The organism is Enterobacter sp. HG048 (assembly GCF_024702055.1).
Lineage (GTDB): Bacteria > Pseudomonadota > Gammaproteobacteria > Enterobacterales > Enterobacteriaceae > Enterobacter > Enterobacter dykesii.
Window position 1 is genome coordinate 112,808 of the sequence record NZ_JANLIZ010000005.1, and the last position, 115,343, is coordinate 228,150.

At 56.6% G+C, this 115,343-nt stretch carries 105 protein-coding genes and 4 tRNA genes (1 of these 109 cut by a window edge); 44 read left to right on the forward strand and 65 right to left on the reverse strand.

Annotated elements, in window-relative coordinates:
• The 5 genes from NUX24_RS08875 to pmbA all read right to left on the reverse strand — a co-directional run.
• Positions 1–97, reverse strand: the start of a protein-coding gene (locus NUX24_RS08875) for a DUF4312 family protein (RefSeq protein ID WP_108367487.1). Its footprint begins 203 nt before the window's first position; the window shows 97 of its 300 coding nt (coding positions 1–97); it begins with the start codon at positions 95–97; its stop codon lies beyond the left edge, outside the window.
• A gap of 2 nt (positions 98–99) precedes the next feature.
• Positions 100–462, reverse strand: a complete 363-nt coding sequence (locus tag NUX24_RS08880) for an SFCGS family glycine-rich protein (RefSeq protein WP_023293430.1) — start codon at positions 460–462, stop codon at positions 100–102.
• 10 nt (positions 463–472) lie between these two features.
• The gene (locus NUX24_RS08885) at positions 473–811 is read right to left on the reverse strand and encodes a glycine dehydrogenase (RefSeq protein ID WP_025911967.1); all 339 of its coding nucleotides are present in this window, start codon (positions 809–811) and stop codon (positions 473–475) included.
• A 315-nt stretch (positions 812–1,126) separates the two neighbouring features.
• Positions 1,127–1,513, reverse strand: a complete 387-nt coding sequence (gene cybC, locus NUX24_RS08890; RefSeq protein WP_008501412.1) for a cytochrome b562 — start codon at positions 1,511–1,513, stop codon at positions 1,127–1,129.
• Positions 1,514–1,554: 41 nt separating this feature from the next.
• Positions 1,555–2,907, reverse strand: coding sequence for a metalloprotease PmbA (pmbA, locus tag NUX24_RS08895; protein WP_047652092.1), 1,353 nt, complete (start codon positions 2,905–2,907; stop codon positions 1,555–1,557).
• Positions 2,908–3,002: 95 nt separating this feature from the next.
• Between pmbA and yjgA the strand changes: the two genes are divergently transcribed.
• On the forward strand, positions 3,003–3,554 hold the full coding sequence (yjgA, locus tag NUX24_RS08900; RefSeq protein ID WP_042713463.1) for a ribosome biogenesis factor YjgA: 552 nt from the start codon (positions 3,003–3,005) through the stop codon (positions 3,552–3,554).
• Between the two features lie 77 nt (positions 3,555–3,631).
• Here the strand turns inward: yjgA and mpl are convergent, their stop codons facing one another.
• On the reverse strand, positions 3,632–5,008 hold the full coding sequence (gene mpl / locus NUX24_RS08905; RefSeq protein WP_257831045.1) for a UDP-N-acetylmuramate:L-alanyl-gamma-D-glutamyl-meso-diaminopimelate ligase: 1,377 nt from the start codon (positions 5,006–5,008) through the stop codon (positions 3,632–3,634).
• Between the two features lie 197 nt (positions 5,009–5,205).
• Between mpl and fbp the strand changes: the two genes are divergently transcribed.
• Both fbp and NUX24_RS08915 read left to right on the forward strand, forming a co-directional pair.
• Complete coding sequence (gene fbp, locus NUX24_RS08910; RefSeq protein WP_023310178.1) at positions 5,206–6,204, forward strand: class 1 fructose-bisphosphatase; 999 nt, start codon at positions 5,206–5,208, stop codon at positions 6,202–6,204.
• 150 nt (positions 6,205–6,354) lie between these two features.
• Positions 6,355–6,711 (forward strand): LysR family transcriptional regulator, encoded by a 357-nt coding sequence (locus NUX24_RS08915; protein ID WP_257831048.1) that lies wholly within the window; start codon positions 6,355–6,357, stop codon positions 6,709–6,711.
• On the opposite strand, the gene NUX24_RS08920 is transcribed toward NUX24_RS08915, so the two are convergent.
• The 5 genes from NUX24_RS08920 to ytfQ all read right to left on the reverse strand — a co-directional run bounded on the left by NUX24_RS08920 (position 6,683) and on the right by ytfQ (position 12,896).
• Entirely contained in the window at positions 6,683–8,254 is a 1,572-nt protein-coding gene (locus tag NUX24_RS08920) for a methyl-accepting chemotaxis protein (RefSeq protein ID WP_257831050.1), read from the reverse strand. The two genes, NUX24_RS08915 and NUX24_RS08920, sit on opposite strands and share 29 nt — an antisense overlap.
• Before the next feature lie 93 nt (positions 8,255–8,347).
• Positions 8,348–9,349 carry a galactofuranose ABC transporter, permease protein YjfF gene (yjfF, locus tag NUX24_RS08925; protein WP_257831052.1) on the reverse strand — a complete coding sequence of 334 codons (1,002 nt, stop codon included), beginning with the start codon at positions 9,347–9,349 and terminating at the stop codon, positions 8,348–8,350.
• Entirely contained in the window at positions 9,336–10,361 is a 1,026-nt protein-coding gene (ytfT, locus tag NUX24_RS08930; RefSeq protein WP_161785594.1) for a galactofuranose ABC transporter, ATP-binding protein YtfT, read from the reverse strand. Before ytfT ends, yjfF begins: the two co-directional genes overlap by 14 nt.
• Before the next feature lie 10 nt (positions 10,362–10,371).
• Complete coding sequence (ytfR, locus tag NUX24_RS08935; RefSeq protein ID WP_257831056.1) at positions 10,372–11,874, reverse strand: galactofuranose ABC transporter, ATP-binding protein YtfR; 1,503 nt, start codon at positions 11,872–11,874, stop codon at positions 10,372–10,374.
• Positions 11,875–11,939: 65 nt separating this feature from the next.
• Positions 11,940–12,896 (reverse strand): galactofuranose ABC transporter substrate-binding protein YtfQ, encoded by a 957-nt coding sequence (gene ytfQ / locus NUX24_RS08940; RefSeq protein WP_014882271.1) that lies wholly within the window; start codon positions 12,894–12,896, stop codon positions 11,940–11,942.
• A gap of 309 nt (positions 12,897–13,205) precedes the next feature.
• Between ytfQ and ppa the strand changes: the two genes are divergently transcribed.
• Positions 13,206–13,736 carry an inorganic diphosphatase gene (ppa, locus tag NUX24_RS08945; protein WP_010427397.1) on the forward strand — a complete coding sequence of 177 codons (531 nt, stop codon included), beginning with the start codon at positions 13,206–13,208 and terminating at the stop codon, positions 13,734–13,736.
• 117 nt (positions 13,737–13,853) lie between these two features.
• On the opposite strand, the gene NUX24_RS08950 is transcribed toward ppa, so the two are convergent.
• Genes NUX24_RS08950 through tamA form a run of 3 tightly spaced genes read right to left on the reverse strand, consistent with a single transcriptional unit; the run spans position 13,854 to position 19,707 of the window.
• Complete coding sequence (locus NUX24_RS08950) at positions 13,854–14,198, reverse strand: gamma-glutamylcyclotransferase (protein WP_014830431.1); 345 nt, start codon at positions 14,196–14,198, stop codon at positions 13,854–13,856.
• A 2-nt stretch (positions 14,199–14,200) separates the two neighbouring features.
• The gene (gene tamB / locus NUX24_RS08955; RefSeq protein WP_257831060.1) at positions 14,201–17,977 is read right to left on the reverse strand and encodes an autotransporter assembly complex protein TamB; all 3,777 of its coding nucleotides are present in this window, start codon (positions 17,975–17,977) and stop codon (positions 14,201–14,203) included.
• Positions 17,974–19,707, reverse strand: a complete 1,734-nt coding sequence (gene tamA / locus NUX24_RS08960) for an autotransporter assembly complex protein TamA (protein WP_047652080.1) — start codon at positions 19,705–19,707, stop codon at positions 17,974–17,976. The genes tamB and tamA overlap by 4 nt, the downstream gene beginning before the upstream one ends.
• A gap of 224 nt (positions 19,708–19,931) precedes the next feature.
• Between tamA and msrA the strand changes: the two genes are divergently transcribed.
• Positions 19,932–20,573: a peptide-methionine (S)-S-oxide reductase MsrA gene (gene msrA, locus NUX24_RS08965; protein ID WP_023334288.1), complete on the forward strand. Its 642-nt coding sequence runs from the start codon at positions 19,932–19,934 to the stop codon at positions 20,571–20,573.
• Here the strand turns inward: msrA and NUX24_RS08970 are convergent, their stop codons facing one another.
• Positions 20,574–21,632, reverse strand: coding sequence for a LacI family DNA-binding transcriptional regulator (locus NUX24_RS08970; RefSeq protein ID WP_257831064.1), 1,059 nt, complete (start codon positions 21,630–21,632; stop codon positions 20,574–20,576).
• Positions 21,633–21,824: 192 nt separating this feature from the next.
• Here NUX24_RS08970 and NUX24_RS08975 point away from each other — a divergent pair, with 192 nt between their 5' ends.
• The 6 genes from NUX24_RS08975 to NUX24_RS09000 all read left to right on the forward strand — a co-directional run bounded on the left by NUX24_RS08975 (position 21,825) and on the right by NUX24_RS09000 (position 29,435).
• On the forward strand, positions 21,825–22,976 hold the full coding sequence (locus NUX24_RS08975; protein ID WP_257831066.1) for a Gfo/Idh/MocA family protein: 1,152 nt from the start codon (positions 21,825–21,827) through the stop codon (positions 22,974–22,976).
• A 16-nt stretch (positions 22,977–22,992) separates the two neighbouring features.
• Positions 22,993–24,162: a Gfo/Idh/MocA family protein gene (locus NUX24_RS08980; RefSeq protein WP_257831068.1), complete on the forward strand. Its 1,170-nt coding sequence runs from the start codon at positions 22,993–22,995 to the stop codon at positions 24,160–24,162.
• A gap of 11 nt (positions 24,163–24,173) precedes the next feature.
• Positions 24,174–25,241 (forward strand): Gfo/Idh/MocA family protein, encoded by a 1,068-nt coding sequence (locus NUX24_RS08985; protein WP_257831070.1) that lies wholly within the window; start codon positions 24,174–24,176, stop codon positions 25,239–25,241.
• Between the two features lie 12 nt (positions 25,242–25,253).
• Positions 25,254–26,276, forward strand: coding sequence for a Gfo/Idh/MocA family protein (locus NUX24_RS08990; RefSeq protein WP_257831072.1), 1,023 nt, complete (start codon positions 25,254–25,256; stop codon positions 26,274–26,276).
• Positions 26,277–26,355: 79 nt separating this feature from the next.
• Positions 26,356–27,903, forward strand: coding sequence for an MFS transporter (locus NUX24_RS08995; protein ID WP_257831074.1), 1,548 nt, complete (start codon positions 26,356–26,358; stop codon positions 27,901–27,903).
• A 194-nt stretch (positions 27,904–28,097) separates the two neighbouring features.
• On the forward strand, positions 28,098–29,435 hold the full coding sequence (locus NUX24_RS09000) for a hemolysin family protein (protein ID WP_023310162.1): 1,338 nt from the start codon (positions 28,098–28,100) through the stop codon (positions 29,433–29,435).
• A 71-nt stretch (positions 29,436–29,506) separates the two neighbouring features.
• Here NUX24_RS09000 and NUX24_RS09005 read toward each other — a convergent pair whose 3' ends face one another.
• Positions 29,507–29,713, reverse strand: coding sequence for a DUF1107 domain-containing protein (locus NUX24_RS09005; protein WP_008501430.1), 207 nt, complete (start codon positions 29,711–29,713; stop codon positions 29,507–29,509).
• Positions 29,714–30,037: 324 nt separating this feature from the next.
• Here NUX24_RS09005 and NUX24_RS09010 point away from each other — a divergent pair, with 324 nt between their 5' ends.
• Positions 30,038–30,595, forward strand: a complete 558-nt coding sequence (locus NUX24_RS09010; protein ID WP_047652071.1) for a YtfJ family protein — start codon at positions 30,038–30,040, stop codon at positions 30,593–30,595.
• Here the strand turns inward: NUX24_RS09010 and cysQ are convergent.
• The gene (cysQ, locus tag NUX24_RS09015; protein ID WP_047652070.1) at positions 30,589–31,329 is read right to left on the reverse strand and encodes a 3'(2'),5'-bisphosphate nucleotidase CysQ; all 741 of its coding nucleotides are present in this window, start codon (positions 31,327–31,329) and stop codon (positions 30,589–30,591) included. The genes NUX24_RS09010 and cysQ overlap by 7 nt on opposite strands.
• A gap of 190 nt (positions 31,330–31,519) precedes the next feature.
• Between cysQ and NUX24_RS09020 the strand changes: the two genes are divergently transcribed.
• Positions 31,520–33,463, forward strand: coding sequence for a bifunctional 2',3'-cyclic-nucleotide 2'-phosphodiesterase/3'-nucleotidase (locus NUX24_RS09020; RefSeq protein ID WP_257831078.1), 1,944 nt, complete (start codon positions 31,520–31,522; stop codon positions 33,461–33,463).
• 86 nt (positions 33,464–33,549) lie between these two features.
• Here the strand turns inward: NUX24_RS09020 and NUX24_RS09025 are convergent, their stop codons facing one another.
• Complete coding sequence (locus NUX24_RS09025) at positions 33,550–33,936, reverse strand: helix-turn-helix domain-containing protein (protein WP_047073290.1); 387 nt, start codon at positions 33,934–33,936, stop codon at positions 33,550–33,552.
• Between the two features lie 84 nt (positions 33,937–34,020).
• Between NUX24_RS09025 and NUX24_RS09030 the strand changes: the two genes are divergently transcribed.
• Together NUX24_RS09030 and NUX24_RS09035 are read left to right on the forward strand one after the other, a co-directional pair.
• Entirely contained in the window at positions 34,021–34,869 is an 849-nt protein-coding gene (locus NUX24_RS09030; RefSeq protein WP_257831079.1) for an SDR family oxidoreductase, read from the forward strand.
• 96 nt (positions 34,870–34,965) lie between these two features.
• Positions 34,966–35,679 carry a 4'-phosphopantetheinyl transferase gene (locus tag NUX24_RS09035; protein ID WP_047652061.1) on the forward strand — a complete coding sequence of 238 codons (714 nt, stop codon included), beginning with the start codon at positions 34,966–34,968 and terminating at the stop codon, positions 35,677–35,679.
• Here NUX24_RS09035 and NUX24_RS09040 read toward each other — a convergent pair.
• From NUX24_RS09040 to NUX24_RS09075, 8 genes are all read right to left on the reverse strand, one after another.
• Positions 35,647–36,594 carry an alpha/beta fold hydrolase gene (locus NUX24_RS09040; RefSeq protein ID WP_047652059.1) on the reverse strand — a complete coding sequence of 316 codons (948 nt, stop codon included), beginning with the start codon at positions 36,592–36,594 and terminating at the stop codon, positions 35,647–35,649. The two genes, NUX24_RS09035 and NUX24_RS09040, sit on opposite strands and share 33 nt — an antisense overlap.
• Positions 36,587–37,756 carry an alkane 1-monooxygenase gene (locus NUX24_RS09045; protein ID WP_257831080.1) on the reverse strand — a complete coding sequence of 390 codons (1,170 nt, stop codon included), beginning with the start codon at positions 37,754–37,756 and terminating at the stop codon, positions 36,587–36,589. Before NUX24_RS09045 ends, NUX24_RS09040 begins: the two co-directional genes overlap by 8 nt.
• The gene (locus NUX24_RS09050; RefSeq protein ID WP_257831081.1) at positions 37,750–38,805 is read right to left on the reverse strand and encodes a 2Fe-2S iron-sulfur cluster binding domain-containing protein; all 1,056 of its coding nucleotides are present in this window, start codon (positions 38,803–38,805) and stop codon (positions 37,750–37,752) included. The genes NUX24_RS09045 and NUX24_RS09050 overlap by 7 nt, the downstream gene beginning before the upstream one ends.
• A 1-nt stretch (position 38,806) precedes the next feature.
• Entirely contained in the window at positions 38,807–39,823 is a 1,017-nt protein-coding gene (locus tag NUX24_RS09055) for an arylesterase (protein WP_257831082.1), read from the reverse strand.
• On the reverse strand, positions 39,820–47,556 hold the full coding sequence (locus NUX24_RS09060) for an aminotransferase class III-fold pyridoxal phosphate-dependent enzyme (RefSeq protein ID WP_308280937.1): 7,737 nt from the start codon (positions 47,554–47,556) through the stop codon (positions 39,820–39,822). The genes NUX24_RS09055 and NUX24_RS09060 overlap by 4 nt, the downstream gene beginning before the upstream one ends.
• A gap of 40 nt (positions 47,557–47,596) precedes the next feature.
• On the reverse strand, positions 47,597–48,424 hold the full coding sequence (locus NUX24_RS09065; RefSeq protein WP_047652054.1) for a hypothetical protein: 828 nt from the start codon (positions 48,422–48,424) through the stop codon (positions 47,597–47,599).
• Between the two features lie 25 nt (positions 48,425–48,449).
• Positions 48,450–48,860 (reverse strand): membrane protein, encoded by a 411-nt coding sequence (locus NUX24_RS09070; protein WP_047652052.1) that lies wholly within the window; start codon positions 48,858–48,860, stop codon positions 48,450–48,452.
• 91 nt (positions 48,861–48,951) lie between these two features.
• Positions 48,952–50,850: a beta-ketoacyl synthase gene (locus NUX24_RS09075; RefSeq protein WP_257831083.1), complete on the reverse strand. Its 1,899-nt coding sequence runs from the start codon at positions 50,848–50,850 to the stop codon at positions 48,952–48,954.
• A gap of 176 nt (positions 50,851–51,026) precedes the next feature.
• On the opposite strand from NUX24_RS09075, the gene NUX24_RS09080 reads away from it, so the two are divergent.
• The 3 genes from NUX24_RS09080 to NUX24_RS09090 all read left to right on the forward strand — a co-directional run bounded on the left by NUX24_RS09080 (position 51,027) and on the right by NUX24_RS09090 (position 53,984).
• Positions 51,027–52,070, forward strand: a complete 1,044-nt coding sequence (locus tag NUX24_RS09080; RefSeq protein WP_257831084.1) for a GlxA family transcriptional regulator — start codon at positions 51,027–51,029, stop codon at positions 52,068–52,070.
• Between the two features lie 48 nt (positions 52,071–52,118).
• A complete protein-coding gene (locus NUX24_RS09085; protein WP_182072217.1) occupies positions 52,119–52,943 on the forward strand; it encodes an AraC family transcriptional regulator in 825 nt (274 codons plus the stop codon).
• Positions 52,944–53,018: 75 nt separating this feature from the next.
• Positions 53,019–53,984 carry a DMT family transporter gene (locus NUX24_RS09090; protein WP_214577369.1) on the forward strand — a complete coding sequence of 322 codons (966 nt, stop codon included), beginning with the start codon at positions 53,019–53,021 and terminating at the stop codon, positions 53,982–53,984.
• Here the strand turns inward: NUX24_RS09090 and NUX24_RS09095 are convergent.
• Entirely contained in the window at positions 53,981–55,630 is a 1,650-nt protein-coding gene (locus tag NUX24_RS09095; RefSeq protein WP_126328970.1) for a methyl-accepting chemotaxis protein, read from the reverse strand. The two genes, NUX24_RS09090 and NUX24_RS09095, sit on opposite strands and share 4 nt — an antisense overlap.
• Positions 55,631–55,874: 244 nt before the next feature.
• On the opposite strand from NUX24_RS09095, the gene ytfE reads away from it, so the two are divergent.
• Positions 55,875–56,537, forward strand: coding sequence for an iron-sulfur cluster repair protein YtfE (ytfE, locus tag NUX24_RS09100; RefSeq protein ID WP_246946924.1), 663 nt, complete (start codon positions 55,875–55,877; stop codon positions 56,535–56,537).
• A 38-nt stretch (positions 56,538–56,575) separates the two neighbouring features.
• On the opposite strand, the gene cycA is transcribed toward ytfE, so the two are convergent.
• Together cycA and fklB are read right to left on the reverse strand one after the other, a co-directional pair.
• On the reverse strand, positions 56,576–57,985 hold the full coding sequence (cycA, locus tag NUX24_RS09105; protein WP_023310150.1) for a D-serine/D-alanine/glycine transporter: 1,410 nt from the start codon (positions 57,983–57,985) through the stop codon (positions 56,576–56,578).
• A 311-nt stretch (positions 57,986–58,296) separates the two neighbouring features.
• Positions 58,297–58,917 carry an FKBP-type peptidyl-prolyl cis-trans isomerase gene (gene fklB / locus NUX24_RS09110; RefSeq protein ID WP_008502892.1) on the reverse strand — a complete coding sequence of 207 codons (621 nt, stop codon included), beginning with the start codon at positions 58,915–58,917 and terminating at the stop codon, positions 58,297–58,299.
• A gap of 233 nt (positions 58,918–59,150) precedes the next feature.
• On the opposite strand from fklB, the gene NUX24_RS09115 reads away from it, so the two are divergent.
• Positions 59,151–59,795, forward strand: a complete 645-nt coding sequence (locus NUX24_RS09115; protein ID WP_045402269.1) for an OapA family protein — start codon at positions 59,151–59,153, stop codon at positions 59,793–59,795.
• Between the two features lie 67 nt (positions 59,796–59,862).
• On the opposite strand, the gene rplI is transcribed toward NUX24_RS09115, so the two are convergent.
• Genes rplI through rpsF form a run of 4 tightly spaced genes read right to left on the reverse strand, consistent with a single transcriptional unit; the run spans position 59,863 to position 61,302 of the window.
• On the reverse strand, positions 59,863–60,312 hold the full coding sequence (gene rplI, locus NUX24_RS09120; protein ID WP_024907318.1) for a 50S ribosomal protein L9: 450 nt from the start codon (positions 60,310–60,312) through the stop codon (positions 59,863–59,865).
• 41 nt (positions 60,313–60,353) lie between these two features.
• Positions 60,354–60,581, reverse strand: coding sequence for a 30S ribosomal protein S18 (gene rpsR / locus NUX24_RS09125; protein ID WP_000135199.1), 228 nt, complete (start codon positions 60,579–60,581; stop codon positions 60,354–60,356).
• A 4-nt stretch (positions 60,582–60,585) separates the two neighbouring features.
• Positions 60,586–60,900 carry a primosomal replication protein N gene (priB, locus tag NUX24_RS09130; protein ID WP_008502895.1) on the reverse strand — a complete coding sequence of 105 codons (315 nt, stop codon included), beginning with the start codon at positions 60,898–60,900 and terminating at the stop codon, positions 60,586–60,588.
• Positions 60,901–60,906: 6 nt separating this feature from the next.
• Entirely contained in the window at positions 60,907–61,302 is a 396-nt protein-coding gene (rpsF, locus tag NUX24_RS09135) for a 30S ribosomal protein S6 (protein WP_014068637.1), read from the reverse strand.
• Between the two features lie 342 nt (positions 61,303–61,644).
• Here rpsF and yjfY point away from each other — a divergent pair, with 342 nt between their 5' ends.
• Complete coding sequence (gene yjfY, locus NUX24_RS09140) at positions 61,645–61,920, forward strand: DUF1471 family protein YjfY (RefSeq protein ID WP_010427445.1); 276 nt, start codon at positions 61,645–61,647, stop codon at positions 61,918–61,920.
• 169 nt (positions 61,921–62,089) lie between these two features.
• On the opposite strand, the gene yjfP is transcribed toward yjfY, so the two are convergent.
• Positions 62,090–62,812, reverse strand: a complete 723-nt coding sequence (yjfP, locus tag NUX24_RS09145) for an esterase (RefSeq protein WP_257831095.1) — start codon at positions 62,810–62,812, stop codon at positions 62,090–62,092.
• Between the two features lie 137 nt (positions 62,813–62,949).
• On the opposite strand from yjfP, the gene bsmA reads away from it, so the two are divergent.
• The 3 genes from bsmA to NUX24_RS09160 all read left to right on the forward strand — a co-directional run bounded on the left by bsmA (position 62,950) and on the right by NUX24_RS09160 (position 65,806).
• A complete protein-coding gene (gene bsmA / locus NUX24_RS09150) occupies positions 62,950–63,279 on the forward strand; it encodes a biofilm peroxide resistance protein BsmA (protein WP_029740376.1) in 330 nt (109 codons plus the stop codon).
• A gap of 136 nt (positions 63,280–63,415) precedes the next feature.
• Positions 63,416–63,703: a DUF1471 family protease activator YjfN gene (gene yjfN, locus NUX24_RS09155; protein WP_032665074.1), complete on the forward strand. Its 288-nt coding sequence runs from the start codon at positions 63,416–63,418 to the stop codon at positions 63,701–63,703.
• A 171-nt stretch (positions 63,704–63,874) separates the two neighbouring features.
• On the forward strand, positions 63,875–65,806 hold the full coding sequence (locus NUX24_RS09160) for a methyl-accepting chemotaxis protein (protein WP_257831098.1): 1,932 nt from the start codon (positions 63,875–63,877) through the stop codon (positions 65,804–65,806).
• On the opposite strand, the gene NUX24_RS09165 is transcribed toward NUX24_RS09160, so the two are convergent.
• The gene (locus NUX24_RS09165) at positions 65,803–67,425 is read right to left on the reverse strand and encodes an isovaleryl-CoA dehydrogenase (protein WP_257831100.1); all 1,623 of its coding nucleotides are present in this window, start codon (positions 67,423–67,425) and stop codon (positions 65,803–65,805) included. The two genes, NUX24_RS09160 and NUX24_RS09165, sit on opposite strands and share 4 nt — an antisense overlap.
• Positions 67,426–67,618: 193 nt before the next feature.
• Between NUX24_RS09165 and NUX24_RS09170 the strand changes: the two genes are divergently transcribed.
• A complete protein-coding gene (locus tag NUX24_RS09170) occupies positions 67,619–68,893 on the forward strand; it encodes an MFS transporter (protein WP_257831102.1) in 1,275 nt (424 codons plus the stop codon).
• Positions 68,894–68,971: 78 nt separating this feature from the next.
• On the opposite strand, the gene rlmB is transcribed toward NUX24_RS09170, so the two are convergent.
• From rlmB to nnr, 14 genes are all read right to left on the reverse strand, one after another.
• Positions 68,972–69,706, reverse strand: coding sequence for a 23S rRNA (guanosine(2251)-2'-O)-methyltransferase RlmB (rlmB, locus tag NUX24_RS09175; protein ID WP_257831104.1), 735 nt, complete (start codon positions 69,704–69,706; stop codon positions 68,972–68,974).
• Positions 69,707–69,771: 65 nt separating this feature from the next.
• The gene (gene rnr, locus NUX24_RS09180) at positions 69,772–72,216 is read right to left on the reverse strand and encodes a ribonuclease R (protein ID WP_033144465.1); all 2,445 of its coding nucleotides are present in this window, start codon (positions 72,214–72,216) and stop codon (positions 69,772–69,774) included.
• 38 nt (positions 72,217–72,254) lie between these two features.
• Entirely contained in the window at positions 72,255–72,680 is a 426-nt protein-coding gene (nsrR, locus tag NUX24_RS09185; RefSeq protein WP_023310139.1) for a nitric oxide-sensing transcriptional repressor NsrR, read from the reverse strand.
• A gap of 192 nt (positions 72,681–72,872) precedes the next feature.
• On the reverse strand, positions 72,873–74,171 hold the full coding sequence (locus tag NUX24_RS09190; RefSeq protein WP_024907332.1) for an adenylosuccinate synthase: 1,299 nt from the start codon (positions 74,169–74,171) through the stop codon (positions 72,873–72,875).
• A 103-nt stretch (positions 74,172–74,274) separates the two neighbouring features.
• Positions 74,275–74,472 (reverse strand): DUF2065 domain-containing protein, encoded by a 198-nt coding sequence (locus NUX24_RS09195; RefSeq protein ID WP_003855996.1) that lies wholly within the window; start codon positions 74,470–74,472, stop codon positions 74,275–74,277.
• 71 nt (positions 74,473–74,543) lie between these two features.
• Positions 74,544–75,548, reverse strand: a complete 1,005-nt coding sequence (hflC, locus tag NUX24_RS09200) for a protease modulator HflC (RefSeq protein WP_023334250.1) — start codon at positions 75,546–75,548, stop codon at positions 74,544–74,546.
• A gap of 2 nt (positions 75,549–75,550) precedes the next feature.
• Complete coding sequence (gene hflK, locus NUX24_RS09205; RefSeq protein ID WP_045402256.1) at positions 75,551–76,810, reverse strand: FtsH protease activity modulator HflK; 1,260 nt, start codon at positions 76,808–76,810, stop codon at positions 75,551–75,553.
• Between the two features lie 56 nt (positions 76,811–76,866).
• Positions 76,867–78,147, reverse strand: a complete 1,281-nt coding sequence (gene hflX, locus NUX24_RS09210; protein WP_257831108.1) for a ribosome rescue GTPase HflX — start codon at positions 78,145–78,147, stop codon at positions 76,867–76,869.
• Positions 78,148–78,221: 74 nt separating this feature from the next.
• Positions 78,222–78,533 (reverse strand): RNA chaperone Hfq, encoded by a 312-nt coding sequence (hfq, locus tag NUX24_RS09215; RefSeq protein WP_008502919.1) that lies wholly within the window; start codon positions 78,531–78,533, stop codon positions 78,222–78,224.
• Positions 78,534–78,618: 85 nt separating this feature from the next.
• Entirely contained in the window at positions 78,619–79,569 is a 951-nt protein-coding gene (miaA, locus tag NUX24_RS09220) for a tRNA (adenosine(37)-N6)-dimethylallyltransferase MiaA (protein ID WP_023310135.1), read from the reverse strand.
• A complete protein-coding gene (gene mutL / locus NUX24_RS09225; protein ID WP_047652018.1) occupies positions 79,562–81,406 on the reverse strand; it encodes a DNA mismatch repair endonuclease MutL in 1,845 nt (614 codons plus the stop codon). The genes miaA and mutL overlap by 8 nt, the downstream gene beginning before the upstream one ends.
• Positions 81,407–81,415: 9 nt before the next feature.
• Positions 81,416–82,747, reverse strand: coding sequence for an N-acetylmuramoyl-L-alanine amidase AmiB (amiB, locus tag NUX24_RS09230; protein WP_126328979.1), 1,332 nt, complete (start codon positions 82,745–82,747; stop codon positions 81,416–81,418).
• 16 nt (positions 82,748–82,763) lie between these two features.
• Complete coding sequence (tsaE, locus tag NUX24_RS09235) at positions 82,764–83,225, reverse strand: tRNA (adenosine(37)-N6)-threonylcarbamoyltransferase complex ATPase subunit type 1 TsaE (protein ID WP_013095283.1); 462 nt, start codon at positions 83,223–83,225, stop codon at positions 82,764–82,766.
• Complete coding sequence (gene nnr / locus NUX24_RS09240; protein ID WP_257831113.1) at positions 83,218–84,741, reverse strand: bifunctional ADP-dependent NAD(P)H-hydrate dehydratase/NAD(P)H-hydrate epimerase; 1,524 nt, start codon at positions 84,739–84,741, stop codon at positions 83,218–83,220. Before nnr ends, tsaE begins: the two co-directional genes overlap by 8 nt.
• Between nnr and queG the strand changes: the two genes are divergently transcribed.
• On the forward strand, positions 84,740–85,879 hold the full coding sequence (gene queG, locus NUX24_RS09245; protein ID WP_257831115.1) for a tRNA epoxyqueuosine(34) reductase QueG: 1,140 nt from the start codon (positions 84,740–84,742) through the stop codon (positions 85,877–85,879). The two genes, nnr and queG, sit on opposite strands and share 2 nt — an antisense overlap.
• Positions 85,880–86,149: 270 nt before the next feature.
• Here the strand turns inward: queG and NUX24_RS09250 are convergent.
• The 4 genes from NUX24_RS09250 to orn all read right to left on the reverse strand — a co-directional run bounded on the left by NUX24_RS09250 (position 86,150) and on the right by orn (position 87,191).
• Positions 86,150–86,225, reverse strand: a tRNA-Gly gene (locus tag NUX24_RS09250).
• Between the two features lie 36 nt (positions 86,226–86,261).
• Positions 86,262–86,337 (reverse strand) — tRNA-Gly (locus tag NUX24_RS09255).
• Positions 86,338–86,373: 36 nt separating this feature from the next.
• Positions 86,374–86,449: transfer RNA gene (locus NUX24_RS09260), tRNA-Gly, on the reverse strand.
• Positions 86,450–86,645: 196 nt separating this feature from the next.
• Complete coding sequence (gene orn / locus NUX24_RS09265; protein ID WP_023310130.1) at positions 86,646–87,191, reverse strand: oligoribonuclease; 546 nt, start codon at positions 87,189–87,191, stop codon at positions 86,646–86,648.
• Positions 87,192–87,298: 107 nt separating this feature from the next.
• Between orn and rsgA the strand changes: the two genes are divergently transcribed.
• From rsgA to mscM, 3 genes are all read left to right on the forward strand, one after another.
• Complete coding sequence (rsgA, locus tag NUX24_RS09270; protein ID WP_023334242.1) at positions 87,299–88,351, forward strand: small ribosomal subunit biogenesis GTPase RsgA; 1,053 nt, start codon at positions 87,299–87,301, stop codon at positions 88,349–88,351.
• 97 nt (positions 88,352–88,448) lie between these two features.
• The gene (asd, locus tag NUX24_RS09275; protein WP_033144458.1) at positions 88,449–89,417 is read left to right on the forward strand and encodes an archaetidylserine decarboxylase; all 969 of its coding nucleotides are present in this window, start codon (positions 88,449–88,451) and stop codon (positions 89,415–89,417) included.
• Between the two features lie 19 nt (positions 89,418–89,436).
• Positions 89,437–92,760 (forward strand): miniconductance mechanosensitive channel MscM, encoded by a 3,324-nt coding sequence (gene mscM, locus NUX24_RS09280; protein ID WP_257831119.1) that lies wholly within the window; start codon positions 89,437–89,439, stop codon positions 92,758–92,760.
• A 44-nt stretch (positions 92,761–92,804) separates the two neighbouring features.
• On the opposite strand, the gene epmA is transcribed toward mscM, so the two are convergent.
• Positions 92,805–93,782: an elongation factor P--(R)-beta-lysine ligase gene (gene epmA, locus NUX24_RS09285; protein WP_045404820.1), complete on the reverse strand. Its 978-nt coding sequence runs from the start codon at positions 93,780–93,782 to the stop codon at positions 92,805–92,807.
• 310 nt (positions 93,783–94,092) lie between these two features.
• Here epmA and frdA point away from each other — a divergent pair, with 310 nt between their 5' ends.
• From frdA to frdD, 4 genes are read left to right on the forward strand one after another with little or no spacing between them, the layout of a single operon-like run.
• On the forward strand, positions 94,093–95,883 hold the full coding sequence (gene frdA, locus NUX24_RS09290) for a fumarate reductase (quinol) flavoprotein subunit (protein ID WP_126328983.1): 1,791 nt from the start codon (positions 94,093–94,095) through the stop codon (positions 95,881–95,883).
• Positions 95,876–96,610 carry a succinate dehydrogenase/fumarate reductase iron-sulfur subunit gene (locus NUX24_RS09295; protein ID WP_023310124.1) on the forward strand — a complete coding sequence of 245 codons (735 nt, stop codon included), beginning with the start codon at positions 95,876–95,878 and terminating at the stop codon, positions 96,608–96,610. The genes frdA and NUX24_RS09295 overlap by 8 nt, the downstream gene beginning before the upstream one ends.
• Before the next feature lie 10 nt (positions 96,611–96,620).
• Positions 96,621–97,016, forward strand: a complete 396-nt coding sequence (gene frdC, locus NUX24_RS09300) for a fumarate reductase subunit FrdC (protein ID WP_257831157.1) — start codon at positions 96,621–96,623, stop codon at positions 97,014–97,016.
• A gap of 10 nt (positions 97,017–97,026) precedes the next feature.
• Positions 97,027–97,386: a fumarate reductase subunit FrdD gene (frdD, locus tag NUX24_RS09305; protein WP_032662398.1), complete on the forward strand. Its 360-nt coding sequence runs from the start codon at positions 97,027–97,029 to the stop codon at positions 97,384–97,386.
• Between the two features lie 29 nt (positions 97,387–97,415).
• On the opposite strand, the gene ampR is transcribed toward frdD, so the two are convergent.
• Positions 97,416–98,291 carry a LysR family transcriptional regulator AmpR gene (ampR, locus tag NUX24_RS09310; protein ID WP_029739889.1) on the reverse strand — a complete coding sequence of 292 codons (876 nt, stop codon included), beginning with the start codon at positions 98,289–98,291 and terminating at the stop codon, positions 97,416–97,418.
• 132 nt (positions 98,292–98,423) lie between these two features.
• On the opposite strand from ampR, the gene blaACT reads away from it, so the two are divergent.
• Both blaACT and NUX24_RS09320 read left to right on the forward strand, forming a co-directional pair.
• Entirely contained in the window at positions 98,424–99,569 is a 1,146-nt protein-coding gene (gene blaACT, locus NUX24_RS09315) for an ACT family cephalosporin-hydrolyzing class C beta-lactamase (protein ID WP_257831125.1), read from the forward strand.
• Positions 99,570–99,674: 105 nt separating this feature from the next.
• Entirely contained in the window at positions 99,675–100,205 is a 531-nt protein-coding gene (locus tag NUX24_RS09320; RefSeq protein WP_045888999.1) for a lipocalin family protein, read from the forward strand.
• On the opposite strand, the gene sugE is transcribed toward NUX24_RS09320, so the two are convergent.
• The gene (gene sugE, locus NUX24_RS09325) at positions 100,202–100,519 is read right to left on the reverse strand and encodes a quaternary ammonium compound efflux SMR transporter SugE (RefSeq protein ID WP_006178944.1); all 318 of its coding nucleotides are present in this window, start codon (positions 100,517–100,519) and stop codon (positions 100,202–100,204) included. The genes NUX24_RS09320 and sugE overlap by 4 nt on opposite strands.
• Positions 100,520–100,780: 261 nt before the next feature.
• On the opposite strand from sugE, the gene NUX24_RS09330 reads away from it, so the two are divergent.
• Positions 100,781–101,380 carry a LuxR C-terminal-related transcriptional regulator gene (locus tag NUX24_RS09330; protein ID WP_126328986.1) on the forward strand — a complete coding sequence of 200 codons (600 nt, stop codon included), beginning with the start codon at positions 100,781–100,783 and terminating at the stop codon, positions 101,378–101,380.
• Positions 101,381–101,416: 36 nt separating this feature from the next.
• On the opposite strand, the gene ecnB is transcribed toward NUX24_RS09330, so the two are convergent.
• The 3 genes from ecnB to efp form a co-directional block, all read right to left on the reverse strand.
• Entirely contained in the window at positions 101,417–101,563 is a 147-nt protein-coding gene (gene ecnB / locus NUX24_RS09335) for a lipoprotein toxin entericidin B (protein WP_003025482.1), read from the reverse strand.
• A gap of 108 nt (positions 101,564–101,671) precedes the next feature.
• On the reverse strand, positions 101,672–101,803 hold the full coding sequence (locus tag NUX24_RS09340) for an entericidin A/B family lipoprotein (RefSeq protein ID WP_024907352.1): 132 nt from the start codon (positions 101,801–101,803) through the stop codon (positions 101,672–101,674).
• 58 nt (positions 101,804–101,861) lie between these two features.
• Complete coding sequence (efp, locus tag NUX24_RS09345; RefSeq protein ID WP_010427766.1) at positions 101,862–102,428, reverse strand: elongation factor P; 567 nt, start codon at positions 102,426–102,428, stop codon at positions 101,862–101,864.
• 40 nt (positions 102,429–102,468) lie between these two features.
• Between efp and epmB the strand changes: the two genes are divergently transcribed.
• Complete coding sequence (gene epmB / locus NUX24_RS09350) at positions 102,469–103,497, forward strand: EF-P beta-lysylation protein EpmB (RefSeq protein ID WP_257831133.1); 1,029 nt, start codon at positions 102,469–102,471, stop codon at positions 103,495–103,497.
• Positions 103,498–103,544: 47 nt separating this feature from the next.
• Here the strand turns inward: epmB and NUX24_RS09355 are convergent, their stop codons facing one another.
• The 3 genes from NUX24_RS09355 to NUX24_RS09365 form a co-directional block, all read right to left on the reverse strand.
• Entirely contained in the window at positions 103,545–103,898 is a 354-nt protein-coding gene (locus tag NUX24_RS09355) for a DUF4156 domain-containing protein (RefSeq protein WP_023310115.1), read from the reverse strand.
• A gap of 134 nt (positions 103,899–104,032) precedes the next feature.
• A complete protein-coding gene (gene groL / locus NUX24_RS09360; protein ID WP_257831135.1) occupies positions 104,033–105,676 on the reverse strand; it encodes a chaperonin GroEL in 1,644 nt (547 codons plus the stop codon).
• Between the two features lie 31 nt (positions 105,677–105,707).
• Positions 105,708–106,001 (reverse strand): co-chaperone GroES, encoded by a 294-nt coding sequence (locus NUX24_RS09365; RefSeq protein ID WP_003855929.1) that lies wholly within the window; start codon positions 105,999–106,001, stop codon positions 105,708–105,710.
• A 179-nt stretch (positions 106,002–106,180) separates the two neighbouring features.
• Between NUX24_RS09365 and yjeH the strand changes: the two genes are divergently transcribed.
• On the forward strand, positions 106,181–107,431 hold the full coding sequence (gene yjeH, locus NUX24_RS09370; protein ID WP_257831137.1) for an L-methionine/branched-chain amino acid transporter: 1,251 nt from the start codon (positions 106,181–106,183) through the stop codon (positions 107,429–107,431).
• A 24-nt stretch (positions 107,432–107,455) separates the two neighbouring features.
• On the opposite strand, the gene NUX24_RS09375 is transcribed toward yjeH, so the two are convergent.
• Complete coding sequence (locus tag NUX24_RS09375) at positions 107,456–107,920, reverse strand: FxsA family protein (protein ID WP_023616652.1); 465 nt, start codon at positions 107,918–107,920, stop codon at positions 107,456–107,458.
• Positions 107,921–108,255: 335 nt separating this feature from the next.
• On the opposite strand from NUX24_RS09375, the gene aspA reads away from it, so the two are divergent.
• The 5 genes from aspA (at position 108,256) to NUX24_RS09400 (ending at position 113,838) form a co-directional block, all read left to right on the forward strand.
• Positions 108,256–109,692, forward strand: a complete 1,437-nt coding sequence (gene aspA, locus NUX24_RS09380; RefSeq protein WP_003855923.1) for an aspartate ammonia-lyase — start codon at positions 108,256–108,258, stop codon at positions 109,690–109,692.
• A 115-nt stretch (positions 109,693–109,807) separates the two neighbouring features.
• A complete protein-coding gene (locus tag NUX24_RS09385) occupies positions 109,808–111,109 on the forward strand; it encodes an anaerobic C4-dicarboxylate transporter (RefSeq protein WP_257831140.1) in 1,302 nt (433 codons plus the stop codon).
• Between the two features lie 113 nt (positions 111,110–111,222).
• Complete coding sequence (gene cutA / locus NUX24_RS09390; protein WP_014168278.1) at positions 111,223–111,546, forward strand: divalent cation tolerance protein CutA; 324 nt, start codon at positions 111,223–111,225, stop codon at positions 111,544–111,546.
• Positions 111,522–113,213, forward strand: a complete 1,692-nt coding sequence (locus NUX24_RS09395) for a protein-disulfide reductase DsbD (protein ID WP_257831142.1) — start codon at positions 111,522–111,524, stop codon at positions 113,211–113,213. The genes cutA and NUX24_RS09395 overlap by 25 nt, the downstream gene beginning before the upstream one ends.
• Positions 113,214–113,262: 49 nt before the next feature.
• A complete protein-coding gene (locus NUX24_RS09400) occupies positions 113,263–113,838 on the forward strand; it encodes a transcriptional regulator (protein WP_032643754.1) in 576 nt (191 codons plus the stop codon).
• Here NUX24_RS09400 and NUX24_RS09405 read toward each other — a convergent pair.
• Complete coding sequence (locus NUX24_RS09405) at positions 113,835–114,425, reverse strand: LysE family translocator (protein WP_257831146.1); 591 nt, start codon at positions 114,423–114,425, stop codon at positions 113,835–113,837. The genes NUX24_RS09400 and NUX24_RS09405 overlap by 4 nt on opposite strands.
• Positions 114,426–114,461: 36 nt before the next feature.
• Positions 114,462–114,977, reverse strand: a complete 516-nt coding sequence (locus NUX24_RS09410) for an AraC family ligand binding domain-containing protein (protein ID WP_257831148.1) — start codon at positions 114,975–114,977, stop codon at positions 114,462–114,464.
• A gap of 169 nt (positions 114,978–115,146) precedes the next feature.
• Between NUX24_RS09410 and NUX24_RS09415 the strand changes: the two genes are divergently transcribed.
• Positions 115,147–115,222 (forward strand) — tRNA-Phe (locus NUX24_RS09415).
• Positions 115,223–115,343 lie beyond the last annotated feature (121 nt).

Here is a 115,343-nt window from a genome sequence, read left to right on the forward strand (position 1 = left end):
CCGCGGCCTGAACGTGGTTGAGCGCGTCGGCAAAGGCGCGCGCTTTGGCGTCGCCTTTTCCCTTCACTCTCACCGTGGTTGTGAAATGTTCTTTCATGCTTATGCGCCGTATTTCTTCTGCCACGCCTGCACCAGACGCTCGCCCAGCTCTTCTTTATCCATAAAGCCGAAGCCCAGCACGTTGCAGCCTTCGTTGATGGCGGTCACGCCCTCTTCCACGGAACGCATGCCGTATTTCGCTTTGTAGCCATATTTGGTCTGGGCGGTGATAGCGCCCGCGCCGCCGCTGCCGCAGAAAGAGATGCCGAAGGTGGCGTTTTCCGCTTTCATCACGTCGCCGAGCTTCATGTCAGCAGCCATGCCCGGCACAACCACCGCGCGTCCACCTGCTTTTTCCACACCGGCAGCCACTTTCTGACCTTTACCCAGGCGATCGCCAATCACGACTGTAATCTGTTCCATGTGTTGCTCCTTAAAGGTTGTCTTTCGCGACTTCAAAGTGAACGGAGAGCAGCCAGGCTTCTTCATCAGGAAGATTGCCAAACTGCGCGACCACTTCACGGGCGAGCCGCATTGAATCCGGTGAAATTTCGTCAAACAGCTCTGCTTCAACCTCCGGCAGCGGCTCGCCGGTCACGGACCGGTGCGCCATTGCGCGCACGTGGGAGGTGAGCATCTGCTCCTGTACCGCATTGGGGATGATGTTGTTCCGGGCCAGCAGGGCATAAACCTGCTGCAGCATGGTGTTCGCGAGCTGTTCTGTTTGCTCCGCCTGTTCCCCAACGTCGTTCATTACCGCTCCGTTAATCACTGGTCTTACCCCGTTAATGGCTCTGGAATAAAACTAACGTTGGGGGGGAATTGTTTGTAGCGAGTTGTTTTCCACTTCGAAGTGGAAAGGCGAGCCGCAGCAGTGATCTGTGCCACATAAATGCGGTGAATCTGAATTAATCACGGTATTTGCGTGATGAATATCACGTATTCCAGCGGCAAAACGCGCGCCGGGGAAACGAAACGTTCAGGCGTGGTGACGCAAAAATGTGATGGCGATAGGGTTTACTTATTACCGCGCAAAAAAAACGGGGGCCACTGGCCCCCGCTGGTTGTTTGTCAGATGCGCGATCGGTTAACGGTATTTCTTGTGATACGTGTTACGGGTCGTCACAAACTGCTCGGCCGCCGCCTGGGCTTCCTTCACTTTGCCTTCGTTAGCCAGCTTCAGCGCGCCGTCGATCTGGCCGACCAGCACGTCAAAGCCGTGGCGGTAGTCTTTCATCTCTGCGCTGTCTGCCGCTTTGCTTTCCAGCTTCGGAGGCGTCGCTTTTTGTGCGTCCAGCGCCGCTTCGCGCATTTTGGTCAGCGCGTCTTTCATTTCAGCCGCATTGTCCGTTTTCTGCACCACCTTCAGATTTTGACCGAGGATGCCCATGTCGTCTTCAAGATCGGCAGCAAACGCAGAAGAGCCAAGAACCAGCGTTGAAGCCGCGACGATCGCTAACAGATGTTTACGCATTGCTCACTTCCTTTTTTATTATTAAAACGCCTTTACGGGTATTACTGACCGGCGATTTTCATTTCCGGCAGAAGTACAGAACCACACTGTATATTGCTGCGTGTTTCAATATCGTTACCGACCGTAACGATATTGCGCCACATGTCCTTCAGGTTGCCGGCAATCGTAATTTCGCTCACCGGATACTGAATTTCGCCGTTTTCCACCCAGAAGCCCGCCGCGCCGCGCGAGTAGTCTCCGGTGATGCCGCTAACGCCCTGGCCCATCAGCTCGGTCACCACCAGACCGGTGCCCATCTCTTTCAGCATCTGCTCAAAGTTGAGGCCCTGCCCGGCAATGCGCCAGTTGTGGATGCCGCCAGCGTGTCCGGTGCTTTTCAGCCCCAGCTTGCGCGCGGAGTAGTTGGTCAGCAGCCACTGGGTCAGAATGCCGTCTTTAACGATGTCACGACGCTCGGTGCGCACGCCTTCGCTGTCGAACGGCGTGGAGGCCAGCCCTTTCAGCAGGTGCGGATGCTCTTCGATGGTGAGCCATTCCGGCAGGATCTGCTTGCCCAGCGAGTCGAGCAGGAAGGTCGATTTACGGTAAACGGAGCCCCCCGCGATAGCGCCCACCAGATGTCCAAACAGGCCGGTCGCCACTTCGTTGGCAAAAATGACCGGGGCCTTCATGGTGGAGAGCTTACGCGGCGACAGGCGAGACAGCGTGCGTTCGGCACACTCTTTACCCACCCATTCAGGAGACTGCAAGTCCCCCAGCGCGCGCCCAATGGTGTAGGCGTAGTCACGCTCCATGTCGCCGTTCTCTTCGGCAATCACGCAGCTGGAGAGCGAATGACGGGTGGAACAGTAGCCCTGCAGCATGCCGTGGCTGTTGCCGAAGACTTTGATCCCGTAATGGCTGTTGAAGCTGCCGCCTTCGGTATTGGTGATGCGCTTGTCGGCCTGCAGGGAAGCCTGTTCGGCGCGCGCGGCCAGTTCAATGGCTTCGTCCGGGGAAACCTCCGCCGGGTGGAAAAGATCGAGATCCGGCGCGTCAAACGCCAGCAGGTCTTTATCCGCCACGCCTGCGTAAGGATCCGGAGAGGTATAACGGGCGATATCCAGCGCCGCCTGCACCGTACGGGCAATGGCATCCGGGCTGAGATCGGTGGATGACGCGCTGCCTTTGCGATTCTGGTGATACACCGTGATCCCAAGCGCGCCATCGCTGTTGAATTCTACGTTCTCCACTTCACCATAGCGGGTACTCACGCTGATGCCGGTGGTTTTGCTGACCGCCACTTCGGCGCCATCTGATTTTTCTGAAGCAAGCATCAGCGCGGTGGAGACGGCTTCTTCAAGAATCTTACGCTGCGCTTCAACTTGTGAGGTTACTTTCATCGCAAATGCCATACTGTAAGAGAGAGTTAACTGAAGTCTAACAGAGAACCGTTTTTCAGTGCGCGTCTTAACTGGTAACATTAGCCTCTTTTTTTAAGGAGCCTGACATGACTAAGCAGCCCGAAGACTGGCTCGACGACGTTCCCGGTGATGACATCGAAGACGAAGATGATGAGATCATCTGGGTCAGTAAAAGTGAAATTAAACGTGACGCCGAAGAGTTAAAACAGCTTGGCGCGGAAATGGTAGAACTGGGTAAAAACGCGCTGGACAAGATCCCGCTCGACCAGGATCTGCGTGATGCCATTGAACTGGCACAGAAAATCAAGAAAGAAGGCCGTCGTCGCCAGCTTCAGCTTATCGGGAAAATGCTGCGTCAGCGCGACGTCGATCCGATCCGCCAGGCGCTGGACAAGCTGAAAAACCGCCACAACCAGCAGGTTGCGTTTTTCCACAAGCTGGAGCAGATCCGCGATCGTCTGATTGAGCAGGGTGATGATGCCGTACCGGAAGTGCTGAACCTGTGGCCGGATGCCGACCGCCAGCAGCTGCGTTCCTTGATCCGCAACGCGAAGAAAGAGAAAGAAGGGAATAAGCCGCCGAAGTCCGCGCGCCTGATTTTCCAGTATCTGCGCGAGCTGTCTGAGAACGATGAGTAATCCGTTCCCCTCTCCCCGGAAGGGCGAGGGAGGAAAGAACGTAGGCCCGGTAAGCGCAAGCGCCACCGGGCTTTTTTTTACTCCGCGGCCACGTCCGCTTTCTTCGCCAGACCGTCCAGCAGCTTCTGATGGATCCCACCAAAACCGCCGTTGCTCATCACCAGAATGTGGTCGCCAGGCTGAGCGGCTTTCACCACCATATCCGCGAGCGCATCCACATCCGCGCTCCAGTGCGCGGGCTGAATGCAGGCATCGGCCACTTCGGCCACCTGCCAAGGAATATGCTGCGGCTGCAGCAGGAAGACCTCATCGGCACGTCCTAACGACGGCGCGAGGTCATCTTTGCAGATGCCCATCTTCATGGTGTTCGAGCGCGGTTCCAGCACCGCCAGGATGCGGGCTGTTCCGCCAACCTTGCCGCGTAACGCTGCAAGCGTTGCCAGAATGGCGGTTGGGTGATGCGCGAAATCGTCATACACCGTCACGCCATTCGCTTCGCCGCGCAGTTCCAGACGGCGACGGGCGTTAATGAACGAGCCCAGCGCATTGGCTGCATCCGCAGGCAGAACGCCCACGTGACGCGCCGCAGCAATAGCCATCAGGCCGTTGTGCATGTTGTGCTCGCCCACCAGGCCCCACTTCACCTCACCCACTTTTTCACCGTCGAGCAGCACTTCCCACTCGGAGGCATCGGCGTTGAGTTTCTTCGCCTGCCAGTGGCCCTGCTCGCCCACCTGCTCCTGCTCGCTCCAGCAGCCCATCGCCATCGTCTGCTTCAGGTTGATGTCGTTCTCCGGCAGGATGATGCGCCCCTGGCCCGGAACAATGCGCACCAGGTGGTGGAACTGTTTCTGGATCGCTTTCAGGTCGTCAAAGATATCCGCATGATCGAACTCCAGGTTGTTGAGGATCAGCGTGCGCGGGCAGTAATGCACAAACTTGGAACGCTTGTCGAAGAATGCACAGTCGTATTCGTCGGCTTCGATCACAAAGAACGGGCTGTCACCCAGACGGGCAGAAACGTCGAAGTTGCCCGGAACGCCGCCAATGACAAAGCCAGGCTTATAGCCGCAGGCTTCGAGGATCCAGGTCGCCATTCCGGCGGTGGTGGTTTTGCCGTGGGTACCGGCAACGGCAACCACCCAGCGGTCGCGCAGCACAAAATCATGCAGCCACTGTGGGCCAGACATAAACGGAATATTGCGTTCCAGCACCGCTTCAACGCATGGGTTACCACGGGTCATGGCGTTGCCAATGATCACCAGATCCGGTTCAGGATCCAGCTGGCTGGCCTCGTAGCCCTGAATCAGCGAGATGCCCTGCTTCTCCAGAAGCGTGCTCATCGGCGGATACACATTGGCGTCCGAACCTGTTACTTCATGGCCCAGCGAGCGCGCCAGCATTGCCAGTCCGCCCATGAAAGTGCCACAAATCCCCAATATATGAATGCGCATACGTCACTATCCTTCTTCAATGTGGCGCACATTTTACTCACATGTTAGCGGCTGTGAAACGCATTTCAGGTAAATCCGTATGTTGCTGGCGCGATTCACCTCTGCGCTAATATTTGAATGTTTGTTAAGATTGTTGGGCTTTAGTCGTTTTAGTGAACATACAATCGCTCTACTCACAAAGATGCAGGGAAAGTGTTATGAAAACGTTAGGTGAATTTATTGTCGAAAAGCAGCACGAGTTTTCTCATGCTACCGGTGAACTCACTGCTTTGCTGTCGGCAATAAAGCTGGGCGCTAAGATCATCCACCGCGATATCAACAAGGCCGGTCTGGTCGATATCCTGGGTGCCAGCGGTGCCGAGAACGTTCAGGGCGAGGTTCAACAGAAGCTCGATCTGTTCGCAAATGAAAAATTGAAAGCTGCACTGCGCGCGCGCGACATCGTTGCGGGTATCGCCTCCGAAGAAGAAGATGAAATTGTTGTTTTCGAAGGGTGTGAACACGCTAAATACGTTGTTCTGATGGATCCGCTCGACGGTTCCTCAAACATCGACGTTAACGTTTCTGTCGGTACCATTTTCTCCATCTACCGCCGCGTCACGCCAGTTGGCACGCCGGTGACCGAAGAAGATTTCCTGCAGCCGGGCATTAACCAGGTTGCTGCCGGTTACGTCGTTTATGGCTCCTCCACCATGCTGGTGTACACCACCGGCTGCGGGGTTCACGCCTTTACGTACGATCCTTCACTCGGCGTTTTCTGCCTGAGCCAGGAACGCATGCGCTTCCCGGAGAAGGGCAACACCTACTCCATCAACGAAGGCAACTACATTCGCTTCCCGAACGGCGTGAAGAAGTACATTAAATTCTGCCAGGAAGAAGATAAAGCGACCCAGCGCCCGTACACGTCCCGCTATATTGGCTCTCTGGTCGCGGATTTCCACCGTAACCTGCTGAAAGGCGGTATCTACCTCTACCCAAGCACCGCCAGCCACCCGGACGGGAAGCTGCGCCTGCTGTACGAGTGCAACCCAATGGCGTTCCTGGCCGAACAGGCGGGCGGCAAGGCGAGCGACGGTAAAGAGCGTATTCTGGATATCGTGCCGGAAAGCCTTCACCAGCGCCGCTCATTCTTCGTCGGCAACAACCACATGGTTGAAGACGTTGAACGTTTTATCCGTGAGTATCCGGACGCGTAACGCCTCTCTACAGGGGAGCCGTTCTGGCTCCCCTGGTCATTTATATATTTTACCGTATAAGTGTTTATAAAAAACATGCTTTAATATTCACCACTGCTCCTGCATTATTTCCATAACAGTTTGACAGATATTTCGTGGAGCAGAATCGCAATGAATAATTATTCCCGTGCTAATACCGGCATTGATTTAAATCTTATCCCTGTATTTATTGAAATCGTCCGCTGCGGCAGCATGGCAAAAGCCTCTTTGCGTCTGGAGATGTCACGTCCGGCGGTGAGCCTGGCCTTAAAGCGTTTTAATCAACTCTTTGATGAACCGTTATTTTTCCGCAAAGGTTTATATCTTGAACCGACGGAAAAAGCGTTAGCCTTAACCCGTTCGCTGGAAATATTAATGGGTGAAATTCACGATAATATTGCGGCAGTTAATTCCGGGAAAAATAAAACCCCGGCACAGAACGTACCGGGGCTGGGTAATATTATGCAGCGGCCTGAGTCGTCACTTTGAATGATGACATGGCTTCCATCAGCTGACGCGACTGCTCTTCAAGGGAGCGGGTCGCGGCGGAGGATTGCTGCACCAGCGCCGCATTCTGCTGCGCGGTCTCATCCATCTGATTCACCGCAATATTCACCTGCTCAATGCCGCGGCTCTGCTCCTGGGACGCGGTCGCAATCTCACGCATCAGTTTGGTCATGCGCAGCACTTCTGTTGCGATCTCGTCCATCGTTTCGCCGGCCTGCTGGGCCAGCTCGCTGCCCTCGTTAACGTGGGTCTGCGAATCGCTGATAAGCGATCGGATCTCTTTCGCCGCGTCAGCGCTGCGGCTGGCAAGGTTTCGCACTTCGCCCGCGACGACGGCAAACCCGCGCCCCTGCTCGCCCGCGCGCGCCGCTTCCACGGAGGCGTTAAGCGCCAGAATATTGGTCTGGAAGGCAATACCGTCGATCACGCTCAGGATGTCGGCGATGCGCGCCGAGCTGCCCGAGATATCGCGCATTTTTTCAATCACGTAGCAGACCATTTCGCTGCCGTGATCGGCCGTATCGGACACCGACTTCGCCAGCTGGTGCGCCTGCTCGGCGTTATCGGCGTTGAGCTTCACCGTCGCGGTGATCTGTTCCATGCTGGCCGCCGTCTGCTCCAGCGACGTGGCGGTAGATTCCGTACGCTCGGCAAGATCGCGGTTTCCCAGGCTCAGCTCGCGGCTGCCGGTGTCAATTTGCGAGCTGGCATCGCGTACCCGCATAACCGAGCTCATCAGCGACTGTCGCATCTGCTCTATCACCGCGTTGAGGCGGTTAAACTCCTGGCTCGCGGGCGCATTCAGCGTATGGGTTAAATCTCCCGCCGCCACGTTCTCCAGCTGAGCGATCGATGCAGAGAGCGGCTTGAGCAGCATATGGCGCAGCACCAGCCACGCGAGTACGATAATGCCCGCCGTCAGCAGCGCTGCGACGATAATCAGGATCAGTACGCGGGTTTTACTCGCCTGCACGGCACTCACTTCCGCCTGACCACGCGCTTCGCTCCATTTCTGAAACGCCTGCATATCGTTATCAAACTGCTTCGCCACCGGAATCAGCGTCTTCTCCAGCAGATCGTAATACTCGTCCGCGCTCTGGTCATTCAGGGTTTTCAGCATCGGGTTGATCCCCTGCTGGCTATACGTCGCCAGGCTGGCCGCCACTTTATCGAGCAGCTGTTGCCCCTGCTCGTCAGCCACGCCGCCGTCGATCACGCCTTTCAGCGTTTTCTGAGCCAGGGCAACTTCCTGATTGATGTTTTTTACCGCGTTGGCCGCATCGTCCAGCATGCCGATTTCCATCATGCGGACGGCCTGGCCCGCCTCATTGCGCGCGCGCAGGATCAGCGTATAGCCTGAATTAAGCTGCACCATCTGCTCACCCTGAAGGTGATTAATGCGCTGCAGTGAAGAAGAACTCTGTGTGAGGGCATAAATGCCAATGCCGCTGACAATCAGCAGCAGAAGGGTCATAACGGCCAGTAAAGAGAGCAAGCCGGTACGAATCGATAGCGTTTTCAGCATGATATTATTTCCGGTAGCGAGATATTTCTGGGCATAAAAAAAGAGTATCGGCCGCTACCGGAAAATGTTTAGACTTTAAGCAAATTCAGCGTGTTATGGCTCTGTTACCGATGTGTTTACGCGGGTAACAGGCGAGCTTTGACGGCTCTCCCAGAGCACCGTCAGCCCACGCTGCAGGGCAATAAAAATAAACAGCAGAATGCCGATGGCGATCTTCGTCCACCAGGAGCTGAGCGTGCCGTCAAAGTTGATATAGGTTTGTATCAGCCCCTGGATAGCCACGCCGAACAACGTCCCCAGCACCGTCCCCACCCCGCCGCTGAGCAGCGTGCCGCCGATGACCACAGAAGCTATCGCATCCAGCTCAACGCCCACGCCTGCAAGGGCATAGCCCGCCTGGGTATACACCGAGAAGACGATACCCGCCAGCGTCGCCAGGCCGGTCGAGAGCATATAGATGCGGATGGTGGTGCTGCGGGTGGAGATCCCCATCAGGTTTGCCGACGTGGCGTTACCGCCGATGGCGTAAACCTGATTGCCAAACCGTGTACGATGGGCGAGGAAGATGCCAATCACCACCACGCCCAGCATCAGCAGCCCCATCGCGCTCAGGCGGCCGCCGCCGGGAATTTTCCACGCCAGGCTGGAGAGCGTGTCATACACCGGATGGTTGATCGGAATCGACTCTTCCGACACCAGGTAGCTCACCCCACGGAGGAAAAACATTCCCGCGAGGGTAATGATAAACGCCGGAATTTTTAACGCGTCGATCAGCAGCCCCATAAAGGCGCCAAACGCGCAGCCCATCGCCAGCACCAGCGGAAACGCCACCAGCGGAGAGATCCCCCAGAAGCCGATCGCCTTCGCGAGGAACACACCCGTGAACGCGATCACCGAGCCAACGGAGAGATCGATCCCGCCGGAGAGGATCACAAAGGTCATTCCGACGGCAATGATGCCTAAAAAGGCGTTATCGGTCAGGATATTGCAAATCACGCGCGTCGACGCAAAACCGGGGAATTGGGTGAGGCAGTAGAGATACCCCAGCACAAACACGCCCAGCGTGATCATCAACGGTAAATTACGTTTTATCATGTCCACGGATCCCCTTAATGATGCTGACAAAGCGCGGCGACTGGACGATCAGCACGCAGAGCACGACCACCGCTTTCACCACCTGGTTGAGTTCCGGCTGGAACCCCGAAAGCAGGATCCCGGTGTTCATTCCCTGAATGATCAGCGCGCCAATCACCGAGAGCAGCAGGTTAAAGCGCCCGCCCATCAGCGACCCGCCGCCGATCACCACCGCGAGGATCGCGTCCAGCTCCAGCCAGAGCCCCGCGTTGTTGGCGTCGGCTCCGCGAATATCCGCCGCGACGATGACCCCGGCGATGGCGGCGCAGACGCCGCTCAGCACGTAGGTCAGCATCACCATCAGCCGGGTGTTGACCCCGGCGTTACGCGCGGCGCGGATGTTAATCCCGACGGCTTCAATGAACATGCCAAGCGCCGTTTTGCGGGTGAAAAGCCAGAAGACAACGAGCGTGGCCAGGGCAATAATCACCGGCGTCGGGAAGAACAGAAGGTTGCCGCTTCCGAGCCACGCCAGGCTCGGGGAGTTAAAGGTGACAATCTGTCCGGAGGTAATCAGCTGCGCCACGCCGCGCCCGGCCACCATTAAGATAAGGGTGGCGACAAAGGGCTGAATTTTCAGCACCGCCACCAGAATGCCGTTCCATAATCCGGCCAGCACGCCGGTGCCTAAGGCCGCCAGCAGAACCACCGGCAGGCTGTGTCCGGCCACGGTCATGGAGGCGGCCGTGGCCCCGGCGATAGCCATCACCGCGCCGACGGAGAGGTCAATCCCGCCGGTGGCAATGACCAGCGTCATCCCGATGGCCAGCAGCGCCACGGGCGCGGCACGGTTCAGAATGTCTATCGGGCTGCCAAACAAGCGCCCATCCTGCACGATAATCTGGAAGAAATGCGGCGCGACCAGGCTATCAACCAGCAGAACCACCAGCAGCGCTGCGATTTGCGGCGTGCCGGTCGGCCAGCTGAAGCGGCGCTTTGTCTCACCGGTTTGCGAAAGCGAACGGGGCATCACGATTTACTCCTTATGCCGCGATGGCATTCATGATCGCCGGAACGGACAGCTTATCCAGCGGGATCTCTGCCACCTGTTTGCGATCGCGCATGATGATGACGCGATCGGCATAGCCCACCAGCTCCTCCAGCTCGGACGAAATAACCAGCAGCGCCAGACCGTCTGCACACAGGGTTTCGATAAGCCGGATAATTTCGGCGTGCGCCCCCACGTCAATGCCGCGGGTCGGTTCGTCGAGGATCAGGAACTGGGGTTTGGTCAGCAGCCAGCGGGAGAGCAGCACCTTCTGCTGGTTGCCGCCGGAGAGGAACTCGATCGGCTGTTCCGCGTTCGGCGTGCGGATGCCGAGCTGGCGAATAAAGCGCTCGGCAATGGCGTTTTGCTCTTTACGCGGGATCGGGCGCAGCCAGCCGCGCTGGGCCTGCAGCGCCAGGATGATATTTTCCCGCACCGAGGCCGCGGCAATAATGCCGTCCGTTTTTCGGTCTTCCGGGCAGAAGCCGACGCCCAGGCAGGAGGCCTGATGCGGCGATCGCAGGGTTTGTGGTTTGCCCTTGATCAGCGCGCTGCCGCTGTCGGCCGGTTTGATCCCGAAGATCACCTCGGCGGTTTCGGTTCGTCCGGATCCTAACAGGCCCGCCAGCCCGACAATTTCGCCTGGCCGTACCTCAAGGTTAAACGGTGATATCACGCCTTTCTTGCCGTAATCGCTGAACGCGGCGACCGGTTTCTCGCTCAGCAGCGTACGCCCTGCGCGCTGAAGGGCGTTAGTTTCCAGCTCGCGGCCCAGCATCATTTTCACCAGTTCGATCTGCGGCAGCTCGCGGGTTTCGCGGCAGCCGACAAAGCTGCCGTTGCGCAGCACCGTGATGCGATCGCTTACCTCATATACCTGATCGAGGAAGTGGGTAACGAAGATCAGGCTGACACCCTGATCGCGCAGCTGGCGCATCAGGGTAAAGAGCATCTCCACTTCCTGGGTATCGAGGCTGGCGGTGGGTTCGTCGAGGATCAGCACTTTTGCAGAGAGATCGATCGCGCGACAGATGGCGACGATCTGCTGCATCGCCACGGAAAAGCGGTTCAGCGGCTCGCGGACGTCGAGGGAGAAGCCGTACGATTCCATCAGCTTTGTCGCCCGCGCTTCCATCTCTTTGCGGCGCAGCAGGCCAAAACGGCGTGGCTCACGGCCAATAAACAGGTTATCCGCCACCGACATATTCGGCAGCAGGTTCACTTCCTGGTACACCGTCCCGATCCCCAGCTGTTGGGCATGGGCGGTGTTTTTGGGCGAAATGGCGTTGCCTTCCAGCCAGATGGTGCCGCGATCGGCGTGATAAACGCCGGTGAGGGATTTAATCAGCGTCGATTTTCCCGCGCCGTTCTCGCCCAGCAGCGCCATGATCTCACCGCGCCGCAGGCTGAAATCAACGTTATCCAGCGCCTTTACGCCGGGGAAGAATTTGCTTAAGCCCTCTGTGCGGAGGATTTCCTGGTGTTGTTCAGTTTTCATATTTACGTCCCCGGCACGTTCCCGTAGGCCGGGTAAGCGCAGCGCCACCCGGCAATTTCACAGGATCAGTAGCCCATATTTTTCTTCTTCTCTAACTCTTCTTTCGCCGTGTCAGGCAGGTAGAGCGTGGACTTGGTGACCGTCACCTTCTCTGGCATCGTGCCGTCTTTCTTGAATTTCTCCAGCGCGTCGAATGCCGGGCCCGCCATGTTTGGCGTCAGCTCCACGCTGGCGTTGGCTTCGCCGTCGATCATCGCTTTGTAGATGTCCGGCACGCCGTCGATAGAGCCGGTGAGGATATCTTTGCCCGGCTTCAGGCCCGCTTCCTTAATCGCCTGAATCGCACCGATCACCATGTCATCGTTGTGGGCGTAAACCATGCAGATGTTCTTGCCGTTGTTTTCAGCCTTAATGAAGCTCTCCATGACCTCTTTACCTTTACTGCGCGTAAAGTCGCCGGACTGAGAGCGGATAATCTTGATGTTTGGCGCTTTAGCGATGGCCTCAGCAAAGCCTTTTTTACGGTCGATGGCCACGCTCGCGCCGACGGTGCCCTGCAGTTCAACGACGTTACACGGCTTGCCGTCGACCTGTTTTACCAGCCAGTCGCCAATCAATTGCCCTTCAAGCACGTTATTGGCGGTCACGGTGGTCATATAGAGGGATTTGTCTTTGACGTCGATGGAACGGTCGAGCAGGAAGACCGGGATCTCAGCGTCTTTCGCTTCCTTCAGGACGGGTTCCCAGCCGGTCGCCACGACGGGTGCAATAAAGATGGCATCCACGCCCTGGGCGATAAAGGAGCGCACGGCTTTGATCTGATTCTCTTGTTTTTGCTGACCATCGGCGATTTTCAGGGTAATGCCGCGTTTCTGAGCCTCGCTTTTCGCAACGTTGGTTTCTGCCGCTCGCCAGCCAGATTCAGAGCCGACCTGCGAAAAACCTACGGTTAAGGGAGCGGCCATCGCCATAGACGACATGGCTGCCGAAACTGCTGTGACAAGAAGTAAGCGCTTCCACATATGAGCGTCCTCGTAGGGGTGTTTATTGTTGGTTAAAAGATGTTCTGCGAAATGACTATAGCCCATGAAATATGTAACGAATTGCGTTACATCACACTTCAGAAAAGTGAATAAAACGTTAATCACAAGTTTGTAATCGCTTTCATTTCACCATGAAAAATGTGGCTGAGTTTATGGATTTTTCTGTCATGGAATCGGTCTGAAAAGTGGAGAAAGCGGGGAGAGAAAGCGAAAACAGGCGGAGACATTCAGCGCGAGTTGGCTATAATACCTGCCACTTGTTTACCATCCATTTTAAAGGACACCGACATGAGCTTACTCAACGTCCCAGCGGGTAAAGAACTGCCAGAAGACATCTACGTAGTTATCGAAATCCCGGCTAACGCAGATCCGATCAAATACGAAGTGGACAAAGAGAGCGGCGCCCTGTTCGTAGACCGTTTCATGTCTACCGCGATGTTCTATCCGTGCAACTACGGTTACATCAACCACACCCTGTCTCTGGACGGTGACCCGGTTGACGTGCTGGTCCCAACGCCATACCCACTGGAGCCAGGCTCCGTCATTCGCTGCCGTCCAGTTGGCGTGCTGAAAATGACCGACGAATCCGGTGAAGATGCGAAGCTGGTTGCGGTACCGCACACCAAGCTGAGCAAAGAATACGATCACATCAAAGATGTGAACGACCTGCCAGAGCTGCTGAAAGCGCAGATCACTCACTTCTTCGAGCACTACAAAGACCTCGAAAAAGGCAAGTGGGTTAAAGTTGACGGCTGGGACAACGCAGAAGCGGCGAAAGCAGAAATCATCGCCTCTTTCGAACGCGCTGCTAAGAAGTAATTCTTACTGCCGATCAAAAAAAGCCCCGCGAGTCGGGGCTTTTTTGTGGCTGGAGCGCAGCACCACCCGGCAAGAGGCGTAAAAAAACAACGCCACCTCACGGTGGCGTTGTTTTTTTCAGTACTGGTCTCTGTCTAACCAGTTACCGCTTACAATCCGCGTTAACCCTTCGACCGGACGCTGGTAGACATACATCCACGCGCTTCCGTACGGCGTCTGGATCAACTGGCGTGCGTATTCACCGCCCCTGGTGCGCAAGGCATCAAGTTCGGCAAGCGTCGCGTTATCAATACGATAGACTTCACCCTGTACTGTTCCTTCGCCCGGAACCGCGCCTGGATAGTGGCCCAGGCTGTACAACTGGTAGTTCTCGATATTGTAATTCCCCAGCAGCAGGGCATTGGTCATCCAGTGACTGTTGCCTTGCTTGGTTCGTAAACTGCCGTAGACAAATATTCGCATTGCTAAAACTCAAACTGATAGAGCAGATCAAGTGCCTGGTCTACGCCGGACACTGCTTCCAGATATAGCTTAGGCATCAGGCGATAGCGTAACGTGAGAGTTGCCAGTGAGTCAAAGATCCCCACACCATATTTTACCTGCAGACCCGGCAGTACATACCCGCTGACCACCACCTGCGAGGAGTCACCCACGCCCTGGGTGTCCAGCGCCAGATTGCTTACGCCGAACGTCTCGCCGATTTTACCCACAACCTGCCCACTTTGTGCAACCCCCAGACCCACTAACATCGAGGTCATCGCCGCACTGTCGCTCTGACCGCTGTCCAGACCTTGTCCACGCAGCAGGTAAGAGAGGGCTTCCTGCTGCGGCATCGCCGGGTCAGAGAAGATCTCGGCCTTCGGCTCGTCGGCGGAGCCGGTGACGCGTACGCCAGCAATAACGTTATTTTCCGTCGCTTCCGGGTTACGAATCGCTTCGATGTTCAGCAGAGGCTGATCCGGTGGACCGGAGAAAAGCAGCTCGCCTTTACGGACGATGAGGTCCTGACCATAGGCGTGGAAACGCCCTTCAGGAATATTGATCTGCCCGTTCAGGCCAAGCCCTTGTTTATCCTGCGCCACTTTCAGGTCGCCCGTGAGCCTCGCCTTCAGCCCAAACGCATTCAACCGCACGTTATTCCCTACGTGCACGATGAGGTTACTGTTAATCGGTATGCCCGCGCTCTTCTGCTCGACAGGTTTCAGATTTTCATTGAGCATCACTTCATCACTTGAAACGCCGACCGCGCTTTCCGGCACGTCGTGAACCACGATGCGCGCCCACGGCACGTCGACGCGTCCGTCAAGCGTGAAGAGGCTTGGCGTGGCTTCAAAGACCACATCAGGCGAAACGTCCAGGCGCACCATCGGCGGTACGGTGATACGCACCTTACTGCCCTTCGCGGCGATACGGGCGCGCCAGTTATCGAGCTGGCTCCAGTCCGCGTCGCCGCTGAGGTTGATTTGCCCCTGCTGCGTCAATACCGAGCCGCTCAGCGTCGAGCTCATGCCGTTGAAGTTCATCGCGATCTGGCTGGGCTGCATGTCAAACGGCATGAAGTTGCCGTCGATATCCACGCCGCTGAGCCGCATCTGACCAAACAGCTGCGGGCTTTGCGCGTTGCCGGCCAGGCGCAGGTTAGCGTTGAGCATGCCCTCGGCTTTTTCCCCGCGCGCGAAAATCGGGTTCACCATCGCCAGGTTGAAGTTACGGATGTTGACGTTGCCGCCCAGATTACGCCGCCCCTGCGGATCGGTAATCTGAACCTGCCCGTCCAGCTGGCCGTTGTTGGTGAGGCGGATTGTCCACCCCAGCTGTGCGCGATTGTTATGCAGATCGGCACTCAGGTTCAGGGTGTCGAACGCCACCGGAAGCGACGCGTTGTTGACCTCTTGCGTCACCTTCACGTTACGCCCGGACAGCGTGACGCTGCCCTGCGGCAGACCCTCTTTGGTGGTGTCCCAGGCGACATCGGCTTTCCCGCTGAAGACGCCGCTGGCCTGAGTCGTGTCCGGCATAAACGGCTTCAGCATCGCCAGATCGAAGCGGTTGAGGTTGATCTGCGCGCGCCCTTCCGCGCCCGCATCAATGGTCTGCGGCACGCACAGTTCCGCATTCGGATTGGTCCAGCAGTGTGGCCCAATGCTGATCTTCTGCTCGGCATTGCGGTAGTCCAGCGCGATGGAGCGCGACAGCGCCAGCGGCCCGACCGGCGTATTGAAACGGGTGTTATCAAGCAGACCTTTCCAGCGTTCTGCTTTGCGGTCGAAGCTTCCGGTGAGGTGAAGCTGACCGGAGACCGGCTCGCCCTGTACGCGCAGCTGGAGGTCGTGCTGCTTCTCGTTCCCTTTGGCGTCCAGGGTAACCAGGCTAATGTTCACGTCCGGCTGAGAAATGCGCTCCACGCGCAGGTTCAGGTTACCGCCGATCTGATCGGTGGATTTCACATCCCCTTCCACGCGGACGCGGGCAACGCTCAGCTCCTGCCAGCGCAGGTTATTGGCGGTGATATCCGCCAGCAGCTGCGGCGCATCCACGGTTCCGCGCACTTTCACGAGGCCTTTCGCCGTGCCGCCCAGACCCGGCAGGGCGTTGTCCAGATTCGGCGCGTCGATGGTGGCGTCCAGATTCAGATCTTTCACCCCCAGCTCGCCTTTGATATCCGCCGTGTTGCGGCCCAGCGCCACGTGCAGCCCCGGGATAACCCACTGCAGATAGCTGTTGCCTTTCAGCGAACCTTCAACGTTAACCTTGTTCTGCTTCACGTTCCCGGCAATCTTGATTTCCGGCACGTCCATCTGCCACGTACCGCCGTACAGGCTGCCGCGGGTTTTGATCAGGCCATCCAGTTTCGACGGCCAGTCCGGCACCTCTTTGGCGGTGTTAATGCCCGTCAGCTTCAGCTCGCCGCGCCAGCTGATCGCCTGCTGCCAGTCGAGCAGCGCGGTCAGCTCGGTTTTGCCTTCCAGCGCCGCGACGGTCAGCTTGTCGAGGTTGACCTGCTGTTCGTTGCCCTTCGCATCCAGCGTGATGTTCGCGGGCGGCACGCCCTGTCCCTTCACCGCGGTGCGGAACGAGAGCGCGTAGTCGGTCATCTTGCCGCTCAGCTTCAGCTTCAGGTCATCGGCCTGGAACTGCTTTTCGCCGGTGAACGGCCAGTAAAGCTGCTTGCTGACAATTTCAATATTGAGCGGCAGCCCGGCTTCCGCCAGCTGCGTTTGCGCGCGCAGGACCATGTCCACCGGGCCGGAGAGATTCACCCCGACATCCAGCTTATCGCGTAGCGCCCCGCCCACTTTGATCTTCACCTTTTCGCCTTTCAGCGGATCGATGTTGAGGGCACTGTTAAGGGTGATATCCACCGGCCAGTTATCGCGCAGCAGCGCATTCCCTGACGCATTCACCGAGCCCTGGCTGGTGTCAATATCCAGCGCGTCGAGCTTCATGTTGCCGTCAATGCTGCTGACTTTCAGCAGCATAGTGTAGACCGTCAGATCGGTATCGCCGGTCAGGCGCAGCTGCTCGCCTTTGAACTCCTCGATGTTGAGGTTCAGCGGCAGATGAACGTCAGTCATTTCCGGCAGAACGGGCTTCGAGAAAAGATCTTTCAGCGTTTCGCCCAGCGGCTTCTCTTCCGGCTGCGGGTTCTGAATCTTCGGCTCGACGATCTCTTCCTGCGCCACGTCGGACACCTTCGGCAGCGCGATCAGCAAGCCCTGCAGGGACGTCGGCGTTAGGGTGAGGTTTTTCTCCTGCCAGCGCAGGCCGGAGGTGAAATCCATCACGGACACGGTGGTGTCGTCGATTTTGATATTAACGTTATCGAGCGCCACCCGATAGAGCGCGATCGGGTACGGCGTGGAGAGATTCAGCGGGCCGCTGTCCTCTTCCTCGACCGGCGCAGACTGCGGCATTTTTTTCGAATCTATCGCCACGTTGACGTCTTTAAGCGACAGATCGTTGACGCAGAGCTTGCTGTCCCGCAGACAGCCCAGCTTTACCGCCAGGTGGAATTCCCCGGCGTTCACCGCCACGCCCGGCTGCTCATAGCGGATGTTCTTCAGACGCAGGTCGCGCCAGCCGCCCGTTACCTGGCCAATCTCCAGCCCCGGCACCCAGCGGTTCGCAGCGTTAAACAGCAGATGCAGGCCGGTGGTGGTCCCTACCAGAAACGCTACCGTCCCGAGCAACAGCACGATAAAAATCAGCACCCCGAGGCTTATCTTCTTCCATAAACTCATAATTCAGGCCCCAGACCGATGTAAAACTGTAAACCGTGTTCGTCTTTGTCACCCACCGGAACGGCGAAATCGAGCTTGATCGGCCCGACCGGTGACTGCCAGCGTACGCCCACGCCCGCGCCGGTTTTGAAATCGCTGCGGCGGATGTCGTTTACGGCTTCACCGCCATCCACAAACATCGCCCCCCACCATTTTCCGCTGACGTTATACTGGTACTCCAGCGAGCCGGTGGCCAGTTTCGAGGCACCGGTCAGCTGGCCTTTGTCATTTTCAGGCGAGATCGATTTGTATTTATATCCGCGAATACTGCGGTCGCCCCCGGCGAAGAAGCGCAGATCCGGCGGAACGCGCTCGAAGTCTCCCGTTTCAATCCAGCCGAGATTGCCGCGCATCACAAAGCGATGTTTGTCGTAAAGCGTGCGGATCCAGACGTTTTGCGCCTGCACGACGGTGAAGTCCACATCAGAACCCCACATGGTGTTGGAGTAATCAATGGAGTAACGCTGGGAATCCCCCCACGTTGGCATCAGGCCACCGCGGGAGCGGGTACGGCTGATCATCACGCCCGGATAGAGCAGCATGGTAGTGTTGGTGACGTTAGCCTGGGTAAAGTGGTCGAAGCTCCAGCGCAGGTTAATGGCGCGCTGCCAGCCGCTGGAGAGATCCCAGAAACGCGATACGGCAAGCGTGGTGGAATCGGATTCGGTATCGTTCAGGTCGGTGCGCTTAAAGCCCCCCTGAACCAGGTAGTACTGCTCAAGCGGGTTTTTCAGCAGCGGCATTTTGTAGCTGAAATCCAGCTGCTGTTCCGGAGCTGAGATACTCGCGCTGGTAGTCAGGCTGTGGCCGTAGGAGTTCATCCACGGCTTTTTCCAGGTGGCCTTCACGCGCGGGCCGACGTCTGTCGAGTAGCCAACACCGGTCTCAATGGTGTTCTCGGTGCGCGGCGAGACAACGCCATGCAGCGGCAACACCTTCGTTTTGCGAGACTTATCAAATTCCGGTGCGACAACCACGGAGTTAAACCAGCCGGTAGCAGAAAGACGACGGTTCAGTTCCGCCAGGTCCCTGGACTGGTAGTAATCCCCCTTTTTGAACGGCACGAGGTTTTGCAGGTACTCTTCACGGATTTGCGAACCTTCAAACGTCACGTCGCCAAAGCGGTAGCGTTCTCCGCTGTCGTAGTCGATATCCCAGAAGGCCTGATGTCGATCCAGCGCAATGCCCAGCTGGCTTTTGTTGAACTGGCTGTCGAAATAGCCCTTACGCAGGGCAACGCTCGTCAGCTCTTTTTTGAAATGATCGTAGTCACCGTGGTTAAGCACGGTACCGATTTTCGGCCGCGTGCCGAGCAGGTCAAGGTAATCCCGGTCGGTACGCGCCCCGCCGCGCAGAATGACGTTGGTGCCGCCAATCAGTACCGGTTCACCCGGCGAAACGCGGGCAATAAGGACCTGGCGCCCCTTCTCTGGAGGCGGACGGAGATCGAAATCAATGGTGGGTTCGTAATACCCCAGCGCTTTCAGCCCTTCACGGATGGCGTCATCCACGCGCGCGCGAAAACGCCGGTCCGGCGTCACCTCATCACTCTGGATGGTCGACAACTGCGCACGCACGTTTTTTTGTAGCGCCCCGGATAACCCCTCAACCTGCAAACGGACATTCGCCGCGCTGGCAATCCCGCTTGTCAGCAACACACTGACTAAACATAACTGGCGGATTTTTGTCACGTTTTCTCCTGAATATCCCTGTTTCCACCCTGGAAGCAAATGAAGTGCCGCTCCGCGGCAAAATACGGCCTGTTAGCCAAAAACCCAAATCACGGGTTGAAAACGGGTGTAACACCCAAATATTTCTTATGATTAAATCTAGACTCATTCAGCGCATTTATTGTGTTCAATTAAACGCTTCGTGACAACCTTAACCGAAACATCGCACCCCGGGAGGCCCCATCGTGAGTTTATTCGACAAAAAGCATCTGGTTTCACAAACTGATGCATTACCGGGACGCAACACCCCTATGCCTGTGGCGACCTTACACGCCGTCAATAACCATTCCATGACCAACGTGCCGGAGGGAATGGAAATCGCCCTGTTCGCCATGGGCTGTTTCTGGGGCGTTGAGCGCCTCTTCTGGCAGCTGCCCGGCGTTTACAGCACGGCGGCTGGATACACGGGCGGTTACACGCCGAATCCTACCTATCGCGAAGTTTGCTCCGGCGAAACCGGGCATGCGGAAGCGGTACGCGTGGTCTACGACCCTGCAGTCATCAGCTACGAGCAGCTCCTGCAGGTCTTCTGGGAGAATCACGACCCGGCGCAGGGCATGCGTCAGGGCAACGACCACGGCACCCAGTACCGCTCGGCTATCTATCCGCTCACGCCCGAGCAGGATGCCGCCGCGCGCGCCAGCCTTGAGCGTTTCCAGCAGGCCATGCGTGAAGCGGGCGATACGCGCGAGGTGACCACGGAAATCGCGACGGCGAAACCGTTCTACTATGCCGAGGACGATCACCAGCAGTATCTGCATAAAAACCCGTACGGCTACTGCGGTATCGGAGGCATCGGCGTCTGCCTGCCGCCGCAGCTGGCGTAATTATTGATCCAGCGCCACGCGTGCCGCGTGCCGCGTGGCGTTACTGACCGAACCGTAATCCATTACTTTGCCCTGCAGCAGCAGGTTAAAGACCGCCGCCTGCGGTCGGTTAAGCCGCGTTTGCAGCAGATGAACGGCCTCAATCCCCAGCTCGCGGCAGGGCACAGTGACGCCCGTAACCGGCTTTTCCAGACGGTGCGCTAAATTCCAGGCAAAATCGGTGGTAATCAGCGAAATGTCTTCCGGAATGCGCAGCCCGTGGCGCGTTAACGCCCTGATCACCCCTTCCGTCATGCTGGTACTGTTCGGGAAAATCACCTCCGGCCACTGGGAGCTGTCATGCGTCATCAGCCACGCATCCAGCGCCCGCTCGGCCTCGTCTGCCGTAAACCATTCCGTCACGAGCAAATCGCGCTGAGGATCAAAGGCCACGTGAAAATGGCGATACGCCTCTTTGATGCCGTCCAGACGCGCGTATAGCGTATCCCGCCGCAGACAGGTGAGCGTGAGCACCCGGCGATGCCCCTGCTCGAAAAGATACTGCATGGCGGTGAAGCCGATTGCCCGGTGATCGGGTGACACGGCATCCAGCATCCGATCCCGGTCAACGGAATTAATTAACACGCAGGGCTTATTCAGCGTGCTCGCCAGTTTAAATATGGTGGAATCATCAGTGCCAATAATAATTATCGCGTTGATATTCTTATGACTGGCCTTTTCCATAAAGACTTTTACATCGGCATGCTGTTCTTCTAAACCACAGCACGTGACCCACACATTATGCCGCGAGCAGGCTTCAGCAATCCCTTTCGTTACTTCCAGATAAAATATATCTCCGCGCCCCTGAAAGGTTCTTTCCGGTGCAAAAACAGCGATACCGTTAATTAACAGTCTTCCGCTCGCCATAGACTCCAGCACACCGAGCTCCCGCGCGGTGCGAACGATCGCCTCCCTGGCTTTATCGCTGGTGTAAGACTTGCCGCTTAATACCCGCGAAACCGTGCTGACGGAATAGCCCGTCAGGGCTGCAATTTCCTCCATTTTTAACCTGCCCGGCATAGTGTGACCTCGCTCTCATTCAGTTTTTGCAAATATTTGCAGAAACAGTCCTTTGATTTTAAAACCAAATTTCAAAACGCCTGGAAATTACTTAATCACCTTGCGAGTATTATCACAAAAACACATTGTCGCTACCGCTCCCCTTTCCTATTTTCCGGTCATCACTCATTTCAACTGAAATTAAGGTGTGACATGGAGAAGGTACGTTTTGGCATTATTGGAATAGGTAATATCGGTACGGTCCACGCGCGTTATTTACTGGCAGGTACGGTCAGCGACGCCCGCCTGGCCGCGGTTTGTGATAATGCGCCGGAAAAGCATCCCGCTATCCGCCAGTTGGTCGGTACCCTCCCATTATTCAGCGACGCGCAGGAGATGCTCCAGAGCGGGCTTATCGACGCGGTGATTGTCGCCACGCCGCACTACGAGCATCCGCGCCTGTCGATGCTGGCGATGCGCAACGGCATCCACACCCTGTGTGAAAAACCGGCGGGCGTGTACACCGCCCAGGTACAGGAGATGAACGCCTGCGCCCGGGAGTGCGATGTGGTGTTCGGCATCATGTACAACCAGCGCCCGAACCCGCTCTACAAGAAGGTGAAAGATCTGATCGACAGCGGCGAGCTGGGCGAGATCCGCCGCTCCAACTGGATCATCACCAACTGGTATCGCTCGCAGAGCTACTACAACTCCGGCGGCTGGCGCGCTACCTGGAAAGGGGAAGGCGGCGGCGTGCTGCTCAACCAGGACCCGCACCAGCTCGATCTCTGGCAATGGCTGGTCGGCATGCCCGTCCGCCTGCGCGCGTTCTGCCAGTTCGGTAAACATCGTGAAATCGAAGTGGAAGACGAGGTCACCGCCTATGCCGAATATGCCAACGGCGCGACGGGCGTGTTTATCACCACCGTGGCGGAAACGCCGGGAACCAACCGGCTGGAAATCGTCGGCGATCGCGGCAAGGTCGTTGTCGAAGAGGGCAAGCTACGCTACTGGCGGCTGCGTGAATCTGAAACCGCCTTCAACGCCCGCTGGCAAAACGGTTTTGGTGAACCTGAGTGCTGGGAGGTCACGCTTCCCGTCGCTCCGGAATGCAGCGAACACCACGTCATTACCGCCAATTTCTGTGCCGCCATCCTGCGCGGCGAGCCGCTCATTGCGCCGGGTCTGGAAGGGATCCACGGGCTGACGCTCTCCAACGCTATGCACCTCTCCACCTGGACAGACGACTGGGTCGAACTCCCGCTCAACGAGAAACAGTATCTGCGCCTGCTTCAACAGCGCATCAGCACCTCAGTGGCAAAAGAGACAGCCAGCGTCACGCTGGATGCCTCTGGCACCTGGTAACTCCGGAGGAGAAACGATGTTAAATGTCGCCATTGTGGGAACAGGGAATATCTCGCACAACCATATTCAGGGTTATTTGCAGTTTGGCCAGCGCTGCCGGATCGTCGCGCTGGTAGATATCTACCCGGAAAAAGCCCACGAGAAAAAAACGCGCTACGGCCTGAAGGAAGCACGCGTTTATGACAGCCACCAGCAGATGCTAGCCTCAGAGCCGGATATCGACATCGTCGACGTCTGTACGCCGCCCTACGTCCACGCTGAGATCGGCATTGATGCCCTGAACGCGGGGTGCCACGTGCTGTGCGAAAAACCGATGGCCGCCTCGCTGGAGGAGTGCGACGCGATGATTGCCGCGCAACAGGCCAGCGGCAAAACGCTCGCCATCATTGCACAGAACCGCTTTACCGATGCCTTCTGGCGCCTGAAAGCCGCACTCGATTCCGGCCTCGCAGGAAAAGTCTGTCACGCGCAGGTGGATTCGTTCTGGTGGCGCGGACATTGCTACTACGACCTGTGGTGGCGCGGCACCTGGGAAAAAGAGGGAGGCGGCTGCACCCTTAACCACGCGGTTCACCACATCGACGCCATTCAGTGGATGCTCGGCTTCCCGTCCGAAGTGGTGGCGATGATGACCAACGTGGCGCACGACAACGCTGAAGTCGAAGACCTCAGCGCCGCAATCTTCAAATACCCCAGCGGCGCGATCGCGCAGCTTACCGCCTCGGTCGTGCATCACGGCGAAGATCAGAAAATTATCATTCAGGGCGATAAGGCGCGTATCTCCGCGCCGTGGCAGGCCTTTGCCAGCGTCAGCGCCGATAACGGCTTCCCGCAGGAAGATCGGGATCTGCAGCGAGAAGCGCAGCTCAACGCCGTTTTTCAGGAGACGCCGAAGCTCGAGTGGACGCTGCATACCGGGCAAATTAACGACCTGCTTTATGCCATTGAGCACGGCACCGCGCCGTTAGTGGATGGCCTGCAGGGCAAACGCTCGCTGGAGCTGATTACCGCGATCTATAAATCCGCCATTACCCGCAGCGTGGTCTCGCTGCCGATTCAGCGCGATGACCCGCTTTACCGCACCGGCGGGACGAACGCCCTCGCTCCCCGTTTTTATGAAAAATCCGCAAGCGTCGCCAACTTCAGCGAAGTCGGCGCAATTCCCCTTGGCAAAGATCTGGACTAAGGAGTGACACCATGAACAAGCATGACGGAATGAACTACGCCCCGGTGGGCAAACCGCAGCCCGTTGTCAGGGAAGGAGAGTTTATTTTTGCCGCCGCTGCGCTCGACCACGGCCATATCTACGGGATGAGTAACGGCCTGATAGAAGCCGGGGCCACCCTGAAATGGGTATACGACCCCGATCCGGCCAAAGTGGATAAATTTATCCAGCAGTACCCGCAGGCAAAAGTGGCGGAGTCGCTGGAGGTGATACTCAACGACGACGAAGTGCGTCTGGTGGCCAGTGCGGCCATTCCGTCCGAGCGCTGCGCGCTGGGGCTGAAAGCCATGGCCGCAGGCAAGGACTACTTCACGGATAAAGCGCCGCTCACCACCCTTGAACAGCTGGCGGATGCCAAAGCGATGGTCGAGAAAACCGGGCGGAAATACGCCGTGTACTACAGCGAACGCCTGCACGTTGAGAGCGCGGTGTTTGCCGGACAGCTGGTGCAGCAGGGGGCCATTGGCCGCGTCGTGCAAACATTGGGGACAGGCCCGCACCGGGAAGGAACCGGTCGCCCGGACTGGTTCTACGATCGACGATTTTTCGGCGGCATTCTGTGCGATATCGGCAGCCACCAGATCGAGCAATTTCTCTTCTACACGGGCAACAGTGAGGCATGCGTGGTCGCCAGCCAGGCACGCAATTTCAACCATCCGCAGCATCCGGCATTTGAAGATTTCGGCGACGCAACAATCAGGGGCGAAAACGGCGCCAGCGGTTATTTCCGCTGCGACTGGTTTACGCCGGACGGGCTTTCTACGTGGGGTGACGGCCGCCTGACGCTGCTCGGCACCGAAGGCTATATCGAAATCCGCAAATATGTCGATCTCACCCGCGGCGAGCAGGACGTGGTGTATCTCGTCAATAAGGAGGGGGAATTCCGTTATCCGGTTGCCGGTCAGGTCGGGTTCCCGTTCTTTGGCGAACTGATCTTCGACTGCCTGCATCGAACCGAAAACGCCATGACGCAGGCGCACGCCTTCAAGGCGGCGGAGCTCTGCGTGAAGGCCCAGATGCTGGCCAACGCGACGGAATAACGGGAGGCGACGATGACGATCCTGAACACGGCAGTAATCGGTGCGGGAGCGATTCACGGCTGCCATGTGAACGCGTTGCGCCAGATGCCCAACGTCGCGCTACGCGCGCTGGTCGATATCGACAGCGTCAAAGGGCTAAAGCTGGCGATGGGCTATCAGTGTCGCTTTTATCAGGATTACCGGGAAATGCTGCTGGATGATGCCATCGACGTGGTCCACATCTGCACGCCGCATTTTGAGCATAAGAGCATGATCCTGGCGGCGCTCGCCGCCGGGAAGCATGTTTTCTGCGAAAAACCGGTGGGCATGAACAGCAGCGAACTCGTGGACATCACCCGCGCCGCCGAACAGGCGCCGGGTCTGCTCGGCGTGTGCTATCAGAACCGGCTCAACCCCACCAGCCTGCGCATTCACCAGGCGCTGGAGGACGGCGAGCTGGGAAAAATGCTCAGCATCAAAGCGGTGCTAACGTGGTCGCGCTCGGGCGCGTACTACACCGAAAGCCCGTGGCGCGGGCGGCTGACAACGGAAGGCGGCAGCCTGCTGATCAACCAGGCCATCCATACTCTCGACCTGATGCAGTGGTTCGCTGGCGGCGTGACGCGGGTGAAAGGCGTGGTGGACCGCGGTGAGCTGGCGAACGTGACCGAAGGAGAGGACAGCGCGATGGCCACGCTGCATTTTGCCAACGGCGCGCGCGGCCTGTTTTATGCCAGCAACTGCAATACCGCGGACTCCCCCCTCTGGCTTGAAATCCACTGCGAACGGGGCTCGCTGCTGCTCAGCGACAACGTGCTCTGGCGCATCACGCCCGGCGAGCGCCTGAGGCTGGCGAGCGATAACACCCCTGACGGCCTGGTCAAAAGCTACTGGGGGCTGGGGCATGAGCAGGCGATCCGCCGTTTTTATCATGCTATTTCCCATCCCGGAAATGCGAATTACACCGACATCCGCGAATCCGGAAAATCACTCACCCTTGTGGAGGCTATTTATCGCTCATCTCAGTTAAGACAATGGATAGAACTCAATAAGTAGAACGTAATGTGTCGTCCAGATTTGAATAAAAATACGGCCTGAAAAACAGGTTAATCATTACCCTACACTGGATATTATTATGGTCAAACCTACTGAACGTAGAGTGGGTTACGGCGTGGCACTTGGCTACGGCGTAACCGATCTGTTTGGCGGAGGGGCGTTCGCCGTTATCGGCACCTGGCTGCTCTTTTTTTACACCACCTATTGCGGGCTGTCTGTTATTGAAGCGGGATCTATATTCGCTATTGCCCGCGTCATTGATGCGCTATTAAGCCCGATTATGGGCTATATCACCGATAATTTCGGGAATACCTGGCTCGGGCGTAAATTTGGTCGTCGCCGCTTCTTTTTATTGCTCAGTTCGCCGCTCATGTTTTTGTATTCCCTGCTTTGGCTGACGGACATGGGCTACTGGTACTACCTGGGCACCTACCTCTCTATTGAGCTGCTATCGGCGATGGTGCTGGTGCCCTGGGAGACCCTGGCGGCGGAGATGACAAACCGCTATGAAGAGCGAAGCCGCCTCTCCGGCGTGCGCATGATCTGCTCCCAGCTGGGCGGTTTCCTTGCGGTTTCCGTTCCCGGCGTGATTATGCATTTCACGGGGAAAGATAATCCGTTTACCTATACCCTCACCGGGCTGATATTTTCCTGCGTGTTCTGCATTGCGGTATTTATTACCTGGTACACCACCTGGGAAGCGAAAGATGTGCAGCAGGAAGCCAGTTTTAAAGTGGACAACCAGCGCATCGGCGGGCTACTGAATCACCTGAAATATCTGGTGCTGGATCTCTTTTCCTCCTTCCGTATCCGCACGTTTCGCCTGCATATCATTATTTACATCTTTTCGTTCACGGCGATGGACGTATTCGGCTCGGTCTTTACCTATTACGTCGTGTATTGCCTGAGCCAGGACGCCTCGGCGGTTTCCGGCTGGCTGAGTATTGCCGCCTTTGCCTCAGTACCGGGTACCTATGGATTTATGCTGCTGTTGAACCGGCTGAACATCACGCCGTCTGCCGCCCTGCGACTCTCCTACGGCTGTATCTTCATGGTGCTGGCGTTTCTGCTTACGGTCTACCTCACCAAAACGCAGGTGCCGACGCTGCTCTTCTCAGCGGTCTTTATCCTGCTCGGTGCCGCCCGCTCTGGCCTCTACTATATTCCGTGGAATATCTACAGCTTCATTCCGGATATTGACGAGATGGTAACGCAGCAGCGCCGTGAAGGCATTTTTGCCGGTGTGATGGTCCTGACCCGTAAGAGCACCGTGGCGATTGCCATCATGATCGTAGGCCTGGTGCTGCAGGAGTCCGGCTTTGTGAAGGGTAACGGCGCACAGCCTGAAAGCGCGCTGAGGGCGATTATCGGCCTGATGATCTTCGCGACGGCAGCCCTGCTGGCGGTTAGCTTCTTTACCACCTACAGGTTCAAGCTCACCCGTGAGACGCACAAGCTGCTCCTGAAGGAGATAGCACGCCGTAAGCTGGGTGGTGATTACCGCGACTGCGACGCCAGAACCCGCGTGGTGATTAAGCAGTTAACGGGATATGAGTATGACCAGGTGTGGGGAGGAAGCGCCTCACGTCGCGCGGAGGGGACGGCCCGTTTATCCGCCGCGAAATAGCGCCCTGTACCGGACAGCACCACGCTGTCCGGTCTGTTTTATGCCAAAATGTGACCTCTGGCAGATTTACATCTCTTTACGCTATACTACCCGCTGAAATAATCGGCTCAACGCTACGAGCTGATGTTCAATGTGTTTTCACACAAATGGTATCAATTCCCCTTCTGAGGATCTGGCGAGAAGCCGGATAAACTATGTTAAACAGTATTTTAGTAATACTTTGTCTGATTGCCGTCAGCGCATTTTTCTCGATATCTGAGATCTCGCTGGCCGCGTCCCGTAAAATCAAACTGAAGCTGCTTGCCGATGAAGGCAACATCAATGCTACCCGCATCCTGAAAATGCAGGAAAACCCCGGGATGTTCTTCACCGTGGTGCAGATTGGCCTCAACGCGGTCGCCATTCTCGGCGGTATCGTGGGTGATGCGGCGTTTTCCCCGGCGTTTTATAGTCTGTTTGTTAAGTACATGTCCGTTGAACTGGCCGAACAGCTGAGCTTTATCCTCTCCTTCTCGCTGGTAACCGGCCTGTTCATCCTCTTTGCAGACCTGACCCCGAAACGCATCGGTATGATTGCGCCAGAAGCTGTGGCTTTGCGTATCATCAACCCGATGCGCTTCTGTCTGTACGTGTTTCGTCCGCTGGTGTGGTTCTTCAACGGTCTGGCGAACGTCATTTTCCGCATCTTTAAGCTGCCGATGGTGCGTAAAGACGACATCACCTCTGACGACATTTATGCGGTGGTGGAAGCCGGCGCGCTGGCCGGGGTGCTGCGCAAACAGGAGCACGAGCTGATTGAGAACGTATTCGAACTGGAATCCCGTACCGTGCCGTCTTCCATGACGGGCCGTGAAAGCATTATCTGGTTCGATTTACATGAAGATGAGCAGAGCCTGAAGAACAAAGTGGCGCAGCATCCGCACTCTAAGTTCTTGGTCTGTAATGAAGATATTGACCACATCATCGGTTACGTCGACTCCAAAGACCTGCTGAACCGCGTGCTGGCAAACCAGAGTCTGGCGCTCAACAGCGGCGTGCAGATCCGCAATACCCTGATTGTGCCGGACACCCTGACGCTCTCAGAAGCGCTGGAAAGTTTCAAAACCGCCGGGGAAGACTTCGCGGTTATCATGAACGAATACGCGCTGGTGGTGGGCATTATCACCCTGAACGACGTGATGACCACGCTGATGGGCGACCTGGTTGGCCAGGGGCTGGAAGAGCAGATTGTTCAGCGTGACGATAATTCATGGCTAATTGATGGCGGCACGCCGATTGAAGACGTAATGCGCGTGCTGGATATCGACGAGTTCCCGCAGTCCGGCAACTACGAGACCATCGGCGGCTTTATGATGTTTATGCTGCGTAAGATCCCGAAACGTACCGACTCGGTGAAGTTCTCCGGCTACAAGTTTGAAGTGGTGGATATTGATAACTACCGCATCGACCAGCTGCTGGTGACGCGCATCGACAACAAACCGACCGTACTGGTGCCAAAGCTGCCGGACGCGGAAGAGAAGGTGTCGGCGTAAGATTCTGGCCCCACATACATCAACGGCTCCCATTGGGAGCCTTTTTTTTTAACTACTGCATAGCACGTTGGTTAAGCCATCTCAGTCTGCAGACGCATAACCTGACGGTTGACTTCGGACATCACAGACAGGTGCTGTTTGTCCTTCACTTTTGGGACAAGGATCTTGCCCTTATCAAACTCAAAAGCGCCAACATCCTTGATATACAACCGTCCACGGAACAGGATCTTCACGTACTTCGCCACCTGAAGCGGGTTGTAGCGTTGGAAAATTTTCATTCTTGTATCTCCTGCGAATCATACGCTCTTGCGGTGCCACAATCGGCCCGACTGTCCTGAGCGCAAATTTTAATGCCCAATGACTATAGACCAGAACTACGGTGTTACCCAGTGTGCATAAGTTTATTTACCGTTTGATTACAATTATTCAGAATAATCTTTGCAAAGCGTGACCGGGCGCAGTATAAGCCGTCGTTTTTTCATGGATATGTGCGTTCGCCCGCAAACTGGCATCGGGATTGCGGGAAAACCACATTGATCGCACTTATGATTAAAAGCGCAAGACCAAGTGGTCGGATCACCTGCAAACAATAAGGAAACGCCATGACCCTACGTAATATCCTTGCAGCAGCCTGCCTGCTGCTGCCCCTGTGGGCTTGTGCTCACAACATTGAAAAAGGACAACGTGTACCGCCAGTCGGCATTGCTGACCGGGGAGAATTGATTCTCGACAATGATAAGTTTAGCTACAAACCCTGGAATAGCGCGCAGCTCGCGGGCAAAGTGAGAGTTGTACAACATATTGCCGGTCGTACATCCGCAAAAGAGAAAAATGCCAGCCTGGTAGAAGCGATCAAGGCCGCAAAATTCCCGCACGACCGCTACCAGACGACTACCATTGTGAATACCGATGACGCCATTCCGGGTTCCGGAATGTTTGTGCGCTCCAGTCTTGAGAGCAATAAAAAGCTCTATCCGTGGTCGCAGTTTATCGTCGACAGCAACGGCGTAACCCGTAAGGCCTGGCAGCTGGAGGAAGAGAGCTCCGCGATTATCGTGCTGGATAAAGAGGGTCGCGTTCAGTGGGCGAAAGACGGCGCGTTAACCCAGGAAGAGGTGCAGCAGGTTGTCGACCTGCTGCATAAGCTGCTGGCTCAGTAAATAGAGACGCGGAAGCCGGGGTTGAGGAAGGATTCGCGCGGGGTATAGTCCAGCGGCTTGCCCTGCCAGTCATGAACATGCGCCCCGGCGGCCGCGGCAACGGCATGACCTGCCGCGGTATCCCAGACGTTGGTTGGCCCAAAGCGAGGGTAGAGCTGCGCGTGGCCTTCCGCCACCAGGCAGAATTTTAGCGATGAGCCAATCGAGGTGGTCTGGTGTTCACCCAGCTGCTGCAGATACTCCTGCAGCTCGCTGTCGCTGTGCGAGCGGCTAATCACCACCAGCGGTGGACGCGCATCGCGCACCTGAATCTGCTTGCGCACGCCGCACTCTTCCTTCCACGCCTTCCCTTCTGCGGCGCTGTACATCACCTTCATTACCGGCGCGTAGACCACGCCCAGCACCGCTTTGCCCTTCTCAATCAGGGCGATATTGACGGTGAATTCACCGTTGCGCTTGATGAACTCTTTTGTCCCGTCCAGCGGATCGACCAGCCAGTAGCGCTGCCAGTGCTGGCGCTCGTCCCAGCTTTGCGGCGCTTCTTCTGACAGAACGGGGATATCCGGCGTTAAGGCCTGTAACCCTGTCAGGATCACCTTATGCGCCGCGATATCCGCCGCCGTGACCGGAGAGTCGTCGGCCTTGCTGACCACCTCCATAGGTTTACTGCCGTCATATACCTGCATGATGGCATCTCCCGCATCCCGTGCGAGCTGACAAATTTTATCTAGCATTTTCCACCTCTTTGTTAACGCAGTGAGGTTAACTCTTTGTTTTAGTTATATCGTAATGTGAACAATTCCGCTATCTGTGAAGCAATTCCGGTTTCAGGTTACTTTTTTCTGTCAGGATTCACATTTCTGTAAGCAACACGCTATAGATACATACTCTTTTGTGGTCTGCATCGAAAAAAGGACTCCTCTGATGATTAAGTTTAGTGCAACGCTTCTGGCGACGCTGATTGCAGCGAGCGTGCAGGCGGCGACGGTAGATCTGCGTATTCTGGAAACGACCGATCTGCACAGCAACATGATGGACTTCGATTACTACAAAGATACCCCGACGGAAAAATTCGGCCTGGTACGCACGGCAAGCCTGATCGATGCGGCGCGTGGCGAAGTGAAAAACAGCGTGCTGGTCGACAATGGCGATCTCATTCAGGGCAGCCCGCTCGGGGATTACATGGCGACCAGGGGGCTGAAAAAAGGCGAGATCCATCCTGTTTATAAAGCGATGAATACCCTGGACTATACCGTCGGCAACCTCGGCAACCACGAATTCAACTACGGTCTGACATACCTGCACGATGCGCTCGCCGGTGCGAAATTCCCGTACGTTAACGCCAATATCATCGACGTTAAGACGCAAAAGCCGCTCTTTACCCCTTACCTGATTAAAGAGACAAACGTCGTCGACCAGGACGGTAAAAAACAGACGCTGAAAATCGGCTATATCGGTTTTGTGCCGCCGCAGATCATGACGTGGGATAAGGCCAACCTCGACGGTAAAGTGACCGTTAACGACATCACCGAAACCGCGCGCAAATACGTGCCGGAAATGCGCGAAAAAGGCGCCGATCTGGTGGTCGTTGTCGCCCACTCGGGCCTCTCCGCCGATCCGTACCAGGCCATGGCAGAAAACTCCGTTTACTATCTGAGTGAAGTTCCGGGCGTCGACGCGATCCTGTTCGGCCACGCCCACGCGGTCTTCCCGGGCAAAGATTTCGCCAGCATAAAAGGCGCGGACATTGAGAAAGGGACGCTCAACGGCGTGCCGTCGGTGATGCCGGGCATGTGGGGTGACCATCTTGGCGTGGTGGATCTGGTGCTGAATAACGACGGCGGCAGCTGGAAGGTGACGCAGTCAAAAGCCGAAGCGCGCCCGATTTACGACGCTGCGGCTAAAAAATCTCTGGCGGCGGAAGATAAAAAACTGGTCGACGTGCTGAAGCACGATCACGACGCCACGCGCGAATTCGTCAGCAAGCCGATCGGCAAATCCGCCGACAACATGTACAGCTTCCTGGCGCTGGTGCAGGATGACCCGACCGTTCAGGTCGTCAACATGGCGCAGAAAGCCTATGCCGAACACTTTGTGCAGGGCGATCCGGATCTGGCAAAACTGCCGGTCCTGTCAGCGGCTGCGCCATTCAAGGTGGGCGGGCGTAAGAATGACCCGGCAAGCTATGTTGAAGTCGAAAAGGGCCAGCTGACCTTCCGTAACGCCGCCGATCTCTACCTCTACCCGAACACGCTGGTGGTGGTAAAAGCGACGGGCCAGGAGGTGAAAGAGTGGCTGGAGTGCTCTGCCGGACAGTTTAACCAGATTGACCCGCACAGCAGTAAGCCGCAGTCGCTGATTAACTGGGACGGCTTCCGTACCTATAACTTCGACGTGATCGACGGCGTGAACTACCAGATTGACGTCACCCAGCCGGCGAAATATGACGGCGAGTGTCAGGCGATCAACCCGCAGGCGGAGCGCATCAAAAACCTGACCTTCAACGGCAAGGCCGTCGACCCGAGTGCCACCTTCCTGGTGGTGACCAATAACTACCGCGCCTACGGCGGTAAGTTTGCCGGTACGGGGGATAGCCACATCGCCTTTGCCTCGCCGGACGAGAACCGTTCGGTGCTGGCGGCGTGGATCAGCGCAGAGTCGAAGAAGGCGGGCGAAATTCACCCGGCGGTGGACAACAACTGGCGTCTCGCGCCGATCCACAGCGATACGAAACTGGATATCCGCATTGAAACGTCGCCGTCCGATAAGGCTGCCGCGTTTATCAAGGATAAAGCCCAGTATCCGATGAAGCAGGTCGCGACGGATGATATCGGATTCGCGATTTATCAGGTGGATTTGAGTAAGTAAAAACAAAACGGCAACATGCGTTGCCGTTTTTCGTGTTCGTTCCCTCTCCCTGTGGGAGAGGGCATCAGGCCGCACATATCCGGCGTTTACGCCGCGCGATCGTCCCGATTCGCCATCACCTTCGGCGTATTCACCTCAATCCAGTCCGCCAGCGCGGCGACTTTCTCGCTGACCTCAATCCCCATCGGCGTCAGGCTATACTCTACGTGCGGCGGCACCACCGGATACGACACGCGATCGACAAACCCGTCCTGCTCCAGCGCCTGGAGCGACTGGGACAGCATCTTTTCGCTCACCCCGCCCATTTTACGGCGCAGATCGCTAAAGCGATGCGTTCCATGGCGCAGAGCCAGCAGAATGAGAACGCCCCAGCGGCTGGTAACGTGTTTGAGCACCTCGCGAGAAGGGCACTGTTCCGCGAAAAGATTGCCATCGCGCATGAGTTCGCTGAGCGTCGGTATCGTTGTTTTCATACTTACCTTTTTGTACGTACTTACTAAAAGTTAGCTATGGTGCTAGTGTGCCACAACACCAGACAAACACGAAGGAGATTCATCATGATCGCGATTACCGGCGCTACCGGCCAGCTTGGCCATCTCGTTATCGAACAATTGCTGAAAACCGTACCGGCCAGCCAGATTGTGGCCATCGTACGTAACCCGGCGAAAGCGCAGGCCTTAAGCCAGCAGGGAATTGTGGTTCGTCAGGCGGACTACACGGATGAAGCCGCATTCACCACCGCGCTGAGCGGCGTGGATAAGCTGCTGCTGATCTCTTCCAGCGAAGTCGGCCAGCGCGCGACCCAGCACCAGAACGTGATTAACGCCGCCAAAACGGCAGGCGTGAAATTTATCGCCTACACCAGCCTGCTGCATGCGGACAACTCCCCGTTGGGTCTGCACGTTGAACACGTTGCCACTGAAAAAGCGCTGGCGGCGTCCGGCATTCCTTATGCCCTGCTGCGCAATGGCTGGTATACCGAAAACTACCTGGCGAGCGCGCCGCCTGCGCTGGAACACGGCGTGTTTATTGGTGCGGCAGGCGAAGGCAAAATTGCCTCTGCCACCCGTGCAGACTATGCCGCGGCGGCAGCCAAAGTGATTGCTGAAGAGGGCCACGCGGGCAAAGTCTATGAACTGGCGGGCGACCACGGCTGGACGCTGAGCGAACTGGCGGCTGAACTCAGCAAACAGAGCGGGAAGCCGGTAACCTATCAGAATCTCAGTGAAGCGGATTTTGCCGCCGCGCTGAAAAGCGTCGGCCTGCCTGCCGGGCTGGCAGATATGCTGGCGGACTCCGATGTGGGCGCGTCCAAAGGGGGACTCTTTGACGATAGCCACACGCTGAGCAAACTGATCGGGCGCGCAACGACGCCGCTGGCGCAGAGCATTAAAGCCATTCTGTAACGGCCTGAGCGTTTTTTCCTGCGGCCGGGTCATTCCCCTTACCCGGCCCGCACTTATATGGCATTCTGTTCCCCCGACAGATACCGATACCCTGCAATGTTTACTGCGATAAACACGGATTCAGCTCCCCCTTTTATTCACTCCGTTGAGATGGGCAGCGTCGACCCTTTCCCCGCCCTGCGCTACTGCCTGGTCTCATTCACCGCGCGTGATTACCATGACGGGCTCTTTGATAAATGGGGCATCCCCTTTCCCGGCCCGCTCAACAGCGCCGTGGTTAAACGCAGGGCGGAATATCTTGCGGCACGCTATGCCGCGCAACGGGTGCTCAGATCCTTCGGCTGTGACGCTACGCCGGGCAGCGCGCCGGACCGTTCTCCGGTGTGGCCTTCCGGCTGGCGGGGCAGCCTGTCACATTCTCATGAATGGGCGCTGGCGGTTGTTGCGCCAGAGGCGTCGGGCCTGACGCCGGGCGTCGACATTGAATTTCTTGCACCCGAGATGATCCAGCGGACAGCGCACCTGTTTACCACACCGCAGGAGCGGGAGTGCCTTGCCGCCAGCCGGATCGACGAGGCCAGCGCGCTATTAATGACCTTTTCCGCGAAAGAGAGTCTCTATAAAGCGCTCTATCCTGACGTTGGCCGCGCCCTCGATTTTGAGGCGGCCAGCGTGTGCCACATTGCGCCTGAACAGCAGGGGATCGCCCTGGAGCTGAACCGGACGCTTTCCCCCCAACGCGTAAAGGGCAGCCGGATCCAGGGCTATTATCAGCTATCAGGCAACCGGGTTATCACGCTCATTGCCTGACGTCAGCAAGGGAGCAAGATACGTCATCACCATGTCGATGCCCTCCCCCGGACGGCGCAGCGGATTATGCCCCTGGCCGTGGGTCTCTGCCAGCCTCGCGCCAGGCCAGGCGTTGACCAGGCATTCTGCTTCGACCCGCAATACGATGTCATCACTGCTGTCGTGAATAACAAGGGCGGGCTGATCGACCTGCTGCAGCCCCTCGTAAGCGTTAAAGCGCTGCCAGACCGCCTCACCAATACCAAAATACCCTTCAATATACCGGCGCAGCCTCTGCTGCTGGCGTCCCGGGAGGTTCAGGATCGCGGCATATTTCGTGACCAGCCCGCTAAAGTGCGTCGGCGCACCTACGATAACCAGCGCGCGGGTCCGCAATCCCGCCTTTACCGCATTGATGACGGATAACCCGCCAAACGAGTGCGCCACAATCGCGTCAAAACCGCCATCCTGCTGCGCGAGTTGTTCAATGATTTCAATGAACTCGACGATGCTGCTCTGACAACCTGCCGCGTTACCATGTGCAGGGGCGTCAAACCCGATGACCTGAAAGCCTTTTTCGACCAGCGCTTTGATAAGCCTGCCAAAGTGGGAAGCCCTGGACTCCCAGCCGTGGGCTAATAGCACGGTAGGTCCCGTGCTGCCCCAGCGGTACACCACCGCATGTTTACCATTGCTCAGAGGGAGGGATTCAATGCGGCTCGCCAGCGCCGTCATCTCTTTATCGCTTGCACGCGTCGGCACCCGGCGCGGCGTAAAAAAACGATTGCCCAGCCAGTCGGCGGTCGCCCCCGGCACAACCCAATCCATCAGGCGAATCCCGGCCTTCACGCATGAAACCATCGGCGAGCGCAGGTAGGCGGGTCCACGATACTGCTGGTAGGCTTGCTCGATCAGTCGATCAAATTGCTCACTCATGGGATTCTCCAGAAACACAGGGAACAGTGGAATTAACCGCGGATGATTCAGACTGACGGATCAGGGCACGCTCTGCGTCGCTGGCAACGTGTTCGTCCCAGTACGCGAGTTTTGCTTCCATTCGTTTAAACCACAGTGGCGGTATCAGCGCGTAAAAAATATGGGCGACATACCCTTTCTCTATTCCCACCGCATAGCTGTGCGCCTGCAAATTCCAGTACTCACGGCGGGGATGGGTGTGATGATCGGAGTGGCGCGTCAGGTTCAACAGACCGGCCGACGAGGCCCGGTTATTGCAATCCCAGCTGTGTCGCGGCTCCACGCGCGTGCCGGGAAGGCGGACCAGACCGTAGTGCTGGATGTAATTCACCGTTTCAAACAGGAATTTAGAGACCAGCATGGTCACCAGGCACGCCAGCGCGCCCCTGATGCCCGCCGCCGTAAAGCAGGCCGCCACGATCAGCAGGCTCATCAGCACCCCGCTTATCACCCGGTTCACCAGCATGGCGCCGCGCCGGTTCTGAAGCGACAGCCGCTGTGCTTCAACCTGCCAGGATTCAACATACTGCGACAGAGAGGAACGGATAAAGAAGCGATACACATTTTCCCCACGACGCGCCGTCGCCCCGTCCGCCGGGGTCGCCACGTTAGGATGATGCGAATAGACGTGCGAAATCGAAAACTGCGCATCGCCGACCAGCGCCAGAAGCCAGCGCCCGACCATCATCGCCATCAGACTGTGGGTTTTGTGGATAAGCTCATGAGCCACCACGGTATTGGTGCTCATGGTATAGCCGGTGGAGGTCGCCGCAAGCAGCAGCTCAGGTAGGGTAAGGTTATGCAGCGCCATAATGTTGTGACCCGTCAGGGCGGAAAGCCATGCGCCAAACCCGAGCAGATCGCCCGGAGCGGCCTGCCAGACAAGAGTGAACAACGCCAGCAGCGTGGCCGGGAGCTGTAAATACGGGATGATTTCCAGCAGCGCCGGAAGCCGGTAGTGACGATCGGCGGTGTCGTGCGTGGTTGCGTTATCGAAGAGGACATAGCTCAGCGTCACGCAGAGCATGGAAACGACGATCCACACGCCGCCGAGCAGAGTGGTTAGCGCGGTGAGCGGTAAAAAAACGCAGGGGACAAGGGCAAATCTCAGGTAACTCAACATACGGGCTCCTTATTGTTATGACTGTTTTTTGCACCGACCGGCGGCGAGAAGCAGTCCATTTCAAGCAAGTGGCTCATCACCCCTCCGGCAAGCAGCCTTTGCCGGCACGCCTGCGCCAGCGCTGGATTGCCGCAAATCACGACGCGCCATTCGGCTACCGCCGTCCGGCGGGGATAGAGGGCGCGCCAGTCATCAAGCCAGCAGGTCACACGGCCAGCCAGCTCTCGCTCCTGAACCTCACGCTCCCGGGATAACGCATGCAGAAAGTGGAAACCGGGATAGTGCTGACGCAGACGCTGCAGTTCTTGCAGGTCGAATTTGTCCTGTCGTCTGCGAACCGCGTGGACCAGCATGACCTCGCGGTGGGGATGACGCGCCAGCGCGGCGCGGACCAGACCCAGCGTCGCTCCCAGCCCCGATCCGCTGGCGATGGCCAGCAGCGGACCGTTACCGTCATCCTTCTGGCCTAACTGCCCCCGGCAGTCTGAGAGCCACACCTTCCGGCCAGCGCCCTGTTCATCACACAGCAGCGGGGATAGCCGCCCCTCTTCCCGGCGCGTGATATCCAGAACAATCTCTCGCCCCCGGCTCGGCCAGCTGACGGAGAAGCTCCGGATATCCTTATCCTTTTCGAGACCGACCTGAACGTATTGTCCTGGCTGAAAGGGCAACGCCTGCTCCGCCAGCAGCGTCACGCGCCATACCGTTGATGAGAGCGCGACAGCCTGCGTAATTCGCGCAGGCGTCCAGGACGTCGAGACCGCGGCCAGCGTTAAATCCGATTCCGGCAGGCACTGGCATGCCAGCACATGGCCGGCGGCAATCTCCTCCTGGCTGAGCAAATAGCTCAGGTCGACGAGCGAACGCACCTTGCCGCTCGTCACCCGGCAAAGACAGGATTTACACGAGCCGACCTGGCAGTTATACGGCAGGGAAACGCCGGCGTTGAGCGCGCTTTCGAGGAGCGTATTGCCGGACGTCAGGGGGAATTCCCGTCCCTCAAGCGTCCCCTGAAAATGACCGCGTCGGGAAAACCATCTCTTCAGCATCTTATTGTTCCCCGCACAGCAGCAGCCCGTCGTCAAAGACGCTGCCCATCATCATCTTTCCACCCACCGGCGCGGCGACGCTGATTGCCGCCAGCGCCTCGCCGTGGCTCTGATAGAGCATACTGGCCTGAGCGATCTCTCCCTGCGGGCCGGTTGTCAGCCGCCACACCATGGACGGTGAACGCGCCTGGGCATCTTTCTGATAGGCGGCCAGCTTCAGAAGCTGCGGGTGCGCCGCCACCAGCATTCCCTGCCCGTCCGGCAGAATATTGTCGACGCCATGCAGACCGCTGACGCGCCCCAGCAGGACGGGCGCAGCCTCGTTCGGTTGCCACGACCAGCTGCTCACCGCGCCGCGGGTGGTTTCCGCCACGTACAGACGCCCCTGCGGTCGGTTGTAGTAAATGCCGTTCGCAAAATGCAGGCCATCGATCAGGGTATGCAGCCCCGCCCCGTCTGCCAGCAGGACGCTGGAGAGCGGCAGCCGCAGATAGTCCTCCAGGCGTCCCGCGAAGCCCTTCCAGCGGTGGTCCCGCGTCAGCAGCCAGCGGGTTTTATCAATGACGCTGATATCATTGATGTTGTTGCCGACAGCGCGCGACAGGGCGGGCTGATACTCAAGACGCATCTGCGCGCGATTAAAGCGAAACACATCAATGCTGTCCTCCTGCGGGCGGTGGTTCACCACGTAGATCCACGTCTCGCCCTCCTGCTGCCAGACATCGATGCCGTGCGGGAAGAAGACATCCGGATAGTCGCCGGCCAATCGCCGCGGCCGGTCGCTGCCGTTGAGGTAATACAGCGCCCCGGGCGTGCTGCCGTGTCGGTTGAGGCTACTGGCTATCGCCCCGCCATCCGATAAGGGAGCGATATCCTCCGCGCCCTCAATGCCCGTTATTTTTTGGCACTGTTCCCCGCCGCTCTCCTGCACCCGGTAAAACAGTCCGGCATCGATCAGCAGATTAACGGCGAACGCCAGCACGGCGCCCAGGAGGACGAAAATCGTCAGCTTTTTCATGATGCGGCCAGCGCCTCTGACGACGAGAACAACGCTTCGGCAGCCTCTTCTCCCTGCTCGGCCAGCACGGTTATCGCCTTCAGGAAGTGCTCCAGTAGCGCGCGGGCTCGTTCCTCGGTGAAATAGCGCATCTGGTAATCCAGCTCGACGGACAGCCCCTCTTTCGTCTCGAGAATGTTAACCATCAGCGGGAATTCGACGGCACCGATCGGGAGCAGCGACAGGCTGGCCTCCCACTGACGCATCTCAGCCAGCGGAGCATGCGGCTCGACGTTAAAGGTCGCCAGCAGAGGAAGCGGCGCATCCTGACCGTGGAAGCAGCGTGACGGCAGTGCGGGCTCGCCGCGCTGCGCGAGGATACCGTCATGGATTGCCCTGGCGACCCCGGATACCGACGCGCAGGTAGCGCTGTCGATACACAGCGGCAACAGCCTGACGCACTGGCCGACAAGCGCGTCCCCCTGCCCGAAGTCCCGCCCGGCATCCGGCACGCCGACCGGCACCGGGGAATGGCCGACCGCCATCTCAAGCGTCAGGGTAAAGAGCGCATTCAGCATCGCGAAGCGGGTCACCCGCAGCTCGGCGGAGGCTTTGCGAAGCTGCCCGGTCAGGCCCGGATACGACAGGCGCTGTACTAGCCGCTGCCCCTGATACGTCAGGGAGGGATCTTGCACGCTCAGAACTTCCGGCGTTACCCGGCGCGCTGGAAGCGCCGCAAGACGCGCAGGTAGCTCAGCCTCGCTGATGATGTTCTGCGCGCGGATAGCCTGCAAATAGCTTGCCGCTGCCGCCAGGTCAGGACGTTTACCCGACGCCAGGGCATCGTAAAGATGCAGCAGCTCGCGCAGCATCACCATAAACGACCAGCCGTCCGCCACCGTATGATGTGCCGAGATGGCGAGCGTGGTTTTCCCCTCGTGGCGGACCAGCAGCAGGCGAGCCAGCGGCGCGGCGGTAAGATCAAAAGGACGCGCAGCAAATTCAGCGAGACAGGCGGAAGGCGCAGCGTTTTCCTCGCAGACATCGACGATGGGCGCCTGGACAACCTGAAGGTCACCTGCGTCGGTGAACTGCATACGCAGCGCGTCATGGCGCTCGCACAGCAGTTGCCAGGCGGCGCGCATGATGTCGCCATCTACATTGCGCGGCGTTTCGATCACGCCGCCGATCGTCCCGGCCAACAGCCCGCTTTCATCCTGCGCGGCCAGCTGCAGAAAACGCTGCTGGCTGTCTGCAACGGCATAACGCGTGTCGGGGCGCAATCCCGCCTCGCCAAAGAAGCCGTCCACGCGCATGGCGTTAACGCTCTCTTTCACCGCCGCAATAAACCGATCGATATCCTCATCCGCGTGCGCGACCGAGACAAAACAGTTACGCCCTTCCCAGATGAAAATGCCGCGCAGCATCAGGTGGTGGAAGAGGATGTCGTAGTTACCGTTGAATTTGAAACGGAACAGGCTGCCGGCTGAGACGATCTCAATCGGCGTGCCGGTCGCTGAGAACCAGGTATTTAGGGACATCGCCAGACGCGCGGTTTTTTGGTTGATGTCGTCATATAGCGCCGGATGCGTTTTGATGTACTCCAGCACGGCTTTGCTTGCCGCCATGGTCAGCGGATGCTTGGAGAACGTACCGGCAAAGAAGATCAGTTCAGCCTGCGGCCAGGAGTCATCGCCATACAGCCAGAATCCGCCGTCGATACTGTCCATAAAGCGGGCAGAGCCTGCAATCACGCCGATCGGCATACCGCCGCCGACAATCTTTCCGTAGGAGGCGATATCCGCCTGAACGCCGTAATACGCCTGCGCGCCGCCGGCAGCCAGACGGAAACCGGTGATCACCTCGTCAAACATCAGCGCAATGTTGCGGGTCGTCGTCAGTTCACGCAGGGTGTGCAGGTATTCGCGTGGCTGATGATCGGGATAACGGCTCTGCACCGGTTCGACGATCACCACCGCCAGCTCGGCGGCATAGCGGGCGATAAGCGCCAGGCTCTCTTCGCTGCCGTAATCGAGCACCAGCAGGTCGTCCACCAGCGATGGCGGCGTGCCTGCGGCAATCGGCGTGGCGCGCTCGGGGGTATCTCCCCCCTGCTGTCGCCCCAGAATGCCGTCAAACACGCCATGATACGAGCCGCTAAACAGCGCGACTTTATTTTTCCCCGTCACGGCGCGTGCCAGGCGCACGGCGCTCATTACCGCTTCGGAGCCGGAGTTACAAAATGCCACCCGCTGCTGGCCGGTCAGCTCGCTGATAAGCGTTGCCACCTCGCCTGCCAGGGCGCTTTGCGGACCAATCTGCATGCCCCGCGCCAGCTGGTCGGCAACGGCCTGCTGCACGCAGTCCGGCGCATGTCCCAGCAGGTTAGCGCCAAACCCCATCGTAAAATCAATATACTCGTTGCCATCGACATCCCAGATGCGCGAACCCTGAGAGCGCTCTCCCACTAAGGGGTAAAGCATCTCTTTGGTGGATAAACGAAAGCCCGCAGAGGCCCTGTTATCCGCGAGCACGGCGCGGTATTGCTGGGCATTGCGTTTTGACCCGCCCGTTTTATCGACAAACCGTTGGGTGAGTTGCGCCAGATGCTGGTCGCGCTCAGCGCCGAGGGAGACCTTTTTGGTCTCTTTTTTAAACCAGCTGTTGTGCGCGCTGGCCTTCACCGGTGCGGTCGGGGCCACGACGGGCGCAGGCGCGATAACGTCCGGCGTCGCGGGTGCGGCTGGTATCGGGAGAGCCTGCGCCGTGCCGTTAAGCAAATTTAGCTGCTGGGACATGAGCTCCAGCTGGCGGGCAATCAGATCCTGAACCGTATCAGGCACCGGCCTGCTGGCCCCCTGCGGTGCCGCGACAGGCTGTGCCGCCAGGCCGGCGGTTTCCGGGGTGGTGAGCGAAGCCGCCGCCGCCGGCTGCGCGTGCTCCACCACATAACCGATCACCGCGTCCAGCGTATTGAGCTCTTCAAACAGCGCCCGCACCGGGATGGCTACGCCGTAGCGGTCTTTAATGGTATTGATGGCATCCAGCAGCACCAGCGAGTCCGCCCCCATTTCCAGGAACGGCAGAGAGTCGTCAAGCGCGGCGGGATCCGCCTCAAGAAAACCGGCAATAATCGCTTTTATTTCAGCGGCTAAATGGTGTTGATTTGACATAGCGTCCTCTTTAGCAGATGGGGTCTGCGCTGGCGTCTCACCCGCCAGCCAGTAACGTTTGCGGCAGAACTGGATGGCGGGCAGGGTTAGCGCCTCCCGCGTGGTCGCGTGGTACAGCCCGCTCCAGTTGATGTCGTGCCCTTGCTGCCACAGCGTACCCAGCAGCGTCAGCAGTGATTTGTACTCATGTCGCCGGTCGCCTGCGGCCAGCACCCGGTGACGGCGGTCGGTTGCGGTCACAAATTTGCCCAGCGAACCGTCCGCGCTCAGATCGATAAAGGTGAACTCACCCTGCGCCAGCACGTTTTGCACGCCCTGAAGGAAACTCACGGGCTGGCGAATTTGCCGGGTCCAGTAGTCGGCGTCGGTGCGGTCGCACGCCTCACCGTTCAGGTTGCTGTAAAACGGGATCGTCCCGCGGGTGAAGGTGACGTTGTTGACCAGCCACTCGCGCCAGGCGCCGAGGATCGGATCCATCATCGAGGAGTGAAATGCGCTGGCAGTTTTAATTTTTCTGGCGTGACCGCCTTTTGAAGATATGGCCTTAAGGCAGGCGTCAATCGCCGCCCGACTGCCTGCGATGGTGGTCAGCGTCGGCGTGTTGAATGCGGCAATATCAATGTCGCCCGTCCAGGGGGAAATCATCTGACGGACGTCGGCTTCGCCGCTGAAGACGACCGCCATCGCCCCTTCCTGCGTCAGGGCTGACATCAACAGCGCGCGCTGATGAACCATTGCCAGCCCGTCGTCCAGCGAGAGATAGCCGGCGATAACCGCCGCGCAGTATTCTCCCAGGCTATGCCCCATTACGGCAGCCGGACGCGGGCCGAACTGCATCACGCTCTGAGCAAGCGCGTAGCTACAGGCAAATAATGAGAGCTGACAGGTTCTGGCGCAGCGCTGCCAGCTGTCGTCACGGGCAAACAGCGCCTGCGTAATATCAATCTGATAGCGCTGCTGAATAGTCGTCGCCAGCGCGTCAAACTGGGTGCGATAGTGCGGCAGATGATGATACAGCTCGGCACCCATGCCGATTTGCTGGGTGCCCTGCCCCGGGAAGAGCCACACCTGGGGCTGGGCTTTACCCGCCTTGCAGGCGGTGAGCTGCGCAAGGCTTTCCGCCAGCTGGGAGCGATCCGCGCCATACGCCACGCCGCGATAGCGGGCCGCGTCGTAGCGGGTGTTCACCAGCCGACACCAGGTGGCAATATCGCTCTCCTGGCACGTCGATAACCCTTTTTTGACCGCCTCCCGCTGAAGGGTAAACGCCCCTTCATCATGTGAACCGACCAGAAGCAGGCCGTGCGGCGCAGCGGGCTCCTGGCGTTTTTCCACCGCTGGCGCGCTGCGCAAAATCACATGACCGTTGGTACCGCCGAAGCCAAAGCTGCTTACGCCCGCGTAGCGTGCTTCGCCATCGGCATGCCATGAGGCAGGCTGCGCGCCGCTCACCTCAACATGACGGCTAATCGCCGCAATATGCGGGTTTTTCTGCTGAAAATTGAGGTGAGGTACGTATTGCCGGAAGTGCAGCATCAGAGACGTTTTCACCACGCCCAGCACGCCCGCCGCCGCCTCAAGGTGGCCAATGTTGGTTTTGATCGAACCCACCTGGACAGGTGCGGTCTTTTTCCGGTCCGCAAACACCGCTTCCAGCGCCTGATATTCAATCAGATCGCCAAGCGCCGTTCCCGTACCGTGCGCTTCGATATAGTCAATGCTGTCGCTGTCCAACCCGGCGTCCGCCATCGCCTGCCGGATGACCGCCTGCTGCGATGGGCCATTTGGCGCGGTAATGCCGTTGCTGCGGCCGTCCTGATTCACGGCGCTCGCCACCAGCGTGGCATAAACCCGATCGCCATCCGCCAGCGCCTGCGAAAGCGGCTTAAGCACCACGACGCCGCAGCCTTCGCCACGAACGTAGCCATCCGCGCGGGCGTCGAAGGTTTTACACCGGCCGTCGGGGGCCAGCATCTGGGCTTCGGTGAAGACTTTTTGCAAATGCGGCGTCAGCGCCAGATTCACGCCTCCGGCAATGGCCAGAGCGCAACGTCCGGCCCGCAGGCTCTGCATGGCCCCCTCTATCGCCACCAGCGAGGAAGAACAGGCCGTGTCGACGGCGACGCTTGGACCTTTTAAATCATAAAGATAAGAAATTCGGTTGGCCGCAATACTGTGCGCGTTGCCTAAGCCGCTGTAGGCCGAGACGTTATCGCCGCAGGTCAGCGCGTAGTCGCTGGCGCTGATCCCAACAAAGACCGCCGTATCGCTACCGCGCAGGGAGGACGCCTTAAGGCCGGCATCGGTTAGCGCCTGTTGAACGGTTTCTAACAGCAGACGATGCTGCGGATCGATATAGACGGCCTCACGGGGAGAAATGCCGAAGTAGCCTGCGTCGAACGCGTCGACCTCGTCGAAGAAACTGCCTTTACGGTTAAAACCGTCAAGGGACGAGGTACGCCAGCGGTGCGCCGGGATCTCGCCGGTCGTGCTGTGGCCCTGCTGCAGCAGCGACCACAGCGCCTCCACGCCGCTATGTCCCGGCAGCTCCACGCCGATGCCAATCACCGCAATGGCGCTCTCCGCGACGGCTGAGCTGACCGGCCGGGCCGCAGCGGGTTGCCCCAGCGCGGCCGCCAGCCGATTGATGGTGGGGTAGTCATAAATCAGCGCGGGAGAGAGCTCGCGGCCCAGCCGCTGTTCAAGCTCGCCAATCACGCCCACCGCCTGCAGAGAGCTCATGCCAAAGCCGGTAAACGCCTCGTCCCACTGGGATTCGCCGATCGTCGTGTTCATCGCGCTGCTGATTATCCCGGCAATCAGCGCCGCCAGCGCGGGTGGGTTTTCCTCCGCAGTTACGACAGGTTTAGACGCGTCCTGACGGCTGCGCCAGGCCACTTCCAGGATTCCCTGCTGATACATCGCTTTCGCGCGGGTGCGCTGTAGTTTCCCGCTGGTGGTGCGGGGGATTGCCCTTCGTCCGACAAGGAGCATTTCATCCAGCGTGATGCCGTGCCGCTCCGCTACCGCTGCGGTAATGCGCGGGGCCAGCGCCGCCATATCGAGGTCATTTTTATGACGCATCATCAGCTCAAGCAGCGCAACCGGGCGCTCGTCTTCACTGGCAAACACGCAAACCGTCGCTTCCGCCAGCGCGGGATCGGCCTGGCGGATCGTCTCTTCAATATCCGTCGGGTAGTGGTTCTGACCGTTGATAATCAGCAGCTCTTTGAGTCGTCCGGTGACGTACAAATGGCCGGACTGGAGAAAACCCATATCGCCGCTGCGCAGCCACGGGTGCGGATGGCCAGCCAGAGACGCCTGGAAGGTTTCGCGTGTGGCGGCGTCATTGTCCCAGTATCCTGCGGCAACGCTCGGACCACGCAGCCATATTTCCCCGCTCTCACCATCAGCAAGCGGCTGATGGCGATCGGGATCGACGATACGCACCTCGGTATCCGGCAGAGCCTGCCCGCAGCTCACCGTACCGGCCTCGTCGGAAACGCGGAGCCCTTGTCCTTTCTCCATCCCGGTGACGATGAGCGTGGTTTCCGCCATGCCGTAGCAGGGCAGGAACGCGCCGGGCCGAAACCCTGCGGGCGCAAAGTGTTCGCTAAACTGCTGTAGCGTGGCGGGCCGAATCGGCTCTGCGCCGCAAAAAGCCACATCCCAGCGAGAAAGATCTAATGCCTCAACCTGCTCTCTGCCAATCTTGCGCACGCACAGATCGTAGGCGAAATTAGGGCCGCCGGAGGTCGTCGCCTGATAGTCAGAAATATGTTTGAGCCAGTTAAGGGGATTTTTCATTAACATCATGGGCGACATCACCCGACAGGGGAATGCGCCAAACACGGGCTGCAGTAGCCCGCCAATCAGCCCCATATCATGAAAATGCGGCAGCCAGATCGTGCCCCGGCTTTCGCTGTGATGGCCGAAAAAGCGGTGAATGGCATGCGAGTTGGCCCACAGGTTGCCATGGGTCACCATCACGCCCTTCGGAGAGCCCGTCGAACCCGAGGTGTACTGTAAAAAAGCCAGATCGTTTTCCGCTACCGGAACGGGGTGAAATGCCCCGGAGAACGTGCGATCAAGAGGATGCAGACGATAGCCCGCAGGGAGCGCAGCTGTGTCTGGTTTGTCGAAGGTAAAAATAAGCGGGGATAACGGAAGTGATAGCTGGCCTAGCGTTTCTGCTCCCTTTGCTGTCGTAACAATACATTCCGTTTGCGCATTACGTAATACTCCGGCAAAACGCTCCCACGCGCTTCCTGATGATTTTGCGGGCATCGGGACGGGAACTGCCACCCTGCCGGCATAAAGGCATCCAAAAAAAGCGCCAATAAAATCTTCGCCATCCGGATAAAGCAATATTACCCGGTCGCCCCGTTGCCCGTATTGCAGTAATGCGTGTGCAAGCGACGCGGCGCGCTGGTGTAACTGGTCATAGCTTTGGCTCTGAATATCACTGGCGCTGCGGACGAATTCAAATGCCGTCTGAGTAGTTTGTTGAACAGCAAGTTCGGGCAAAAGCTGGTTGAAGGAATGATATCCCCTGTTAAACAACTGATGAGACGGCATCATAATTCGCTCTATATTTTCAAATGTAGTGAGGGTGAAAAGATTATTTTCCGGCGCGGCCAGCCAGCAGATCGTTACAGAAGTCGTTCCATACCTTCAGCCAGAGATCGACGCGCTGTTCCATCTCGGCATAGCGGTCTTCCGTCAGCGCCTGGCAGAACAGGATCCAGGCATCTTCGGAGTGACCATCTTCAATGGACTCTCCCGTTTCGCTTTCTACATGGATGCTGTGATAGCCCTGCGTGACGTCAATATCCGTTGCTTTATCAACACCTTTGGCCCACGGCGTGGCGAAGTCGTGGAAGACAGTCTCTGCCACGGCCAGCAACCCCACCAGCTGGGTATAGTCGCCATAGGCGTTTTCAAAGGTCGCCCGGCAGGCCAGGGAGCTGGACATCGGCAGCCAGGATTTCACCTCGTGCTCCGTCATCCCCAACTGCTGGATGGTCGTGAAGAACTGGACGTAGTGCGCCAGCGCGGGCTGACCGTTGTAATTGCCTTCGGCGTCTTCGCCAGGGTGGAAGCCAAGCTCATCCAGCAGGTTGATTTGCAGCAGAAAACGGGCCGCCATTTTCGCCTGAGCGCCCAGCGGCGCTTCCAGCTGTTTCGCCGCGCTTAACGCTTCAATAACGGCATCGGTAAAGACTTGCGCAAACGCGTGATAAAACTCCAGGTGGAATACACGCATCTGTTGAATATCAACTTCACCGCTGTTCATTTTTGCCAAAATAGGGCTGCGCATCAGCGGATGGGATTCAATCCGGTCAATAAGCCTGTTGGCAAATGCGCGGTTTTCTGTATAAACGTGCTTATCTACGGTCGCGACAATAGCGTCCCGACCCAGCTGGCGGGTATTCAGTAACGTTTTCATTTTTATCTCTCAGGTAGGTGATAGTTTACAGGGCTGAAACCCTGCCAATTGCCATTACGACTAACGCATACATTCCACAGCTAAACGGTATTACCTGCACATATTTAAATGGCAGATAAAAACACGACGCAATCAGGAGAACCGGAATACCCACCGAAAGTATCATCATGCAAATAACGGCATAATATTTATAGATATAAGACACGGCGAGGTCATCAATACACATGCCATAGAGCATGGATATTAATGGCAGCATAATAAAGGCAATATGTGCCAGCCTTAACATTCTGCGATTTAAATCAGTATAATTTTCATGCCCTTTAGGGGCGCGAAAGGGTCCCTTAAAGGCATACATACCCATTAATCCACCCATCATTATGCCGACGACAATACCGCTCCAGCCAAAGGCAATCAGTATTGCACTGAGATTAGCCACTTTCTTTCTCCTGTTTAGCGCTGCACAAAGGTAAGGCGCCTGAGGAAATACAGGCACCTTTATTTATTAATAATAAAAACAGATATAACGATTAAAAGTCCGGGTATTCTTTATCCGTCGCGTACGTTATCGGTTTTTCAAATCCGGGAATGGTGATGCCATTCATATCAATCTTAATATCTTCCTCATTTATCCCCTGCTGGCCGAACAGATAAATGACATTGAGTTCACCCTGCGACGCCGCCTCGTCGTACGCGTTCGCCTGACGCCGCACCTGGCGGTTACGCTGCTGATAATCCGCATACACCGCGTCCCCATAGCGTTTGCGCAACCATTGATGGGTCAGCTTTGGCGAGTAAACCACCCCCGTGGCATTATTACCGCCAAAGCCTTTTGAATTAATAAAGGCGATTTGTCCATGGTCTTCCTCTAATTTGCAGTCCTCAAGAGGAATGGTTAAGCGCGCGTTATTCACCTGCGGCGCGATGTGGGACACGCTTTTAATTCCCGGCAAAATACCATAGCGGAAGACGCCGAGGCAGCTGATGAGCTGGTCGCCGCTGGCGGGGCCCAGAGAGTGACCGAGATACGATTTCACCGCCGTCACCGGCCAGTCGCGAATCGAAAAGGCTTGCGCAACGCGGTCAAAAATATCCGCCTCGGAGACGCAATTCTTCGGCGTGCTTGAGCCGTGCGCCTGAATAAACGATCCCTTTTGCACCGTCTCCATCCCAGCCATCGATACCGCAGAGGCTACGGCTTTCGCCATGGTGATGTAATTCCCCGGCCCTGGCGACGCAATAGAACGTTTAAAGCCGTCAGCGTTGATGAAGACATTCCCCACCGAACCGTGGATCTCTGCGCCAAGCTGCAGCGCCAGCTCGTCGTCCATTAACACGACATACTGGCTGGATTCCGCGATAACAAAACCGCAGCTGTTGCCAAACGGGCGGCTGCTGTTGCGCCAGTCGGCCGTTTCCGTTTCATCAATATGCTTAAGCTTGCTCTCCGTTGCCAGGGCGCCCATGGCATCGAATCCTTCAATCACTTCTGAGGTCACCGGCGCTTCGGCGCTGCCAACAACGGCTACGCGAATGCGCCCTGCTTTAATATCTTCAACTGCCGCATTCAGGTTATACAGAAACGTGGCGCATGCCCCCAGCGTGGCGCTGGTATGACCGACGCTACCCAGCACATAGGCATTGAGGAAATCGGCGCACATGCTGTTCAGGCCCAGCGGGCATTGCTTGGCGCTGACGCGATGGCCTTTCAGGCGCGACTGCAGCATCCCGCCAAAGCCATAATCGTCGAGCTGCCCCATGATATTGCCCGAATAGACGCCGAGCTGATCCGGCGTGATTTTGGCCTGCACCTCTCGCCACGGGATCCCCAGGGCGTTGATGGCGTCTGACGCCCCGACAATCGCCATTTGTAACGCCCGCGGATGAAACTGCGAATTGTAATGGTCGCCCGGGCGGAATCCCTGCGGCAACAGCCCGGCAGCCTGAACCTCCGTGCGCAGCAACGCCTCAATTTTACAGTCCATCTCTCCCTGAACGGTGATACGGACACGCTGATCCGCTAATTCTTCAACGAGCCATCCAGCCGGTAAGGGTTGAGGTAATTGTCTGGCAGATATATTAAAACTGAATCCCTCTTCGCCTGAAACCATATTCAATTTTGCATGGCTGGCGATAGCATCGACATCAAAATAGTCGCGCGTAATTTTTCTGATAAGGGTTCCCTCAAGCGCCTCGTCTTTTATCCTCGCGGCGGCCTGAGCAGGCGTAAATCTTTTACCGGAAATGTCGCAATACCCACCTTCATCATATTTAAGCACGCCCATCAGAATGGCTAACGATAATAACGTCTCCTGCCTTTCCTCTTCCGATAATGACTCAATAATCATTCGACGAAATGCATGATGTGAAGAACTACGACCAGCTGGACCATAGCCGCCAAAAGCCGTTATTACGGGTAATTTCACCATAATTGATCCTCTCGTGGTCGTGGATTTATTTTGTTAAGTAAGTGCGATAATTTCAGATATTAGTTTACAAATTACCAACAAAAGCTAATATGAAAATCCAGCCAAAATGCTGACTTTTTTGGCCAGGACAACAATGAGCTACCAAAAATAATAGTCAAAACAGGTATTAATCAAAAATGACAAATACACAAATAGGATTTGTGTTATGTGAACGCATGCTAAGTTCCGGTCTCAGTCTTCCGATTGAAATGTGGAAAGCGGCAGCCAGTAGCTATTTAGCCGAGCAAAAAACAACATCCCACGCAGACACGCACAAACCGGAGACGTCTTCATTCAGGCTCTGTCGCCCGGAGAATATTCTGAAGGTGAATACCATTGGCATAAACAGCGAGCCCATCCTGACGCACAGTGGCTTCAGCATTACCGCCGATACCACGCTGACCGCAGACAGGCACTATGACGTTATCTATCTTCCTGCCCTGTGGCGCAATCCTCGTGCAGTGGTCAGACAACAGCCTGAACTCCTGGCATGGCTTAGCGAACAGGCGGCGCGAGGGACCCGCATCGCGGCCGTCGGAACGGGCTGCTGTTTCCTGGCGGAATCGGGATTGCTCAACGGGAAACCCGCCACCACCCACTGGCACTACTTCAAACAGTTCTCGCGTGACTACCCCAACGTAAAATTACAAACCAAACATTTTCTCACGCAGGCCGATAATATTTACTGTGCCGCCAGCGTCAAAGCCCTCTCAGATCTGACCATCCATTTCATCGAAACGATATACGGGAAACGTGTAGCCACACATACCCAACGGACCTTTTTCCATGAAATTCGGAGTCAGTTTGATCGCCAGTGTTACAGTGAAGAAAACAAACCCCATCCGGATGAAGATATTGTTCAAATTCAAATCTGGATAAAAGCCAATTGCGCCTCGGATATATCTATGCAAAATCTTGCCGATATGGCTGGCATGAGTTTGCGCAACTTTAATCGCCGCTTTAAAAATGCCACCGATATATCCCCCCTGCAGTATTTATTAACCGCCAGAATTGAATCCGCCATGACAATGCTGCAATCCACCAATCTGAGCATTCAGGAGATTGCGAATGCGGTGGGATATCAGGATATTGCACACTTTAATCGCCAGTTTAAGCATAAAACAACGGTTTCACCGGGGGATTACCGTAAGACCGTCCGGGCAAAGATGTTTAGTGCATAAACCCCGGTCATCTCTGATAATGAAAAGATGACCACGAGGAGGCTCAACGTGCAAGGCGTACCGGAACAGTTTAATGATGAAAGAGACAGCGCGCGCTTTCGCCATCTGGCGCAGCTGCCGGGCCTGGAGCTTTATCACGCGCATATTTCTGACTACGCCTTTGAGCCTCACACCCATGAAGCCTTCGGGATCGGCACGATTGAAACCGGTGCCGAACGCTTTCGCTATCGCGGTACCCAGCATCTCGCGGCGGAAAAATCCGTCGTTACCATGAACCCGGACGAAATCCATACCGGCGAATCCGCCACCGAAGGCGGCTGGCGCTACCGGATGGTCTATATCGAACCCGATCTGCTGGAAGAGGTGACCGGCCTCCGGCACTGGTGGTTTAGCGATGTCACGCGTCATGACCCGCTGCGCTCGCAGCAAATAGGCAGGCTGATTTACGGCTTGTGGCACACGGACGATCCGCTTGCGCAAAAAGGATTACTGCTGGATCTGATTGAGACCTTCCAGCCGCTGGCCCATCACGCGCCGGTGATTCAGGAAGGCGCGCACCGCTTCGAACGCGTGCGCGAGTACCTGCACGACAACTACATGCGCGCCCTGACGCTGGACGAGCTGGCCAGCGTCGTTTCGCTCAGCCCGTACCATTTCCAGCGCCAGTTCAAAGCCCATTTTCACGTTACGCCGCACCAGATGCTGATGGCCATTCGCCTCTGGCGCGCCAAAGCGTTCCTCACCCACGGCATGCCCGCCGCCGAAGTGGCAGCCGCGACCGGGCTGACCGACCAGTCCCATTTAACCCGCGCGTTTACCCGCCGATACGGCATTACGCCCGTGCGTTACCAGAAGCAGGTCACCCGGCGCTAATGCGCAATCTCATACAATACGCGCGCATTTTCCCCTCCTACACTGCATACAGCGTAAATACCTGTGGATGGAAAAATGATTAGTGGAGTGTTGTATGCCCTGCTGGCCGGGATGATGTGGGGGCTGATTTTTGTCGGCCCGCTGATCGTGCCCGAGTATCCGGCAATACTGCAGTCAACCGGACGTTATCTGGCGCTCGGGCTGATTGCTCTGCCCCTGGCGTGGCTGGGTCGCGCGCGCTTGCGTCAGCTCAGCCGTCAGGACTGGGGTACCGCGCTGGCGCTGACCATGATGGGCAATCTTATCTACTACGTTTGCCTTGCGAGTGCCATTCAGCGTACCGGTGCGCCGGTATCGACCATGATTATCGGCACGCTGCCGGTCGTCATCCCCGTCTTTGCTAACCTGCTCTACAGCCACCGCGATGGCAAACTGGCGTGGTCAAAAATGGCGCCGGCGCTGGTATGCACCGCCGTGGGGCTGGTATGCGTCAATATTGCCGAGCTGCGTCACGGGCAGGCGGATGTTGACCTGTGGCGTTATGGCTCTGGCATTGTGCTGGCGTTCATTTCCGTGGCGTGCTGGGCATGGTATGCCCTGCGCAACGCGCGCTGGTTGCGGGAGAACCCGGACAAGCATCCGATGATGTGGGCGACGGCGCAGGCGCTGGTCACGCTGCCCGTCTCACTGGTGGGCTATGCCGGCGCGTGCATCTGGTTAGGCCATCAACAGCCAGACTTCGCCCAGCCCTTCGGGCCAAGACCGTGGTTGTTTATTGGCTTAATGGTTGCGATTGCGGTGCTGTGCTCATGGGTGGGCGCGCTGTGCTGGAACATTGCCAGCCAGAAGTTGCCGACGGTGATTTTAGGGCCGCTGATTGTCTTCGAAACCCTGGCCGGACTGCTTTATACCTTCCTGATGCGCCAGAGCGTGCCGCCGCTATTCACGGCCTGCGGGATCGCGCTGCTAGTAGTGGGGGTAGTGATGGCGGTAAGGGCGAAGCCGGAAAAACCAAAGGTCGTTCCGGCTTCAGAAGGTTAGAACGTTTCCCAGTTCCCTTCAGACGCCGCCGCTGCAGGCTGCGCTTTTGGCACGTAGGTTTTCACCGGTGCCGCTTTGACCGCCTGGTTGCGGGTGATTTTGAACACCGCCACCGCTTCGTTCAGGCGTGCAGCCTGATCTTCCAGCGCCGCCGCTGCGGCCGCAGACTCCTCTACCAGCGAGGCGTTCTGCTGGGTCACGCGGTCCATCTCGGCTACCGCCTGGCCCACCTGGTCAATACCGCGGCTCTGCTCGTCAGAGGCCGAGGCAATTTCACCCATGATGTCGGTGACGCGGGTGACCGCATTGACGATCTCGGCCATCGTCTCCCCGGCTTCGTTAACCAGCTGGGAACCCGCGTTCACGCGTTCACCGGAATCATCGATCAGCGCTTTGATCTCTTTCGCCGCCTGGGCGCTGCGCTGAGCGAGGGTACGTACTTCCCCCGCCACCACCGCAAAACCACGGCCCTGCTCGCCCGCGCGCGCCGCTTCCACCGCCGCGTTCAGCGCCAGAATGTTAGTCTGGAAGGCAATGCCGTCGATCACATTAGTAATTTGCGCGATTTTACTGGAGCTGGTGGCGATTTCGTCCATTGTACGCACCACGCCTTCGACCACATTGCCACCCTTCTTCGCCGTCGAGGAGGCGTCCAGCGCCAGACGGGAAGCCTGACGTGCGTTATCGGCGTTCTGCTTCACGGTTGCTGTCAGCTGTTCCATGCTGGCTGCCGTCTCTTCCAGAGACGCGGCCTGCTGCTCGGTACGGGAAGAGAGATCGTTGCTGCCGGCAGAAATTTCACCGGCACCGGTGTAAATGGTATCCGCACCTTCACGCACCACGCCCACGGTGTTCGCCAGCGAGGTCTGCATCTCCTGAACGTTGCGCGCCAGGATAGCCATCTCGTTCTTACCTTCAGCCTGAATCGGCTGGGTTAAATCCCCCGCCGCAATGGCGCGAATATGGTTAATCACCTCTTCCAGAGGCAGCAGCAGCACGCGGCGCATGGCTACCCAGCTGGAAATAATCACCACAATCACCAGCAGCATAACCGCAGAAAGGATCCACAGGATGCGCTTGTAGTCGCTTTCATTGTCCTGGATGCCTTTATCGGTAAGCGTTGCCTGCGCTTCGCGCCATTCACGATAAACCGTCTGCATCGCGTTTTGCTTTTGTTCAGCATTCTGCTTGAACATATCTTCCAGGTTGCCCTGGCTCAGCAGAACGTTCATTTGCGTCAGCGTTGCAGAGTAAATGCGGTACTGCTCTTCGAGTTGGTTAGTCAGGTTCTCATCCAGGCCCGGCGTATTTGGCATGGCATAGTATTTATCGTAATGAACCTGCGCTTCAGTCAGCAGATTTTTCGCCGTGGTCACCAGCTCATTGAGCTGCCCACCGTTAATCTGAGAGGCCATGCTGCTTTGCAGACGCAGCATGCCGCGGTTCAGAGTGACGCGCGCCTGGTTCAGGCTGATCCACGCATCGGTAAACTCCGCCACGTTCTTGCTGGAGAGCTGCGACACGGTGAAGTTGTCTTTATCGTTATTCAGCGCGTTGATAAAGATACCCGCGGAAATCACTTGCATGATGCCGAGCACAAGCAGCACCGAAATCAGAAGGGTAATGACTTTTATACGTTTAAACATGCGTTGCCTTTGTTATATGCAGGTTTGTCTGACGTGGATATATCGGCAGGCGCGGCGGGTTGTTTACTGTTTCTCCACCTTTAAAAAGTTTCGAAACCACTTTCCTGAGCCCATTCAGAGAGTTAAACGGGGTATTTTTTTGTGATCTGCATCTCACTTTTCCCCTTCCCTCTAAAGGGTTATAGCACTGGCTTAAAGATGCATTTAATATGCATCTTATATTATTGATGACGAGGTAACTGCTATGGCCTTTCGCGACCAACCCCTTGGCGAGCTGGCGCTTTCCATCCCTCGCGCTTCTGCGCTGTTTCGTAAATACGATATGGATTACTGCTGCGGCGGTAAGCAAACCCTGGCGCGTGCGGCCTCACGCAAGGAGCTGGACGTCGAGGTGATTGAAGCTGAGCTGGCGCAGCTGGCCGAGCAGCCCGTCGACAAAGACTGGCGAACCGCCCCGCTCGCTGAAATCATCGACCATATCATCGTGCGTTATCATGACCGTCACCGTGAACAGCTGCCGGAGCTGATCCTTCAGGCGACCAAAGTTGAGCGCGTGCATGCCGACAAACCCTCCGTACCGCGCGGTCTGGCGAAGTACCTGACCCTGCTGCACGAAGAGCTTTCCAGCCATATGATGAAAGAAGAGCAGATCCTCTTCCCGATGATTAAGCAGGGAATGGGAAGCCAGGCGATGGGGCCTATCAGCGTGATGGAAAGCGAGCACGATGATGCGGGTGAACTGCTGGAAGTGATCAAACACACCACCCACAACGTCACGCCGCCGCCAGAAGCGTGCACAACGTGGAAAGCGATGTACAACGGCATTAATGAAATGATTGACGACCTGATGGAACACATCAGTCTTGAGAACAACGTTCTGTTCCCGCGGGCATTAGCTGGGGAATAGAAAAACTAAAAACGGCAACCGAAGTTGCCGTTTTGCTTTTACCTTACGCCTGCCATACGTTTCTTACCGATAAACACCCAGCCCAGCCCCAGCGCGATAAACCACAGCGGCGTAACGATCAGCGCCTGACGAGTATCATCTTCCAGCGTCAGCAGAACCAGCACGAAGACGAAGAACGCCATGCACACCCAGCACATCAGCTTGCCCAGCGGCATCTTGTAGATCGATTTTTCATGCAGGTGTGGGCGCTGCTTGCGGTACACCAGGTATGAACAGAGGATGATGGTCCAGACGAACATAAACAGGATCGCAGAGACCGTGGTAATCATGGTGAAAGCGCCAATCACACTTGGGTTCACGTAGAGCATCACCACGCCGCCCAGCAGGCACATGCAGGAGAAGGTCAACCCTTTTGCCGGTACCGCACGCTTAGACAGCTTGGCGAACGCGCTCGGCGCCACGCCTTCCTGTGCCAGGCCAAACAGCATACGACTGGTGGAGAATACGCCGCTGTTGGCAGACGAGGCAGCAGAGGTCAGCACCACGAAGTTAATCAGGCTCGCGGCAGCAGGCAGACCTACCAGCACGAACAGCTCAACGAACGGGCTCTTGGTTGGCACCACGGAGCTCCACGGCGTCACGGACATAATGATGATCAGCGCGAAGACGTAGAACATGATGATACGCAGCGGAATAGAGTTAATCGCGCGCGGGAGAGACTTCTCGGGATCTTTGGTCTCCGCTGCCGTCGTGCCCACCAGCTCAATGCCCACGAACGCAAAAACCGCGATCTGGAAGCCGGCAAAGAAGCCGCTAATACCTTTCGGGAACCAGCCGCCGTCATTCCACAGATGGGTAAACGACGCCTGAACGCCCGTTGGCGACTGGAAGTGGGTGAGCACCATCACCAGACCCACGACGATAAGGCCGACAATCGCCACGATTTTGATCATCGCGAACCAGAACTCCATCTCACCGAACATTTTAACGGTGGCGAGGTTAAGGCTCAGCAGCAGAACAATGACCGCCAGCGAGGCGACCCAGTCCGACAGCCCCGGGAACCAGAACTGCGCGTAGGCGGTAATCGCCACGACGTCCGCCATACCGGTGACGACCCAGCAGAACCAATAGGTCCAGCCGGTGAAATAGCCCGCCCACGGCCCGAGCAGGTCAGAAGCGAAGTCGCTAAAGGATTTGTATTCGAGGTTCGAGAGCAGCAATTCACCCATTGCACGCATCACGAAGAAGAGCATAAAACCGATGATCATATAAACGAAGATGATCGACGGCCCGGCGAGACTGATGGTTTTGCCTGACCCCATAAACAGCCCGGTACCGATGGCACCCCCAATCGCAATGAGCTGAATATGACGGTTTGTGAGATTGCGCCGTAGCGACTGTTCAGACGTCGCCTCTTCTGTAGCGGCGACTTTGACCTGATCTACCATGTAATTTTCCTGTTTATGCCTGTCTGTGTTGTTAAGGCTCTTCTGGCCTTTAAAAACGTCAAAAAAATGACGGTCCCTTTGTAAGGGTTTATCGATATTAGGTAAGAATCGGCGGGATGAATACTATGATTTAGATATTATGTTAATAATATGTTGAAAGTGAGTGTCATATCACTCATACAGCGCGAAACAGCTCACAAAAATACACGCAACAGTTTCGTTTGCAAGATAAAATATTGATAGCACCGTAACTATAGGTTTTTACGCTATTTTCCTCTCCCCAACCGGAGAGAGGAAATAAGAAAAGTCGATTACAGAATTTCCAGCAGCTCGACTTCAAAGACCAGGGTGCTGAATGGCGGAATGGACGCGCCAGCGCCGCGCTCGCCGTAGGCCAGGTTATGCGGGATGGTCAGCTCCCATTTGGAACCGACCGGCATCAGGGTCAGAGCTTCGATCCAGCCTGCGATCACGCCGTTCACCGGGAACTCAGCCGGTTCGCCGCGCGCCACGGAGCTGTCGAACACGGTACCGTCGATCAGTTTACCGGTGTAATGCACGCGAACGTGGTCGGTACGCGCCGGGATTGCGCCGTCGCCCTGATTGATCACGCGGAACTGCAGACCAGACTCGGTGCTGTTCACGCCTTCACGCTCACGGTTCTCTTCCAGATATTTCACACCTTCGGCTGCCATCTCTTCGAAGCGCGCACGACGCACGGCGTCAGCACGTTCGTGGATTTCACGCAGCGCACGGTGCACAACGTCTACCGGAACGGCAGGCTGCTTGCCTTCCAGCGCGTCAGCGATACCCGCCACCAGCGCTTCAGGTAACAGACCTTCCAGGCCGGATTCGCTCAGCTGCTGTCCTACCTGCAAGCCGATACCGTAACTTGCCTGCGCTTCGATAGTGTCAAAAGTCGGGGTGGTCATGGGTTTTCCTTCCATCACATTTAAAGTAGCGGGCAGCATATCAGCCATGCCCTTATGGGTAAAACTTTGTCTGAAGTTAAGGTGACAAACCGCGACGAAACAGAAACAATAGAGAGAACCAGGATTAATCCCGAACTGATGTCACGGATGTCGGGTTTACTACGCCGTTCAGGCAGTTAGCAAACTATACTTCGGGGCACAGGATAAAAAATACGCGGAGCAGGAGGAGTGCCATGCCCGGGCGATTTGAACTGAAACCTACCCTGGCGAAAATCTGGCAGGCGCCGGACAATTTTCGCATCATGGACCCGCTGCCTCCTCTGCATCGCAGAGGGATCATCATTGGCGCGCTGATGGTGATCGTGGGCTTCCTGCTTCCTTCCGGGGGCGATGATGTCGATACCGCACCCGTCACCCGCAATGCTCAGCTGGATATTCAGTCGCAAACGCGGCCGCAGCCTGACGCACAGCCGATGCAAACGCAGCTTGTGACCCCGTCTAACGATCCGGGTCAGGTCGCGCCGGTTGAGCCAGAACCCATTCAGGATGAACAGCCGCAGGATCAAGCCGCCGCCCCGTCTCAGCCTCAGACGCAACAGCCTACCGGCATTGAGCAACAGTGGCGTTCCTATCGCGTAGAACCGGGCAAAACTCTGGCACAGCTGTTCCGCGACCACAATCTGCCGCCAACCGACGTTTATGCCATGGCGAAGGTGGAAGGTGCGGGTAAACCGCTCAGTAATCTTCAGAATGGACAGATGGTACAGGTTCGCCAGAATGCCAGCGGGGTGGTGACAGGGTTAACGATTGATACGGGAAATGGACAACAGGTGCTGTTTACCCGCCAGCCAGACGGCAGTTTTATCAGGGCGCGTTAAGGCCCGGTTCTGTAAAAAGCAAAACGCCGGCACAAGGCCGGCGTTTCAACGTGAGCAGAGTAAAAAATTACTCAGCTACAACGTTAACTACCAGTTTAGCGAACACTTCGCTGTGAACCTGGAAGTCAACTTCGTGCTCACCAGTGGTACGCAGAACGCCGTTCGGCAGACGAACTTCGCTCTTAGCCACTTTAACGCCTGCAGCAGTTACTGCATCAGCGATATCGCGGGTACCGATGGAACCGAACAGTTTACCTTCGTCGCCTGATTTAGACGCGATGGTAACGGTGCCCAGTGCGTTGATTGCTTCAGCGCGAGCGTTAGCAGCCGCCAGAACGTCAGCCAGTTTGGCTTCCAGTTCAGCGCGACGTGCTTCGAAAAACTCTACGTTTTTCTTGGTAGCTGGAACAGCTTTACCCTGTGGAACCAGGAAGTTACGTGCGTAACCCGCTTTAACGTTAACCTGATCACCCAGGCTGCCCAGGTTTGCTACTTTATCAAGCAGAATAACTTGCATTACCTTATCCTCTTAAAGTCGTATTAATGGACCGTGCCCGATTACTGATGACGATCAGTGTACGGCAGCAGGGACAGGTAGCGAGCGCGTTTGATAGCGCGAGCCAGCTGACGCTGGTATTTTGCACGAGTACCGGTGATACGGCTTGGGACAATCTTACCGCTTTCGGTGATGTAGTTTTTCAGCGTTGCGATATCTTTATAGTCGATCTCTTGAACGCCTTCCGCGGTGAAACGGCAGAACTTGCGACGACGGAAATAACGTGCCATATGGCTAGTCTCCAGAATCTATCAAATCAATCTGCTCGGCATGCAGAACCATTTTGCTCAGGCCGTTCTTTGCCTTGTGGCAAGAGATGAACCCCTGAACGATTACTGCGCTACCGACCGTTAAACTGTGAGTAATGGCCTGGTTTTCGTGTCCGCTAATAATAACGGGCATTTGGCACCACGCCTGCCGGTGAAACCCGGCTTCCTCTTGCACAGAACGATGCTCAAGCACGAACTGGCAATGCGGAATTCCTGATGGACTGACCTTTCGAAGGGGAGCCCTGCATACGATGCCGGACAACGCCAGACGGTTGGTCATCAGAAATTACTCTTCAGAATCCCCAGCATCAGAATCATCTGCGGTTTCGTTTGCGAAATCATCGCGACGCTCACGGCGCTCGTCTTTCGCTTTAACCATCGGAGATGCTTCGGTAACTGCGTTTTTGGTACGCATAACCATGCTGCGGATAACGGCATCGTTGAAGCGGAAGGTAGTTTCCAGCTCATCGATCACTTCCTGCGGCGCTTCAACGTTCATCAGAACGTAGTGTGCTTTGTGCAGTTTGTTGATCGGGTAAGCCAGCTGACGGCGGCCCCAGTCTTCCAGACGGTGGATCGTACCTTCTGCACCAGTGATGGCAGCAGAGTAACGCTCGATCATACCCGGAACCTGTTCGCTCTGGTCAGGATGGACCATAAAAACGATTTCGTAATGACGCATCGAATTGCTCCTTACGGATTATTCAGCCTCCTGTCTGGGTCAGCCGAGGCCCGGGGAGGCAAGGAACGTGTTAAAGGTCGGCTGAAAAATTGACGCGTCATAATACTTGCGCGCCCCTGGAAACTCAAGCTGATTGCACAAATAATTCGCACAAAGCGCGAAGCGGGTCTAAGTGGGTGATTTAAAATTGGTCACACCCGGAAGCGCTGTTTTTTTGAACAACTGCATCAGAAATGGTCACGCATCCCCGCCGGATGAGTGATTACACTTTACTCAGAGGTCACCTGAATTAAAGAAGGAGCATCCCCCCCTCTCGCAGCACGTAGTCGTGGAGCGCATATCATGAAAAAAATCGCATTAGCCATAATGGCGGCGCTTTTGCTCAGTGCAAACGCGATGGCAGCCATCAAGATAGACAGCCGACAGGCCAGAAACATGGATGATGTGCAAAGCTTGGGCGTAATTTACATCAATCATAATTTCGCCACGGAAAGTGAAGCAGATCAGGCATTAAACGAAGAAACCGATGCGCAGGGCGCAACCTATTACCACGTGATGTTAACCCGTGAGCCCGGCAGCAACGGCAACATGCACGCCAGTGCAGATATTTACCGATAACGCTTTAACGCTAGCACCAGGAAAGCCAACAACGAGAACATAGCCATAGTTGACGTTGCCCCCTGCCCGGGGGCTTTTTTTTGTGAATGGCTCCGGAATACTCCCGCTAAAAGAGCCCCCCTGAGATCATCCAGAAGCTGGAAGATCAGGGGGTGAAAGTCCTGCGCGTCTAAAGATGCTGGCGGAAAAACGCCACCGTGGCGTCCAGCGCCGTTGGCGTGATGCGGTGGCGGACGCCCGGTTCCCACAGACAGGTCAGATTACCGTCCAGCCCTTCATTCATTAACGCCTGCTGCAGATGGAAGGTTCCCTCGGGCGGGACTACATCATCCGCGTCACCGTGCCACAGCAGCAGAGGGCGATCGGCCACTCGCGGCAATGCCCGGGCCACATCCCACTCTGCCAGCGTCGCGGTCATTTCCGTTAAATCCTGAGGGGGAAAAAGGGTCTTCGCCAGCGATGTAAAGTAGCCCGAGCCCATCAGGCAGGCGACCGACTTCACTTCAGGATGATGCGTCATAATCCCCAGCGCCGTCATACCGCCCATTGATGCCCCGGCTACCGCCAGACGATGGTCGGCCACCAGCCCTGCCTCATAAAGCGCATCGCGCAGCCCGGTAAATTCGGTCAGACTCCCGTGCAGAATCTGCCAGAACTGACCCAGCCGCGCCTGCTCATTACCCGTAAAGCGTGCGCCGTGGTCGGGTGCATCTGGCATCACCACGCGAAAACCCGCCTGCGCCAGCGCTACCGCAAAATAACTGTAAACCAGCTTCGATGAGGTAAACCCATGATAAAAAACTACAACAGGCAGCGGTTTATCACGTTTACCCGCCGGCATCGCGTGTAAAATTTCATGGTCGCCGAGGTGGCGTATTTCAATTTCAATCATTGTCGACCCTGTGCGAATCTATGCTTCATAATGTTGAGAACTGGGTTACGCTTTCGCGTCATTTTCATTCGAAATATACGTCCCAGATAACACTTCGGGAACATTCCCCCAAAACTAAATTCACAGACAACTACACTATGGCTATCAGGAAACGAGATATGGTTATGCGCAGGTTTGCTGCTTTATTGCTGGTGTTTCTGCTGAGTGGCTGTAGCGCGCTGCAGGGAACGCCGCAACCCGCTCCACCGGTCGCCGATCATCCACAGGAGATTCGTCGTAATCAGACGGAAGGATTACAACGAATGGGCACCATCTCCGCGCTGGTTCGCGGCTCTCCGGATGACGCAGAATCGGCAATAAAAGCACAGGCCGTCGCCGCCAAAGCAGATTATTACGTCATCATTATGATCGACGAAACCATCATAACGGGACAGTGGTATTCACAGGCCATTTTGTACCGTAAATAATGGTTTTCCTTTGAACGAGATTTACACTGCTTTGCGTCCATAGACATTTTCCTGTCCACAATAAACTCCACGCCCGCATCAATGGAAGGGAGTTTATTAGCGAAGGATTGCCCGGCGGATACCGGATATATGTGAAATGGAGCTGACGATGAAACGAACTCTTGCTTTGACCTCACTGTTGCTCTCAGCAGGCCTGCTGAGCACCACCGCGCAGTCAGCAGAATTCGCGAGTGCTGATTGTGTGACTGGCCTGAATGAAATTGGCCAGATCTCCGTGAATAATATCTCGGGGAGCCCGCAAGACGTTGAACGTGTCGTGGCATTAAAGGCCGATGAGCAGGGTGCTTCATGGTATCGCATCATCCAGATGCAGGAAGATAACCATATCGATCGCTGGCGGGTACAGGCCATTCTCTACGTGTAAACTCCCCCGATAAAAAGCCACTTATTTTTAGTGGCTTTTCGTTTTTGCAAATTTTTTATCTTATATAAAACCAATAAAGAACAATTAAATAACATTTTGTTACATTAAAACAGTAAACGTAATCCCCGCTCTGCCGTTGAAGAACCATAACTTTTCAATGATGAGCAATTTATGATCAATTTTTTCCACCGTGCGGGCCTGGGGTCGAAACTCTCGCTGCTGACGGGCGTCAGTGTCGCCACGCTGTTTCTGCTATTCACTTTTCTGCTCAGCCAAAAAGCCAGCCAGCAGCTTGAAGCCCTTGCGGTCGAAGACCTGCATAATCAGTCCACCGGCATGGTCGACATGGTGCAGATGTTTAACACTAGTCTGAGTGAAGAGGTGGAGAGCTATACCCGGCTGTTTACCACCTTTTTACCGCAGCCCCTGAATATTGATACTTCCCAACCCCAGACGATTAAAGGACTTAGCGTTCCGCTTCTGAAAGGCGGAGACACCGGGCTGCATGAAAATAACACGCTTTCGGACGAGTTCCTGAATCGTACGGGAGCCATTTCGACGCTGTTTGTACGCAGCGGTAACGACTTTGTGCGCGTAGCCACTTCCCTTCGCAAGGAGAATGGCGATCGGGCAATGGGTACCGTGCTGGATAACGCCAGCCCGGCCTTTGCCGCCGTCAACAAAGGTGAAGTCTACCGCGGCCTGGCGCTGCTGTTTGGCAAACGCTACATCACTCAGTACCAGCCGGTTAAAAACGCCGAAGGACAGGTCATTGCGATCGTCTTTGTCGGGGTGGACATCACCCACTCCTGGAACGTCATGCGCGAGAAAATCCTCAACCGCCGCCTGGGCGAGAGCGGTCACTTCTTTGTGCTGGATCGCAGCAACGGCAAAACGCGCGGGCAATACCTGTTCCATACCAGCGAAGAGGGGCAGTTGCCGAAGTGGGACGGCGCGACGCAGCAACAGCTTCTGAGTGACAAACCCAGCACGCTGGAGCGTACAAGCGACGACGGCCGGACGCTGAAAATGGCCTATACCCCGCTGCCGGGCTGGAACTGGACTATCGTGGGCGAGGTGGATAAATCGGTACTGCTCGCAAGCGTTACCGCCATGCGCGATCGCTTCCTGCTGGCCGGCGTGGTCTTATCCATCCTTTTTGCTGGCCTGTTCGTTGTCATTATTCGCCGCGTGCTGACCCGACCGCTGCGCAATGTGATCCATCTTGCCCGTCAATATGCCGCAGGGGATCTCCGTTCCAGCCTGCCCGTGACGCGTCAGGACGAAGTTGGCCAGCTGATCGATGCCATCAACGGCATCGGCGGCGGCCTGCAAAAAATTGTCCTGCAGGTCCGTGAGGCCGCAGGCGAGATCCATTTGGGCACCAACGCGCTGGCCGCCGACACTGGCGAAATTTCAGAGCAGATCAATAAGCAGGCCAGCAGCGTGGAAGAGACATCTGCCAGCATGGAGCAGCTGGCCGCCACCGTTCAGCAAAATGCCGCCAACATGGAGCAAACGCAGCAGCTGGTGGGTGAAACCTCGCTCGCGGTCCATCAGGGCGGTGAGACGGTCACCCACGCGGTATCGACCATGGACGATATTCGCGAAGCGTCAAAACGCATCGAAGACATCACGCGAGTGATCGAATCCATCGCTTTCCAGACCAATATTCTGGCGCTGAATGCGGCAGTGGAAGCGGCCCGCGCAGGCGAGCACGGCAAAGGGTTTGCGGTAGTCGCGCAGGAAGTTCGCGCGCTGGCGGGACGCAGCGCTAACGCGGTGAAGGAGATTGAACAGCTGATTGGCGATACGCTCAGAAAAGTGAGTGAGGGACATGCGCTGTCTGAACGGACGCGCCTGGCGATGGATGACATCATCATTCATATCGATAACATCAGCCAGCTGGTCACCGAGATTAACCATGCCTCACGCGAGCAGTCCGCCGGTATCGGCCAGGTGAACCTCGCCATGACCCATATAGGCGAAGCTTCGCATATCAATGCCGATCGCATCTCACGCAGCGAGCAAACCGCTCAAACGCTGCGCGAGAAGGGTTCACACCTGGCTCAGCTGGTGAGCCTGTTCCAGCTAAAAGGCTAGCCAACTCTGCCCGTGGCGCGCAGCAGCAGGTCACTTTGTATCTGCTCGCTCATCAGCGTGCCGCCACGGGTATCCAGCATCATGCGGCACCACGCCTGAGCCACCGGGGGCGACGCGTGCCGCAGCATCTGGCTTCCGGCACCCAGCAAGAAAAGCTGCTGCGCGATCTCCCGCCCCTGCGCCTCCTGCGGTTTACGCAGTTTTTGCTGAAGCTGTCGCCAGCTGCGGTCGAAGTGTCTGTCCTGCCCTTTCACCTGCGCAAACTCGTCGGCAAGCAGATCGTGAATGCCGGGCTGCTTCGCCAGCACGCGCAGCACGTCCAGGCACATGATATTTCCTGACCCTTCCCAGATGCTGTTCACCGGCATCTCTCGGTACAGGCGGGGAAGTTCGCTCTCTTCGCAATAACCGATCCCACCCAGCACCTCCATCGCCTCAGCGACAAACGGGATGCCCGCTTTACAGACGCTAAATTTCGCCGCCGGGGTAAACAGCCGCGCCCAGGCGGCCTCCTGCGGATCCGCGCGTTTATCCCACGCGCGGGCCAGGCGGAACAGCAGCGCCGTGTGCCCCTCCAGCACCAGCGCCATCCGGCTCAGCACTTCGCGCATGAGCGGCTGATCGATAAGATTTTTGCCGAAGGTCTGACGCTGGTGGGCATGGTACAGCGCCACCGAGAGCGCCCGTCGCATCAGTCCGTGGCTACCCAGCGCGCAGTCAAAGCGCGTCAGACCGCCCATTTTGAGGATCTGCCGTACCCCTTCGCCCTCTTCCCCCAGTAGCCAGCCGGAGGCGTCAAGAAACTCCACCTCGCTGCTGGCGTTGGAGCGGTTTCCGAGCTTGTCCTTGAGGCGCTCCAGCCGGACGGCGTTGCGCTGTCCGTCGGGCAAAAAGCGCGGCACAAAAAAGCAGGACAGCCCGCCCTTCGCCTGGGCCAGCACCAGATGCGCATCGCTTTGCGGGACGGAGAAAAACCATTTGTGCCCCACCAGCCTGTAGCTGCCGTCGCTGCATTTTTCCGCTTTGGTGGTATTGCTGAGCACGTCCGAGCCGCCCTGCTTTTCCGTCATGCCCATGCCGATCAGCAGGCCGCGCTTTTGCGCACCGGGAGCAAGATGAGGATCGTAGCGATCGCTGAGCAGCGGCGTCAGCCAGTCGTGAAATATTTTGGGAAGCGCCTGCTGCAGCAGCGGCGTGGCGGCGAACGTCATGGTGACCGGGCACAGCGTGCCCGCCTCCACCTGCGCATGAAGCACAAAGCGTGCGGCCCGCGCGACAAACGACCCTTTACGCGCCTCCTCTTCCCACGCCAGGTTATGCACGCGGTTGGCGCAAAGCCCCTGCATCAGCAGGTGCCATGCAGGGTGAAAGCGGACGTCATCCAGCCGCTCCCCGGTGGCGTCATAGCGTAACAGCTCGGGCGGGTTGACGTTTGCCAGCCTGCCCAACTCCAGCGACTCTGCGGTGCCTAACTGCTGCCCGATGCTGGCGAGCAGTTCGATATCCCATTCGGCACCCTCACGCGAGACTGCGTCACGCAGGGCGCAGTCCGAGAGAAAAAGGTTGCTGTTAGAAAGTGGGGCAGGTTGATTGAAAACGGTATGAGTCTGCCAGTGCATACTGTCTCCCTCCTTCAGTGGCAATGACGATAAGTATGGACAGACCGCGCTCGCGCTGCATGGGAGGGGAGTCACACGTTCACGATCCCGCTGATATCATTCGTGAAATAGCTCACAGAACATAAGAATAAACTATTTCATGACCTCGCTTTTGTTGAATAATTTATTCTTACCCTTTTCAGTGAGGATCGTTATGCAACCGGATGCGCACAAGCGAGCATTAATTGCAGGCTCCATTGGTAACTTTATCGAGTGGTATGAGTTTGCGGTCTACGGTTTTCTGGCGACCGTCATTGCGAAGAACTTCTTCCAGCTTGAAGGGGAAGCGGGGCTTACCAGCCTGATCCTCACCTACGCCTCATTCGCCATCGCCTTTTTCTTCCGTCCGCTGGGCGCGGTGGTGTTTGGCCGCATCGGCGACCGGATTGGCCGTAAGCCGACGCTCATCATTGTGCTGGTATTGATGACGCTCGCTACCGCCGCCATCGGCGTTGTGCCGGTCTATGCCAGCATCGGGATTGCCGCGCCGCTCATTATTACGCTGCTGCGCATCCTGCAGGGGCTGTTCGCGGGCGGCGAGTACGGCGGTGCGGTCTCGCTGATGACGGAATTCGCCCCGCGCGGCAAGCGTGGGCTCTATGGCGCGTGGCAGTCCTTTACCGTGGCGCTGGGGCTGTTAGCGGGCGCAGGCATCGTGGCGCTACTCTCCGCCCTCCTCACGCCTGAAGCCCTGCACGAGTGGGGCTGGCGTATTCCGTTCTTCCTGGCGCTGCCTATGGGCGTCGTTGCGCTGTGGCTTCGCGTCAGCATGGAGGAGACGCCCAGCTTTGTGCAGCAGCAGGACAAACCGGCTGTCGCTCAGGCGGATACTGCCGCCACGCTCCGGGCCATCGTAATGGGGATTGGCCGCGTGATGGTCTGGTCTGCGGCGGGGTATACCTACCTGGTGATTATGCCGACCTATCTTCAGTCGGCGCTGCACACCGGGTTCAACCAGGCGCTGTTGATAGCGGTGATTTCGAACGTTGGTTTTGCGCTGACCATCATTCCGTCGGGGATCCTGAGCGACCGGATCGGGCGCCGCACGGTGATGATTCTCGCCACCGCGCTGCTGCTGATCCTCGCCCTGCCGCTGCTGAAAATCCTGCAGGCGGAGTCGAGTACGCTGGCGGTGAAGGCTGGTGTGGTACTGATTGCGGGCGGTCTGGTGGGCATGCTGGCGGGGCCGGGCCCGGCGATGCTGTCTGAGATGTTCCCAACGCGCGTGCGCTATACGGGGCTGGGGCTGGCCTACTCGTTGTCGAACGCGATTTTCTCGGGATGCGCAGGGCTAATCATTACCGGGCTGATTAAGCAGACGGGCAATCTGGATATTCCGGCGTATTACGTGATGGCGACGGCGGTAGTGAGTATTTTCGCGCTGATGACGCTGAGGAAGGATGACCATTTGCGGTCGCTGGAAGAGTGAGGTTGTCACCGTCTGGTGCCCTCTCCCACGGGAAGAGGGAGAAAACACAAAAGGCCGTCCTGTGGACGGCCTTGCTGTTTATGCTCCCCGCTGACGCACCGCTTCAAACAGGCAGATGCCCGTCGCAACGGAAACGTTCAGGGACGACACGCTGCCCGCCATCGGGATGCTGATCAGCTCGTCACAGTGCTCGCGGGTGAGACGACGCATGCCTTCGCCCTCTGCGCCCATCACCAGCGCCAGACGGCCGGTAATTTTGCTCTGGTATAGAGTATGATCCGCTTCACCGGCGGTACCGACGATCCAGACGTTCTCTTCCTGCAGCAGACGCATGGTACGCGCCAGGTTAGTCACGCGGATCAGCGGAACGTTTTCCGCCGCGCCGCAGGCCACCTTCTTCGCCGTCGCGTTCAGCTGCGCGGAGCGATCTTTCGGCACGATAACCGCATGCACGCCCGCCGCATCCGCACTGCGCAGGCACGCGCCGAGGTTGTGCGGATCGGTAACGCCGTCGAGGATCAGGAAGAACGGGTTATCCAGCCCGGCAATCAGATCCGGCAGATCGTTTTCCTGATACTGACGACCCGGCTTCACGCGGGCAATGATCCCCTGGTGAACCGCGCCTTCGCTTTTCTCATCCAGGAACTGGCGGTTCGCCAGCTGGATCACCACGCCCTGCGCTTCCAGCGCGTGGATCAGCGGCATCAGACGCTTATCTTCACGCCCTTTCAGAATAAACACTTCCTGAAAACGCTCCGGTGCGCGCTCGAGAAGGGCCTGCACCGCGTGGATGCCGTAAATCATTTCACTCATTGATGGTTCTCGTAATAAGTATTTCCCCTCCCCCGCTGGGGAGAGGGTCAGGTTGAGGGGAGAATTTACTCCGCCTGCTTTTTCTTGGCCGCGCGCTTCGCTTTGGTGGCGGCAGCGATTTTCTGCGTTTTCGCGGAAGGTTTTTTCGCTGAGCGGGCTTCTTTCTTCGCCGCCTTCGGCTTCTGTTTCTTCTCGCCGCGGAACGCGCTGTCCGGCTCGAAGTTTACCTTCTTGCCCGCCTGACGACGTTTACCGCCGCCCGGTTTACCGTTACCGGTTTTTTTCGCCCTTTCACGCTCGGTTTTACCAACGTTACGCGGGGCGCGCTCGCTGGAGATCAGGCTGAAGTCGATCTTACGGTCGTCCATATTCACGGCTTCGACCTTCACTTCTACACGGTCGCCCAGACGGTAAGTCTGGCCGCCAGATTCGCCAATCAGGCGCTGGCCGACCTGGTCGAAACGGTAGTAGTCGTTATCCAGGCTGGAGACGTGCACCAGACCGTCGATGAACAGCTCGTCCAGACGAACGAAGAAACCAAAGCCGGTCACGCTGGCAATCACGCCTTTGAAGACGTTACCGACCTGATCGAGCATAAAGTCACACTTCAGCCAGTCCGCCACGTCGCGTGTTGCTTCATCGGCACGACGTTCGGCCATGGAGCAGTGCTGACCCAGCTGCAGCATCTCTTCCATCGAATAGTGGTAGCCGCCGGTTTCGGTGGTGTTCCCTTTATGGCCCTGCTCCTGCGCCAGCAGATACTTGATCGCACGGTGCAGAGAGAGGTCAGGATAACGACGGATCGGCGACGTAAAGTGGGCGTAAGACTGCAGCGCCAGGCCGAAGTGGCCGCGGTTTTCCGGATCGTAAATCGCCTGCTTCATAGAGCGCAGCAGCATCGTCTGCAGCATTTCTGCGTCAGGACGGTCGCTAATGGATTCCAGCAGCTCGGCGTAATCGCGCGGCTCTGGCTTGTTGCCTCCGGGCAGTTCCAGACCCAGTTCAGCCAGCACGGAGCGGAACGACGTAATGGCTTCCGTGGTCGGCTTATCGTGAATACGGAACAGCGCAGGCTCTTTGGCTTTCTCTACGAATCGTGCCGCCGAGATGTTCGCCAGAATCATACACTCTTCGATCAGCTTGTGCGCATCGTTACGCTGGGTCTGCTCGATACGCTCAATACGGCGTTCAGCGTTGAAGATGAATTTCGCTTCTTCGCTCTCAAACGAGATCCCGCCGCGCTCTTCGCGCGCCTGATCCAGCGTTTTGTAGAGGTTATGCAGCTCTTCGATATGTTTGACCAGCGGCGCGTACTGCTCGCGCAGATCCTGGTCGCCCTGCAGCATATGCCAGACCTTGGTATAGGTCAGACGGGCGTGCGAGCTCATCACCGCTTCGTAGAATTTGTAGCCGGTTAAGCGCCCTTTGGTGGAGATGGTCATCTCGCAAACCATACAGAGGCGGTCAACCTGCGGGTTCAGGGAGCACAGGCCGTTAGACAGCACTTCCGGCAGCATCGGCACGACCTGGGACGGGAAGTAGACCGAGGTACCGCGGCTGCGGGCTTCGTTATCCAGCGGGGTGTGCGGACGAACATAGTAGCTTACGTCTGCAATAGCGACCCACAGGCGCCAGCCGCCGCCGCGTTTTTTCTCGCAATAGACGGCGTCATCAAAGTCGCGGGCGTCTTCGCCATCAATAGTGACCAGCGGCAGGGAGCGCAGATCCACGCGGCCCACCTTGGACTCTTCCGGCACTTCTTCGCGCAGGCTTTCGATCTGCTCTTCAACCGCTTTCGGCCAGATGTACGGAATTTCATGGGTACGCAGCGCCATATCAACGGCCATGGTAGTGCCCATGTTGTCGCCAAGTACTTCGACGATTTTACCTACCGCTTTAGTGCGACGGGTTGGGCGCTGGGTGAGTTCCACCACCACCACAAAGCCCATGCGGGCGCCCATCACCTCTTCAGGTGGGATCAGAATGTCGAAGCTCAGACGGCTGTCGTCCGGTACCACGAAGCCCACGCCCGCGTCGGTAAAGTAGCGGCCGACGATCTGGCTGGTTTTTGGCACCAGAACGCGCACGACGCGCGCTTCGCGGCGACCTTTACGGTCAGCGCCCAGCGGCTGGGCCAGGATCTGGTCGCCGTGAATGCACATTTTCATCTGTTCAGATGAGAGATACAGATCGTCCTTACGGCCTTCCACGCGCAGGAAGCCGAAGCCATCGCGGTGACCAATGACGGTCCCTTTCAGCAGATCGAGGCGTTCTGGCAGCGCGTAGCACTGGCGGCGGGTAAAGACCAACTGCCCGTCACGCTCCATCGCGCGCAGGCGGCGGCGAAGGGCTTCAATTTGCTCTTCACCTTCAATGTTTAATTCAACGGCAAGTTCTTCACGATTGGCGGGTTTTTCGCGTTTTGTTAAGTGTTCAATGATGAACTCGCGGCTGGGAATAGGATTCGCGTATTTTTCGGCTTCGCGTTCCTGGAAAGGATCATGTGACATGTCGGTTCCTCCGTTGTCAGCTCCGGTGGAAATTTTCTTCATTCCACCAGCAATAATTTATAAAGCGGTTGATTCTCTTCAACCAAATCGGCCAGCGTGTAGTTATCCAGTTCCATGAGAAAACTTTGCACGGCCTTTGAAAGCGCCTTTTTCAGGCGGCAAGCGGGCGTGATGTGGCAGAACTCGCTGCTGCAGTTCACCAGAGACAGCGGCTCCAGTTCACGTACCACATCGCCAACACGAATACTCTGTGCCGGTTTACCGAGACGGATCCCACCATTCTTCCCTCGGACGGCAGCAACGTATCCGGCACGACTAAGTTGATTGATTATTTTGACCATATGATTACGGGATACGCCGTAGACCTCTGTAACTTCAGAGATACTGGTCATCTTCCCATCGGGTAACGACGCCATGTAAATCAGCGCACGTAAGCCGTAATCGGTGAAACTTGTTAACTGCACATCAACCTCAGGAAAAAGGGAAAACGCGGTTAAACCGCAGAGATATTCATTAATGATGATAAACCAGCCAGATAGTGAGCGGCTAATTTATTTGACAGACGGGGCGAAAAAGCGGAGATCCAGGAGCGGTCGCCGGATGGCGCTACGCTTATCCGGCCTGCGGGTCTCCCCGCAGGCCAGCAGTCACGAAGATTATGCGTCGAACGGGTCGCGCAGGATCATCGTTTCAGTACGATCCGGGCCGGTAGAAATAATATCGATCGGCACTTCGGTCAGTTCTTCAATGCGCTTGATGTAATCCAGCGCCGCCTGCGGCAGGCCGCTACGCTCTTTCACACCGAAAGTGGTCTCAGACCAGCCCGGCATGGTTTCGTAGATTGGCTCAATGCCTTCCCAGTCGTCAGCAGCCAGCGGAGTGGTGGTCACTTCGCGGCCATCTGGCATACGGTAGCCTACGCAGATTTTCACTTCTTTCAGGCCGTCCAGTACGTCCAGCTTGGTCAGGCAGAAGCCAGACAGGGAGTTGATCTGCACTGCACGACGCACTGCAACCGCATCCAGCCAGCCGGTACGACGACGACGACCGGTGGTCGCGCCAAACTCGTTACCCTGCTTGCACAGGAACTCGCCGGTTTCATCAAACAGTTCGGTCGGGAATGGACCCGCACCCACGCGAGTGGAGTACGCTTTGATGATGCCCAGCACGTAATCCACATAACGTGGACCCAGGCCAGAGCCGGTCGCCACGCCACCTGCAGTGGTGTTAGAGGACGTTACGTACGGATAGGTACCGTGGTCGATGTCCAGCAGCGTACCCTGCGCACCTTCGAACATGACGAAATCGCCACGCTTGCGCGCCTGGTCCAGCAGATCGGACACATCAACAACCATACCGGTCAGAATGTCAGCGATTGCCATGACGTCATCCAGCACTTTCTGGTAGTCAACAGCGTCAGCTTTGTAGAAGTTCACCAGCTGGAAGTTGTGATATTCCATCACTTCTTTCAGTTTTTCAGCGAAGGTTGCTTTGTCGAAGAGGTCGCCCACGCGCAGACCGCGACGTGCAACTTTATCTTCGTAAGCCGGGCCGATACCACGACCGGTGGTGCCGATCGCTTTCGCGCCGCGCGCTTTCTCACGCGCGACGTCCAGCGCCACGTGATAATCCAGGATCAGCGGGCAGGCTTCAGAGAGCAGCAGACGCTCACGAACAGGGATACCACGGTCTTCCAGACCTTTCATCTCTTTCATCAGCGCAGCAGGAGACAGCACAACGCCGTTACCGATGATGCTGGTGACGTTATCACGAAGAATGCCTGATGGAATAAGATGGAGGACGGTTTTTTCACCGTTGATTACGAGAGTATGGCCTGCGTTGTGACCGCCCTGGTAGCGTACAACATATTTAGCCCGTTCAGTCAGAAGATCAACAATCTTCCCTTTACCTTCGTCACCCCATTGGGTGCCCAGTACGACGACGTTGTTACCCATTTTTTCAAAATCACCGTTTGCTTAAAAATGGATTCTACCATCGCTTTTTCAGATATACAGCACTTTTTGACCTCAAAATACGCCGATTGCGCCTACTTTTTGATCAGCCAATCGTTTTCCTCAACATGTAGTAGATCACAATGCCCGCAACCACAAGACCGCCACCAAAACGACGTAAAATATTATCCGGCAGCTGGCTCATCGTGGCGATCATTCGGCGCCAGGCGCGCGGATAAAGCATCGGTCCAAGACCTTCCAGCACCAGGACCAGGGCCAGTGCGAGCCAGATCGTTGAATTCATTTTTATTCCTTATAAAAGAAAACCACCGCTCCGTTGAGAGCGGTGGTTTGAATACTCAAACGAGCCTGAGTTTATCGCGTTGCGTTAGTCGGCGTCTTCATATAACGGAAGAAATCGCTGTCCGGGCTGAGCACCATCACATCCTGGTTGCTCTGGAAGCTATTCTCGTAAGCGCGCAGGCTACGGATAAAGGCGTAGAAGTCAGGATCCTGGCTGAAGGCATCCGCGAACAGCTTCGCCGCTTCGGCATCGCCTTCACCGCGCAGGATACGGCCCTGGCGCTCAGATTCCGCCAGCGTCTTGGTGACTTCATAGTCCGCTGCGGCACGCAGCTTCTCAGCCTCTTCCTGGCCCTGTGAACGGTGACGACGGGCTACCGCTTCACGCTCGGCGCGCATACGGTTGTAAATCGCCTCGGACACTTCCACCGGCAGGTTGATCTGCTTAATACGCACGTCAACGACTTCGATACCCAGCGCAGCCATACTGTTCGGGTTGATCACCGGCACTTTACCGTTGGTCTCCGCCTGAACGCGTTCAGCCGCTTTGGCAATCGCATCATCTGCTGCTGGCGTTGAAACTTCATCTTCCGTGCCCGCTGTACCGGAGTTCAGCGCATCGCGTACTTCCAGGGTCAGACGACCACGGGAGTCGGTCACGATGTCTTTCACATCAAGACGACCAATCTCGGAACGCAGACGGTCAGAGAACTTACGTTTCAGCAGCACTTCTGCCTGAGAAACATCGCCACCGCCCGTTGCCAGGAAGTAACGGCTGAAGTCGCTGATACGCCATTTGATGTAGGAATCAACGATCAGGTCTTTCTTCTCTTTGGTCACGAAACGGTCGGCCTGGTTATCCATGGTCTGGATACGCGCATCAAGCGTTTTCACTGACTGAATGAAAGGCACCTTGAAGTGCAGACCCGGTTCGTAAATCACCGGGCGTTTGTCGCCATCACGCACGACGCTGCTGAACTGGAACTTGATCCCACGCTCGCCTTCTTTCACCACAAAGATCGAGGTATAAAGCGCGACCAGTACGATGACGATGATCGCAATAACTGACTTACGCATCCTTATTCCCCCTGACGCTGGTAGTCGTTACGCTGCGCGTTAGCACGGCGTTGGTCCATAATGTCACCATCGTTCGAAGAAGGCGTTGTGTTCGTGCTGGCGCTGCCTGTTGAGGCTGGCGGCAAACGCAGCAGGTTATTCGCTCCGCTGGTGTCGCCTTTCGCTGCTGGTGCAGAACCGCCTTTCAGCATCTGATCCAGCGGCAGAACCATCAGGTTTCCGCCTTTGTTGTCGTTAACCAACACTTTGCGGGTGTGGCTCAGCACTTTTTCCATGGTCTCGATATAGAGACGCTCACGGGTAATTTCCGGTGCCGCTTTATATTCCGGCAGGATCTTCGCGAAGCGGGCCACTTCACCCTGTGCTTCCAGGATGGTCTGGGTCTTATACGCGCGCGCTTCTTCCAGAATACGCTGCGCCTGACCGTTAGCGCGTGGCTGAACTTCGTTGGTGTACGCTTCTGCTTCACGGATGTACTGCTGTTCGTTTTCACGGGCAGCAATCGCATCGTCAAATGCGGCTTTCACCTCTTCCGGCGGACGCGCAGCCTGGAAGTTGACGTCCAGCAGGGTAATACCCATGTTGTACGGACGAATGGTCTCTTCCAGCTCGCGCTGGGTATCGCTACGAATAACGGTACGACCTTCGGTCAGAATACGGTCCATGGTGTATTTACCGATCACACCGCGCAGGGCGCTGTCGGTCGCCTGACGCAGGCTGTCATCGGCGCTGGTCACGCTAAACAGATAACGCTCAGGATCGGTCACGCGGTACTGAACGTTCATCTCAACGCGCACCACGTTTTCGTCAGAGGTCAGCATCACGCCAGAGGCGGCCAGTTCACGGACAGATTCCACGTTAACCGCGGTCACGTCATCAATGAAAGTCGGCTTCCAGTTCAGACCCGGCTCAACCAGATGGCTGAACTTACCGAAACGGGTGACTACGCCGCGTTCTGCTTCTTTAATGGTGTAGAACCCGCTGGCTGCCCAGATGATGACTACCGCAGCGGCCACGATGCCCACTACGCGGCCACCCATTGGCGGGCGCGAACTCTGAGTGGAATTGCCACCCGAGCCAGAACCTTTTCCTCCGCCAAGGCCACCAAGCTTCTTGCTCAGTTTGCGGAAGATATCATCCAGATCCGGCGGCCCCTGCTCGCGACCACCTTTGTTGCCATTTCCCTCAGAGTTGCCGCCAGGTTTGCTGCTTCCCCACGGGTCGCGGTCTTGTCCGTTATTACCGGGCTGATTCCACGCCATGTATATGCTCCATATTTGTTATGCAAGGGCGAATTATTCAGGCATCCCCTTTCTGATCAGACGACATAGTCGACCAGCGCAGGTTCTTGTTTACAGAGGCGACGCCAGTCAACGATCGGCATACGCACCTGCATCCCCACGCTGCCGTCATCCTCCATCCACTCTTTTTCTATCGCCTGAAGCTGATAAAACCGGCTGCGCAGCCTGCCTTCCTGTGGCGGCAGTCGCAGCGTGTGCTGAGCTACCTCACCGGAAAGACGTTCTGTCAAAGCCTGGAAAAGCAGTGGCACACCAATACCGGTCTGGGCAGAAAGCCAGACCCGAATCGGTTTGTTTTCTTCATCTCTGTCGATACGCGGTTCGAAATCGTCCAGCATATCGATCTTGTTCATGACCAACAGCGTGGGGATCTCGTGGGCGTCGATCTCTTCGAGCACCACGTTCACCGCGTCGATGTTCTCCTGCACGCGCACGTCTGCCGCATCAATCACGTGCAGCAGCAGAGTCGCCTGTCGCGTCTCCTGCAGGGTGGCTTTAAACGCCGCCACCAGGTCATGCGGCAGGTGGCGGATAAACCCTACGGTATCCGCCAGCACCGTTTCACCGACGTCTGCAACGTCAATACGGCGCAGCGTAGGGTCCAGGGTCGCAAACAGCTGGTCTGCGGCATACACCTGGGCCTCGGTTATCTGGTTAAACAGGGTGGATTTACCGGCGTTGGTATAGCCCACCAGCGACACCGTCGGGATATCGGCTTTGGTTCGCGCCCGACGCCCCTGTTCGCGCTGTTTCTCTACACGTTCCAGACGTGAAAGGATCTGGGTAATTCGGCCACGCAGCAAACGACGGTCGGTTTCGAGCTGGGTTTCACCCGGGCCGCGCAAACCAATCCCGCCTTTTTGTCTTTCAAGGTGTGTCCAGCCACGCACCAGACGCGTTGCCAGATGGCGCAGCTGCGCCAGCTCAACCTGCAGTTTCCCTTCGTGGGTACGTGCGCGCTGAGCAAAAATATCTAAAATCAAACCCGTGCGATCGATAACACGGCATTCGCAAAGGGCTTCCAGGTTGCGCTCCTGGGCTGGAGACAGCGCATGATCAAATAACACGACTGACGCGCCGGTTGCTTTTACGGCATCCGCAATTTCGACTGCTTTACCTTCACCAACAAAATACTTTGGGTGCGGCGCTTTACGGCTACCGGTAATCACCTGCATTGCTTCGACACCGGCGGAAGAGACCAGAGATTCAAACTCCTGGAGGTCTTCCATATCTTTGTCTTGCGAAAAATAGATGTGTACCAGCACCGCCTGCTCACCGGCATCATAACGGTCAAACAAGCGTAAACCTCTCTAAAAAGATCAGCGGGGAACGCAGGATCCCTGGCTCCCCGTGTGGATAACAGTGCGAAACCTTATTCGGTCTCGTCGCTGTCCTGCGCCGGCGTTGAAGAACCCTGCGCGTTGCTGCCATGATGGTAGTTACTACCTGTGCCGCCGCCAGCGTTATTGCTGTGATGAGATACCGGACGGGACGGAACAACAGTAGAAATAGCGTGCTTGTAGACCATCTGACTGACCGTGTTTTTCAACAGAATCACAAACTGATCGAAAGACTCAATCTGACCTTGCAGCTTAATACCATTCACCAAATAAATAGAAACTGGAACACGTTCCCGACGCAATGCGTTCAGGAACGGATCTTGTAAAGATTGCCCCTTAGCCATTCTATCTTTTCCTTATATGCTTGTTTTGTACTTAGAACCTTGCGATTCTGAAAAATTGCGCACGATACGTCTCAATTGTACACATTCAGTGAGCGATATCACCAACAACCTCAATCACTTCGTTTAACGCCTGTTGCGGTTTTTCACTGTCTAACCAGTGAACACCCTCCCAACCGCGCAACCAGGTGATCTGGCGCTTCGCTAACTGTCTCGTGGCGCAAACACCTCTATAAACCATTTCATCGTATGAAATCTCACCTTCAAGATACGACCACATCTGGCGGTATCCCACACAACGAATGGAAGGCATGTCCGTATGCAAATCTCCACGGGCAAATAGCGCCCGCACTTCTGCTTCAAAATCTGAAGCTAACATCTGATGAAAACGCTGCTCAATTCGCTGATGGAGCAGTTCACGGCTCGCCGGGGCGATGGCGAACTGATGCACCTGATACGGCAGAGCGTCTCCTGACGTTTGCGTCAGTTCCGTTAAAGTTTTACCCGAAATGAAAAAAACTTCCAGTGCCCGGGAAAGCCTTTGCGGATCATTTGGATGGATCCGTGCTGCAGCAACCGGGTCAATCTCCGCCAGTTGCTGATGCAAAACGTCCCAACCCTGCTCTGCCGCCTGCTGCTCAATTTTCGCTCTTATTTCCGGATCCGCGGATGGCAGAGGTGACAACCCCTCCAGCAACGCCTTGAAATAGAGCATGGTTCCGCCAACCAACAGCGGTATACGTCCCGCCGCCGTTATCTCGGCCATTTCGGCTAAGGCATCCCGGCGGAAATCCGCTGCGGAATAGGCCTGAGCCGGGTCGAGAATATCCAGCAAACGGTGCGGTGCCGCACGCAACTCTTCTGCGTCAGGCTTCGCCGTGCCGATGTCCATCCCCCGGTAGATGAGGGCGGAGTCGACGCTAATCAACTCTACAGGCAAAACTTTACGCAACTCAATGGCTAGCGCCGTTTTGCCGGAGGCCGTTGGGCCCATTAAAAAAATTGCCTTAGGCAGGCTCGCCTTACTTGCGTCAATCATGTTTCAGGGCGTTCATCGCCGTTTGTAAATCAACAGGTTGTAATAACCCACCCGGCGGCGTTTTCACCAGATGCGGACAGAGGCGTTCCACCTCCGCCAGCACGCTAATGGCCTGCGCCATACTCCACGGCGCGTGTTCGCTTGCCAGATGGCGGGCGATCCACTGCGCGGTGTTGGCGGCATCAAACGATGTTTGCTGCGCCAGGTAGCCTATCAGTTCAGGAATCAAGTTTTGTAAATTTTGTTGGCGTAAGGGTAAAGGCACTGCACGAATTGTCACATGTTGTGGTTCGAGCACAGTTTCAATACCCATTTGCGCCAGCTGCGGCTCTGCGCGCTGTAATACCCTCGTTTCTTCAGAGGATATTTTCAGGCGAACCGGAATTAAGAGCGGCTGCGCGCAGGCTGCATTTTCGCCTGGCGTGAGTTGCACCTGCTTGAGCCAGCGTTCGGCGACCGGCAGGGCCAGAAGCATCAGTTTGCCGTCACGTTCAAGCAGTGCCATATCGGGCGCGATAATCGTCAGCACCCGGCCAAAACTTTGGCTATGCCCGTCCAGAGAAGGCTGAGCGGGCGGAATCTGCTCTTTACGCTCCACGGCTGGCGTTTCCAGCAGCTTGCGGTACAACGCGCCCTGCTGCTTCTGATAGCCCGGCTGGGCGTTCGGGTAGTTCGCGCCCGTTGGACGCGGTGCGCTCCCGGCCTGGGAGAAACGCGGAGCTTCCGGTTCACGCGCGACGGCAGGCTCAGCAAAATGGTTGCGGCCCGCCGCCACACGGTTTTCCGGCAGCGGACGCGGTGCAGGGGCGTCGTTTTCCAGCGGCAGCGTTGGCGCTGCCTGCTGCTGCAACACAGTGACCACGCCCTGATAAATAAAGTCGTGAACCAGACGCGACTGGTGGAACCGCACCTCATGTTTGGCAGGATGAACGTTCACATCCACCTGATGGGGGTCGATCTCCAGATAAAGGACGAAAGCAGGCTGCTGATCGGCCCCGAGTTTGTCTTCGCAGGCCTGGCGAATCGCGTGATTGATGAGACGATCGCGCATCATGCGCCCGTTCACGTAGCAATACTGAATTTCAGAGAACGCAGCACTGCTCGCATTTGGATCGGCAACCCAGCCGCGTAAAGCCAGATCGCCGTGCTGCCACTCAATGGCCAGAGCCTGTTCCAGAAACGGCGTCCCGCAGATAGCGCCCAGGCGACGCTCTTTCTGTCCACCTTCCGCCACCGCGCGGTACTGGCGCATCACCTTACCGTTATGGCTGAGGTTGATGGTGACATCGAAACGGGCCAGCGCAATACGGCGGATAATCTCGTCAATATGGCCGAACTCGGTCTTCTCGGTACGCATAAACTTGCGTCGGGCGGGGGTGTTGTAGAATAGATCCAGGACTTCCAGCGTCGTACCGACAGGGTGCGCCGCGGGTTTGACCGTCACATCCATATCGCGCCCTTCGGCGTAAGCCTGCCAGGCTTCCTGCTGTTCAGCGGTACGAGAGGTCAGCGTTAAACGCGAAACGGAGCTGATACTGGCCAGCGCTTCGCCGCGAAAACCGAGGCTAATAATCGCTTCCAGATCGTCCAGAGAGGCGATTTTACTTGTGGCGTGACGAGCCAGCGCCAGCGCCAGCTCCTCTTTTTTAATACCACAGCCGTTGTCGCGAATGCGGATAAGCTTCGCGCCACCGCGTTCGATATCAATATCGATGCGGGTGGCGCCCGCATCGAGGCTGTTTTCCACCAGCTCCTTCACCACCGACGCAGGGCGTTCCACCACCTCACCGGCGGCGATTTGGTTCGCGAGCTGCGGCGGTAGAACCTGAATCGGCATGAATGCTCCTTAGTTGGTCGCGGTCATCTCACCCGGCAGCGCTGCGCTGGCCGTCTGTGCTGAGCCGCTCTGCGGCGCAGACTGCAGAGGATGCGCCTCAAAATAGTTGCGTAAACCCTTATAAATCGCTTCGGCAATTTGCTGCTGATAGCTGTCGCTTCCCAACAGACGCTCTTCACCGTTGTTGCTGATGAAGCCCGTCTCCACAAGGATCGACGGGATATCCGGCGAGCGCAGAACGCCGAGGCTGGCATGTTCCGGACGACGCTTATGCAGCACGCCAACGCTTTGCAGCTGGTTCAATACGTTAGTGGCAACATCATACCCGACGCGCTGAGAATGACCGAACTGTAAATCCAGCACCGCCTGGCTGAGGTACGGATCGGACTGGCTGTTCGCCAGCACGTCGCCCGCGCCGCCTAACAGTTCAGACTGCTTCTCATGCTCTTCAAGCCAGTTGGCCATTTCGCTGTTGGCGCGGCGGTTCGACAGCACCCAAACCGAGGCGCCGGTGGCGCTACGATTCGGTGCGGCGTCCGCATGAATAGAGACCAGGAAGTTCGCGTTTTGCTTACGCGCCACGTCCGAGCGCCCCATTACGGAGATAAAGTAATCCCCGTCGCGGGTCAACACGCCTTTAAACATCGGGTCGTCATTGAGTAGCGAACGCAGCTTACGCGCGATAGCGATAGTCACGTTTTTCTCTCGCGTGCCGCCAGGACCAATCGCCCCGGGATCTTCCCCGCCGTGGCCCGCATCAATGGCGATAATCACTTTGTCACCGCTGACCGTCGCGCGTCGCGCGCTGGCTGCCGGACGTGTCACCGTATTGCTGCTGGTTGCCGCAGTAATGCGATCGTTCTGCGATTTAAAGGGATTACGCGCTGGTTCAGAAGGACGCGGCGTATATACCGGTTCTTCCACGCGCTTCGCTACGACCGGCGGCGGTGGCGGCGCGTCGGCATTGATGGTAAACACCACCGTATAGTTCGCTCCGTTTTGCTGCTTCACCGCCTTCGTTTTGCCCTTTTCGGTCAAATCGACCACCAGACGTAACGACTGGCTATCCTGCGGCGTTCCCGAACGGATACTTTTCACCAGGTTGTTACCGCTGAACCGCAGCGGCAGCCCCTGGATCACGCCTGTTTGTTTGATATCCAGCGCCACGCTGTGGCTGTCTGGCTGTGAAAACGCATATTCAGGATCGCCCATAAAGCTGAACGTGATCCGGGCCTGGCTTTCGCCGTTTGATACCTGAATATCTGAGAGGTTTGCCGCCCCGGCCTGCGCGCACAGCAGCACGGTGGCAGCCAACAACCAACCTTTAACGCGATTTATCATCCCGTCATCCCTACGCTTAACCGGCCAGTCGCGCCAGTAAGGAACTGCCTGATGAGGAAACAGCACTGATGCGTGCCTCACGCCCTTGTGCCTGGTAATCTAAGTGAATTTCGACATCCGGGTCAGGCAGCACACCCGCACCTTGTTGCGGCCACTCCACCAGGCAAATGGCGTCGTTGGCAAAATAATCACGGATCCCCATAAATTCCAGCTCCTCAGGATCCGCAAGGCGGTATAAATCGAAGTGGTACACCATGAGATTTTCAAGGGTGTACGGTTCAACCAGGGTGTAGGTTGGGCTTTTCACATTCCCGTTATGCCCTAACGCCTGCAAAAAACCCCGGCTGAAGGTGGTTTTACCCGCACCTAAATCACCATACAGATAAATGACGGTTGCCCCCTGACAGGCCTGCGCCACGCGCTTGCCGAGTTCTAAAGTGGCTTGTTCATCAGGTAAAGGAATCGCTCGATTAGTCATTTTCTACGTCAATCACATCCGGGTTAACAACACGCCGTAGCGTGCAAAAAAGATCGGTGGCCAGCATGCCGCGTGTACCGTAACGCGCGGCCAGTTTATCCGCCGCGACACCGTGGGCCACGCAGCCCGCGCAGGCTGCATCATAAAGGGGAAGTTTCTGTCCAAGCAATGCGCCAATGATGCCGGAAAGCACATCGCCCATGCCGCCGCTCGCCATACCCGCATTTCCGGCATCAATAATGCCCTGCGTCTCGTCACTGGCGATAACGGTTCCTGCCCCTTTCAAAACAGCAACACCTCCGTAACGTTTTACCAGACGCTGAGCAGAAAGTAAGCGATCGCTTTCAATTTCTGCCACGCTGCAGTTAAGCAGGCGCGCGGCTTCGCCGGGGTGTGGCGTCAGAATGCGATTGTGACGCTTATCCGGGTTTATTGCCAGAAGGTTAAGCGCGTCGGCATCCCACAGCATCGGTTTACGAAAATTCTCGACCTTTTGCAGGGCCTGTTTACCCCATGCCTGCTGCCCAAGACCCGGGCCAATCACCACCACATCCGCCCATTCAAGGCTCTCTTCAAGCGCCTGGGGGGTAAGCTCATGGACCATCAGCTCCGGTCGGGCTGTAACGATCGGCGCAATATTCTCGATGCGAGTGAGTACTCGCACTAATCCGGCACCGCAGCGCAGAGCCGCTTCGCCGGTCATGCGAATCGCACCTGCTGTACCATGATCGCCGCCAATAATCACCAGCCTGCCGTGATCGCCCTTATGGGACGTCGGCCGGCGCGGCGGGAGCCACGCCGCAAGCTGCGACGCATCAAAACGCGCGAGGTGCGTTTCCTGCCCGGCCAGCCAGCTCTCCAGCCCCAGTGCATGGTGGTGCAACATGCCGACCACATCCCGCGCTTTACCGGTCAGTAGCCCCGGCTTGAGGGCGATGAAGGTCACCGTATGTGCAGCCTGAATGACCGCCCCCGGCGTCGCGCCGGTTTGTGCGATTAGGCCTGAGGGAATATCCAGGGCAACTACCGGCGCGGAATGTCTGTTAGAGTGTTCAATCAGCGCGGCAATGTTCTCACGAGGCGCACTGCGTAGCCCGGTACCCAGCAGACCATCAACAATCAGATCCACCTCTTCCGGCCAGACAATATCAGGCGCATGAATCACACCGCCTGCGTTAAGCCACGCCTCCCGCGCCGCGCTGGCCTCTTCCGGCAGCGGTTTATCACTCTCCAGGGCCAGCAACGTCACGCGGATACCTGCCGCAACCGCAAGACGGGCGACGACGTAGCCGTCGCCGCCGTTATTGCCGTGACCGCACAGAATCAGCCAGTGGGCGGCCTGAGGGTACGCGCTGCGGGCAACGTTAAACGCCGCCTCACCTGCGCGCAGCATCAGTTCATAAAGGGTAATCCCGAGGCTGTCTGCGGCCTCTTTTTCGGCGCGCCGGAGGTCATCCGCATGCCAGATGGAGTGTGGTATACTTGCGGGGTTTTTATTCACCGTATGGTCCGTCATGTCACAGCCCCTCGATCTCAATGAATTAGCGCAAAAAATAAAACAGTGGGGTGCTGAGCTTGGCTTCCAGAAGGTGGGAATTACCGATACCGACCTTTCCGCCAGCGAGCCGAAACTGCAGGCCTGGCTGGATAAACAATACCACGGCGAAATGGAATGGATGGCGCGTCATGGCATGATGCGCGCCCGTCCTCACGAGCTTTTGCCGGGCACATTACGCGTCATCAGCGTGCGCATGAACTATCTGCCCGCCAACGCGGCCTTTGCGCGCACGCTAAAAAATCCCTCTTTGGGTTACGTCAGCCGGTACGCCCTGGGACGTGATTACCATAAGCTCTTGCGTAACCGTTTAAAAAAACTCGGGGAAACTATTCAGCAGCACTGTGTTTCGCTGAATTTTAGACCCTTTGTCGATTCTGCGCCTATTCTTGAGCGCCCGATCGCCGAAAAAGCCGGGCTTGGCTGGACAGGTAAGCACTCACTTATCCTCAGCCGCGACGCCGGATCGTTCTTCTTCCTGGGTGAACTGCTGATTGATTTACCGCTGCCGGTAGACGGCCCGGTAGAGGAAGGCTGCGGACGCTGCGTGGCCTGCATGACCATCTGCCCGACGGGTGCCATCGTCGAGCCTTACACCGTGGATGCGCGCCGCTGCATCTCCTACCTCACTATCGAACTGGAAGGCGCCATTCCAGAGGAATTTCGACCGCTTATCGGCAACCGCATCTACGGCTGCGACGACTGCCAGCTGATCTGCCCGTGGAACCGCTATTCGCAGCTCACGGACGAAGAGGATTTCAGCCCGCGTAAGGCGCTGCATGCGCCGCAGCTTATTGATTTATTTGCCTGGACTGAAGCCTGGTTCCTGAAAGTGACGGAAGGTTCGGCCATTCGCCGTATTGGTCATCTGCGCTGGCTGCGTAATGTCGCCGTCGCGCTGGGCAATGCCCCGTGGGATGAAGCGAATATTCGGGCGCTTGAAAGCCGTAGAGGTGAGCACCCACTTCTTGATGAGCACATAGAATGGGCTGTTGCGCAGCAAATAGAGAAGCGTAATGCCTGCGCGATCGAGGTGCAGCTACCGAAGAAACAGCGTCTGGTGAGGGTGATTGAAAAAGGGCTTCTGCGGGATGCCTGAACTATTCACAGCCTGTGAATAAAATTACAAACTCAAGCGCCATCTGGTCTGGAGAAGAGGTCAAGTGATCTCAATAACATTTTTAAATGAAAATTTATCGAATAAATACAGTGCATTACAAAGATATTATTCACCCTGCTAAGCTTTAACCCTGTTTCGGTTAAGCGCAGTTTCTGTGGATAACTCTGTTCACAAGAGTATTTCAGAGACAATAGAAAACGTCCCCAACGATGCTTTTCGCTGTGGATATTTTAGAGATTAAGAAGAATTTGGAGCGGGAAACGAGACTCGAACTCGCGACCCCGACCTTGGCAAGGTCGTGCTCTACCAACTGAGCTATTCCCGCTTGGGTGGTCCGTGCTTTGGAAGCACTTTCAAATTTTGGAGCGGGAAACGAGACTCGAACTCGCGACCCCGACCTTGGCAAGGTCGTGCTCTACCAACTGAGCTATTCCCGCTTGGGTGGTCCGTGCTTTAGAAGCACTTTCAAATTTTGGAGCGGGAAACGAGACTCGAACTCGCGACCCCGACCTTGGCAAGGTCGTGCTCTACCAACTGAGCTATTCCCGCAAATCTGCACTGCTTTTGTTGCTGTCGTAACGTGTAATTCTCTGTCGTTACGGGAGGCGCATTATACGAGAAATCCTTTTAGCTGCAACCCCCCTTAAAGCGATTTTTTCGAAATTAAGTTCAAATGCTTATTTAATCGGCAAGCTGAACAATTTAACGACAAAAACCCGGCCACGCAAGGCGCCGGATCGCAAAATCACAGCTTGATAAAGTTTTCGCGGTAGTAGGAAAGCTCCGCCACGGACTCACGGATATCGTCCATCGCCTGGTGGGTCCCCTGCTTTTTGAAGCCGTCGAGGATTTCAGGCTTCCAGCGACGCGCCAGCTCTTTCAGGGTGCTGACATCCAGATAGCGGTAGTGGAAATATGACTCCAGCTCCGGCATGTACTTAAACAGGAAACGGCGATCCTGGCCGATACTATTCCCACAGATAGGCGATTTGCCTGCCGGAACCCACTGTTTCAGGAACTCAAGCGTCGCCAGCTCCGCTTCGCGATCGCCGAATGTGCTCGCCTTCACGCGCTCCACCAGGCCACTGCCGGTGTGGGTGCGCACGTTCCATTCATCCATCAAAGCCAGCTGGTCGTCGGACTGATGCACCGCAATCGTTGGCCCTTCAGCCAGGATATTCAGGTTGGCGTCCGTCACCAGCGTTGCAATTTCAATGATGCGATCGCGCTCGGGATCCAGCCCGGTCATTTCGAGATCGATCCAAATCAGGTTGTTTTCATCCGCGCTCATGTTATTTTCCACCCTTCTCGCATAACCGGCAGTAGCAGGTTAACTAGTATTAATTAGAGTGTATCATAGAGGTTTTGCCCCTTACGGGCGACCAGGAGCCAGCGCGATTGAGTAAAAATAAACTCTCCAAAGGGCAGCAGCGCCGCGTAAACGCCAACCACCAGCGCCGTCTTAAAACCACTTCGGAGAAGCCGGATTATGACGACAACCTGTTTGGTGAAGCGACAGAAGGCGTAGTCATCAGCCGTTTCGGTATGCATGCCGATGTCGAATCCGCCGACGGTGATATTCACCGTTGCAATATCCGTCGCACTATCCGTTCACTGGTAACCGGCGATCGCGTCGTCTGGCGTCCGGGTAAAGAGGCCGCTGAAGGTGTCACGGTTAAGGGCATCGTTGAAGCCGTGCATGAACGCACGTCGGTGCTCACCCGACCAGACTTCTACGATGGCGTAAAACCTATTGCCGCCAACATTAACCAGATCGTCATTGTTTCGGCGATTTTACCTGAGCTTTCGCTCAACATTATCGACCGATACCTCGTCGCCTGCGAAACGCTGCAGGTTGAACCGATTATCGTGTTGAACAAAATCGATCTGCTGGATGACGACGGTATGGCCTTCGTGAATGAGCAGATGGATATCTACCGCAAGATTGGTTATCGCGTGCTGATGGTCTCCAGCCACACCAAAGATGGCCTTAAACCGCTGGAAGAGGCGCTGACCGACCGCATCAGCATCTTTGCGGGCCAGTCCGGCGTAGGTAAATCGAGCCTGCTGAACAACCTGCTTGGCCTCCAGCAAGAGATCCTGACCAATGATGTGTCCAACGTCTCTGGCCTGGGCCAGCACACCACTACCGCCTCGCGTCTGTATCATTTCCCGCACGGCGGCGACGTGATCGACTCCCCGGGGGTGCGTGAGTTCGGTTTGTGGCACCTTGAGCCGGAACAAATCTTTAACGGATTTGTCGAATTCCATGATTATTTAGGCGCCTGTAAATACCGCGACTGTAAGCACGATAACGACCCTGGCTGCGCTATTCGTGAAGCGGTTGAGAAAGGCGAGATCGCGGAAACCCGCTTCGAGAATTACCACCGCATTCTTGAGAGCATGGAAGACGTAAAAACGCGTAAAAACTTTTCTGATTCTGATAACTGACAACTAAGCTAAGCATCGCTAAAATCGTCCCCTTTTTTCAGGTTCCGGCGGCTTAACGCCGGATCAGGAACGACAAAACAATGGCCTGGAGGCTACCTTGTTAAACGCATTTAAACTTTCGCTTCAATACATTCTGCCAAAACTGTGGCTCACTCGCCTGGCGGGCTGGGGCGCAAGCAAACGCGCAGGCTGGCTGACCAAACTGGTCATCGACCTTTTCGTAAAATATTACAAGGTCGATATGAAAGAGGCGCAAAAGCCGGATACCGCCAGCTACCGCACCTTCAACGAGTTCTTCGTGCGCCCGCTGCGTGACGAAGTGCGCCCGCTGAACACCGATCCTAACGTTCTGGTGATGCCGGCAGACGGCGTGATCAGCCAGTTGGGTAACATCGAAGACGACAAAATCCTGCAGGCGAAGGGCCATAACTACAGTCTGGAAGCATTGCTGGCAGGTAACTACCTGATGGCGGATCTGTTCCGTAACGGTACGTTTGCCACCACCTATCTTTCACCGCGCGACTACCATCGCGTGCATATGCCGTGTAACGGTATCCTGCGTGAAATGATTTACGTCCCGGGCGACCTGTTCTCCGTAAACCACCTAACCGCGCAGAACGTGCCGAACCTGTTTGCCCGTAACGAGCGCGTCATCTGTCTGTTCGATACTGAATTTGGTCCTATGGCGCAGATTCTGGTCGGTGCGACCATCGTAGGCAGCATCGAAACCGTCTGGGCGGGCACCATCACCCCACCGCGCGAAGGCGTGATCAAACGCTGGACCTGGCCTGCCGGTGAAGCGGAAGGCTCGGTGGCCCTGCTGAAAGGTCAGGAGATGGGTCGCTTCAAGCTGGGCTCTACCGTAATCAACCTGTTTGCGCCGGGCAAAGTGAAGCTGGCTGAACAGCTCGAAAGCCTGTCGGTCACCAAACTGGGCCAGCCGCTGGCGGTCTCTACCGAAACCTTCGTGACGCCGGATGCAGAACCAGCGCCGCTACCGCAGGAAGAGATCAACGCCGAGCACGACGCCAGCCCGCTGGTTGACGACAAAAAAGACGAAGGCTAATAACAGAAGGATCGCTGACGTGCGCCCGATTATCGTTCTACTGATGGCCTGGTGCCTCAGCATGGGGGCGTACGCAGCGACAGCCCCCGACGCCAAACAGATAACCCAGGAACTGGAGCAGGCAAAAGCGGCCAAACCCGCTCAGCCAGGGACCGTCGAGTCGCTCCAGGCTGCCCTGAACGCGCTTGAGGAGCGGAAAGGCTCTCTTGAGCGCGCTCAGCAGTATCAGCAGGTTATCGACAATTTCCCCAAACTCTCGCAGACGCTGCGCGCGCAGCTCAATAATCTGCGTGACGAACCGCGCGACGTGCCCGCAGGCATGACCTCGGACGCTCTGAACCAGGAGATCCTGCAGGTCAGCAGCCAGCTTCTGGAAAAGAGCCGCCTGGCGCAGCAGGAACAGGAGCGCGCGCGTGAAATTGCCGACTCCCTCAGCCAGCTTCCACAGCAGCAAACCGACGCCCGCCGCCAGCTTAATGAAGTTGAGCGTCGCGTAGGTGCGCAAAGCGGCAACACCCCGCAGGCTCAGGCACAAAATCTGGGCCTGCAGGCGGAATCGGCTCGCCTGAAGGCCCTTGTCGATGAGCTGGAGCTGGCGCAGCTTTCCGCCAATAACCGCCAGGAGCTGTCGCGGATGCGCTCTGAACTCGCTCAGAAGCAGAGCGAGCAGCTGGATGCGTATCTCCAGGCCTTGCGCAATCAACTTAACAGCCAGCGTCAGCGCGAAGCCGAGCGTGCCCTTGAAAGCACCGAACTGCTGGCTGAAAACAGCGAAAACCTGCCTGCCGGTATCAACGAACAATTCAGGGTCAACCGTGAGCTTTCTGCCGCGCTGAATCAGCAGGCGCAGCGCATGGATCTGGTTGCATCCCAGCAGCGTCAGGCGACCAATCAAACCCTTCAGGTGCGTCAGGCGTTAAACACCCTGCGCGAGCAGTCCCAGTGGCTCGGGTCATCAAACCTGCTGGGCGAAGCGTTACGCGCCCAGGTCGCGCGCCTGCCGGAAATGCCGAAGCCGCAACAGCTGGATACCGAGATGGCCCAGCTGCGCGTTCAGCGACTGCACTTTGAAGATCTTCTCAATAAGCAGCCGCAAATCCGCCAGATCCGTCAGGCTGACGGCCAGCCCCTGACCAGCGAGCAAAACCGCATTCTGGAAGCCCAGCTGCGTACCCAGCGTGAACTGCTGAACTCCCTGCTCCAGGGCGGGGATACGCTGATTCTGGAGCTGACCAAGCTAAAAGTCTCCAATAGCCAGCTGGAAGATGCGCTGAAAGAGGTGAACGAGGCGACGCACCGTTATCTCTTCTGGACGTCCGACGTGCGTCCGATGACCTTCTCGTGGCCGATTGAGATTGTTCAGGATCTGCGTCGCCTGATTTCGCTGGACACCGTCAGCCAGCTGGGACAGGCCAGCGTGATGATGTTTACCAGCAAAGAGACCATTTTCCCGCTGCTCGGGGCGTTGATTCTGGTGGGCTTCAGCATTTACTCGCGCAGGCATTTCACCCGCTTCCTGGAGCGTTCCAGCTCCCGGGTCGGGAAAGTCACCCAGGATCACTTCTGGTTAACGTTGCGCACCGTATTCTGGTCGATTCTTGTCGCCTCCCCGCTGCCGGTGCTGTGGATGACGCTGGGGTATGGTCTGCGGGAAGCCTGGCCCTATCCGCTCGCGGTCGCAATTGGCGATGGCGTCACCGCCACGGTGCCGCTGCTGTGGGTGGTCATGATTTGCGCCACCTTCGCGCGCCCCAATGGCCTGTTTATCGCCCACTTTGGCTGGCCGCGTAATCGCGTTGCGCGCGCCATGCGTTACTACCTGATGAGCATCGGGCTGATTGTGCCGCTGATTATGGCGCTAATCATGTTCGATAATCTCAACGACCGGGAATTCTCAGGCTCGCTGGGCCGCCTCTGCTTTATGCTGATATGCGGGGCGCTGGCCATCGTTACGCTCAGCCTGAAACGCGCGGGTATTCCGCTCTATCTCGATAAATCCGGCAGCGGCGACAACATGTTCAACCGGCTGCTCTGGAACCTGCTGCTGAGCGCACCGTTGGTTGCGATGCTGGCGGCCGCGGTGGGTTATCTGGCGACCTCGAAGGCGCTGCTGGCGCGACTGGAAACCTCGGTGGCAATCTGGTTCCTGCTTCTGGTGGTGTACCACGTGATCCGCCGCTGGATGCTGATCCAGCGCCGCCGTCTGGCCTTTGACCGAGCCAAGCATCGTCGGGCGGAGATCCTCGCCCAGCGTGCGCGGGGTGAGGAAGAGCCAAACCACGTCAACAGTACGGAAGGCACAACGGAAGCGGACGAAGTCGAACTGGATCTGGATGCCATCAGCACCCAGTCCCTGCGCCTGGTTCGTTCCATCCTGATGCTCATAGCCCTCCTGTCGGTGATCTTCCTGTGGTCAGAGATCCACTCCGCATTTGGCTTCCTGGAGAACATCTCTCTGTGGGACGTGACCTCCACGGTGCAGGGCGTTGAAAGTCTGGAGCCGATTACCTTAGGGGCGGTGCTGATTGCCATTCTGGTGCTGATCATCACCACGCAGCTGGTGCGCAACTTCCCGGCGCTGCTGGAGCTGGCGCTGCTGCAGCATCTGGATTTAACGCCGGGGACGGGTTATGCGATTACGACCATTACCAAATATTTGATAATGCTGTTTGGTGGGCTGGTTGGCTTCTCGATGATCGGTATTGAGTGGTCGAAGCTGCAGTGGCTGGTGGCGGCCCTTGGTGTAGGGTTAGGTTTTGGCTTACAGGAGATCTTCGCCAACTTCATCTCTGGCCTGATCATTCTGTTCGAAAAACCGATCCGTATTGGCGATACCGTAACGATCCGCGATCTGACCGGCAGCATCACGAAGATCAACACCCGCGCGACGACGATCAGCGACTGGGATCGCAAAGAGATCATCGTGCCAAACAAGGCGTTTATTACCGAGCAGTTCATCAACTGGTCGCTGTCAGACTCCGTTACCCGCGTGGTGCTGACGGTACCGGCGCCATCGGACGCCAGCAGCGAAGAGGTCACCCAGATCCTCTACACTGCCGCTGAGCGCTGCTCGCTGGTAATCGACAACCCGGCGCCGGAAGTATTCCTTGTGGATTTACAGCAGGGGATCCAGATTTTCGAGCTGCGTATCTACGCCGCCGAAATGGGACACCGTATGCCGCTGCGCCATGAGATCCACCAGCTGATTCTGGCGGGCTTCCGCGAACACGGTATTGATATGCCGTTCCCACCGTTCCAGATGCGTCTGGAAAGCCTGGACGGGCGTAAAACGGGAAGAACGCTGACGTCAGCGGCGCGGACGCGTCCGGCGGGAAGTTTGTAAGATAAGCGGTGCAACCCTCTCCCACGGGAGAGGGTAAACTGCCGTCAGGCGCGATCTACGGTAAACGCAATCACATCGCCAAGCTGTTCTGCCCCCAGGGCCAGCATCACCAGACGGTCAACACCCAGCGCCACGCCGGAGCAATCCGGCAGACCTGCTTTTAATGCTTCAAGCAAATTAACATCAATAGGCTGCTGCGGCAGACCGCGCGCGGCGCGCTTGCGGTTATCCTGCTCGAAGCGCTGCTGCTGCTCGCGGGCATCCGTCAGTTCGTGGAAGCCGTTTGCCAGCTCGATGCCTTTGTAATAGACCTCAAAACGCTCTGCGACACGATGATCTTCGGTACTGATCTGCGCCAGCGACGCCTGGCTTGCCGGGAAGTGATAGACAAAGGTCGGACGATCCTTGCCAATCTGCGGTTCAACACCGAAGGTAAACAGCAGCTGCAGCAGCGTGTCGCGATCCTCTTCGGTATCCGCCACGTTGCTGAGATCCAGTTTTGCCGCCACTTCGCGCAGCTGGGTTTTGTCCGCCGATAGCGGATCGATTTCCAGATGGCGCTGGAAAGCCTGCTGATAGGAGAGCGTTTCGGCTTCCGAGCATTCCAGGACCTGCTGCAGCAGATCGTCCACCTCATTCATCAGACGGTACATATCATAATGCGGGCGGTACCACTCCAGCATGGTGAATTCCGGGTTGTGGTGACGCCCCATCTCTTCATTACGGAAGCTGCGGCACAGCTGATACACCGGACCACATCCCGCCGCCAGCAGGCGTTTCATGTGGTATTCCGGGCTGGTCATCAGATACAAATTCATGCCCTGAGAGTGGCCGGGGCCAACAAAACGGGTTTCAAACGGCACCAGATGAATATCCGTTACCGTTGCCTGACTCATGCACGGCGTTTCCACCTCCAGGACTCCGCGGTCGGCAAAGAAACGGCGGATCTCCGCCATAATTGCAGCGCGTTTTAACAGATTAGGGATGGATGCGCTCGGCTGCCAGGTGGCCGTTTCGCTCATGAGTTGTTCTCCGATTTCAGACAAGGGCACGAAGTCTACTCGTTAGCAGGGGCAGAGACAAATTTTGCGCAGTAAAAAAGCGCATTTCATTTAGGTGAACTTTTTCGTGACGTATTTCATCAATCTTCATGATAAATCGCCGTACAGAACAGCAAAAAAATCGAACACGTCAAATTTCCCTGACATCTACACGGTTATACTGTTTTACCCATAAAGGAGCAGTGGAAACGCTTTCGCAATCGTCCTTTTGGACGGGTGAACTACCTTTAGTTTGTCGCGTTGCGAAATAACAAAAATCTGGAGGAATGTCGTGCAAACTTTTCAAGCCGATCTTGCCGTAATAGGCGCTGGCGGGGCTGGATTACGTGCTGCGATTGCTGCAGCACAAGCTAATCCCAACGCTAAAATCGCATTGATTTCAAAAGTCTATCCAATGCGTAGTCACACAGTGGCAGCAGAAGGAGGGTCCGCCGCCGTTGCGCAGGATCATGACAGCTTTGAATACCATTTCCACGACACGGTTGCAGGGGGCGACTGGCTTTGCGAACAGGATGTCGTTGACTACTTTGTGCATCATTGTCCCACGGAAATGACCCAGCTTGAACAGTGGGGATGTCCGTGGAGCCGCCGTCCGGACGGCAGCGTCAACGTTCGCCGCTTTGGCGGTATGAAGATTGAACGCACCTGGTTCGCCGCCGATAAAACCGGCTTCCACATGCTGCACACCCTGTTCCAGACCTCCCTCCAGTTCCCACAAATTCAGCGCTTCGATGAACATTTCGTCCTCGACATTCTGGTTGATGACGGGCAGGCGCGTGGCCTGGTGGCGATGAACATGATGGAAGGCACGCTCGTCCAGATCCGCGCCAACGCCGTAGTGATGGCGACGGGCGGTGCGGGTCGCGTTTATCGCTACAACACCAACGGCGGCATCGTCACCGGTGACGGCATGGGCATGGCGCTCGGCCACGGCGTACCGCTGCGGGATATGGAGTTCGTGCAGTATCACCCAACCGGTCTGCCGGGCTCCGGCATTCTGATGACGGAAGGCTGCCGCGGTGAAGGCGGTATTCTGGTCAATAAAAACGGCTATCGCTATCTGCAGGATTACGGCATGGGCCCGGAAACCCCGCTCGGCGAGCCGAAGAACAAATACATGGAACTCGGCCCGCGCGACAAAGTCTCTCAGGCCTTCTGGCACGAGTGGCGCAAAGGCAACACCATCTCCACGCCGCGCGGCGACGTAGTTCACCTCGACCTGCGTCATCTGGGCGAGAAGAAACTGCTGGAACGTCTGCCGTTCATCTGCGAGCTGGCAAAAGCCTACGTGGGCGTCGACCCGGTGAAAGAGCCGATTCCGGTGCGTCCAACCGCGCACTACACCATGGGCGGGATCGAAACCGACCAGCAGTGCGAAACCCGTATTAAAGGCCTGTTCGCCGTCGGCGAGTGTTCCTCCGTGGGTCTGCACGGCGCTAACCGTCTCGGGTCGAACTCGCTGGCAGAGCTGGTCGTCTTTGGCCGCATGGCGGGCGAGCGCGCGATGGAGCGGGCGGCTACAGCAGGCGAAGCCAACGGTGCCGCGCTGGATGCGCAGGTCGCAGACGTTGAAAAACGCCTGAAAGACCTGGTGAACCAGGAGGGTAACGAGAACTGGTCTAAAATCCGCGACGAGATGGGCCTGTCGATGGAAGAAGGCTGCGGTATTTACCGTACGCCAGAGCTGATGCAAAAAACCGTCGACAAGCTGGCGGAGCTGCAGGAGCGCTTCAAGCGCGTGCGCATCACCGATACCTCCAGCGTATTCAATACCGACCTGCTCTACACCATCGAGTTGGGCCACGGTCTGAACGTCGCGGAATGTATGGCGCACTCTGCGCTGGCGCGTAAAGAGTCGCGTGGGGCCCACCAGCGTCTGGACGAAGGCTGTACCGAACGTGACGACGTCAATTTCCTGAAACACACTCTCGCCTGGCGCGATGCAGATGGCACCACACGTCTGGACTACAGCGACGTGAAAATCACCACGCTGCCGCCAGCTAAACGCGTGTACGGTGCAGAAGCAGAAGCCGCCGAGAAGAAGGAGAAGGCGAATGGCTGAGATGCAAAAAATGAAAGTTGAAGTGGTGCGCTACAATCCGGAAGTGGACGCCGCACCGCACAGCGCTTTCTATGAAGTCCCTTATGACGAGCAAACCTCCCTGCTGGATGCGCTCGGCTATATCAAAGACAACCTGGCGCCAGACCTGAGCTATCGCTGGTCCTGCCGCATGGCAATCTGCGGCTCCTGCGGCATGATGGTCAACAAGGTGCCGAAGCTGGCCTGTAAGACCTTCCTGCGCGAGTACACCAAAGGCATTAAGGTCGAAGCGCTGGGCAACTTCCCGATTGAACGCGATCTGGTGGTCGATATGACCCACTTTATCGAAAGCCTCGAAGCGATTAAGCCGTACATCATTGGTAATCCGCGCACGCCGGATCAGGGGCCAAATACCCAGACGCCGGCGCAGATGGCGAAATACCATCAGTTCTCCGGCTGCATCAACTGCGGCCTGTGCTACGCAGCCTGTCCACAGTTTGGCCTGAACAAGGAGTTCATCGGACCGGCCGCCATTACCCTGGCGCACCGCTATAACGAGGACAGCCGCGACCACGGTAAAAAAGAACGTATGGCGCAGCTTAACAGCCAGAACGGCGTCTGGAGCTGTACCTTTGTGGGTTATTGCTCCGAAGTTTGTCCGAAGCACGTCGACCCGGCCGCCGCAATTCAGCAGGGTAAAGTGGAAAGCTCGAAAGACTTTCTTATCGCTACCCTGAAACCACGCTAAGGAGTGCATGATGACGACTAAACGCAAAGCCTATGTGCGGCCTGTGCCGTCCACCTGGTGGAAAAACCTGCCGTTTTATCGCTTCTACATGCTGCGTGAAGGCACGGCGGTACCGGCGGTCTGGTTCAGCCTTGAGCTGATGTACGGCGTTTTTGCCCTCAAGCATGGCCCGGAAGCCTGGGCCAGCTTTGTCGGTTTCCTGCAAAACCCGATCATTGTTGTTCTGAACCTGATCGTGCTCGCAGCCGCGCTGCTTCATACCAAAACCTGGTTTGAGCTGGCGCCAAAAGCGGCGAACATCATTATAAAAGACGAGAAAATGGGGCCAGAGCCGGTGATTAAAGGGCTCTGGGCAGTGACGATTCTGGCCACTGTGGTCATTCTGTTTGTCGCACTGTTCTGGTAAGGAGACTACTGTGATTAATCCAAATCCAAAACGTTCTGACGAGCCGGTCTTCTGGGGCCTGTTTGGCGCAGGCGGCATGTGGAGTGCCATCATCGCCCCCGTCATCATCCTGCTGGTCGGCATTATGCTGCCGCTGGGGCTGTTCCCGGGCGATGCGCTGAGCTACGAGCGCGTACTGGCGTTCGCGAGCAGCTTTATCGGCCGCGTGTTCATCTTCCTGATGATCGTCCTGCCGCTGTGGTGTGGCCTGCACCGTATTCACCATGCGATGCATGACCTGAAAATTCATGTACCGAGCGGGAAATGGGTGTTCTACGGTCTGGCGACCATCCTGACCGTGGTGACGCTGATTGCCGTGGTCACCCTCTGACGCTTCAGGCCCGCCATCCGGCGGGCCTTTTATTTCTGCATTTTCCCCACCAGCCATTGGGCAAACTCACGCATTGCGGGCGTTTCTGTCCGTGACTGTAGTCTTGTCAGCCAGTAGCTGCCGAGGTCAATCTGCGTTGCAAAGGGCTGCACGATGCGCTCGCTGCTGAGTAAATGGGTAAACATGTCGACAGGCGCAATGGCAATCCCTGTGCCTGCCTGCGCGGCTTCCAGCATGGTCACGGACGAATCAAATACCATCACCCGGTGCGTCGGTGAGGGAGGATGTTCACCCGCAGCCTGCATCCACGCAGCCCACTCGTCACGCCGGTAGGAGCGCAGCAGGGTAAACTTCAGGATATCTGCCGGGCTTTTGAGAACTGAGGCAATGTCGGGCGTACAGAGCGGAGACAGCGGCGCAGGGCAAAGAAATTCAGCATCGGTTCCATGCCACGCGCCGCCACCGTAGCGAATAGTGTAATCAAGCCCTTCAGCCGCCGGATCGACGCGATTATTATGGGTGGAAAGCTGAAGATCAATATGCGGATAGCAGCGGCGAAAATCCGCGAGCAGCGAGAATAAAACACCCGTGGCAAAAGTCCCTACCACGCCTATTTTGAGCTTCTCCTGAGCGCGCTGGCTGGCAAACCGATCCAGCATTCCGGCGATACGATCGAACGAGTCATTCAGCACCGGCAGCAAATTCTCGCCTTCGGTAGTCAACATCAGCCCTCGCGAAACGCGAACGAACAGCTGGCAGTTAAGGTGCTGCTCCAGCGCCTTTACGTGCTGGCTAATCGCGGAATGGGTGACGTTCAACTCGATAGCGGCATGAGTAAAACTGAGGTGCCTGGCGGCTGCTTCAAACGCCCGCAGGGAATTAAGAGGGAGATAGCTGCGCGTCATAGGCTCGTCCGTTAGAAAAATTAACAGCTAATGCTAAATTTAACCGTTTGTCAGCCATAGTCAAATCCAACAGACTACAGCGGTCTGACGGGCCCGGACACTCCCTTGAACTGCTATTACGGAAGATAATTGATGATGACTAAATCCCTTTGCTGCGCCCTGCTGCTCAGCACCTCCTGCTCGGTATTGGCTGCACCGATGTCAGAAAAACAGGTGGCTGAGGTGGTGGAGCGTACCGTTACGCCGCTGATGAAAGCGCAGGCCATTCCGGGTATGGCGGTGGCGGTGATTTATGAGGGTCAGCCGCACTACTTTACCTTCGGTAAAGCCGATGTTGCGGCGAACAAACCTGTCACCCCACAAACCTTGTTCGAACTGGGCTCTATAAGTAAAACCTTCACTGGCGTATTGGGCGGCGATGCCATTGCTCGCGGTGAAATATCGCTGGGCGATCCGGTGACAAAATACTGGCCTGAGCTGACAGGCAGGCAGTGGCAGGGGGTCCGCATGCTGGATCTGGCAACCTATACCGCAGGAGGTTTGCCGTTGCAGGTACCGGATGAAGTCACGGATAACGCCTCTCTGCTGCGCTTTTATCAAAACTGGCAGCCGCAGTGGAAGCCGGGCACCACGCGTCTTTATGCCAATACCAGCATCGGTCTTTTTGGCGCGCTGGCGGTTAAGCCTTCCGGCATGAGCTATGAGCAGGCCATAACGACGCGGGTCTTTAAGCCGCTCAAGCTGGACCATACCTGGATTAACGTTCCGAAAACGGAAGAGGCGCATTACGCCTGGGGATACCGCGACGGTAAAGCGGTACACGTTTCGCCAGGCATGCTGGACGCTGAAGCCTATGGCGTAAAAACCAACGTGAAGGATATGGCAAGCTGGGTGATGGTCAACATGAAGCCGGACTCGCTTCAGGATACGTCACTCAGGCAAGGCATTGCCCTGGCGCAGTCTCGCTACTGGCGCGTGGGGGCCATGTATCAGGGGTTAGGCTGGGAAATGCTTAACTGGCCGGTCGATGCCAGAACCGTGGTTGAAGGTAGCGACAATAAGGTGGCACTGGCACCGCTGCCTGCGAGAGAAGTGAATCCACCGGCGCCCCCGGTCAACGCGTCCTGGGTCCATAAAACAGGTTCTACCGGCGGGTTTGGCAGCTACGTAGCATTTATTCCTGAAAAGCAGCTCGGCATTGTGATGCTGGCGAATAAAAGCTATCCGAACCCTGCCCGCGTTGAGGCGGCATACCGTATCCTCGACGCACTGCAGTAAAACATTGCCGGGTGGCGCTACGCTTACCCGGCGAAACACACCGCACAAAAACCACATTTTCCTTGCCGTCATCTACACTTAACAAAAAACAGTAAGGAAACTCCTATGCGCATTCTGCCTGTTATCGCCGCGGTGACAGCCGCGTTTTTAGTGGTTGCCTGCAGTTCCCCTACCCCACCTCCTGGCGTTACCGTCGTCACGCCTTTTGATGCACAACGCTTCCTTGGAACATGGTATGAAATCGCGCGCCTCGACCATCGGTTTGAGCAGGGCCTGGAGAAGGTCACTGCGAATTACAGCCCGATGGATGATGGCGGTATTCAGGTGATCAACCGGGGCTATAATCCCGATCGGGAGATGTGGCAGCAGTCGATTGGGAAAGCATACTTCACGGGCGACCCGCGACGGGCCGCGCTCAAAGTCTCTTTCTTCGGCCCGTTTTATGGCGGCTATAACGTGATCGCGCTAGACAGAGAGTACCGTCACGCGCTGGTCTGCGGGCCGGATCGCGACTATCTGTGGATACTTTCCCGCACGCCAACTATCTCGTCAGAAATGAAACAGCAGATGCTGGACGTCGCGACCCGGCAAGGGTTTGATGTGTCAAAACTTATCTGGGTAAAACAGCCCCATTAATGGGTGCTGAGCTTAAGCCCAATGATACCGGCCACAATCAAGGCGAGGCTGGCGATACGCGCCAGACTCGCTGACTCTCCCAGCAGCAGAATGCCGGTGATGGCGGCCCCAACCGCACCAATGCCCGTCCAGACGGCATAAGCTGTTCCCACAGGCAGCGAGCGCATTGCCCAGGATAACAGAACAATACTCACGATCATCGCGGTGACGGTTATGACGCTGGGCGTCAGGCGGGTAAATCCGTGGGTGTACTTGAGACCAATTGCCCATACCACTTCGAGCAGGCCAGCAATAAAAAGAATGATCCAGGACATTTCAGGCTCCTTAACTTAATTCAAGCTGGGGCCGTCCCCGGTGAAAGAAACGCTTACGGGTCGTCCCGTAAGGCAGAGATTACGCCCCATATTGTGGTTAGCGTGCTATTTTTTTTCAATCATTTTTTGCTGAACACGTTAAGGCAAGAAATAGCCGCAGTATGGCGCGTAGTTCCGGCATTTAGCACTCATCCGACTTCTCTATGATGATGTGCTTTCTGATGGCAGGAAGCCAAACCACTAGCCGACTGCGAATAAAATATGTTCAAAATTCTTTTGATTGACCGTTGTCACTTCACCCGCACGGGGTTTGAAGCATGGCTCAATCATTCCGGTTTGTTCCCGGGACACTACGTTGTGACGGGTCTAAATAATCTGTTCCTTGCCAGGGAGCACATTCTGCAATGGAAACCCACGCTGGTTATCGCCGACCTGTACGGCTTCAGGCAGGATATTCATCATTTTCAGCAGCTCTCGTCGTTGCTGAGCGCCAGTGAACGATTACCGTTTATTTTGCTGCAATCGGGAGAGGACCGCGGCATGACCGACTGGCTCGGACAGTTCCCGGTGTGGTCGTCGCTGTTGAAAAACGCCAGTCTCGAAAAAGTGGCAACGACTATCAACGACGCATTAAACTCGCGCGCCAGCGCTGAAAGGACAACGGCAGCCGCCCCCTTGCTGACCCGACAGGAAGAGAAAGTGCTGACATTGTGGATGGACGGGGCAAGCAATCAAAAAATTGCCGCTCACCTGAGTATCAACGGCAAAACGGTGTATACCTATAAACGCAATATCCGCATGAAATTGCATATGGATACGCGTTTTTCTCCGTTCTTATCCCTGCAGGAATCAGAAAGCTGACGGTACGAAACCCGCTGGTCTCGTACCGTATGTTAATTACTGCTGAGCTTTGGTTGCCGCACCAGAGATTGCGCTACCACCTTCAGAAATATCCTGACCGACGCCACGCGTGGTATTACAGGCAGTTAACACTGAAGAAAGTACCAGGACTGAAAAGATCGCTGCAATTGTTTTCTTAACCATAATATCTTCCTTTTATAGCCAAAGTTGTTTTGTGTATAGCAACTTAAGGATAGACAAGATCCCGCCGGTTGACGGAAAAGGAAGCATTTTTAGGAAAATTAGACGAACTTAGCTGGCGGCGTGAGAAATGATATGACCGAGATCCTGGATATCTTGTCCCATCCCACGGGTGGTGTTACAGCCGGAAAGCAATGCACTGGAAAGCGCTAACAGAAGCAGAATTTTAACGGTACGTTTCATCATCCCTGCCTGCAAAAATCAGGCGCAGCGGGCGCTGCGCCTTCAATCATGACGTAAATTACTTCACGCGGGATACGTATTCGCCGGAGCGGGTATCCACTTTGATCACTTCGCCAGTCTGTACGAACAGTGGAACTTTAACCACTGCGCCGGTAGACAGTTTGGCTGGTTTACCGCCGGTACCTGCAGTATCACCTTTCAGACCTGGATCGGTTTCAACGATTTCCAGTTCAACGAAGTTTGGTGGGGTCACAGCGATAGGCTGGCCGTTCCACAGGGTCACGATGCACTCAGCCTGATCCAGCAGCCATTTAGCGCTATCACCTACCGCTTTCTCATCAGCAGACAGCTGTTCGAAAGTGGAGTTGTTCATGAAATGATAGAACTCACCGTCGTTGTACAGATAGGTCAGGTTCATATCAACAACATCAGCGCCTTCAGCGGAGTCAGTAGATTTGAAGGTTTTCTCAACACGGGTACCGGTCAGCAGACGGCGCAGCTTAACGCGTGCGAATGCCTGGCCTTTACCTGGTTTAACGAATTCGCTGGCTTCAACCGCGTACGGTTCGCCGTCCATCATGATTTTAAGACCAGCACGAAAATCGTTGCTATAGTACGTTGCCATAAGGCCCTCTAAATTTGTTAACTGGTAGCTAAGCCACAAAATGGCGCATATTGTAACCCTAAACACCCCGTCCAGAGAAGATTGGTTATCGCAACTTGCCGATGTAATCACCAGTCCTGATGAATTGCTGCGTCTTTTAGACCTCGATAAGCACCCAGAGTTGCTTGCAGGCCGCGAGGCAAAGCGCCTTTTCGCCCTGCGCGTTCCCCGTGCGTTTGTGGCGCGAATGGAGAAAGGCAACCCCAACGATCCGCTTTTAAAACAAACGCTTACCTTGCAGGATGAGTTTGTCACCGCGCCGGGATACAGCACCGATCCGCTGGAAGAGCAGAACAGCGTGGTGCCGGGTTTACTGCACAAGTATCTCAACCGCGCCCTGCTGCTGGTAAAAGGCGGCTGCGCGGTAAATTGTCGTTATTGCTTCCGTCGGCACTTCCCGTATGCCGAAAACCAGGGCAATAAACGCAACTGGCAGGTCGCGCTGGACTATATCGCCGCCCATCCGGAGCTGGATGAGATTATTTTTTCCGGCGGTGACCCACTGATGGCAAAAGATCATGAGCTCGACTGGCTGCTGACTCAGCTTGAAGCCATCCCGCACGTTAAGCGCCTGCGTATTCACAGCCGTTTACCGATTGTCATTCCGGCACGTATCACCGACGGACTGGTGTCACGCCTGGAGCAGTCAAGATTGCAGGTGCTGCTGGTGAACCATATTAACCACGCGAATGAAATTGACGATGATTTTCGCGCGGCGATGGCGCGTCTGCGTAAAGCGGGCGTGACGCTGCTGAACCAGAGCGTGCTGCTGCGCGGCGTGAACGACAGCGCCCGCGTGCTGGCTGACCTGAGCAATGCCCTGTTTGATGCGGGCGTGATGCCCTATTACCTGCACGTGCTGGATCGCGTTCAGGGCGCGGCCCATTTCATGGTGACGGATGAAGAAGCCCGGCAGATTATGCGCGAACTGTTAACGCTGGTTTCAGGCTATATGGTGCCGAAGCTGGCACGCGAGATTGGCGGAGAGCCAAGCAAGACGCCGCTGGATTTGCAGCTGCGGCAGCGCTAGTTTCCGCTCACCCTAACCCTCTCCCACAGGGAGAGGGAAAAAGGCAATCAGTTCGGGCACTTGTAGACCTGGCCGTTCATCTGGCTGGCGGTCGGCACGAAGCTGGACAGCATACTCTGCGTTGGGCTGCTCACGCCGTAAATCACGTTTCCGCCCATTGCCGCAGCCTGGTTACGCAGGGCATTCGCCGCACCGCGCATCGAGCCACCTTCTTCGCCATGCTGACCTGACATCCAGTTACTTTGTTCACCGGTCGCCGTGCCTAACAGCTGGCATTCACTGCCAGGCTTATCTTCCACAAAGCGAACGCCCTGGCCCGCTGCCGACAGCTCATTGCTGGAGCTACAACCCGCCAGCAGCAATGCTGCCCCTACAATCCCTGCACAGACTTTTACGCGCATGTTATTCCTCGTTTTCAATAAGCTGGACAGTAGTTGTCCGTGTGTAAATCTTATACCTAAAAGATGACCAAAAGAAAAACCCCCGAGCATCTCTGCCCGGGGGTTTTTCACATTCTACGACGTAGAGCGCACGATTACATCATGCCGCCCATACCGCCCATGCCGCCCATGCCAGCAGCACCTAAGTCTGGTGCATCGCTTTTAGGCATATCGGTGACCATGCACTCGGTGGTGATCATCAGGCCAGCAACAGATGCCGCGTACTGCAGAGCAGAACGGGTTACTTTCGTTGGATCCAGGATACCGAAGTCGATCATGTTGCCGTATTCTTCAGTTGCCGCGTTGTAACCGTAGTTACCTTCGCCCGCTTTCACGTTGTTCGCAACCACAGATGGCTCTTCACCGGCGTTAGAAACGATCTGACGCAGAGGGGCTTCCATTGCGCGCAGCGCAACTTTGATACCCACGTTCTGATCTTCGTTCTGTGCGGTCAGGCCTGCCAGCTTAGCGGCAACACGCACCAGCGCAACACCACCACCAGCAACCACGCCTTCTTCTACCGCAGCACGGGTCGCGTGCAGGGCATCGTCAACGCGTGCTTTTTTCTCTTTCATTTCAACTTCAGTCGCTGCACCGACTTTGATTACCGCAACGCCGCCAGCCAGTTTCGCTACGCGCTCCTGCAGTTTTTCACGGTCGTAATCGGAGGTCGCTTCTTCGATCTGCTTACGGATCTGACCCACGCGACCCTGAATAGCGGCTTCTTCACCCACACCGTCGATGATGGTGGTGGTGTCTTTGTTGATCACAACGCGTTTCGCCTGGCCCAGGTCTTCCAGGGTCGCTTTTTCCAGCTCCATACCGATCTCTTCAGAGATTACGGTACCGCCGGTCAGGGTAGCGATATCCTGCAGCATCGCTTTACGGCGATCGCCGAAGCCAGGTGCTTTAACCGCAGCCACTTTCACGATGCCGCGCATGGTGTTTACCACCAGGGTCGCCAGCGCTTCGCCTTCAACGTCTTCAGCGATGATAACCAGAGGCTTGCCTGCTTTCGCAACGGCTTCCAGCACTGGCAGCATTTCGCGGATGTTGGAGATTTTCTTGTCAGCCAGCAGGATGAACGGGCTTTCCAGCTCAACAGCACCCGTTTCTGGCTTGTTGATGAAGTATGGGGACAGGTAGCCGCGGTCGAACTGCATACCTTCAACCACGTCCAGTTCGTCTTCCAGACCAGTACCGTCTTCAACGGTGATCACGCCTTCTTTACCGACTTTGTCCATCGCTTCAGCGATCAGTTTACCTACGGTTTCGTCGGAGTTAGCGGAGATAGTACCAACCTGAGCAATGGCTTTAGAGTCAGAGCACGGTACGGACAGCGCTTTCAGCTCTTCAACAGCGGAGGCGACAGCTTTGTCGATACCACGTTTCAGATCCATTGGGTTCATGCCCGCAGCAACGGCTTTCAGACCTTCGGTGATGATTGCCTGCGCCAGTACGGTCGCGGTGGTGGTACCGTCGCCTGCAGCGTCGTTCGCTTTAGAGGCAACTTCTTTCACCATCTGCGCGCCCATGTTTTCGAACTTGTCTTCCAGCTCAATTTCACGTGCTACAGAAACACCATCTTTGGTGATGGTTGGCGCGCCGAAGGATTTATCCAGCACTACGTTGCGGCCTTTCGGGCCCAGAGTCACTTTAACTGCATCTGCCAGTACGTTTACGCCGCGGAGCATTTTTACACGAGCGTCGTTACCGAATTTTACGTCTTTAGCTGCCATGTTCTTATTTCCTCAAATTCTCGTGCGTAAATTACGCTTCAACAATTGCCAGAATGTCGCTCTCGGACATGATCAACACTTCTTCATTGTCGATCTTCTCGGATTTCACGCCGTAGCCATCGTTGAAAATTACGATGTCACCAACTTTAACGTCCAGTGGCTGCACAGTTCCGTTTTCCAGGATGCGGCCCTTACCGACAGCGATGATTTCGCCACGCGTTGATTTGGCTGCTGCAGAACCGGTCAGAACGATGCCGCCAGCAGACTTGGTTTCAACTTCTTTACGTTTGACGATCACACGATCATGTAACGGACGAATACTCATTGATAGCTCTCCTTTGAGAAAGTCATTATCAGTTATGGATGACGCCGGCCCGCATGCGGTTTTCCGACTAGTGCCCTGAGAGATGGGGATAGCTTTTTCCCCCTTCAAGGGGGAGTCGAAAAAAAAATTTGCGAAAGTGTTACCATCGCCTCTCTTTTGGTACTGGCAGGGCGATGTGAATGAGTGGACTCAAGCAGGAGCTGGGGCTGGCGCAGGGCGTCGGACTGCTCTCAACCTCCTTGTTAGGTACGGGCGTGTTTGCCGTACCCGCACTGGCGGCGCTGGTGGCTGGAAATAACAGCCTGTGGGCGTGGCCAGCGCTGATTGTATTGGTTTTCCCGATAGCCATTGTGTTTGCCATCCTGGGGCGGCATTTCCCCAGCGCGGGCGGCGTGGCGCACTTTGTCGGACTGGCCTTTGGCCCGCGGCTGCAGCGTGTTACCGGCTGGCTGTTTCTCTCCGTCATTCCGGTTGGCCTTCCTGCGGCGTTGCATATTGCGACCGGCTTTGGTCAGGCGCTGTTTGGCTGGCACAACGAGCAGTTATTGCTGGCCGAACTGGGTACGCTGGCGATCGTCTGGTGGGTAGGCTCTCGCGGCGCCAGCTCCAGCGCCAACCTGCAGACGCTGGTTGCGGTGCTGATTGTCGCGCTAGTTGCCGCTATCTGGTGGGCGGGCGATATCACAATCAAGGAAATTCCCTTCCCGGCGCTGACCGACGTCGACCATTCCCAGCTTTTCGCCGCGCTCTCCGTCATGTTCTGGTGTTTTGTGGGTCTGGAAGCCTTTGCCCATCTGGCCTCTGAATTTAAGCAGCCTGAACGCGATTTCCCCCGCGCGCTGATGATAGGCCTGCTGCTGGCAGGTACGGTCTATTGGGCATGTACCGTGCTTGTGTTGCACTTCAACGCGTTCGGAGCGGATCTTGCCGCCGCGGCATCGCTGCCGGGTATCGTGGTGGAACTGTTCGGCGTGAAGGCGCTATGGATCGCCTGCGTCATTGGCTATCTGGCCTGTTTTGCCAGCCTCAATATTTATATCCAGAGCTTTGCCCGGCTGGTGTGGTCGCAGGCGCTCGACAAACCTGAGAATCGCCTCGCGCGCCTGTCTAAACGCCAGCTTCCTCTGAATGCCCTGAATGCCGTACTGGGCTGCTGCGTGGTGAGCACGCTCTGTATTTACGCACTGAAGATTAATCTGGACGCGCTCATCGTCTACGCCAACGGCATTTTCATCATGATCTACCTGCTGTGCATGCTGGCGGGATGTCGTTTGCTGAAAGGTCGCTATAAAGCTCTGGCGGTCGTCGGGGGCGTGCTTTGCCTGCTGCTGCTGGCGATGGTGGGATGGAGAAGTGTGTACGCGATTGTCATGCTGGCAGGGCTGTGGGTGTTTTTGCCGAAGCGCAGTGCGGTACCGGAAGCCCGGTAAGCGAAGCGCCACCGGGCAATAAAATCACCGATCGTCTTTATGGTCTAAACGATCGTGCTGTTCATCCTTACGCTGATACTCCCCTTCAAAGGTATCGCCCGGCCCGGTGCTGAACCCGCCGCCCGGCATACGGCTAAAGCGCAGATGCGGCAGCAGCTTCATGGTCAGGTGTTTTTGCACCGGCGGCAGAAGCAGCAGCAGGCCAAGGAAGTCGGTGAAGAACCCCGGCAGGATCAGCAGCAGCCCCGCAATAATCAACGACACGCTTTTGATCATCTCTTCCGCCGGGCTTTCCCCTGCGGCCATCTTCTGCTGCATTATCAGGAAATTTTTGAAACCCTGATTACGCACCAGCGACATGCCGATGACGGAGGTGAAAATCACCAGAATCAGCGTCAGCAGGACGCCCAGCACATGGGCAACCTGGATGAAAATGGAAATCTCAATGTAAACATAGAGAAAGAAAGCAATAAAAGGTATCCAGCGCACTGGCATCTCCTGTGTGGCAGAGGCCATCGGGCCCCTGTCTGAATGTGTTCGCGACGCGCGTTTATATGAGATGGTGACGGTTAGCGAAAATTCAATCAGTTTGCACGGATATTTTTTTTGGAAATTATAAAGCGGTGACCCATTTCACAGATTAATAATTATCATGGAATCGGCTCGATAATAAGTGATCCAGCTTACGGCAATTCGCTATCATCAGCATATGATCTCGAGCATCTGGCTGATTGAGGGAATAATCGTCGGCCAGAAAATATTCAAAACCACATAAATACTGTGTGTTTAGTACAATCCATCGGCAGCTTGAAAAGAAGGTTCACATGTTAAACAACATTCGTATCGAAGAAGACTTGTTGGGTACCAGGGAAGTTCCAGCGGATGCCTACTACGGTGTCCACACTCTGAGAGCGATTGAAAACTTCTACATCAGCAACAGCAAAATCAGCGACATCCCTGAGTTTGTCCGTGGCATGGTGATGGTGAAGAAAGCCGCAGCACTGGCTAACAAAGAGCTGCAAACCATTCCTAAAAGCGCGGCAAATGCGATTATCGCAGCCTGCGATGAAGTGCTGAACAACGGCAAATGCATGGACCAGTTCCCGGTTGACGTCTATCAGGGCGGCGCGGGCACCTCCGTCAACATGAATACCAACGAAGTACTGGCAAACATTGGCCTGGAGTTGATGGGTCACCAGAAAGGTGAATACCAGTACCTGAACCCGAACGACCACGTAAACAAATGCCAGTCTACCAACGACGCCTACCCTACCGGCTTCCGTATCGCGGTGTATGCCTCCGTGGTGAAACTGGTGGATGCGATCAACCAGCTGGGTGATGGCTTCCAGCGTAAAGCGGTTGAGTTCCAGGACATCCTGAAAATGGGTCGTACCCAGCTGCAGGACGCGGTGCCGATGACGCTCGGCCAGGAATTCCATGCGTTTAACGTACTGCTGAACGAAGAGACCAAAAACCTGCTGCGCACCTCCGAGCTGCTGCTTGAAGTGAACCTGGGCGCCACCGCCATCGGTACCCGTCTGAACACCCCGGATGGCTATCAGCAGCTGGCGGTACAGAAGCTGGCTGAAGTCTCTAACCTGCCGGTTGTGCCTGCAGAAGACCTGATTGAAGCCACCTCCGACTGCGGCGCCTACGTCATGGTACACAGCGCCCTGAAACGTCTGGCGGTGAAACTGTCCAAAATCTGTAACGACCTGCGCCTGCTCTCTTCCGGTCCGCGCGCTGGCCTGAATGAAATCAACCTGCCAGAACTGCAGGCCGGTTCATCCATCATGCCAGCCAAGGTGAACCCGGTGGTGCCAGAAGTGGTGAACCAGGTTTGCTTCAAAGTCATCGGTAACGATACGACCGTGACCATGGCCTCTGAAGCGGGTCAGCTGCAGCTGAACGTGATGGAGCCGGTGATTGGCCAGGCGATGTTTGAATCTATCCACATTCTGACCAACGCCTGCTACAACCTGCTGGAAAAATGCATTAACGGCATCACGGCGAATAAAGAAGTCTGTGAGGGTTATGTCTATAACTCCATCGGGATCGTCACCTACCTCAACCCGTTCATCGGTCACCACAACGGTGATATCGTCGGTAAGATTTGCGCCGAAACCGGTAAGAGCGTGCGCGAAGTGGTGCTGGAGCGCGGGCTGTTGACCGAAGCCGAGCTGGACGATATCTTCTCGGCCCAGAACCTGATGCACCCGGCATATAAAGCGAAACGATATACCGATGAAAGCGAACAGTAACCGTTCTGGCTAGGCTTCTTAAGGCACGTCACTTGTGACGTGCCTTTTTTCTTTTTAGGCGTTACCTAAATACAACAATTCAATATCAACTTGTTAATAAGCAAGGCAGGTCCTTATGTTTGGAGCAGAACTCGTCATCGTCTTGTTGGCGATTTATTTGGGAGCAAGACTCGGGGGTATCGGCATCGGTTTTGCTGGCGGTCTCGGGGTGCTCGTTCTTACCCTTATCTTTCAGATTAAACCCGGCGCAATCCCGTTTGACGTTATCGAAATCATCATGGCAGTTATTGCCGCTATCGCCGCCATGCAGGTGGCAGGCGGTATGGACTACCTGGTAAGCCTGGCGGAGCGTATGCTGCGCCGCCATCCAAAGTACATTACCTTCCTTGCCCCGCTGGTGACCTGGTTTATGACCATTCTCGCCGGTACGGGCCACACCGCCTTCTCTACGCTGCCGGTGATTACCGAAGTGGCGAAAGAGCAGGGTATCCGTCCGTCTCGTCCGCTCTCTATTGCCGTCGTCGCGTCCCAGATTGCGATTACCGCCTCGCCGATTTCCGCTGCGGTGGTCTTCTTCGCCGGTATTCTGGAGCCGATGGGCGTGAGCTACCTGACGCTGCTGGCGATCTGTATCCCGGTGACGCTGCTTGCGGTGATGATCACCGCCGTGCTGTGCAACTTCCTCGGCGCTGAACTGAAAGACGATCCGGTTTATCAGGAGCGTCTGGCCAAGGGTGAAGTGAGACTGCGCGGTAGCCAGGTCTTCGAGCTGAAGCCGCACGCAAAACGTTCCGTGCTGCTATTCCTGATCGGTATTGTCGCGGTGATGTTCTATGCGACCGCCATCAGCGACACCGTGGGCCTGATCCAGAACCCGGTCCTGCCGCGTAACGAAGCGATTGTGGTGTTTATGCTGACCATCGCGACGCTGATTAGCATCACCTGTAAAATTGACACCAGCGAAGTGCTGAACGCCAGCACCTTTAAATCCGGTATGAGCGCCTGCGTGTGCGTCCTCGGGGTAGCCTGGCTTGGTGATACCTTCGTGAAAGCGCACATCAGCGACATTCAGACCGTAGCCGGCGACCTGCTGCACAACTATCCGTGGCTGCTGGCGGTGGTGCTGTTTTTTGCCGCTACCCTGCTTTACTCCCAGGCGGCGACCACCAAAGCGCTAATGCCTGCGGCACTGATGCTGGGCGTGACGCCACTGACGGCGATTGCCTCTTTCGCAGCGGTTTCTGCCCTGTTCGTTCTGCCAACCTATCCAACCCTGCTGGCTGCGGTGGAGATGGACGACACTGGCTCAACCCGTATCGGTAAGTATGTGTTTAACCACGCGTTCCTGATCCCGGGCGTGGTCGCCATTTCACTTTGCGTAATCCTCGGCTTTATCATTGGCGGCGTGGTGCTGTAAACGGTGAGTGGTTGTAAAAATAGTTAAAATCGGGCCGCTCTGCGGCCCGTTTCATTAATGACCAACCGCCTTGCGTGGTATAGTGAAGCCTTTCGTGATGAGGAGGTCGACTTGTGAACACGCCTGATGCTGTTGTCGTACTGTGTACCGCCCCTGATGAAGCCTCTGCCCAGGATCTCGCCGCTAAAGTGCTGGCCGAAAAACTGGCTGCCTGCGTGACGCTCCTCCCCGGTGCCACTTCCCTGTATTACTGGGAAGGCAAGCTGGAGCAAGAGTACGAAGTCCAGATGTTGCTCAAAACCAATCTGGCGAATCAGCAGGCTCTCCTGGACTGCCTCAAATCTCATCATCCTTACCAAACTCCGGAACTGCTGGTGCTGCCAGTGGTCCACGGCGATAACGACTATCTCTCATGGCTCAACGCTTCCTTACGCTGATCCTGCTGCTGTGCAGCACGTCAGCTTTTGCCGGGTTGTTTGACGCGCCCGGCCGTTCGAACTTTATTCCTGCCGACCAGGCGTTTGTTTTCGATTTTCAGCAGAACCAGCACGATCTGACGCTCACCTGGCAGGTGAAAGAGGGCTATTACCTCTATCGCAAGCAGGTGAGCATTACTCCTGCCCAGGCAAAAGTGGGCGCATTACGGTTGCCCGCTGGCGAGTGGCACGAGGACGAGTTCTACGGCAAGAGTGAAATCTACCGCCAGCGCTTAAACGTGCCTGTGACGGTGAATCAGGCCGATAAAGGCGCGACGCTGACGGTGACGTATCAGGGATGTGCGGATGCAGGTTTCTGCTATCCGCCGGAAACGAAAGTCGTGCCGCTTAGCGAAGTGAAAGCGACTGCTGCTGTAACTCCGGTCCCTGCGGTTGAGAAAACCAACGACAGCGCTGACCTTCCGTTCTCAGCGCTGTGGGCGTTACTGATTGGTATAGGCATTGCCTTTACCCCTTGTGTGTTGCCAATGTACCCGCTTATCTCCGGGATTGTGCTGGGCGGCAAACAGCGTCTATCTACCGCCCGCGCGCTGCTGCTGGCCTTTATATACGTGCAGGGAATGGCGCTAACCTACACGGCGCTCGGCCTCGTGGTTGCCGCTGCCGGGTTACAGTTCCAGGCAGCACTCCAGCACCCTTATGTTCTCATTGGCCTGTCAGCGGTGTTTATCCTGTTGGCGCTGTCAATGTTTGGCCTGTTCACGCTACAGCTGCCCTCCTCGCTGCAAACACGCTTAACGCTGATGAGCAACCGTCAGCAGGGCGGCTCCGCAGGCGGCGTGTTCGCGATGGGTGCCATCGCCGGGCTTATATGCTCTCCCTGCACCACCGCGCCGCTGAGCGCCATCCTGCTCTATATCGCCCAGAGCGGCAATATGTGGCTCGGCGGCGGAACGTTGTACCTCTACGCGCTGGGCATGGGCCTGCCGCTAATTCTGGTCACGGTTTTCGGCAATCGACTTCTGCCGAAGAGCGGCCCGTGGATGGAGACGGTGAAAACCGCATTTGGTTTTGTCATCCTCGCGCTGCCGGTGTTCCTCCTTGAGCGTATCATCGGCGACGCCTGGGGTCTGCGCCTGTGGGCGATGCTCGGCGTAGCGTTCTTTGCCTGGGCGTTTATCGTCAGCCTGTGGGCGAAGAAGCCATGGATGCGCCTGGTGCAAATCCTGCTGCTGGCTGCCGCGCTGGTGAGCGTACGCCCTCTGCAGGACTGGGCGTTCGGCACACCGGTGGGTCAGATGCAAGCGCATCTGAACTTCACCCAGATTAAAAACGTGGATGAACTTAACAGCGCCCTGGCAGAGGCGAAAGGCAAACCGGTGATGCTCGATCTCTATGCCGACTGGTGTGTCGCCTGCAAAGAGTTTGAAAAATATACTTTTAGCGATCCACAGGTGCAAAGCGCCCTGAAAGAGACCGTTTTGCTCCAGGCGAACGTGACCGCCAATAATGCGCAGGATAAGGCTCTGCTGAAGCAGCTTAACGTGCTCGGGCTGCCAACCATTCTGTTCTTCAATCAACAGGGCCAGGAGCAGCCAGAACAGCGTGTAACCGGGTTTATGGATGCAGCGGCATTTAGCGCGCATTTGCGCAATCGCCAACCGTAAACAACACTTTAAACGGGACAAACCGTTGGGAATAGCGGAGGAGATAACCGTGCAACGTGAAGACGTACTGGGACAAGCCCTGCAATTACTTGAGATTCAAGGGATCGCCAGCACCACGCTTGAGATGGTAGCCGACCGTATCGATTATCCTCTGGATGAACTTAAGCGCTTCTGGCCGGATAAAGAGGCGCTACTCTATGATGCCCTGCGCTATCTCAGCCAGCAGGTTGATATCTGGCGCAGACAGCTGATGCTGAATGAAGAACTGACCGCGGAGCAAAAACTGCTGGCGCGCTATACCGCGCTGACCGAATGCGTCAGCAACAACCGCTACCCGGGTTGTCTGTTCATCGCCGCCTGCACTTATTTTCCCGACCCAGGCCATCCTATCCATCAACTGGCGGATCAGCAAAAACGGGCGGCGCATGACTTCACCCACGAATTGCTGACCACGCTGGAAGTCGATGACCCGGCGATGGTGGCGAAGCAGATGGAACTGGTGCTGGAAGGTTGCCTCAGCCGCATGCTAGTGAACCGTAGCCAGGCCGATGTGGATACGGCGCACCGCCTGGCGGAAGATATTCTGCGCTTTGCCCAATGCAGAATGGGTGGAGCACTGACCTAAGCCAGGATGCCCGCCCAGGAAGAGACGAGAAGACACAGCGCCATCAGGCGCTGAAACCGCACCATCGCCACGGTGGTGCGAAATATTCGGTTCACCGCTTTACCCAACCACGCCCAGCACATCAAACAGGCTATTGAGATCAGCAGAAACCATAGCGACATTAGCGCAATATCCCGCAATGCATGGTCGCCAGCTGGGGCAAACAGGCTGACGACGGCCAGCGCCATCATCCAGGTTTTGGGGTTCACGATCTGCAGCAGCGCCGCCGCCCGAGCGGTGAATCGGATACGGTTCTCAGCGGCGAGACGGACAGCCGGGGCGCGAAACAGCTGCCAGCTCATCCAGCTTAGCCACAGCACGCCTGCCCAGCTCATTATCTGACGTATCAGAGGATACTGACGCAGCACTTCCCCCGCGCCCGCGCCTGATACCAGCACAATCGCACTGGCCGCGATACATCCGCCCAGAATAGCAGGTACGGTATTTTTTACGCCAAAGTGCTGGCTGTTCGTCAGCACGAGAATATTGGTCGGCCCCGGCGTAATGGAGGCGACAAATGTGAACAACAGAAAGGGTATCAAACTCACGGGTGGCTCCTTTTTATTAGAGCCATGAATGTGCCGTTATTTTTTGGAAACGTCTGGAAGGTTTGTGCACAACCGGCGGTAGTGTGCGGGAGAGATACGGTAAGCACGCTGAAACCATCGCCCCAGATGGCTTTGATCGGCAAAACCCACTGCGGCAGCCACATCAACGGGCTGGTCACCGCGCACCAGCTGCGGCTCCCGCGTCAGCGTTTGGGCAAAGTGGGGTGAATAACTCCCAGGAGTAGATTCGTAAAGTCCTTGTAGCGCACGGGTAAGCCAGCGCTCATCAAGATAGAAGGTCGAATAGGTAAAGCCGCCCTCTACAGGCGCGTCACCGTCGTGGATCTCGCCAGGCTCGAGGAGAAATGCGTCGCCCGGCTGGCTACGATGACGCTCACGGCGGCAGTTAAACTGCTGCGTGCCGGAGAGGGTTATCCCTACCAGATAGCTATCGTGCCAGTGCGGATCAAAGGCATGCCCTTCGAAATGCGCTTTAATCGTCTCAATACCCGTATCTGCATGCTGACGCAGTTCAAGCCAGTCATTTGCCATACTGTCCTCCTCTTGCTATCAGCATTGCCGTATGACACTGGTTCTGTCTGGAAGATTTGTGCATTTTCACGGCGAAAGCGGACAGATTGCCGCAAACTTAAGCAGTTGAACAGCTTTTCCCGAAATAATGTTGACGATCGGGCGTGATTGCGGTTTAATGCGCTCCGTTGCCCGGATAGCTCAGTCGGTAGAGCAGGGGATTGAAAATCCCCGTGTCCTTGGTTCGATTCCGAGTCCGGGCACCACTATTCAAAGAACCCAGCCTATGGCTGGGTTTTTGCTTTTCTGCGTTTATAAATCCCTTCTTTGTATTCTTGTTTCTCTTTGTCGTGGGATCGTGCGGTCTGCGTTGCCGGATGGCGGCTT

What these genes read in the sequence shown, in the direction of transcription:
- blaACT (WP_257831125.1), top strand. Translation starts at nt 98,424, where the DNA reads ATGATGACTAAATCCCTTTGCTGCGCCCTGCTGCTCAGCACCTCCTGC.
- aspA (WP_003855923.1), top strand. Translation starts at nt 108,256, where the DNA reads ATGTTAAACAACATTCGTATCGAAGAAGACTTGTTGGGTACCAGGGAA.
- NUX24_RS09295 (WP_023310124.1), top strand. Translation starts at nt 95,876, where the DNA reads ATGGCTGAGATGCAAAAAATGAAAGTTGAAGTGGTGCGCTACAATCCG.
- NUX24_RS09075 (WP_257831083.1), bottom strand. Translation starts at nt 50,850, where the DNA reads ATGGTGAAATTACCCGTAATAACGGCTTTTGGCGGCTATGGTCCAGCT.
- NUX24_RS09050 (WP_257831081.1), bottom strand. Translation starts at nt 38,805, where the DNA reads ATGCTGAAGAGATGGTTTTCCCGACGCGGTCATTTTCAGGGGACGCTT.
- cycA (WP_023310150.1), bottom strand. Translation starts at nt 57,985, where the DNA reads ATGGTAGATCAGGTCAAAGTCGCCGCTACAGAAGAGGCGACGTCTGAA.
- NUX24_RS09065 (WP_047652054.1), bottom strand. Translation starts at nt 48,424, where the DNA reads ATGAAAACGTTACTGAATACCCGCCAGCTGGGTCGGGACGCTATTGTC.
- miaA (WP_023310135.1), bottom strand. Translation starts at nt 79,569, where the DNA reads ATGATTGACGCAAGTAAGGCGAGCCTGCCTAAGGCAATTTTTTTAATG.
- NUX24_RS09340 (WP_024907352.1), bottom strand. Translation starts at nt 101,803, where the DNA reads ATGAAACGTACCGTTAAAATTCTGCTTCTGTTAGCGCTTTCCAGTGCA.
- NUX24_RS08985 (WP_257831070.1), top strand. Translation starts at nt 24,174, where the DNA reads ATGAACAAGCATGACGGAATGAACTACGCCCCGGTGGGCAAACCGCAG.
- pmbA (WP_047652092.1), bottom strand. Translation starts at nt 2,907, where the DNA reads ATGGCATTTGCGATGAAAGTAACCTCACAAGTTGAAGCGCAGCGTAAG.
- rpsF (WP_014068637.1), bottom strand. Translation starts at nt 61,302, where the DNA reads ATGCGTCATTACGAAATCGTTTTTATGGTCCATCCTGACCAGAGCGAA.
- NUX24_RS08995 (WP_257831074.1), top strand. Translation starts at nt 26,356, where the DNA reads ATGGTCAAACCTACTGAACGTAGAGTGGGTTACGGCGTGGCACTTGGC.
- ampR (WP_029739889.1), bottom strand. Translation starts at nt 98,291, where the DNA reads ATGACGCGCAGCTATCTCCCTCTTAATTCCCTGCGGGCGTTTGAAGCA.
- ytfE (WP_246946924.1), top strand. Translation starts at nt 55,875, where the DNA reads ATGGCCTTTCGCGACCAACCCCTTGGCGAGCTGGCGCTTTCCATCCCT.
- hfq (WP_008502919.1), bottom strand. Translation starts at nt 78,533, where the DNA reads ATGGCTAAGGGGCAATCTTTACAAGATCCGTTCCTGAACGCATTGCGT.
- NUX24_RS08950 (WP_014830431.1), bottom strand. Translation starts at nt 14,198, where the DNA reads ATGCGAATATTTGTCTACGGCAGTTTACGAACCAAGCAAGGCAACAGT.
- hflK (WP_045402256.1), bottom strand. Translation starts at nt 76,810, where the DNA reads ATGGCGTGGAATCAGCCCGGTAATAACGGACAAGACCGCGACCCGTGG.
- queG (WP_257831115.1), top strand. Translation starts at nt 84,740, where the DNA reads ATGTCACAGCCCCTCGATCTCAATGAATTAGCGCAAAAAATAAAACAG.
- NUX24_RS09195 (WP_003855996.1), bottom strand. Translation starts at nt 74,472, where the DNA reads ATGAATTCAACGATCTGGCTCGCACTGGCCCTGGTCCTGGTGCTGGAA.
- NUX24_RS08880 (WP_023293430.1), bottom strand. Translation starts at nt 462, where the DNA reads ATGGAACAGATTACAGTCGTGATTGGCGATCGCCTGGGTAAAGGTCAG.
- epmA (WP_045404820.1), bottom strand. Translation starts at nt 93,782, where the DNA reads ATGAGCGAAACGGCCACCTGGCAGCCGAGCGCATCCATCCCTAATCTG.
- NUX24_RS09090 (WP_214577369.1), top strand. Translation starts at nt 53,019, where the DNA reads ATGATTAGTGGAGTGTTGTATGCCCTGCTGGCCGGGATGATGTGGGGG.
- cysQ (WP_047652070.1), bottom strand. Translation starts at nt 31,329, where the DNA reads ATGCTAGATAAAATTTGTCAGCTCGCACGGGATGCGGGAGATGCCATC.
- efp (WP_010427766.1), bottom strand. Translation starts at nt 102,428, where the DNA reads ATGGCAACGTACTATAGCAACGATTTTCGTGCTGGTCTTAAAATCATG.
- NUX24_RS09095 (WP_126328970.1), bottom strand. Translation starts at nt 55,630, where the DNA reads ATGTTTAAACGTATAAAAGTCATTACCCTTCTGATTTCGGTGCTGCTT.
- ppa (WP_010427397.1), top strand. Translation starts at nt 13,206, where the DNA reads ATGAGCTTACTCAACGTCCCAGCGGGTAAAGAACTGCCAGAAGACATC.
- NUX24_RS09170 (WP_257831102.1), top strand. Translation starts at nt 67,619, where the DNA reads ATGCAACCGGATGCGCACAAGCGAGCATTAATTGCAGGCTCCATTGGT.
- orn (WP_023310130.1), bottom strand. Translation starts at nt 87,191, where the DNA reads ATGAGCGCGGATGAAAACAACCTGATTTGGATCGATCTCGAAATGACC.
- nnr (WP_257831113.1), bottom strand. Translation starts at nt 84,741, where the DNA reads ATGACGGACCATACGGTGAATAAAAACCCCGCAAGTATACCACACTCC.
- NUX24_RS09055 (WP_257831082.1), bottom strand. Translation starts at nt 39,823, where the DNA reads ATGAAAAAGCTGACGATTTTCGTCCTCCTGGGCGCCGTGCTGGCGTTC.
- frdC (WP_257831157.1), top strand. Translation starts at nt 96,621, where the DNA reads ATGACGACTAAACGCAAAGCCTATGTGCGGCCTGTGCCGTCCACCTGG.
- NUX24_RS09385 (WP_257831140.1), top strand. Translation starts at nt 109,808, where the DNA reads ATGTTTGGAGCAGAACTCGTCATCGTCTTGTTGGCGATTTATTTGGGA.
- yjfY (WP_010427445.1), top strand. Translation starts at nt 61,645, where the DNA reads ATGAAAAAAATCGCATTAGCCATAATGGCGGCGCTTTTGCTCAGTGCA.
- fklB (WP_008502892.1), bottom strand. Translation starts at nt 58,917, where the DNA reads ATGACCACCCCGACTTTTGACACTATCGAAGCGCAGGCAAGTTACGGT.
- NUX24_RS09115 (WP_045402269.1), top strand. Translation starts at nt 59,151, where the DNA reads ATGCCCGGGCGATTTGAACTGAAACCTACCCTGGCGAAAATCTGGCAG.
- rplI (WP_024907318.1), bottom strand. Translation starts at nt 60,312, where the DNA reads ATGCAAGTTATTCTGCTTGATAAAGTAGCAAACCTGGGCAGCCTGGGT.
- yjgA (WP_042713463.1), top strand. Translation starts at nt 3,003, where the DNA reads ATGACTAAGCAGCCCGAAGACTGGCTCGACGACGTTCCCGGTGATGAC.
- priB (WP_008502895.1), bottom strand. Translation starts at nt 60,900, where the DNA reads ATGACCAACCGTCTGGCGTTGTCCGGCATCGTATGCAGGGCTCCCCTT.
- NUX24_RS09320 (WP_045888999.1), top strand. Translation starts at nt 99,675, where the DNA reads ATGCGCATTCTGCCTGTTATCGCCGCGGTGACAGCCGCGTTTTTAGTG.
- rnr (WP_033144465.1), bottom strand. Translation starts at nt 72,216, where the DNA reads ATGTCACATGATCCTTTCCAGGAACGCGAAGCCGAAAAATACGCGAAT.
- yjfF (WP_257831052.1), bottom strand. Translation starts at nt 9,349, where the DNA reads ATGATAAAACGTAATTTACCGTTGATGATCACGCTGGGCGTGTTTGTG.
- NUX24_RS08970 (WP_257831064.1), bottom strand. Translation starts at nt 21,632, where the DNA reads ATGCCGGGCAGGTTAAAAATGGAGGAAATTGCAGCCCTGACGGGCTAT.
- NUX24_RS09165 (WP_257831100.1), bottom strand. Translation starts at nt 67,425, where the DNA reads ATGCACTGGCAGACTCATACCGTTTTCAATCAACCTGCCCCACTTTCT.
- NUX24_RS08990 (WP_257831072.1), top strand. Translation starts at nt 25,254, where the DNA reads ATGACGATCCTGAACACGGCAGTAATCGGTGCGGGAGCGATTCACGGC.
- ytfQ (WP_014882271.1), bottom strand. Translation starts at nt 12,896, where the DNA reads ATGTGGAAGCGCTTACTTCTTGTCACAGCAGTTTCGGCAGCCATGTCG.
- sugE (WP_006178944.1), bottom strand. Translation starts at nt 100,519, where the DNA reads ATGTCCTGGATCATTCTTTTTATTGCTGGCCTGCTCGAAGTGGTATGG.
- NUX24_RS09190 (WP_024907332.1), bottom strand. Translation starts at nt 74,171, where the DNA reads ATGGGTAACAACGTCGTCGTACTGGGCACCCAATGGGGTGACGAAGGT.
- yjfP (WP_257831095.1), bottom strand. Translation starts at nt 62,812, where the DNA reads ATGATTGAAATTGAAATACGCCACCTCGGCGACCATGAAATTTTACAC.
- NUX24_RS09080 (WP_257831084.1), top strand. Translation starts at nt 51,027, where the DNA reads ATGACAAATACACAAATAGGATTTGTGTTATGTGAACGCATGCTAAGT.
- NUX24_RS08920 (WP_257831050.1), bottom strand. Translation starts at nt 8,254, where the DNA reads ATGCTGAAAACGCTATCGATTCGTACCGGCTTGCTCTCTTTACTGGCC.
- NUX24_RS09045 (WP_257831080.1), bottom strand. Translation starts at nt 37,756, where the DNA reads ATGTTGAGTTACCTGAGATTTGCCCTTGTCCCCTGCGTTTTTTTACCG.
- NUX24_RS09060 (WP_308280937.1), bottom strand. Translation starts at nt 47,556, where the DNA reads ATGATGCCGTCTCATCAGTTGTTTAACAGGGGATATCATTCCTTCAAC.
- NUX24_RS09010 (WP_047652071.1), top strand. Translation starts at nt 30,038, where the DNA reads ATGACCCTACGTAATATCCTTGCAGCAGCCTGCCTGCTGCTGCCCCTG.
- NUX24_RS09035 (WP_047652061.1), top strand. Translation starts at nt 34,966, where the DNA reads ATGTTTACTGCGATAAACACGGATTCAGCTCCCCCTTTTATTCACTCC.
- groL (WP_257831135.1), bottom strand. Translation starts at nt 105,676, where the DNA reads ATGGCAGCTAAAGACGTAAAATTCGGTAACGACGCTCGTGTAAAAATG.
- tsaE (WP_013095283.1), bottom strand. Translation starts at nt 83,225, where the DNA reads ATGACTAATCGAGCGATTCCTTTACCTGATGAACAAGCCACTTTAGAA.
- yjeH (WP_257831137.1), top strand. Translation starts at nt 106,181, where the DNA reads ATGAGTGGACTCAAGCAGGAGCTGGGGCTGGCGCAGGGCGTCGGACTG.
- NUX24_RS09005 (WP_008501430.1), bottom strand. Translation starts at nt 29,713, where the DNA reads ATGAAAATTTTCCAACGCTACAACCCGCTTCAGGTGGCGAAGTACGTG.
- NUX24_RS09040 (WP_047652059.1), bottom strand. Translation starts at nt 36,594, where the DNA reads ATGAGTGAGCAATTTGATCGACTGATCGAGCAAGCCTACCAGCAGTAT.
- cybC (WP_008501412.1), bottom strand. Translation starts at nt 1,513, where the DNA reads ATGCGTAAACATCTGTTAGCGATCGTCGCGGCTTCAACGCTGGTTCTT.
- tamB (WP_257831060.1), bottom strand. Translation starts at nt 17,977, where the DNA reads ATGAGTTTATGGAAGAAGATAAGCCTCGGGGTGCTGATTTTTATCGTG.
- NUX24_RS09365 (WP_003855929.1), bottom strand. Translation starts at nt 106,001, where the DNA reads ATGAGTATTCGTCCGTTACATGATCGTGTGATCGTCAAACGTAAAGAA.
- NUX24_RS09410 (WP_257831148.1), bottom strand. Translation starts at nt 114,977, where the DNA reads ATGGCAAATGACTGGCTTGAACTGCGTCAGCATGCAGATACGGGTATT.
- hflC (WP_023334250.1), bottom strand. Translation starts at nt 75,548, where the DNA reads ATGCGTAAGTCAGTTATTGCGATCATCGTCATCGTACTGGTCGCGCTT.
- NUX24_RS09025 (WP_047073290.1), bottom strand. Translation starts at nt 33,936, where the DNA reads ATGAAAACAACGATACCGACGCTCAGCGAACTCATGCGCGATGGCAAT.
- NUX24_RS08980 (WP_257831068.1), top strand. Translation starts at nt 22,993, where the DNA reads ATGTTAAATGTCGCCATTGTGGGAACAGGGAATATCTCGCACAACCAT.
- rpsR (WP_000135199.1), bottom strand. Translation starts at nt 60,581, where the DNA reads ATGGCACGTTATTTCCGTCGTCGCAAGTTCTGCCGTTTCACCGCGGAA.
- NUX24_RS09160 (WP_257831098.1), top strand. Translation starts at nt 63,875, where the DNA reads ATGATCAATTTTTTCCACCGTGCGGGCCTGGGGTCGAAACTCTCGCTG.
- NUX24_RS09020 (WP_257831078.1), top strand. Translation starts at nt 31,520, where the DNA reads ATGATTAAGTTTAGTGCAACGCTTCTGGCGACGCTGATTGCAGCGAGC.
- NUX24_RS09355 (WP_023310115.1), bottom strand. Translation starts at nt 103,898, where the DNA reads ATGCGCGTAAAAGTCTGTGCAGGGATTGTAGGGGCAGCATTGCTGCTG.
- epmB (WP_257831133.1), top strand. Translation starts at nt 102,469, where the DNA reads ATGGCGCATATTGTAACCCTAAACACCCCGTCCAGAGAAGATTGGTTA.
- bsmA (WP_029740376.1), top strand. Translation starts at nt 62,950, where the DNA reads ATGGCTATCAGGAAACGAGATATGGTTATGCGCAGGTTTGCTGCTTTA.
- yjfN (WP_032665074.1), top strand. Translation starts at nt 63,416, where the DNA reads ATGGAGCTGACGATGAAACGAACTCTTGCTTTGACCTCACTGTTGCTC.
- ecnB (WP_003025482.1), bottom strand. Translation starts at nt 101,563, where the DNA reads ATGGTTAAGAAAACAATTGCAGCGATCTTTTCAGTCCTGGTACTTTCT.
- amiB (WP_126328979.1), bottom strand. Translation starts at nt 82,747, where the DNA reads ATGATAAATCGCGTTAAAGGTTGGTTGTTGGCTGCCACCGTGCTGCTG.
- mpl (WP_257831045.1), bottom strand. Translation starts at nt 5,008, where the DNA reads ATGCGCATTCATATATTGGGGATTTGTGGCACTTTCATGGGCGGACTG.
- mutL (WP_047652018.1), bottom strand. Translation starts at nt 81,406, where the DNA reads ATGCCGATTCAGGTTCTACCGCCGCAGCTCGCGAACCAAATCGCCGCC.
- fbp (WP_023310178.1), top strand. Translation starts at nt 5,206, where the DNA reads ATGAAAACGTTAGGTGAATTTATTGTCGAAAAGCAGCACGAGTTTTCT.
- NUX24_RS09000 (WP_023310162.1), top strand. Translation starts at nt 28,098, where the DNA reads ATGTTAAACAGTATTTTAGTAATACTTTGTCTGATTGCCGTCAGCGCA.
- NUX24_RS09330 (WP_126328986.1), top strand. Translation starts at nt 100,781, where the DNA reads ATGTTCAAAATTCTTTTGATTGACCGTTGTCACTTCACCCGCACGGGG.
- NUX24_RS09030 (WP_257831079.1), top strand. Translation starts at nt 34,021, where the DNA reads ATGATCGCGATTACCGGCGCTACCGGCCAGCTTGGCCATCTCGTTATC.
- rlmB (WP_257831104.1), bottom strand. Translation starts at nt 69,706, where the DNA reads ATGAGTGAAATGATTTACGGCATCCACGCGGTGCAGGCCCTTCTCGAG.
- NUX24_RS09395 (WP_257831142.1), top strand. Translation starts at nt 111,522, where the DNA reads ATGGCTCAACGCTTCCTTACGCTGATCCTGCTGCTGTGCAGCACGTCA.
- NUX24_RS08975 (WP_257831066.1), top strand. Translation starts at nt 21,825, where the DNA reads ATGGAGAAGGTACGTTTTGGCATTATTGGAATAGGTAATATCGGTACG.
- NUX24_RS08915 (WP_257831048.1), top strand. Translation starts at nt 6,355, where the DNA reads ATGAATAATTATTCCCGTGCTAATACCGGCATTGATTTAAATCTTATC.
- ytfR (WP_257831056.1), bottom strand. Translation starts at nt 11,874, where the DNA reads ATGAAAACTGAACAACACCAGGAAATCCTCCGCACAGAGGGCTTAAGC.